Here is a 115,343-nt window from a genome sequence, read left to right on the forward strand (position 1 = left end):
CGAAATCGACCCTGAAAGACTTCCAGCTGGCGGCGGACATCCGCAGCGCCTTCTTTCCATCGGGCGGTTCAGTGCCCTTGGTCAGCGTCACCTTCACCCCATTCTCGCTGCATGGCGACGCCGATACGGCGATACTCGATGTCGATGGTCAGATCGTCCAGAGCAACCAGACAGGTAACGCGCCAAGCACCGTGACCTGGCCGATCGGTACATCGTCCGCGTCCGCCAGTCTAAGCCTGACGCCGGAAATGCCAGGCCGCGAATCCGCCATCAAGTTCGAAGGGCCGTGGGCGCTGAAGCGGCTTCTGGACAAGGCTGCCGTCATCGGCAGCGACAGCAATATGCAGGCACGCTTCGTGATCGGCGGCCGCGACGTTACCTATACGATCCAGGCAGGCTCCGGCACCAACCCCTTCTTGCTCCCCGCGCTTTCCGGGTTCAGCTGTCCGAAAGCGTTTTGAGATGGGGATCCGCAGACCACGCAGAGACCTTAGTTTTCGATACTTTAATGTTCGAGCCTGTGGCAAAGTAACACGAGCGCGCGCCTGAAAGTGCGCCGCAGAGGACGCTTGAGAAGCGCTTGGTGGCAAAGTGAACACTGTCGCCCTTCCCTTTGAGAGCTTCGGGGTAAGCCACAAAGGCTGTGTCCGTGAGCTCAATGAAGACAACTATCTGGTCGAGCCACAAACTGGTCTCTGGGTGGTAGCCGACGGAATGGGTGGACATGACGCGGGAGAGGTCGCTTCGGCCAGTATCGTCGATCATCTGGCAACGATCGGCATTGCCAGCTCCGCACCTGATCTTCGGGCGCGCTTCGAGGACAGGCTGAGCAGGGCCAATGCCGAGATCCGCGGCATATCCGAATCTCGCGGCATAACCATCGGCTCGACTGTTGCCGCCCTGCTGGCGATGGATGGGCGGTTTGCCTGCCTGTGGGCGGGTGACAGCCGCGTCTATCTGATCCGCAACGCCTCGATCTCACAGATCTCGAAGGATCATACCGAAGTTCAGGAGCTCGTGGACAGAGGCATGATCAGCGAAAGCGAAGCGCGCACCTGGCCGCGCCGCAATGTCATCACGCATGCGGTCGGCGTCAGCGACGAGATCGTCATCGATTTCCAGCAAGGCGAAATCATGCCGGGGGACATTTTTGTGCTGAACACCGATGGGCTGACGGCGCATGTCACCGACGCCGAGATCGAGGCGGCGACCGTGTCCGCGACACCTCAGGCGGCCTGCGAAAAACTGTTGGAAACGGTGCTGGCGCGTGGCGGCACAGACAATGTGACGATCGTGCTTGTGAAGATCGGCGACGGGCGCGATGGGCAATCGCCACGTCCAGATCTCTACAAAGCGGGGGGTTGAGGCCGATGAGCGCCGACGACAAGACGCGAATATCGGGGGGCATGGCGAACACCGCCGTAGGCACGCAACTCAGCGGCATCTACGAGCTTGATGAGCGGATCGCTTTCGGTGGCATGGGGGAGGTCTACCGCGGTCATAACATCCAGACCGGCGACCACGTCGCGATCAAGATCGTCCTGCCCGAGTTCGCCCGTGACCAGACGATCCTTTCCCTGTTCCGCAAGGAGGCATTGATCCTCAATCGCCTGTCGCATGATGCGGTCGTGCGCTATCACGTCTTCACGATCGATCCCGGGATCGGCCGTCCCTACCTTGCGATGGAATTCGTCGACGGCGAGTCGCTGTTCGACATCATGCGACGTGGCGCGATGCCGACGGCAGAGGTGCGCAAGCTCTGCCATCGCCTCGCGTCCGGCCTGAGCGCGGTGCATCAGGCGGGCGCGATACACCGCGACCTGTCTCCTGACAACATCATCCTGCCGGGGGGCCGGGTCGACCGCGCAAAGATCATCGATTTCGGTATCGCACGATCGGCGACCGTGGGCGGCGAGACCTTGATCGGCGGAAAATTCGCGGGAAAGTACAACTACGTTTCACCCGAACAGCTCGGGCTCTACAGCGGCGACGTCAGCGAGCAGTCCGACATCTACAGCCTGGGACTGGTGCTGGTGGCCGCCTTGCGCGGCAAGCCGATCGACATGAGCGGGTCGCAGTTCGAGGTCATCGAAAAGCGTCGGACCGTGCCTGATCTCTCGGACATCGACGATGATTTTCGCGACATCGTCGAAGCCATGCTGCAACCGGATCCGCAAGACCGGCCGATCAGCATGGCGGAAATCGCCAGGATGACCCGTGACGACAGTGAGGAGACAACGCCGCCGACTTCGATCACACCCCGCGATCGGCCGGCTTTGCCGCGAACCGGGGAAACCCTCTCGCCCGACACCAAGACCCAGGGCCGGCCATCCCACGTCGAGAGGCACGACACCGAAACGGCAACAGGTTCAGGTGGGCAGCCCTTCGTCCCGCATGTGCGGCCCGCGCATTTGTCCCAACCCCGGTCTCCGGCGCTCGCCGGCTCACCACGTCCGGTCACGGCTAATGTCCCTGGAAAATCCACAAAGACCCGAACCATCGCGCTCGCTGCCTTGGCGACGCTGGCTGTCGCCTCCGGCGCGGGCCTATATCTCAGCGGCTTCATGACGCCTGCGATGCCGACGGCCAGCAAGCCATCGCTTTCCGCACCAGAGCCATCAAAGCCTGCACCAGAAACGTCAAAGCCGGCTGCCACGGACAATGCCGCGAACGCCCCTGAGCCGGCAAAGCCAGTTCCGCCCGTACAGCCGGAGGCCAGCGCACCATCGGCTGAAAACCAGCAAGATGCTGCGGCCGCCCAAAAGCCGCAGCCGGCCAAGCCCGCCGAAGTCCCCTCGCAGACCGAAGAACCCCCGAAGCCATCCGCAACGGCGGCGCAGCCGCCACCCGAAAAGGTGTCGCCGGCAGTCCAGCCCGATACGACGGCCAGCGACAGTCAAACGTCGGCTTCGCCGCCGGTCTCGACCGCTCCAGCCCCGCTAGCAGCCGAGAAGGTCTCGACGCCGCCGCCGGCCCTGCCAGAGGTTGTCGAGAGCCAAAAGCCCGAGCCACAGATCAGCCAGCCGGCAGCGCCCAAGGCGACCGTGCCGGCACCCGAGGCGACCGTGCCGGCGCCCGAGGTGACCGTGCCGGCGCCCGAGGTGACCGTGCCGGCACCCGAGGCGACCGTGCAGGCACCCGAGGCGACAGTGCCGGCGCCCAAGCCTACGGCAAGCCAGCCGGATGTCGCGAACACCGAGAGCCAAAAACCTGCGCCACCGGTAGCCAAACAGCCTGACCAGCCTGTCGTCGGGTTGAACGTGCCCAAGCCGGAGGTTCCGCCGATCGTCGATGACATCGCGCAACGAGTCTCCTGGGTTCGCGACTTCGGCGGCGGCGACTGTTTCTATGCCACCATGACGTCGGCAACCGACAAGGCGGCCGCGATCGAAGGATTTGGAACGGAGGTTCAGCCATTCGAGCGGATGCTTGGCGATTTCCAGGCAAGATTCCATGTCGAGCCGGATATCAGCGTCCGCCTCATTGAACCAAGCCAATGCGAAGTCACCAACTTTCTGCGCTTTCTGGGGCAGACCGCGGCCGACAAGCCGCAGCTTGTTCTCGATCGGACATCGGTGCCGAACGGTACGCCGATCAGTGGCACGCTGGTGACGCGTGGCGGACTCATTTCCAGCGTGCTGCTGATCGATCACAAAGGCATGGTGTTCAATCTCGACGAGCGCGTCGTCGTAAAGCCGGACAAGGTCACCTTCAGAATCCCGATCGGTCTCGGCGCCGCCGACCAGGCCGCCGGAAAGGCGGTGCCGCAGATCATAATGGTGATCACCGGCCCCAAGGATATTCGGGCGGCTGCGTTCTCCACGCCCACACCAGCCTCGGTGCTGCTCCCCAAGATTCTCGAAGAAATCGAGACCGACGGATCTCAGTTCTCAGCCACGGCCAAGTATTTCCGGCTCGGCGGATAGCATGGGCGCCCGATGGAACCCCGCTCGTGTTTGCCGCAATCGTCTGCCGACCTGCCGATAAAGGAGCGTGGTCCGATTCGAGCCGCCCTGCTCGCCCTGACGGGCCGCATGAGGCTTGCGGTCTTGTCAGGCGCCGCACTGCTGGCCGTGCTGTCCTCCGGCGAGGCGCGCGCCGAATTCACGGTCTGCAACCAGACGCTCGACGTCGTCAATCTCGCCGTCGGCCAGAAGGTCGACAATGCGGACCAGACCGACGGCTGGTGGACCATCGGCGCAAATCAATGCGTGAACGTCATCCGCGAGGAACTGACGAACCGCTACATCTACATCTATGCAACGGACGTGTTCGGCCATGCGATCCTCACCGGATCGACCGAAATGTGCATCGAGCGACGACGTTTCTCGATACGCGGCATCGACGAATGCTGGCAGCGCGGCCACATAGCGGCGCAATTTCTCGAAGTCGACACGCTTGAACAGGTGCGGTGGACCTTCTTCCTGACTGGAAGCAATCCGTGACGCACAATATCGACACGAGCTTCAGGCAGAAAAAGCAGGCGCGCGCTGCCCTTCGCAGGCGCACGCTTTGGCGCAGGCTCCTGGCCGGCCTCGCAGTGGTTGTCCTGCTTTCGATCGCCGGCGGTTTCTATCTCACCGCGGACTATTGGTCGTTCGGCGACGAAGACGAGGAGTTGCACGCGGTCGAAGGCGTGGACGATGTGCCGGCCGATGCGTCCGTCTACGTGCCCGCCATTATCGACCTGGCCGGGGACCCGATGTGGATCACGCTCGCGCCCGATGCCGGCGCCGCAACGAAGGGTCGCGTGATCCCGCGCCCGGCGGAACTCGATCAAGCCGACGTTTCGCCCCAGATCGAAATCCTGTCCGACGTCATGCTTAGCGCCAGCGAAAAATTCATGACGACGATACCGTCGACGCAGGAGGATTTTGCCTTCTTCCAGGCGCAGCGAAAGACCACTGCCGCGCCAACCGGCGATCTGCAGAACGATCTCGAGCCATCGCCCGCGGCGGGGGAACCCGCGCCAGCTTCGGACCAGAAGGTGGATGCCGACGATCCCGAAGCCGGCTGGGGTGAAACGATCGATGCGGGCGACGCCGCCCTTCCCGCATTCCAGAAGACCCAGATCGAAAACAACACCAGCGTGGCAGTCGTCACCAATGAGTATCAGCGGTTCGAGGCGACCGAGGACACGTTCGTGAAGATCCTCAACGACCGCAGCCTGGACAGCGTTGCGCTCGATGCACATTTCTCGGCCGACGATGCCAAGCTCGCAGGCGAGGCATTGAAGGCGCTTTTCAACCGGGACGGTCTGGAACCGGGTTATGTCGTTGCCATGCGCGGTTTCAGGCCGACGCGCGAGACGACCACGATGTCCCTCATGCAGGTTTCGATCTATGCCAAGAACGTGTTTGTCGGCACGCTGACGCGCAATGCCGCGGGCGCGTTCGTGTCTGGCGTCGATCCCTGGGTCCGCGAGGATCTGTTCAACTATTCGGGCGCACAGGCGGAAGGCACGCACAAAAGGCAGTACCGTCTGCTTGACGCGATCTACTCGACAGCAGCCCGCAACAGTGTTCCGACCGGGGTGATCGGCGAAGCGATCATGTATCTCTCGAGAGGACAGGACCTGGACGCCTTTGCAAGCGAGGACCAGCGTCTTGTGCTGATCTATTCGCAGACGCCGCGCGGCAAGGAGGAAGGTGCCGGGCGAGTGCTGTATGTGGGCGTCCAGGGCACCGAAAAGAGCCTGGACTGCTTCGTCTTCCAGCAGAGCGACGGCCAGTTTGCGTGCGTTACGGGTGACGATCTGGTTCGTTCTCTGACTGTCACCAACGGCATGGTCACGCCAGTCAACGGGGTCATGACCTCCACCTTCGGGCCACGCAAGCACCCAATCCTCGGGACCGTTCGCATCCACAAGGGCGTCGACTGGGCGGCGCCCGTCGGCACGCCGATCGAAGCGGCCTTCGATGGCGAGATCACCTTCCAGGGCGACGGCGGCAGCTATGGCAATCTGGTGAAGATCTCGCATGGAAACGGGCGCGAGACGCGCTATGCGCATATGCAGAAATTTGCCATCGCGGCCGGTGTCGGCACCAAGGTGAAAGCCGGCGACATCATTGGCTACATCGGCACCACCGGCCTCTCGACCGGGCCTCACCTGCATTTCGAACTTTACCAGAATGGCGAGGCCATTGATCCCCTGGGCACGGTTACCGCGATTGCGTCGGACGATTCCGCCGTCGAAACGCTCACCGACCGTATCGTCCATGTCGAAAGTGGTGGCAGCGCTCGTGCCAAGAATCCAAATTCTTCAGCGACCGGCGCCGGCCAGTTCATCACCAAGACCTGGATCAGGATGATGAATACCTACCGCCCGGAACTGGCGCGCACGCTGTCGACCGCCGACCTGCTCGCTCTGCGCTACGACGCCACGATCTCGCGTGAGATGGTGCGCAATCTGGCGCGCGAAGGCGAGGCCTATCTTCGGGCGCGCGGTCACCAGATCACCGCCGGCCGGCTGTATCTCTGTCATTTCCTGGGCATGGAAGGCGCGCATCAGGTGCTGTCGGCGACGGGTTCGGCGCAGCTGAGCGCTGTGCTCGGATCGGCCGTCATCCAGGCCAACCCGTTCCTCACCGGCAAGACAGCCAGTTACGTGGTGGACTGGGCCGAAAGGAAAATGGGCCAAAGGCTGAGCCGCGTGGCCACCGACGCCGGCCCACAGACAACGACCACGGAGATCCGCCAGACATCGCCGGAGTTCGAAAAATACAAGCAGGCCATCACGGCCCTCATAAGCTCGGCACAGAATACGCTTTGAAGCCGCCCTCGCGGCACGTGCCGCTCAGGTATTCCCGCTGCCAAGTGATACCATAGACAAATTTTTTCGGGCCGTTTGTGAACCAGGACTGCGGTCAAGATCACATACGCCCAGGAGCCATTTTTTGGCAGAGGCGACTCAGTCGCTGACGAAACCTGGCATGTGCAGACATCAACAGCGTGCCCCGGTGGGCGGAGGGCTGATCCATGAAAGCGTTCGCCGTCAATCTGAGCGGAATTATCCTGCTTTTCCTTGCCGCATTCGGCGCCCAGGCTGCCGCCGGCGCCGAGGCTGCCGCGCCCAACGCCAAGCGCGTCGCGCTGGTGATCGGCAACAGCAATTATGTCCATGCGGTTACCTTGCCCAACCCCGCCAACGATGCCCATCTCATCGCATCGACGCTGCGCAATGCCGGGTTCGAGGTGATCGAAGGGGTCGACCAGGACAATCAAGGCATGCACAGCCTGATCAGCCGGTTTACCGAACAATCCTATGACGCGGACCTCGCGGTGATTTTCTATGCCGGTCACGGCATGCAGGTCGACGGCAAGAACTACCTGATACCGGTCGACGCCGACTTGACGTCGCCGGCCTATCTCAAGACCCGTACCATTCAGATCGACGACTTCATGGCAGCGTTGCCGCCCGACCCGGCGGTTGGCGTCATCATCCTCGATGCCTGCCGCGACAATCCGCTGGCAAGAACGCTGGCCGCCTCGATGCCGAAGAGTCGTTCCACTTCGTTGGGTACCGGTCTGGCGCCGGTCGAAGCAAAATCGGACGGCATCGGAACCGGCGGCCTCCTGATTGCCTATGCAACGGATCCCGGCGCCATCGCTTTCGACGGCAACGGGGCCGACAGTCCTTACTCGACGGCGCTCGCCAGGCATCTGACCGAACCCGGCGTCGAAATCCAGGGCGCGCTGACGCGCGTGCGCGGCGAAGTGACCGAAACCACGCAAGGTCGCCAGAGGCCCTGGCACAACGCATCGCTCGGACGCGAGGTCTTCCTGGGAAAACCCGTCGCGCCAGCGGCGCCTGCTGCAAATCCCGTGGCCGGCGCATCGAGCGCCGCGGCGACATCCGCTCCTGTCCCTGCTGCCAGTGATCCTCCTTCGTGGGAGGTCGAGCAACGCCTTTGGGACGAGGCTTCCAAGCGCAGTTCCATTCCGTTCTACGAGGCCTATCTCGACCAGTTTCCGAACGGTCGCTTCGCCACCGTGGCGCGGTTGAGCATCGACGAATTGAACGACCCGAAGGCCCAAAATCGGCAGGTCGCGGCACTCGATGCGGACCAGGCGAACGCCAGTTCCGGTTCTACCATGCGCACCTCGGTCGGCGTTCCGGACGCGATGGAGCAGACACCGGGCACCGAGTTGACGGAAAGTGCGATCGGCCTCGATCGCCAGGGGCGCATCGACCTGCAATTGCGCATCGAAGCGTTGGGCAATGAGCTTGGGCGCATCGACGGAAACATGGGCCCTCAGACGCGTCAGGCGATCGGCCTCTGGCAAGCGAAGAACGGTCTCCCGCAGACCAGCTATTTGACGCGCGAGCAACTTACGTTCCTCGTGATCCAGACAGATCCGATAATGGAAGGCGTGCGCGCCAGATACGCCGCCGATCAAGACCGTGCGGCGCAGCCGAAAAAGCAGATGGTGCAGAAGGTCAGCACGCCGAGGCCGGTGGCACAGAAATCTCGCAAACAACAGAAGGTTGTTCAGAAGCGGCGCAACCGTGAGACCGTAGCGCGAGAGGATTATCTTCCGCCGCGCCAGGACAACAACGACTTCCTCACCAAGGCGCTGATCTTCGGCACCGGTGTGGTCGTGGGCGGCGTGCTCAAGAACTGACAGCCGACATTCGAAGGACCGCCGTGGTTTTGGGCGGCTATTGCGTCTTTATCCGCATTTCTACGCGGCGGTTCACCGGATCGTACGGATTGGGGCTGCGCGGATTCTTTTCGCCCATGCCGATCGCGTTGAGGCGTGCTGTGTCGATGCCGCTGGCCGTCAGGAATGCTGCCACCGATTGCGCTCGTCGTTGTGACAGGCCCTCATTGTAGTGCACCGTGCCAGTGGCGTCGGTGTAGCCTTCGACGACGAAGTTGAACTTGCTCAACCGGTTGTCCTTCAGGGCCTTGGCGAACTCGTCGAGTTCAGCGCGCGCAGTCGGGTTGAGTTCGGCCGAATCCAGGCCGAAATTGATCATCATGTCGAGGCCGGTTTTTTCTCCCGGCGCGTCACCTGCCTTGCTCTTGCTTTTGCACTCCTCCTCGGAGCCGACACAAATTCCTCGCGACTTGCCGAGATCGGCCGCACCGGCAAAAAACTTCACAATGTCTTCTGATTTCTGAACGGGGTCGGCGAAAGCGTGGGTCGAGCAAAACACGACCGCCAACACAAAGGCTGAACTGCTCCACTGCATAGCGGCTCCTCCTGTTTGAGCACCAGATTTCGAGCGGCTGCGATCATACCAAATTCCCAGGCAATTGTCTGTCGACAAACGCTGGGGGCACGACAATGCCGAGAGTTGTTGCCGCGTCACGGGTTGAGACTTGACCCGCGCCGCGCCTGGGGCTTGAGTGGCCGGAGTTCCTCGATGAAAGCGCGGCGGTCATGGCCAATGGGCTCCGATTCAAAACGGCACGGGATCTTTTCACGGCTTGTCCCGCTATTGCCCGGGACATGAGAACACCTCCAACCGAACAGCAACCGATCGAGTTTTGCCGCGGCCTCCTCGCCGGACGCGTTCCCGAGGAAGCGATTACATTCTGTGCCTACCTGCTTCCCGAGCGGGCCGCGGTCTGGTGGGCCCATGAATGCCTGAGCCACCTGACCGACCTGTTCGACGAGAGCGATCACGAATTGCTCGCGCTTGTCCGCGACTGGGTGGGTGAACCGGACAGTCCCCACCTACGGGCAGCCGTCAGCACAGCCGGGGCGACACCGCCAACAACGCCGGTCGGCTGGATTGCCCTGGCCGCGGGATGGCGCGACAATGGTTCGGCCAGGGCCGCGACGATGGCATCGGGCCTGCAGCCATTTCCTGCTGCCCATGCAGTCAATGCCGGGATTCTGGCCGGACTGGCACGTGTCGCACTCGCGGACCGGTTTTCCGTTCTTTCGGCATTTGTCGAGATGGGCATCCAGATGGCAGAGATCGAGGCGCTGCGCCAATCAGCGGATGCATATTAGAGCGTCACAGCGTCCGTCACCCATCCTGCCTTACTTGCAGCCGCCTTGAGCCCATTTGGCCAGCGCCACCTTGAAGCGCGTTCCAAGCGGATGCTGCAGGCGCAAGACAGAGACATCGTTGGCGGCGAAATTTTTCGCCTGTTCGCACAGCCGCTCCTCGTTCCATTGATGGCAGCCATCACAGTGCTTGCCTTCCCATACCGACTTGTCCAATCCCTCCACCGGACTGAAGCGCGGCTTGCTCTTGATGAGCTCGGCAATGCTTTTGCCGTCGATTTCCGGATCACCGAAATCGATAGGGTGGTTGAAAAAGATGGGGTCGTCCGAGGCAAGCTTCGGGATTTTCTGACGCAGCACATTGAGTGCCAGCTGGGCGTCGTCACCCGAGCCCGACGGATTTGCCGTGGCGTTGCGCACCTCCGAGCCGCCTTCCGGTTGCGGAGCGGTCGCCTCGCCGACAATCAGCGGCGCGTTGAGATCGATCTTGTGCAGGACGACCTCGGTGGTCAGCGAGACATTGATCCAGGGACGCTGCTTGCCGGCCGTTGCCTTGAAGACATCGGCGGTAACGCGGTTCATCGCTTCGGTGATGGAAACATTGGTTTCGCCCATATGCGCGAGCAGCGCCGAAGCGAACGGCGAATGTTCGCCCGACCCGTCATAGGCGACCTGGCTAGGACTGGTGGCGAACGCGACAAGCGTGCCGGCGCCACCGTTCTCGATCGGAATTTCGGCAAGGCCGCTTTTTGCTCCCTTGACGCCGGCGGTCTTTGCCAACACCTCGGCAAGCGGGTTGTCACGACAGGCATCGAGGAAGATCAGCCTTATGCTGGTCTCGCGCGACATCTGCCGCAGAACGAAATCCACCGGCACCGCCTCGAAATCGAGCGAGGTCTCGTCCTCAAGCGCTGCATCGACCGGAAGAAGGTAATTGCTGCCTGAAACCTGCAACCCGTGGCCGGCATAGAAGAAAAGGGCGATGTCGGCGCCGCGAACCTGCTTTGCGAACTGTGCAATCGTCGTCTGGGTCTGCAATTTGGTCAGGTCGAAGCCGGAAACGACTTCAAAGTCCAGGCTCTTCAGGCGTTCGGCCATGGCCTGGGCGTCGCGTACCGGATTGGTCAGCGCCGGGGCATGCTGATACTGGGAATTGCCAAGGACCAGCGCAACACGGCGTTCGGCACTGGCGGCCGACAACGTCCAAAGCAGTGCCAGCGCGACAAGCCCGATGCCGCGCATAAGGCCACCGCAACGGGCAATCAGATCGAAACTCACCGGGACAACAGATCCTTCCTCAGTTGACGAGCTTGGTGGCGGAAAACTCGATCCGCCGATTGAGCGCCTTGTTCTTCGGCGTGTCGTTGGCGGCAACCGGATGATCCTCACCGTAGCCGGTCGCCGTGATCTGCGTGCGAGGAATGCCCGCGGCGACAATGGCGTCGGCAACGGCTTGAGCCCTGCGCTCCGACAAGAGCTTGTTCTCGACAGGCGACCCATCGGAATCGGTGTGTCCGGAAACCTCGACCTTGAGGCCCGGGCACTTGCCAACGACGCCGACGACCTCCGCAAGCAGCGGGCGGCTTTGGCTGTCGAGCCGCGCGCTCGCCGTTCGAAAATAGATAGCTCCGGTGCGCGACAGCACCGCGAACCTGTTGAGGCACTCCTCGTCGCTGAAGTTGGACTTCGCCGCATCGGTGGCGACAGGGCCGACGTCGGCGGCGCTCGCCGCGATGGTTTGGACAGCGGCCGGCTTGCTGCCATCAGCGGTGAACACGAAATCGAACGACACCGATGCCGTCGGGACAATATTGGTCACATTGGCGGCCTGCTGGAGTTTGTCGACGTTCGGCAGCAGCCCGAAATCTTCGACATGCACGGCAACAGGAGCCTCCGACGCCACCGACACCATGTTGTCGCTGATCATGGTGACCACAATGTTGGCCGAGAGGTCCTTGTCGACGCCGTGCATGTTGAGACGGAATGGAAGAACCGCCTTCACGCGCCGCTTGGTCGCCAGGTCGGCAAATGCCGCGGGATCCACCTTCGCGGTCAATTCAGCGGTCGGAAACTTGAATGTCTCGAAGAAAAGGAACCGCATGCGGACATTGCGAAGGTCGACCCCCGTATCGACCGAATTGAGGTCGAAGCTGACTTTGGCATCACCCGCCGAACTGAGGCTGCCGGAAATATTCCTGATCTTGTTGGTTTCGACGATCGTGTTCTTCTTGACCGACTGATAGGTGAGTACCGAAGCGGTCGGATCGAGCGTCCAGTTCGGCTGTGCGTTCGCACTTCCCAGGCCGGGCAAAAGCAACACGGAAATCGCAACGATCAAGCCAAGCGTCTCTATGGCGAGCCGGCTTCTTGACCGTGTTTTCCACCAGAATCCGACGACTTCGAACATGGAACCCCCCTGCCTATGACAACAGACTTCCGTATCGACATCACGACCATGCGGTGTCGATGGAGAGCATAGAACACTTGCTCTCGCTTGGCGAGCATCTGCTGATTGCGCGGTGCGCCATTTCCAAGTGACACGAATTTCGGATCCGCACACTGGCTAGAAAGCGACTTTGACCCCGAGTTTGGCGCCGACGGTGGAACTGTCGGACGACGCCTTGCCACGGACTTCGCCGTTGACGGTGGTCAACTCCGACACCTTCAGGTTGAAGCCGGTCGACAGCGCGGCGGAAAAATCGGCATCGTCGAAGTCGATCTCCCTGGTGTCGATTTCGGTCGTGTTCTTGTAGCCGAAACGCTGCTGCAATTCGCCCCGCGCATACGGGCTGATCACCATGCCGTTGCTTAGCGTGTAATCGCCATAGATGCCGGGCTCGAACTTGATCGCGCCAAAAGAAAGCCGGCTCTTGCCGAACTCGTTGCCGCCGCTGTCGGTGTAGGGATCGCCACGGAACGAAACGCCAAGCAGGCCGCCGCGCAGATCGAAACGGGTGCGCTCGCTCAGCTTGAAGATGTGGCCGACCGATGCCGTCACCGCGTAGCCCTCGGTGTCATAGCTGCCGGTGGTGCCGAGCACGCCGTTCGTCACATCGCTTCCGCCGATGAAGCCGGAGGCGGAGACCAGCGCGTAGTCGTAGTTCTTGCGAAACAGCGCGTAGCCGCCGAACATGCCGGCCTTGTTGGTGCCTTCTCCGATGGCGTCAAATCCTCGGAACCCGCCGAGGTTGACATCGGTCGAGGCATAACCGGCGAAAACGCCGAGGTTCAGGCCATACTCATTGTCGAACTGGAAGTGTTTGGCGGCATTGAAATCCAGGCTGATGGCGGCCGAAAAATCATTGGCATCGAAGCTCGGGCCGGGGCCATTCAAACCGCCGCCACTGATGTCGTAGCCGTCATGCTCGGTATGGGCGAACTGGCCGGAGGCGAAGACGCCGAAGCTGGACGAAACCGGCACCATTGCCCCCCCGGTTGCGGGCGAGAGGTTGAGGTCAGCATCGATCGCATCACGGTTTATGCCGTAGAGGGCGTCGATTGCCACCGTGACCGCGCCGGCGTTGGTGGCGCTGGTGGGCGCCGCGGCAATACCAAAATTGGCCGGAGTAGCACGCAGGAACAAGCCGCCATTCGGGCCAGTTACGACCTCATAGGTGAAAAGCGAACCCGGCGTGCCGGGAATGCCCACGACGCTGAAGGTTCCGGCAATCGGTCCGCCGGTCGAGACGATGAGCGGGATATCGGTCGCTTGGGCGAATTGCGGCGTGCCCAGCAGATTGACGATGATGGTGTTGGCGCCTGTGGCGGAAAACGCGCTGGCAACCAGTTGATCCGACTGCAACGTCTGCTGGTTGATGTCGAGGCTGATCCTGGCGCCGTTGAGCGTAAGGCCGCCGAGCGTCAACACGTCGTTGGCTGCACCGTCCGTCATGTTGATCAGCGAATTCGTCGCGATGATCGAACCTGGCATGTTGACGTTGCCGTTGATGAAAAGCGTCGAACCGTTGCCGAGATTGAGCTGGTTGATGCCTTGCGTGCCACCGCTGAAGCGGAGCGTGGAGGCGTTGGCCGAAAAATTGTCGAAGCCGGTGAAGTTCTGGCTCTTGCCGCCGGCAGCGAGGTCGGTGCCTGTGACGGTGCCGTTGGCTCCCGTGCCGCTGAACAGGACCCCGTCGGCTAGGTTGAGCGGATCGACCGTGCCCACATTATCGATGATCAGCGTGTTGGCGCCGATTCCGGTGATGCTGCCGCCAATCGTGCCGCCGGAGAGATGGACGTGGTCTGCGTCGATGCCACCCTCGATGGTGCCGCCCGAAACTGAAACCTGGTCGAATCCGGCACCGCCGCTGACACTGCCGTGGATGGTTCCGCCGGAGACGGCTACGGTATCATCACCGTCGTCGCCAGTTACGTTCCCAGTGATGGCGCCGCCGCTGACGGTTATCGTATCGTTGCCGGTGCCGCCGTTGACCGAACTGGCGATGGTGCCGCCCGAGATGCTGATGTGGTCATCGCCGTCATTGCCGGAAACCGACCCAGCGATCGTTCCGCCGCTGATGGTGATTGTATCGTTGCCGAGATCACCGATGATTTCACCGGTTACTACGCCACCGGATACAAAAATCCGGTCGTTGCCATCATTGCCTTCGATAAAACTGTTTATCGTGCCGCCGCGCAGATCGATCGTATCATTGCCCGCGCCGCCGCTCACGGCGCCGCCGAGCGTGCCGCCGGTCATCAGGAAGCTGTCGTTGCCATCTTCCAGGCCGACAGAATCGACGCCGTCCCCACCCTCACCAAGATCGATCCCGATACTGGCGTTGCCCGAGATCGTGACGTTGTCGTTCTGGCTGCCGGCGAAAATCGAACCGTCAATCCTACCGCCGCTCACGTCATAGGTGTCGCCGCCGCCGTCGCCGAAAACCGAACCGGTCACACGGCCCGCGGTCATGTTGAAAATATCGGCGCCGTCGCCGAGGTCGACGATGCCCGGAGCCGCGGTCGTCCCGATGGTGCCGCCGTTGATGTTGACGGTGTCGTTGCCTTCGTTGCCGAATATGCTGCCGCCGATGGTGGCTCTGCCGCCGACCGTTATCGTGTCGTTTCCGATATCTCCATCAACGTAGAGATCGATCGCGGCATTGCCGTTGATCGTGATCTGGTCGTCGCCTGCGTTTCCGGTCACGTAGCTGTGGATCGCGCCACCGCTGACAACCAGCGTGTCGTTGCCACCGTCGCCGCTCAGACTACCTTCGAGGATGCCACCGGTCATGGTGAAATGGTCGTCGCCGTCGCCAAGCCCGATAGAACCTCCTCCTTCCGAGTCGCCATAAACTATGGCGCCGTTCTTGATGGTGACGATATCGGCGCCGCCATTGGTGAAAACAGATCCGGTGACAACGCCGCCGGCGCCATCGACGACGCTTGTATCGCTGCCAATGGTGATGGTGTCGATGCCATCTCCGCCGAAGACTGAACCGTTGATTTGACCGCCGGTCATCTCCAGCGAATTATTGCCTTCGCCAAGGTCGATGTCCTGAATGCTGCCGGCCTGGATGACGACCTTGTCATCGCCCGCCCCGGTATTGAGATTGGCCATGACGTTGGGGCCGAATGGCTCGCCGTCGAAATCCCCATATGACATCTGAAACTGGTCGTTGCCGCCAAGGAGTTGGACGGTTCCCGCTCCCGGCTCCAAGGTGGTCGTTACCTCCGACGTTATCGGCGGCAGGCCACTTACGTCGGGCGTAGCCGTAATGTTGTCCAGGATGCCGCCAACGATGCTTACAATGTCGTCGCCATTGCCGTCATAATTGTTGACGATGACAGTCGACGAGCTGTTGTCTTGCCCTTGGTAACCCTTGAACCCTGTCGCGAATGCGCCGTTGATGTCCTGGACATTTCCGGTTGTTGTGCACTTGACCGTGACCGACGTCGTTTCGAACGTCGTCACGGCCGAGATGCCTGAGCCAACCGTTGTCGCGGTGCCGCTCGCGGCAGCGGAGCAGGCTGCCGCGCCAGATATTTGGAAAGTGGATGCTGCCGCCAACGCGAGCAGCGAAACACCTGCCAACTGATAGGCCTCGCGCGGCACTCTCATTCGACTCCACCTTACGAGAAATCGATACCGTCACAAATTAAGGCAATTAAGATAGGTCCCCGACCCATCTGATTGGGCTCGTCGACTTGCTTGACCTTGAGTGTACGTGGCGGGCTGCTCTGCGGCAATGGTTAGACGTTCGCCCTCGGACCACTATAAGGCCATCTGTGGCGAGAAGGTCACTATAGAAAAGCTCGACGCGAGCTGTTTACACCCATGTTCACAGTTCAAAGGGCACATCTTAGAGATCAGAATAGGCCGCGGAAACGGTCAGGTCTCCCGCATGAGCAACCTTGCGATTGTAGCTTGCCCATATTTCGCCGCCACATTGCTGCGCCCAGCGGTGACAGAAAGAAAAATCGGTGGGCAAATCCACGTCCGGCGTCACGATCTTTGAAAAAGGCGTCAGAAAGCTCTCGAACTGTGCGGTGTATTTGTTGTTTCTGTAGCGCGACCGGTTCACCGTTTCGGGCAGTTTCTCGATTATCGTCGTCACACAGTCGCGGGAAACCAAGAAGATGCCCGTGCCACATAGCGATACCCTGACAAAGCCGCCCATCTCTTCGCGCGGTTCGATGATGGTTCCGAGGAACTCCAGACTCCGCGCGAAGGCCTTGTCGAAGGGCAGTTTCGACAGCGAGTGGAGCTTGCGAAGATCGACCAGGCGCCGGGGATACAAAGTGCCGACCACCGGCTTGTCCAGCGCCAACATCGCCGCGATGAGATCGGGCGAAAAGCCCATGTCGCTGTCGATCATCAGGATGTGACTGCAATCCGGCTTGTTGTAGTAGAAATTCGTCAGCAGATAGTTCCGGGAAAACGGGATATCCGTGTACTCGATTTCCGACAGCGAGAAGGCGTAGCTGGACAGGCTCTTGTGGGTCAGGGCTGCGAAGAGGCTGCGAACGAACACGCTTTTGTAGGCTGCTCCATAAACCGGCAGCGCAAGGTTGATCTTGATCGGCATCGCGTCCTCCTCAGTCCATCTGAGAGCATACAAACCCGTTTTCCCTATCTTTGACATGATTCTTGGTATAAATTTTTGCAGGCCTTTGGCGGCACGGGGTCCATACGCTCAGGCATGACTGTATTTGCGTGGGGTGCGCTTCGAAGGTTGCAAGACCAGGATTGACGCAGACCGGAACGGGCATACTGATATGACCCATTGCCACAAACTCCTGCTTCGCATCCCGCTGCTTCTGCTTCTCGTGCTTTTTGGCTCGGCTGGCGCTCGCGCCGCGGTCGAGCAGAACCCGTCGCCGCAGCCGCGCAACCGGCTGGCGATCGTCATCGGCAATTCGAACTATCAAAGCACCCGGCTCGAGCATCTCCCCAATGCGGCAAACGATGCGACACGACTTTCGGAGAGCCTGAAGCGGCTGAATTTCGAGGTCCTGACGGGAACCGATCTCTCGACCGAGGGTTTCACCAAACTGCTTCGAGACGCCGATGCAAAGTTGCCGACCGCCAGTGCAGTCTTGATTTTCTATGCCGGCCATGGCGTGCAGTTGAATGGTGAAAACTACCTGCTCCCGGTCGACACGCCCGATCCCGAAAGCCTGGAAAAACTGGTGGCCAGCGCCATCAAGCTGAATGACGTCATCGCCAGGTTCGCGCGCCGGGACCGCCAGACATTCATATTCCTGGACGCGTGCCGCAACAATCCGCTCGGTCCCGGCGCCGGCGCGGGCAATGGTCTGGCGCAAGTCGACGTCGGTGAAAACACGTTCGTTGCCTTTGCCACGCAGCCCGGCAATGTCACGGCCGATGGCGGCGGCGAGAACAGCCCGTTCACCGTTGCGTTGCTGAAGAATCTCGAAATCCCCGGACTGAGCGTCTCCGACATGATGATCCGCGTCCGAAACGAAACCGAAGCATTGACGGTTGGCCGTCAAGTGCCGTGGGATCAATCGAACCTGCGCGAGCAGTTCTATTTCACGGAGCAGCAGGCACTCGATCCGGCACAGTTGAGCGCAAGCCTTTCGCGAATTCTGGCCGACCCCATCGCCAAGAAGAGATTGCAGGTCGAGCTTGCCTCCAGCGACCTGCAAACTGCCGTGCTCGTCGTCGGGCAGACGTTGCGGTCGGTCGAGATTCCGGCACCGTCAACCGGTGCACCCGAGCCGGTCGGCACTCAGGTCGCCAATCTGTCGCCAGCTGAAAGTGTTGAAGATGCTCGCCAAAACGTCGTCTCCGGCCTCGAAACCCTCATTGTCGGCGCATCGCCGGGCGAAGCGGAAAAGGACAAGGCTGGCGATCTTGCGCGCAGCATCCAGACGGAACTTCGTCGCGTGGGTTGCTACCGGATGCAGGTTGACGGCGATTGGGGCACCGGCTCCATCCGCGCCCTTACCGACTACTACAGAAACACCAAACAGGTCGCATCGACGACCGAGCCGACCGTCGGCTTGCTCGGCGATCTCTTCCTGCGCTCCGGCAGAATCTGCAAGCAGCCGGTCATCGTAAAGGCCAAGCCGGCTAAAGTTGCGTCGGAAGCCGACCCCTCGCAAACCAGCTCCGGCCGCAAGGCCGCGAAACGGTCACAGGCCGCCCCGCAACGCCCCGCAGCGCCCCCGCCGGACATTGGTGCGGGCATAGGCATTGGTGGCGTGTTCTAGGGATATTGGCGGTCAGGCGCGCTTGGTTACTGCCCTTGATTTCCTGACCGACCCACCATCCACCGTCAGGTTGCGCCTAGACAATCCAATCGTGCAACGAGTAGGCATGGATGTAGTCGATCTGCATCTCCGCAGGTGTCGCAAGCCCGTCGGCGGGCGTTCCCGCGATGCCGCCAACCGCGAGATCGACCAGCATATACATCGGCTCGTGCATGTCGGCAGGCGTTGCGGCATGCGCCACTTCGACGTTGTCGAAATACCAGACGAGTTCGTTTTCCGTCCACAGCACCCCGTATTTGTGGAACCCTCCGGTATCGGCGACATAGGGCGTGGAGGATACTGTTGTGTGCGTTCCCGTCTCGTTCGTGTGGCTTGTCAAAAGGAGCTTGTTTGGATCCTGACCGGTCATCTCTATGGCGTCCAACTCCGGTGGCCAGGAGCCGTCCGCCGGCAGAAGCCAGAAGGCCGGCCATGCGCCCTGTTTTTCGGGCATGTCGGCCCGAATTTCGAAATAACCGTAGGTCTGCGCGAAGGAGTCGTGCGTCGTCAGCAAACCTGACGTGTATTGGTAGTTGTTTATGTAGGGTTTGATAGCGTCTGGGGCCTTGGCGGCGGTAATCGTGAGAACACCGTTCTGGATATTGAACGGCTTGACGGAACTCGTCGGGGCATAGTTGGCATCGATATACCATTGAAGCTCGCCGTTGCCGGTGAGCGAGCTGCCGTTGGCGCCTCCCCACCAGAAGTTCGTGTTCCAGGTGCCACTCGAGCCATTCCGCAGGTTCAGTGTGTTGAACTCGTCCGCGAAGGTGAGTTGCAGATGCGACCTGTCCAAGGCGAGATCGAACTGGCTCGCGGCGAACTGGTCGATCGTCTTGTTGGCGAAGACGAGAAACTCGTTGCCGGATAGATCAAGTCGGACATTCGCTCCCGACTGGACCATATTGGCGTGCACCTGGTCGAAGGAGGTGAAGCCGTAGCTCCCGACGCGCACCGTATCGTCGGCGCTGAAGTCCAGGATCAGGTCACTGCCGTTGCCGGGGGCGACGATGAAAATGTCCGCCCCGGAGCCGCCCTTGAGAACGTCGTCGCCCTTCAAACCGTCGAGCGTCTGTTGGCCGGAACCGCCGGTGATGATGTTGTTCAGCTCGTTTCCGAAAGCATATTGCTTGTCGCCCGTGACAGTCAGGTTTTCGAAATGCGCCGGGAGCCTGTAATTCATCCAGGTCGAGATGGTGTCGACGCCCTCGTTGGCCAGCTCGACCGGCTTGTTCTTCGTGGAATACAGATAGTAGATATCATCGCCCTTGCCGCCATACATCGTGACGCTGACGTTGCCGTCGCCATAGAGCGAGTCGTTGTAGATGCTGCCATAAAGCGCCGGGCCGGAATTCGTGGCCGAGTACCATTTTGTCGAGGATCCGCTGTAGGCGAGTGGAACGCCATAGGCGTTCAGGACGGTGGTCATTGTGGTCTTGCTCCTCGACTCGATGCCAGCCCCAGCATCTATGGAGGGGACGAGAAGCCAATGTCTTTTTTGGTCTTCGACTTAGGAGGGTTACCGAAAGCTTAACGCCAGCTCACTGCTGTTCCGCAAACGCGCGATCACCATCCCAAGCCCACAAAGCCCTGCCCGCTGGATCGAGTTGCGGCCGCACGCGGCTCACCCCACTCGTCTCGGTGCGGCGCCCTCGCCTGCTCTAGGTATTCAGGATGGAATTCCTGTATCCTTGGACGTCTTGAAGGCGATTTGCGATCACCTTGCCGACCGCCTCCGGGCTGTGCACTTGAGCCATGTAAGTCCGGGCGCGCTCGCCGACCGCGGTGACGGCCTCAATATTATCCGCAAGTTGCACCATGACCCGAGCAGCTTCGTCTATGTCTGGATCGGCCCATTTCTGCCCCTCGATGAAATACGGGTATTGATCGGGCTCCACGCCGATCAAACGGTATGGAATTGGAAAACCAGTCTGCGTGCTGACAAAGTCCTTGCTTCCCGAAAAGTCCGTTGCAATGACCGCTTTGCCCATGGCCATGGCTTCGGCAATTCCCAATCCAAAACCTTCCGAGCGATGCAACGAGATGAAGACATCGCATGATTTCGTCAGGCAATAGGTTTCGGCACGAGTCAGAATTTCGTCAATCAAGACAACCCGCTTGTCGGTCTGCGCCAGGCCACGAATTGAATTCAGAATTGCTCGTTTGTGCGGGCTATTGCCCATTGTCTTGATGATCAAGGAAACCCGCCGATCGCGGTCCTGTCCGAACGCGCGAAGATAGGCCTGCAAAACGGCATCCGGGTTCTTTCGGTCCGGGTAGGACGAAAAATCGAATGCAAACAAGAATGCCGTGGAATCCTTTGGAATCTGGAAGCGTTCCCGGTTCGCCTCGATGTTGGGCGGAACGGATATGGCCACTGGAACGTGCACGACGGGACGGTCCGTACCGGCTATGAACGCGTCGCGGACGAAGGCCGTCGGGGCCCAAATCTCGTCCACATGCTGCAAGCTGGTCAGCCATTGCGGGTGGATCAGAGGCAGTTCCCAGAAAGGCCGGACGATATTGTATCTGTTGTGCAGAACACCGACGCCGACGCCCTGAATGGTTGACCCCAGCATGTCGGCGTTTACGCAGAAAACGTTCACCATTTTGGACGGCCGCGCAGCGATGCGGTGCGTCAGGGCTCTGTCCCTGTGCGACGAAAGAACCTGCTCGTCAAAATTCGTGACATCGTAATTGATGCCCGCGCTCTCAATCGATCGGGCGAGCGAACGCATGGCTTCACCGACGCCCGTCTCTGAAAAAGGGTAACCGATGAGGGATAGACCAGGCGCAAGCGTAGCCTGGGTTGTCGTATCGAAATTCGTGGGCCAGGCACGCCTGAACATCGCATCGAGAAATTGTTTTCGCCTGGCCGGCGGCACCATTCTGTAGAGCCAGCGAATGTGAGGTTGGGCTCTTACGAGAGTTCGATAAGCACGACGCGCGACACGCGCCGCGATCATCGAGGCTTGTTTGGCGGAAACGTCCGCCACTGCGTTTGGGCCGGTCTTCGCAGATCCAAGTTGGCTCATTCTTTCGGCGACCGTTTTCGTGAACCTGGGAGGGATTCCGGCCGACGTCGCGCCGCCGGACATATACCAGTCGGCATAGTTGATCTGGGATCGTCCCTCCTGGAGGGGGAAGTAAGATTGCAGGTCGCGCCTCGTCGTCCAGAGTGCGTGCGCAAGCTGCGTGACCACGCCACCGGGGTTGGGCCTGATGTCGGCTGGACGGTCGAGATTGTCGGGCATCAAGGCGAAGGGATCGCCCTCGAAAGGTTCGAGCTTCTCGCGATAGACAATTCGCGCCAGGCTCGGAATGTCGGTGCCATCGGAAAACGTCCCGAAGCCATAAGGCACTGCAGAGAACCTGCTTGCCCCATAGGCCTCCAACTGGTCGTGATAATCGGCCAACAGGTTTTCCAACTCCTTGGTCGACGTTGGCTTCCACCGCTGCTGGTGCTTTGAAAGGACACTCTGGTCGCCGGGAGTGATCCCGCTAAAATGAAAGAAGGCGAGTGGCGAGCCGTTGACCTCGTATCGTTCACTCGTCTTTTTGATCGTGCGGGTATCGAGGTTCCAGTACGCCACGTTGTAGGCTGGATCGCGCAAGATGTGCGTGCCCGAGCAATAGGCCGGCCACAGGTCCATGAACTTCTGGTCGACGAAAATCCCGTCGCTCAGGCGATTGGCGACACACTCGTTTCGCAGGCGCGTCTCCCACCATTCCAGCAAGGCTGACGTCTCGTCCGTCCTGGCCAGGGCCAGAAATCCCAGATTGTAAATCCCGGCTTGCATGAAGGTCAGGTCGTTTGGGCCTTCGGGATGGAGGTTGGGAGCCAGCGCATGCGGCGTCAGGACGGACGTCGCCCCCTCATCGAACGCCTGCAAGATCTCGTCGAAACGGCGATAGGCAAGGATGTCCGGATCCAGGTAAATGACGCGGTCAAAACCCTCGGCGAAAAGCCGCCGGAATACAGTCGGCTTGATCGCCGTGTTGAGCTCCATGACGTCGTAACGAAAACTGAAGGCGCGACGATCGGGCAGATCGAGATCGTCGAAGAAGACATGAGCGTCGAACTCGGGAAAGGCATCCTTTTCCAGGTCTTGCCGACGTGTGTCAGCGATGGCAAGTATGCAGGAGAAGTCTGGATGGTGGCGAGCAAACGAAGACGCAAGCGCCCGGGAATAGTGGAGATAATTCCAGGACGAAATCGTAAAAAACGCATTCCTCATGCTTAGCCCGAATCTTCCTTTGCCTTCGCGTCAAAACGTTGCCATAGCGCACGTCAAGGGCAATCCACAATCGCAAGGGACAGGCTGTGGCAAATAAGACTGCGTTGATAACGGGCATCACCGGGCAGGATGGCGCCTACCTGTCAAAGCTGCTGCTTGACAAGGGATACCGTGTGGTCGGCTCCATGCGCCGTACGTCCGGCATCGGCACATGGCGCCTGCAAGATCTGCAGATTCTGGACGATATCGAATTCGCATCGATGGAACTGACCGAAGATTCAAACGTGCGTGCGGTGCTGGAGAAGATCAAGCCCGACGAAATTTACAATCTCGCGGCTCAAAGCTTTGTGGGCGATTCCTTTACACAGCCCATCTACACAACCCAGGTCACCGGGATCGGTGCATTGAGATTGCTTGAAGGCGTCAGGACCGTTGTCCCCACGGCGAAATTCTATCAGGCTTCAACGTCCGAAATGTTCGGAAAAGTGCAAGAGGTTCCGCAGTCCGAAAAAACCGCTTTCTATCCGCGCAGTCCCTACGGCATCGCCAAACTGTTCGCGCATTGGACTGTCGTGAACTACCGGGAAGCATACGGGCTGCATTGCTGCAGCGGCATCCTCTTCAATCACGAGTCGCCTTTAAGGGGCGTGGAGTTTCTCCCTCGAAAAGTGACGCTTGGCATGGCCAAATACGCATTGAGGGGCGAAGGGCCGCTGCGGGTCGGAAATCTGGAGGCGAAAAGAGATTGGGGCCACGCCAGGGACTACGTCGACGCGATGTGGAGGATGCTGCAAACGACGACTGTGATGGATTTCGTGGTGGCGACCGGAAGAACGCACACCGTTCGCGATTTTGTCGAATTGGCCGCGAGCGCCTGCGGCATCTCCCTGGACTGGCAAGGAACGGGGCACAACGAGATGGCCATAGACCGAGCCACCGGGAACGTCGTTGTATCCGTCGATCCGGCTTTCTACAGACCCTCGGAAGTCGACCTTCTTGTCGGCGACCCTTCTCTTGCGAAAGAAGTTCTGGACTGGAGTCCCACGGTTGGACTGGAGGATCTGGTCGCCGAGATGGTGGAGGTCGATATGCATCGGGTCTCCTCGAACCACGTTTCCGGGTTTTAGGAGACCGGGGGACGCTCTAGTACCCCCATAGCCCAACCAGATCGCGACCGGTCAGGTCGCTGGCCATGGAAACTTCGGTCGCGAACAGCTTTTTCAGATCGCCTGCAACGTCGTCGGCGATTTCCGTTTCGAAGCCTTCCGCGCGATTGTCCCAGTACTTCTGGCTCACCCTGACGCCGAGAAACTGCTGCAATTGCTGCTCCCATGCCCCCTTTTCGCGGACCGGGTGCGGGCGGATCAGGTCCTCATAGATCAAGACCAGTATTTGCTTGCGCGGAAAGGATTGATAATAGCGGCGCAGATGCCTGCCGTAGAAAGAATGTTCGATGTTCATGGACGCAGAATACCAGGAATTATCCTGCGCTCTATGACTGGCGAACCCAATCAAGCCATTCCTGATATACGAATTTATGTCCAGGCTTAGTTCCGGCCCCAGCGATGCGTCGATCTTTCCCTTCATGTGCCGGTACTGCGAGATCACACGGCTGACCGGCTCTCTCAGAGTCGCTATGATCTTTGCTTGCGGATTGTAAGATCTTATGCGCTCCGCCACCTGCGCGCTTGAGAGATAGACGGGCGAAATGTCGGCGAGATAGCGGTGGTCGACCGCCGCCTTAGCGAAGTGCGTATCGTATCGAGCCTCGGTGACGTCATCGTCGATACCGAAGCCGTTGATTTCCTTCTCCTCGGGGACAAAGACGTCTCGCGTGGCGCCGAGCATCCTTGCAAGGCTGCTGGTGGCAGTGCGCGGCGCGCCGATACCAATCAGATTTGCCCGCCCCGATGTGGGCGTCTTCAACGCTGGCAATCTTGCCTCCCGGGAACGCCGGCGACCAGGCTTGGCTTCAACATTCCTAATGTTCCTGTTGACGCGCCATGGCGATCATTGTCGAGCACCGCGCGCGCCACTATGAGCTTCGATGGAAAGTCTGATGGGGAAAATTATTGGTGACCGCGGCAATTACGGCCCACGTCCATAGCCAGGCAATTTCGACGCCGGCTTTCCGGCGCATTCGCGCTCGCGATGTCGCAATGGCGCTGCTGCTTGGGCTCCTCTCCCTGTTCGTCTACAACGCCAATATGCGGTCGATCACAGCGGCGGACAGCTATGCGGCGCGCTACCTGCCCTTTTCAATCTGGCAGAATCACAGCCTGACCTTGAATCCAATTCTAACCACGGTGGCTCAAGGACGAAAGCCTCCGGCAACGCCAGAGAAGGATGGCACTGCTCATTGGATCCTGAAGATTGGGGGAGACCGATATGTATCAAAATTTCCCATTGTCGTTCCTGTCATCCTCTCCCCGTTCTATCTGCCGGCAGTCATTTATCTGAACCGCCATGGTGGCGATCCGCTAATGTTCGACCAAGTCGCCCGGATCATGGAAAAGCTTTGCGCTTCTTCGCTGGCGGCGGTGTCCGTCGGTTTGCTCTATTTGCTCCTGCGGCGGCGGACCGATGAAGGGTTGGCCGCCATTCTGAGCCTGCTTTACGCATTTGGCACGACGACATGGGTCATCAGCAGCCAGGCCCTCTGGATGCATGGGCTCGCCCAGCTGTTGGTCGTGGCCACCATGCTTTTGCTCACCGGACCGGGCACGACATTGCGGGTCGTTCTCGCAGGGCTGCTTTGTGGGCTTATCGCGGCCAACCGCCAGCCCGATGCCATATTGGCGGCAGGTCTGGGTATTTATGGCCTGTGGTGGGCTGGCCGGATGAGACCGTTTTTCGTCTTGTCGGGCATGGTCCCGGTCGCTTTGACCCTGGCCTACAATCTCTTGATCGTCGGCAATATCGCGGGGGCTTACGCGCTGCATGTTCGGCCCGGCGATTTCAACCACGACATAGTGGGCGGCATCGCGGGCCTTCTTGTCAGTCCGACCCGAGGGCTCTTCGTCTTCTCCCCGTTCCTGCTGTTCGTTCCCATTTTTTGTCGTCGCGTCGTACTTGAGCGCTCAGGACGAGGGCTGACGATAGCCATTGGCTGCGCCATGATCGTGCAAGTGTCGTTCTACGCCATGATCGATTGGCGGCAGGGCATCTCTTGGGGCCCCCGATGGCTCACCGACATGCTGCCCATGCTGATGTGGATGCTGCCACCTGTCGTGAAGGCCCTGTCCCGGAACGGGCGTGTGGCATTCGGACTTGCATCGCTCGTGGCGATCTCGATCCAGACGATCGGCGCCTTCTGGTATACCGGCATCGCCGACACGCCCATCGTCACCGCTCACGGACCGGGCAGAATGCAACCTGCCTGGGACGTCCACAACGCAGCGTTTGTCGCCGAACTCCGTCACCCGCATGTCCAGGCCGACCTGATCGTCGATCTGCATGGCAACATCGATGCGGTGAATGTCCTGCCCCCCGGTCAAGGCACCGGCGGTGAAGCAGGCAGGCAGCTTGAGGTCCTCGGATGGGCGCTCACCAACAACCACTCCCCCAGCGACGTCGCCGTTCTGATCGATGGCCAATGGGGCGCCGCAACGCGGGAATTCTTTGCCAGGACCGATGTCGAGAAGGCGATGGGCCAGGCGAGCCAGGCTGGCTGGCGCATCACCATTCCAATCGACCAGGTGGGTCCGGGTGAGCATCTGTTGGCGGTGCTGGTGCGCGCCACGGAGGGCGGCGAGCCGCGTCTCATGAAGCAGACCTCCTTCGTCCTGGCGCCGGACAATGAGGCGCTTGAGCATGTGACGGATCTTCCAAGTGCGGCGCGGCGCGCCCGGCAAACGCTCGCAAGTCATCAGCAGGCCGGCGGCTATTGGCTGACCTCCTTTACGAGCGCGACGCGATTTGAGCAGCCGCGCCAGGAAATGAACACCTATCTCAATGCCGTCATGCTTGATGTCGCCGGCCCCGTGGCCGAAACCGCGGGCGCAAGCGACATGCTTGCAAGGACGCGCCAGTTCCTGGCCGCTCAGATCGAGCCGAGCGGCCTCGTTCGATATCACGGTCGACCAGATGCGCCGACGATCGGCACTCTTGGCTGCGCCATCACGCCCGATTCCGATGACACCGCCCTGGCTTGGCGGGTCGCGCCGAGCGAAAAGAGCGAACTGCTGCAACCCGCGCTTGCCACGATAACCCAGTTCAGACGGCCTGACGGGCTCTACAAGACCTGGCTTGCGCCACGGGACAAATACCAATGCCTCGATCCCGGACGCGACGCCAATCCGGCGGATGTCGGAATCCAGATGCACATATTCCTGTTTCTCGAACAGGTGGACAAACCGGCCGCGCGATCGCTGTGCGAAGCGCTCTCGAAAAAAGCGGGCGACGACGACATCTGGGTCTACTACGCCGGTGCGCCGCTCATGATAAATCTGCGGTTGGCGGACCTGGAGAAGGCCGGCTGCTTGCCGCAGTTCCCACAGGCGCAACTGCGGACCGACATTCCCGGACAAGAAATCTGGCTGCGCGCCGCCGACCAGCTTCGGCAAATGGACAGCCATGCCGGCTCATATGCTGCCTATCAACGCACGGCCGAACTGCTGACCGATATTGCTGCGGATGACTTTTCCTTGATGAGCGATACGCCTCCGCTCCTGTATCACAATGACCTTACAGCGACCGTGAAACGATTCTATTGGTCGCAAGATTTCGGATATGCGCTGTGGTTGCGGCTCTATTTCGAGAACGAACGTATGCTATCAAAGCTTCCTTGTGGTTCCGGCGGCCCGGAACAAAAATGTGGTGAGAAGTGACGCAAATCGCGAGCGACACAGTCGGTCAAACTCGCCCCCGGGCGACACAGCTGTCCCGTTGGCTTTCTTGCATCCGTTTCGATGAAGTCGCGGCGCTTCAGGCCACTCCGATCATCGGTGCGGTCCTTTCGATCGGAGCGCTGTCAGCGAGCCACGCGCTGACCGTAGCCATTTTGATAGCCGGCAACCTGTGCCTGATGGCTCATGTGTTTGTCCTCAACGACTGGTCGGGAATCGACGGAGATCTCAAAGACCCGGACCGAGCCAGCCGAACATTCGCGGCAAAAGGTCTGACACGCAGGGAAGTCGGCTATCTTGCCGGCTCATTGCTGGCGATCAGTCTGCTCCTGTTTGGGCTGATAAATACGAGGGCACTCGTTGTTGCAATAACGGTAGCTGGGCTAAGCGCCTGGTATTCCAGCCCGACCCTGCATCTGAAGGGTGCGCCGCTCTTCAGCTCGGCCCTGCATTTTATCGGCGGTTGCATGCATTTCCTGCTCGGCTATGCGGCTTTTGGCGCGATCAACGCACAGGGCCTCGTCGTCAGTTGTTTCTTTGGGCTGGTATTCACCGCCGGTCATTTCACGCATGAGGCGCGCGACTATGACGTCGACTTGCTCAACGGCATACGGACGAACGCCGTGGCGTTTGGCAAGACCAGGAGTTTTGTCGCAGGCCTCGTGCTTTTTATCTCGGCATATGCGCTCATGGTCGCGCTGGCCGTGCTCGGATTGGTTCCGTTCGCCCTCGTCTTTGCCGCCGCATTCATTCCGGTACATCTGTGGGCTTCGCGCCGCGCCATGCTGGCCGGCCTGACGTCCGAGAGCCTCTATCGACTGCAACGGTGTTACCGCGCGCTCTTCGCCACCATTGGCATCGTTATGATCGCGATGGTCGCTTTGTCCTAGCCGGCAGTGTCGGGTTCCACACAACAGGCGACTTTCCGGCCTCGAGGTTCCATGCTTTCCGTAATCGTACCGGTCTTCAACGAAGCAGTCACATTGCCGCACGTGTTGGCGATGGTGAGCACAGCACTTCCCGCCGTGACGAAGGAAATCATCATCGTGGATGACGGCTCCTCCGACGGCACCCGCGAGTGGCTCAAGGCCAATTTTCCGACCGGTTCTCGCTGCGCCACGTCCCTGACCGTCGACATCGACGGAGGTCTGGTCTTCACCGAGGAACCGGAGATTGCCCGGGTCACCGTGCGCGTGTTCCATCACAACAGAAACAGCGGAAAAGGTGCCGCGCTGCAGACCGGGCTGGCGGCCGTTGAGGGCGACGTCATCGTCATCCAGGACGCGGACCTTGAATACGATCCTGCGGATTGGACCGTTATGTATGACCTTATCGTCAGGCGAAAAGTTGCAGATGTCGTCTACGGCTCACGCTTCTATGGCCGGCCTCATCGCTCGCTCTATTTCCACCATTATCTGGCCAATCGCTTCATCTCCCTGGTGTTCAATCTTCTCTACAACCAGACGCTGACGGACATCGAGTGCTGCTACAAGATGTTCACGCGAGACGTCATGAGCCGGCTTCGTCTGACCTGCAACGACTTTGGTTGTGAAATTCAGCTCAGCGCCCAGATCGCGCTTGCCGGCCGCTGGCGGATCTACGAGATCGGCATCAGCTATTTCGGCCGCACCTACGAGGAAGGCAAGAAAATCGGATGGCGCGATGGGGTCAGGGCAATCTGGTATCTCGCCCGCTTCCGGCTCTTTTCCTGAACCACCGACGGCGGCGCAAACCAAAACATGCGCCGCAAACAGTGAGCTTTTTACCGTCCGCCTTCGACAGCGGAGTTGATTTTTTCCAGCTCTGCCGCAAGCGTCCTGGCATATTCCTGGGTCTCAGCCCGCGACTGTTCGAGGCTTCTCGCATATTCGGTCGCGGCTTTGTTCGCCTCCCGCAACTCGGCCACTGTGTCTTCCAAGGAGCTCGTGTAACGCGCCGCCTCCTCGGTCTGGGCCCGCGACTGTTCTAGGCTTCTGGCGTATTCGGTCGTGGCGTCATTCGCCTCCCGCAGCTGAGCCACCGTCTCTTCAAGGGATCTCGCGTAACGCGCCGCCTCCTCGGCATTTTTCGACCGCTCTTCCAGGGCGACCTGCAAGCTGTGCACATATCGGCCAACCTCGCCCTTCAGGGCATCGCCGCTGGCGGCCTCCTCGGCCTGGGCCCGGGACTGTTCAAGGCTTCTGGCGTATTCGGCCGCGGCCTCGTTCGCCTTCCGCAACTGGGCCAATGTGTCTTCCAGGGAGTTCGCGTAACGCGCTGCCTCCCTGGCATCTTTCGATCGCTCTTCCAGGGCGACCTGCAAGCTTTGTACATATCGACCGACCTCGCCCTTCACGGCATTGCTGTTGGCGGCGATGATCGCCTGGGCGGTGCTTCGCTCGAGTTCGATTTTTTCCAGATGCTCGATGCCAATCGTCACCAGGCTTGATGGAAATTCGCCTTCCTGCCGCCTGATCCAGTCGGCGCTTCCCACGGCCACAACGGCCAGCGACACGCCGTCGAAAGTCAGTCCCGTCTGCTTTGCCACGGCGCTGGCATGGCCAAGGCCATCCCGGTCCTGAAAAAGAATGACGTCGAAGTGCTTGGCGCGGAGGTGTCTCAACAACTGGATCGTTGAAGCCAGAAAGGGCGGCTGGTCCAGCGGGCCGTCTGCGTCGAGATGTTCGATGTCGAAGGAATGGTTTTCGGCAAAGGCCGCGAAGGCATTCTCGTCCGCCTCGGTAAATGCGCCGATGTCGACGATGGAAACGTCGATGCCGGCGGCTATGGCGGCGCCAACCGCGGCTCTCGCCGCGCCGTCACCCTGGACAGGCTTCCAAAACAGGTCGCCGACAAGGCATATTTTTCGCTTGCCCGCGCCCCGACGCATGACGCGTAGGCGGCCTGACGATCGCGGCGGCGCAGGCGGATGCTGAATGCCGGCATAGACATCGTCGAATGACTGCTTCACCGCGCCGAAAACGGCCGGATCAGGCACGCGGCCTTCGGCAGCGCCACGCAGTTCGGAAAAGATCGGCGCGATCCATGCAGACCACACGCCCTGACGGCAATCCAGATCCTCGGGTTCTTGATGGTGCCGCAGTTCCCGCGACAGAAAGCCATTGATCTCGGCAGCGGCATCCGGGATGGATCTTGGCCACGCGATCTTGAGTTCATCGCCGAGGCGGCGGGCGACCGACCTCCAGTCGTCCAGCAACGTCGAATAGTCGCAGAACGCCCTGTCGACGTCGCGCGTGTGTTCCTCGGCGGCCAGATTGTACCGCAACCACAGCAGGCCTCCCCGCTCCAGAGGCCAGGATTGCCAGTCACCTGCGAGGCTCTGTCGCTTCGCCAGCGAAAGCGCGACTTCCATGGGATTGCGCGAGATGACGACCGCGACGCACCGTATTTCCAGTTTGGCCAGCGCGGCGCGCCACAAGGGAAAAAGGAGCGAGATCCGCGGATCCTTCAGCACGAAGAGCGGATCGTCGCCATATTCATCGACGATCAGATCTTTCAACCTGTCGATGAAGGCTTGTGCCGCGGGCCGTTGCAGCCATTCGCTCGACGGTCCCTTGACATCGTTTACGGGCGATTCCGCCAGATCCAGGATCTGGTCGTTGAGGCGCACGGCGGCTTCCGGCTCCCAATGGCCGATCTCGTTGCCCAGACCCGCTGGGTTGAGGTTGCGCGGCAGGGAGGCACCGAGAAGGCTGAGCATGCGCGCCAGCGCGGACGTGCCGCTGCGGTGCATCCCGACGACAACTATGGCGGTTCTGCTGGTCATAAGAGTTCCAAGGATACGCGTCCGGCACCAAAAGGCGATCGAACCCTGCGGAGGGACGGCGCCATGCGCTCCCGATTGCGGTCGGGGACATCAGTTGAACTGTTGGCAACGATGGACCCCGCATGCATAGTCGCCGCCTGGCGCACATAACCGGCATGTGATGTTCGGGGCAAATTTTTGTCTCCTGATAGAAGCAGGACTTGGATTGGAGATTAGAGAGATGCACTCCAGAGCACCAGTGACCTCCGGTGACCAAGACAGAGCCCGCGCGACCGTTTCAAAGGTGCCGCATTGGCACCACAAATTTGAAGTGTACCCCGGCGTGGTCACGCCGGGCTCCTACGATCCCCAGTTCCTGCTCGAAAAACTGCGATTGCCTAAAGATATGACCGGCCTGCAGGTGTTGGACATAGGCCCGTCGGACGGCTTTTTTTCGATGAACATGGCTCGCCGCGGAGCACAGGTAACGGTGGTCGATTATCGGGCCAAGAATGGCCATGGATTCGAAGCCATGGAGCAACTTACCGGTTTGGAATTCGACTACCGGCAGATGAACCTGTACGACATTCCCGGCTCCGATATTGGCGAGTTCGATATCGTCCTGTTTCTAGGTGTTCTTTACCATCTGCCCGATATGATGCGCGCGCTGAACATCGTTGCGCAGCTGTGTCGGAGCCGCCTGCTTGTTGAAACGCAGTTCGAACCGGAGCTGATGCCCGGCGTCGCGGTCGCGCAGTACTACGAAGCAGGGACACTTGCCGGCGACATCACCAATTTCTGGGTCCCCAACAGGGAATGCCTGTTTGCCATGTTGCGCGACGTCGGCTTTCAAATCGATCGGGACGAGAGCTGGGGCAAACGCCTTCTGGTGGACGCGTCATCAACCACCATGGCAAGGACGAAGATGGGCCTTGCCTATGGGCTCGTACCCACCTGAGGGATCGGCAGCCAACATCGATCAGTGCGGCCGCACGGACTCTCCCACAGGCGACCCTGAAGTCATTTATCGTTTGTCGTCCGCTTCCAAATGTGTAGCAGCCACCTGCTACCAGCGACCGGAACTCTGGTGCTATATGTTATCGATGGCGAACCTCACCGAGGCGGTGTAGGCTCACCTCAAAAGAACAAGAAGTGAGCCGTACCCTCGGCCAAGCCCGAGCGAATCTGGGAGGATTCATGGTTGAGATCATCTCCAAGCGGGATGGCCCGCGGCGCGAGGACGTCCAGGTCAAAAGGCTGATCGAGCAGAACCGCTCGACCATCGTTCGCCTTGCCGACCAGATCAGCGGCGGCGGCTATTCAGCTTCCAGGCAGCCACGCCAGCAACCCAAGGCGGAAGGCCTGATCATCCATGTCGGCGGCAGCGTGGCAACCGCCTCCGAAGCGAGCCCGTCCATCCGTGTCACCATGAACGGCCGCGTGATCTCCAAGGATCAGAACACCGGCCGCCAGCTTCATCATATCGGCGACATCCGCAACCGGGACGGAGACCAGATCTTCGTCCTGGCAACGAAACAGAACGGGTTTTTCTCGCCCGTCGACGAAACCATCGCGCAGGCCCTTGCCGATCTGGATGGATCCAGGGTGACCACGACCTATTCCGAAGACCAGCTTGCCGCCGACATCGGTGCCAAACTCGGCATCGACTGACGACCGGCGTTCGGGCGTCTCCTGCACGTCCAATCCGCGACAGCATACAGAAATGGCATACCTCAAAGGTACTGTGATGGCTGAATGAGACACGCGAACGGCCCCGATCAGATGAAGACCGATGCACTTCCGGCGCGCGCTTCAATGGCCACCGGACAATTGATCCTGGATAACATCGACTATGACGAGCGCGCCACCATGCGCGCCTGGGAGAGTTTTCTCTCCGACGAGCCGACATGCGCCCGCGATCCGGTCCACGTCCGCTCGCTGATCCACGATTCCTGGTACCGCAGCGCCACCGGCGGCATCAATGCGCAGGGCATCGAAGCGCCGCTGAACAGCGATCGGAACGAGATCGAATATCTGACCCGCGCCAATGCCGAACTGCTCTCGGCGGCGAGGCGGTCATTCGCGTCGCTTGGCCAGTTGCTGGACGGAACGGGAGCGATGCTGGTGCTTGCCGACAGCGATGGCGTGCTGATCGACGCCATCGGCGACAAGAAGACACTGCATGACGGCATGGACATCCATCTGGCAGTCGGCGGCAAATGGAACGAGGATGCCGTTGGAACCAACGGCATTGGGACCGCGCTGTGGACCGGCGAACCGATTTTCGTTCACGCGGCCGAACATTTCTGTGCCGGCATCAAATCCTGGACCTGCGCCGGCGCGCCGATCCGCGATCCCCTGGACGGCAAGATCATCGGCGTTGTCGACCTGTCGGGCTATTCGCCGATCTTCCGGCCGCACAACACGGCGCTCGTCGCCGCCACCGCCAGGCAAATCGAAAAGGCTCTCGCCGAACAGCAGCAGGAGCAGCGCACGCGCCTGCTCGAAGCCTTTATTTCCTCGGCACCCAGCTACCGCCGGAAAGACGGGTTGGTGATCGTCGATCATCGTGGCCGCGCGATCTTCTGCAACAACGTGCCCAACGGCGACGCGACGGAGATGATGGACGGCCCGATGGAGCCGGGCCGCGGACGTTGGCTCATGAACCTGCCGGCCTCCGGCTCGGAGACCGATCTTGCCAACGCGCTGCCGGCGCACCTGCGATCCTGCCATGTCACGCCGCTAAAGCTGGATGGCGACCTTCGTGGCGCGGCCTTGGTGTTTCCCTCCGTACCGGCTGTCTCGAGCATGACGGTGATGCGCCGGGAGGGGGACAAACACCTGCGGGTAGCCGCGGCGATGATCATCGGCGAAAGCGAAAAATTGCTGGCCGCCGTCGATGTCGCTTCCCGGGTGGCTGGATCGAACGGTGTCACCTCGCTGCTGATAGAAGGCGAAACCGGTGTCGGCAAAGAGCTGTTCGCACGGCTTGTCCATGCCGGCAGCCGGCGCACCGAAAACGACCCGTTCATCGCCATGAACTGTGGCGCAATCACCAAGGAGCTGTTCGGCAGCGAATTGTTCGGTCACGTGGGCGGAGCCTTTACCGGAGCTTCGCGGGACGGCAAGCCGGGCATCTTCGAACTCGCCAATGGCGGTGTGCTCAGCCTTGACGAAATCGGCGAGTTGCCGCTCGAAATCCAGCCCTTCCTGTTGCGTGTCCTTGAGGAGCGCGTCGTTCACCGCATCGGCGACTCGAGAGGCCGGCCGGTGGACGTGCGACTGGTCGCCTCGACCAATCGCGATCTCAAGCAGGAAGTCGCGGCCGGACGCTTCCGCAGCGATCTCTATTACCGCATCGGCGCGGTCTCGATTCATGTGCCGGCCCTGCGTGAGCGCGGCGACGACGTGCTCTTGCTGGTCGAGCATTTCAATCGTCAGATCGCAAAACTGGCGGGCACTGATCCCCTGGAGTTTTCAAATGAAGCACTCGACGCGCTGCTGGCCTATCGCTGGCCGGGAAATGTGCGCGAATTGAAGAACCTGGTCGAGCGGCTGCATATACTGGCGCGCGACGGCACGATCGGACTCCAGGACCTTCCCGAAGAAATCAGTGCGGGCAACCGCAACGCAATGGCCATGCACAGCGACCATCCCACGACCATGCTTGAAGCACCCGTGTGTACATTCGAGGATGGAGAACGCCAGGCGATCAAGAATGCGCTTGTCGCGGAGGGCGGCAATCTCAGCAAGGTCGCGTTGAGGCTCGGCATTTCACGGCCGACGCTTTATCGCAAACTCGGCCAATACGGCATCCGGCGCGGTTTCCTCTAAAGCGCATCGCGGGTCACTTTTGGGCGACATGCACTAGATCCAATCATCGGCAAAAAAACCCGCGGCATTCGCGCCGCGGGTCGGGGAAAGTTCGGCGACCGAAATCGCCTTCAGGGAACGATGACACCACGACCGGTGAACCGGCGGTTCTTGAAATCGTCGAGCGCGGTGTTGATGCTGGCGAGATTGTATTCGGTGTAGTGCATCTTCACCTTGCCGTCGGCGTTGAGCTCCATCAGTTCGACAAGCTCGGTGAAATTGCCGACCAGGCTGCCGCCGATGTTGATCTCCTCGATGACGAGATGCGCGGTCGGTACGTTGATGTTGCCGCCATAGCCGACGACGAACAGTTGCCCGCCCTTGCGCACCATCTTCCAGCAGATGTTCTCGACACCGAGTTCACCGACGAAATCGATCACCACATGCGCCCCGCCGCCGGTGATCTGACTGACTTCCTCGACAATGTTTGGTCCGCCATCGAGGACGAAGTCGGCGCCAAGGTCCTTGGCCAGCACCCGCGCTGCCGGCTCGCGATCGACGGCGATGATGCGGCAACCCGAAATCGCGTGCAGCGATTGCAGAGCGATATGCCCAAGCCCGCCTATGCCGAGGAGCACGCAGTAACTCCCCGGCCGCAGGAGCTTGGCGGCGCGCTTGGCGGCGCGGTAGGCGGTGATGCCGGCATCGGCCAGCGGCGCCACCTCGATCGGCGTGATGTTGGCATTCAGCTTGATCAGCGAGCGTTCGCTGGTGATGAAATATTCGGCGAAACCGCCATTCATGCCAAGGCCGGGGAACTGGCCGTTGTCGCAATACATGTCCTCGCCATGGCGGCAGTTGAGGCAGATGCCGCATGAGCGGAAGGGGTGGCAGATCACCGCGTCGCCGCGCTTGACCGATCGGACGCCACTGCCGACCTCCTCGACCCAGCCGGCATTCTCGTGGCCCATGATGTAGGGCAACAGCGTGCCTTCGGGATCCATCGTCGGCTTCCACACCCCTTCGATGATGTGCAAATCGGTACGGCAGAGACCGGCGGCGCCGACCCGCACGATCACCTCGTCGGGCGCGGTGATCGTCGGCGCCTTGACCTCCTCGATCTTGAGCCGAACATTCATCTTCGGGTCGTATTCGTAGAGTCTGGCAGCTTTCATCGTCGTGTCCTTTCAACGTCGAAATCGTTGCGTTGCAATGTTGCTTCAGGCGCGGCCGAGTTTTTCCGAGCCGCCGCCACGCGCCGGACCGGCCGTCGGATCCTCATCCTCGGCGAGATCGCCAATCAGCGTTTCGGTGGTCAGGATTAGCGTCGCCACGGAAGCTGCGTTGGCGAGCGCGGTGTAGGTCACGCGGACCGGATCGATGATGCCTGCCTCGAACATATTCTGATACGCGCCGGTCGAGGCGTTGTAGCCATAGCCGCCATTGATGCGGGTGACCTCGACCACCACCGCTTCGGGATCGGCGCCGGCATTGGCGGCGATGCGCCACAGCGGCCGCGACAGGACCGAGCGCACCAGGCGCACGCCCTCGGCGACATCGCCATCGACGCCGGCCGCGACCTTGTCGAGCAGCGGCGCGATCTGCGCGAGTGCCGAACCACCGCCGGCGACCACCCCCTCCTCGGACGCGGCGCGCACCGCATTCAAGGAATCCTCGATCAGCTGGATGGTCCGCTTCTGCTCGACCGGCGTGACACCGCCGGCGTAGAGGATCGCGGTGCCGCCGGAGAGCTTGGCCAGGCGTTCGCGCAGCTTGTCCTGGTCGATGTTGGGCTGCGAGGCTTCATACTGACGCTGCACCTGGGCACGGCGCGAAGCGATTGCGCCGGGGTCGCCGCCGCCGCGAATGATCGAGGTGTAGGACGAACTGGTCTTCACCCGGTCGGCCGTCCCGAGATCCTCGGCGGTGACGTCCTCGAGCCGGCCGCCGAGATCGCGCGCGATCACCCTGCCGCCGGTGATGATGGCCAGATCCTCCATCATCGCCTTGCGCCAGTGGCCATATTCCGGCGGATGGACGACCAGGTACCGTCCCGGTCCCTGCTTGCCGAGCAGCGTCACCACCACCTCCGGCGACATTTCCTCGGACACGACCAGCAGCGGCCGGCCATCCGCGTCGGCAATGCGGCGCACCGCATCGAGCTGCCCGGGCTCCTTGATCTTGAGGTCGGTCATCAGGATGTAGGGCCGTTCGAGCACCGCCTCCATCTTCTCCTGGTCGGTCACCATGTGATGCGAGAGGTAGCCGCGTTCGAAGGACATGCCCTCGACGACATCGAGCGTGGTCTCGGTGGTAACGCTGAAATCGGTGGTAATGACGCCTTCGGCGCCCACCCGCCGATGGGCTTCCGCCACCAGCGCGCCAAGCTTGATGTTGGTCGCCGCGATATTGGCGACCGAGGCCAGGATCCCGTTGCCCTTGGCGGGTTTGGCGGAAGCCTTGAGCGCCGCCACCACCGACGCCACGGCAAGGTCGATGCCCTTGCACAGATCGACGGATTTCACCCCGCGCTCATTCGCCTCGACACCACCCTGGATGAGCGCGTTGGCGAGCACGATGGCCGTCGTGGTGCCGTCGCCGGCGATCTCGTTGGTCTGCATCGACACTTCGCGGACGACCTGCGCGCCCATGTTTTCGAAACGGTCGTGCAGTTCGATCTCGGAGGCGATGCTGACACCGTCGCGGGTCACCATCGGCGTGCCGATCGGTCGGTCGATCATGGCGTTCATGCCTTTGGGGCCGAGCGTCGGCTCGACGGCGGCGGCGAGCCGGAAGACGCCACGGGCGAGAGCACGGCGGGCCTCGGAGTTGTGAAGCATTATCTTGGGCATGATTCCTCCTTCCGCCTTACGGGCGGGTTGTTGGTTAGGGGCCTCGTGCAAGGGAGGCCGTTGCTGTCAGCTCTGCTTCAGGCGGTCGGTGCGGTCCTGGCCGGCACGCGATCCAGAATGAAATCGACCAGCGTCGGTTCGCCGTCGACCACATCCAGTTCCTTGTATCTGGTCTGCTTGAGCCCCCGGCACAGCGCGCCGTTGAACTCCATGTTGATGCGCACACCGCGCAGCTCGGCGAGATGAGCACCGAGTGCGCCAGGCGGTATGGGCTGGCCTTCCCAGGTCACGAAGACGGGATCGTCGGCCCGGCGATCGAGAAAACGCTCGAGCAGGGCCGCCCTGTATCTCGGCTTCTGCTTGGCCGCCTCGCCCGGCTCGAACCGCGCGACGTCATAGGCCGCAAGGTCCATGCCAAGGATTTCCCGATCGGTCAGGCCGTGCAGCCGCAGGCCGCGCAAAACCGCCTCCTGGCGTCGCTTGAAGGCCTTCATCCTGAAGGTCTCGCGCAAGGCGGCGAGATCCTGGTCCTCGGCAAGCACGGCAAAGATGTCGCCGAATGTCTTGCCGGCTTCCATGCCGCGATTGACCTCCTCCGCGAACATGTGGTCGTGCAACTTGACGCGATAGTCCGGCGCCCAGGAGAGCTGGTCGAGCGCCTTGCGGACGCCGTCCAGCATCAGGAACGCGAAGTTGGGCGAACACCAGTAGGTCGGCAGGCGGAAGTCGACCTCGGCGCTGCCGTCGCCCATCACCTCTGCCCGCTCGACGAAGCCCATCTCGGTGATGGCTTCGTCGAGTTCCGGGTCGTTTACCTCATCAAGGCGCCGCCAGAGTTCCTTCTCGCGGCTGCCGGAAACGCTGGCGGTTGCCATGGCCCCTACTCCGCAGCGATGCTGAAGGGCGTGCTGGCCAGCGCCTTCTTCTTGGCCTCGACGTCGATGTTGTAAAGACGCGCGGCGTTGAGGCCGAGAATCTTCTCCTTGATCTCGTCGGTCAGCTGCACGCCCCGTTCGGCGGCGATGTCCTGCGGGATCTGATAGGCCCAGAATTTGTCGACCAGCCAGCGCGGCGTCCAGATCGCATAGTCGGAACCGAACAGGATCTTCTCCGGCCCGAGCCAGAACAGGAGCTCGGCGATGACCTCGCCGAAATAGCGCGGGCGCGCATGGATGAACGGCAACGCAACCGCCAGGCCGCCATAGACGTTGGTCTCCTGCGTCGCGATCCAGCAGAAATCGTCGAGGCGCGGCAGGCCGCAATGCTCGACAATCCAGTTGAGGTTCTGGAAATCCGTCGCCGCGTGGTCGACGTCATGGACGTCGAAGGCGTCCTTCGAGAGCGGGATGATCGTCGGGCCCTTATGGACGTGGATGTTCCGGATGCCGAGCTTGTCGCAGAGTTCGAAGCATTTGTAGGCATCGGGATCGGTGAGCTTCCAGCCCTTGGAAGCGCCGTTCCATTCGGCCGTGTACATCTTCACGCCCTTGACGTTGTAGGTCTCCTTGAGGAAGTGGATGTATTCAAGCGCCTTCTCGCCGTCGCGCGGATCGAAGGCGCCGTTGACGATGAAACGCTCGGGATAGCGCTTGGCCACCTCGGCGTTGCGCTCGATCGTGTTGAAGCCGTTCTTGTAGAAGTCCTTGAGATAGGTCGACTGGACGATCGCCACATCGTCGGGACCGTCGATGAACAGGTCGCGATAGAGATCGTCAGCGCTGTACTTCTCGAACTTGCTCTTCTCCCACAGCTGGTCCTTCGGGCTCAGGCCCGTGTGATAGGCATAGAAGCACTCGATGAACTGCTTGCCGTGGATATTCTTCTGGTTCTCCGGGCTGCCGTCCCAGAAATGAGTGTGGCCGTCGACCACGAAAATGTCCTTGCCTTCCGGTGTCCTGTACATTGTTGCCTCCGCAGCAATCGCGTTGATCGGTTCGGCGCGCCGCACTCGCGCGGCGCGCCGGATTTTCGTGGCGGCTATTCGATGTATTCGAACATCTCGTCCATGTTGCCGAACAGGATCACGGTGTTGTCGTCGACGCGAACCATGCGGCCGTAGTGGGTGGAGGTGTTGACCTCGAAGGTCTCGGCCGAAATCTCGCGGCCGAGATATTCGCCGATCGCGTCCATCTTGAAGATCAGCTTGCCGTCGCCGTCGATGCGGATCAGCGCCGGCTGGTAGGTGATGGTCACCCCCGGCTTCTGGCCCATGAATTCGGCGATGGCGCGAGCCTCGACCGAGTCGTTCATGGTGACGCCGCACTGATGCGAAATCGTCTGCTCGAAGGTGATGTCCTTCATCGACTTGAAGATGTTGGAATGGGTTGCGTCGCGTGCTGCTAGTGACATGACAAGTTCTCCTGTTTCAGCGCTTGAGGCCGAGTTCGCCGAGGATCTGGCCAATCCGCTCCTCGGATTTGGCGCGGACATCCGCGAACGCAACCGGCTTGGAATGCGGCATCGACCAGATCGGCTGCAGGCCGGTGGCTGCCTTGTCGGCGAGCGCGCCGTGTTTCTTGACCCAGCCCTGGAAGAGCTTCTTGTTCGCCGCGCCATGCTTCTCGTCATTGGCGAGCATGTGGATGAGGTCGATTGTGTTGGCGAGGTTGCGCTCGTAGTCGGCCTCGGCGGCCGAAATGACCGCCGGCGTGATGAAGTCGTGGTTGGCGGCGGCGATCTGCATCAGGAAGCCGGAGCGGAACACTTCGCCCACCAGCGGCTCGAAGACGATGTTGATGGCGAAATACTGTTCGAGATAGTCGGTCGCGCCCATGATGGTCTCGACCGCTTCGCGCGTGCCTTGCCAGTTCTTGTCCTCAAGCCAGGCCTTCTTGCCGAGTTCGTCGTCCCAGCCGGGTAGGTCCATGCCGATCTCGGCAAGGTAGAGCGTGATGTCCTGGGCAAGCCTGAGCTTGTAGGACGAGTTGGTCAGCGTCGCGTTGTTGATCATCTGGGTGTAGCCGTAGCGCTGCGCCTGCATCAGCGAGGTGCCGAGCCCGAATTCGGCGTGTTTCCAGGCGCCGAGCTGCGTCTGCAGGATCTTGACCCAGGCCTTGTCGAAGGTCTTCGGTGCGCCCGATTTGCGGGCGTTGTTGATGACGCTCTGAACCATCGTCTCGATCTTCGACTGGCGCTGGTAGTGCGTGCGCTCCCATTCCTGGTCGGGGGCGCGGAAAGCATGCCAGTTGGAACTCTGCGCGGCGGTGTTCTGCTTGACATAGGCGCCCTTGCCGTCGGCGAAGGAGATGATCCAGTCCTGGATCAGGTAGCGCTCCGGATCGGGCTGAACGTCGACCGTCATGTCCTCGTAGTGGGTGGCGCGCTGGCCTTTCGGGTCGAAATACCGGTATTTCCGGCTATCTGAATCGGCGAAGATCGCCGCGCCGGCGGCTCCGGATCCGACAGAACTCGAGGTTGCAGGCATAGTCTCTCTCCCTTGTTGCAGTTGTGGTTGGCTTGGCACGGCCGCCCTCAATGGGCCGGCGTTGCACCTGCCGATGTGGTGAACTTGTCGAAGAAGATCCGCTCCGTTTCGAACCCGTTCATGAACAGGACCGGCTGCAGCGCATCGATCATCGGCGGCGGGCCACAGGCATGGACATCGCCCTGCCCATCGACCGCCAGTTGCTTGAGCTTGGCGTCGACGCTCTGGTGCACGAAGCCGCGTTCGCCCTGCCATTCGGCGTCGTCACTCGCGTGCGACAGCACGGGAATGAAGGTGACGTCGGAATGATTGCCGACCAGCTCGGCGATCCTGTCGAGATAGAACAGGTCGTTGCGGGTGCGGGCGCCGTAGAAGAAATAGACCGGACGTTTCTCGCCGCTCTTCAGGTGGTCGTTGAGGATCGACCAGATCGGCGACATGCCCGATCCGGCGCCGACCAGGATCAGGGGTCCTTGCCGTTCGTCGCGGCGGAAACAGGTCCCGTAGGGTCCGACGACGGTGACTTCGGCTCCGGCCCTGATGCCTCCGGAATCGAGTTCTCCCGAGAACTTTCCCTCAGGGTATTTTTTGATGATGAAGGAGAGTTTTTGGGTTTGGTCCGGCGTATTTGCCATGGAGAACGAGCGCGTAATCGTCTCCCCTTTTTGCGTGGTAACCGTGATGTCGACATATTGCCCCGCCCAAAACTTCATCGGGGAGCCGAGTTCGATTTCGATGCCGCGAATGTCGTGGGTCAGTTGCTCGATGCGAGCAATCCGGCCCTTGTACGTTTTCACGGCGATCGCTTTCGCCAGAATCTCCTCGTCGTAGTTGAGAAGCTCGACTTCCAGGTCGGAGTAGGCGATGCAACGGCACAACAAGACGTGCCCGCTCTCCTTCTCCATGTCGTTGAGTGCGAAGGTCGAGTATTTCAGCATGTCGACCTCGCCTTCGAGCAACACGCTTTTGCAGGCCGAGCATTGCCCTTCCTTGCAGCCGTGCGGCAGGGCGATGCCCTGGCGGAATGCGGCGTTGAGCACCGTTTCGCCATTCTCGACCTCGAATTCGACGTCGACTGGGCTGAGCCTGACCGTGTGGGTTTCCGACATACGGACCTCCAGTGAAAGGTAGGGGCGGGACGAACCCGCCCCCCTTTTGCCTGATCAGTTGCAGGGATTGATCGTGAAGCCGGCCCGGTATTCCGCCAGGTGCTTCTCACGGTCCGCGGGCGACATGGCACGCAGCGCGTTGAGCGGCGATCCGAGCGTGTTGCCGCGCACATCGTCGAGCGTCCACATCTCCTTGTCGTCGAAACGCAGATGCGGCTGCGGAACCAGCGTCTTGCCGTCGGAGCGGACGAAGTTCAGGTCCTTGATGGCATCGGCCAGATCCCAGCCGTCATAGAGCGTCTCCCACTCGCGCTTGCCGCTGAAGCGGCCCATCGCGGGTGTTGGACGGCCCTGATACTCGTCGGCGAAGGCGACCGTGGCGGTCCAGCGATCGAGCTCGTGGGCGAAGGTGTAGAGTTCGCCGTTGATCTCACCGACCACCATGTCCTCGCGGATCAGGCAGGGAACCAGGCAGGACCAGCAGCGGTGCGGATAGACGTAGCCGACGTCGCTGTTGAACAGCAGCACCTTCTCGCCCTTGTGGCTGAGCTTGGCGTACCATTTCCAGAAGTCGCCGAACTCGGCGTACCAGCCCGGATATTTGTGCTCGAACCACTCGAAGTCCTTGTCGGTCTGGGCTTCGATGCGCCAGAAATTGACCGGCCAGCCGACCGCGAAGAACTGCCCGACCTTGTGGACGTAGTTCTTCTTGGTGATGCGTTCCCAAGCGGCCTGGACGTCGTCGTGATGGACCTTGATGCCGTATTTCTCGAGCGGCAGCATGTAGGTGCGGTAGTAGTCCTCATAGATCCAGCGGTGCCACATTTCCGCGTAAGACTCCTTGTTCTTGTCGCGGTTGGTGGTGCCGTATTCGATGAAGGTGCCGATGGCGGCATCGACGATCGCGTGGTTCTGCCAGAAGGCGTAGCGCAGGTCGCGCTCGAGCAGCAGGTGGTTTTCCGGTTCCTTGAGCGCCGCCATCAGCAGCGAATGGCCGTTGCCGATATGCCGGCTCTCGTCCGATTGCACCGACAGGAAGACGGTCGGCAGCGCATAGTCACCGTTGCGGGCGGCTTCCGAAGGCATGGCAACAAACAGCGTGTTGGTGAAGGCGGTTTCGGCAACCACGGTCAGGTACATGCAGGCGGCGGTCATCGTGTCGCCGGTGATGAAGCCTTCGGCGAACTGGCGGCCGATGGTGGTGGCGTAGCACTTTCCGAAAGCTTCCTCGGTGATGTCGAAGCCGGCCGGATCGATGTAGTTCTCCATGTACCATTTCTTCAGGTTCATCTGGATCGTCGAGTGACGGAACTCGTCGATCATCTGCATGGTGAAGCCGGTTCGGAGTTCCTCGCCGGGTGCGATACGGGCGACCATCGCCATTGAGCGGGCGGCGGAGATTTCCGGGAAGGGAATGATGGCCAGGAAGAGCTTCATCCACTCGACCCAGCGCGGTTCGACGTTGCGGAACATGTCGCCGCGCAATGCCGCATCGAGCGCGCCATAGACGCGGTTGTCCTTCTCTTCCTGCATCGGGAAGTAGGACCGCAGGACCTGCTTCATCGGATCGCGCGGCGTCTTGTTGATCTTGTAGTCGGTCGGAAATGTCATCGCTTCCTGCACGTAGGAAGGATTCCAGCCGAGATCGGCAATCTTCTTGGTCGCCTCGCCGACGGAAATTCCGCGTTGCGAGGTAATCTTGTTGAGCGTCAGAGACGTCATGGTCATAAGCCTCCACCAGGTTTGGGCCGCGGGTCCCTTGACCCCGGCATGAAGCGGCACAAAGCACCGCCAGTGAGAGTGCGAACGGCATGACAAAGGGTTGCGCATTCAGGCGCGACTCATGGTCCGGCCATTCAAGTGGATCGCGGCAAAGGTTTTCGAGGCGTTTTGGCAGAGACCCGCGACGCCAACCGCATTTGCGATGGGCGTATCGAAACGCTGCTTCCTCCGTTCCTTCGTTCTTTTGGCACCGCGCCAAGCGCGATGGGCTTCTTGTGAAAATAATCAAAGCAAGCGTCGTGCCAGTTTGAAAACGAGGTCGGCGGCCAGCGCCTAAAACAAGATCGCCATCTTTTCGGCGTATGAGCGGACAGCAAACTGTAACGTTATTTTACAGATGTAACTTACGACTGTAATATTACTCATATATTCGCAACTGCAACATATCTAGTTCGCAGCTGCAACAAATATCAAAATACGCAGGTCTCTATTTAATTCTTTGTCTTTCTCTACTATTTGATGCCAACAGCCCATGGGCGGGCCTGGCGCTGGAGAGAGACCATGCCGAACGATAAGGACAGGAGCGGGCCACCCCGACCGATGTCCAGCCATGCCGACGGCGTCACCGGCGATCTTGTCAAGCTGATGCCCCGCGATCTGGTCTTTGTCATGCGCTTCATGGGCGAGAGCCAGCACCGCCTGCAGAGCCATTTCCAAGACTTCATCCGGGCCGAGCTTGCCGCCGGCGGCGTCACCACGGAGACGCATCCGATGATCCATCTGTTCATCGAAAACCATGCGATCCTGCTGCGCGACTTCGTGTTTTCCGGCGTTTCGCTGACACGCCAGTTCCGCGTCGACGAGATCGAGCGGCTGACCGGCGACACAACATCGATGATCCGCGTCGATATCTGGGACCAGCTCAAGAGCCACATCGAGACGGCCGAAAGACAGTTCCAGTCACAGGCCGGCGCATTGCCCAAATTGCTGTCGGCTTTCGAAAAGCCACCCGGGCCTTTGGGGAGCGAGAAATGACCGGCGGACCCGATACTGCCAGGCGTGACGCGCTGCTTGCCCGCCGGCTTGATCTCGTCGCCAGCGTCTCCGCCCTCACCGCCGAAGCTCTGCGGCTCAATCAGAAACGCGCCGGCATCGAAATGGACGTACTGCGCCTGGAGCTGGAAATCGGCAGAAGCGGCGCCAACGCGCAACTGGTGCAGGATTTGCATGAGGCAGAGCGAAGTGCCGCGGCGATCATGCAGGCATGCACGGCTTGCGAGGACCGCATCGTCGCGGCCGAAGGCGACATCGAGGACGTTGATCGCCGGCTTGCCGCAACGGCGAACGAGAACTGACGGGAGAGATGGCATGAACCAGCAGACGATGCAGAACCTGACCTTGTTCGACCTTCTGGCCCGCAGCTGGCAGCGGCCGTCGGCGATCGCCGATCTGCGCATCAGCGCCGACGGTTCGGCTGTCGCCTTCACCTCCGTCGATGGAACCGTCGCCATTGCCGCGGTCGCGGATCACGAGCCGCCGGAGTCGCGGATCAGGGTGAGCAACGATCTCGGCCAGACGACGATCCGCCCCCGGGAAAAGCCATCAGTGCCATTGATCGCCACGGCGGCATTCGGAGATGGCGACGTCCCGCTCGCCGCCCATGCGCATTCCGGTTTTCTGGTCGGCGCGGCCAGCGGCGAAGCGTTGCCTCTGACCGCTGGCGGAGAGGTCGCGGAACCCCTCGTCAAGATCGACGGGCCGATCGTGGCTATGGATTACAGCACCCGGTCGACGCTGACGGCCGTCAGCAACGGAAAGGATGTCTTCCTGTCGAGCGGCCAGGGCGATGCGGTGACGCTGAAACATGCCACGACATCGTCCATCGACGCCCTTGCGTTCTCGCCTGGTGGGAGACACCTCGCCTGCGGCCTTGATGAGGGGCTGTCGATCTGGTCGGTCGAAGGCGACGCTGCCTTGATACGAGACATTTCTCTTTCATCGCGCCCGGTATCGATCCGCTGGAGCGGCGACGGGCGTTGGTTGGCCTGCGGGCTGGAGACTGGCGGCTTTGCGCTGATCAGCCTGGCCGATGGCCGAGCCGATATCGTCGCGGGATTTCCATCGCCCGTTCGGACGGTGTGCTGGAGCGCGCCGGCAAATGCGCTGTTTGCCTCGGGCGCGTTCCGGATCGCCGGCTGGTCGATGACCGCCCCGCCATTTGGCGGTGAAACCTCGGGCGCATTGGAGACGGGTCGCGCCGGGCTGGTTCTGGTCGAAGCGGTGGCGGCGCACCCCGAGAAGATGCTGATTGCGGCGGGCTACGCCAACGGCCGTATCATCGTCGCCCAGATCGGGTCGCGCGACGAGCTTCTCGTCAGACCCCTGGGCAGCGCTGTCACTGCTCTCGCCTGGTCCGGCGACGGGCGGCATCTGGCGATGGGCACCGTCGACGGCACCGCGGCCATCGTCACCTTTCCCGCGCAGATGTTCAAATAGCGGACGCAGTCCACATGAAACAGGAGAATGACATGCAGACCGAACTCACCGCCGAGGACGAGAGCAAGGACGAATTCTTCGAACGGCTGGCCAAGCTGTCGGAAGAGATGGTCGCCAGGCATGGCAAGGATTTCAGCATGGGCGCGTTGGTCCTGGCCGCCCGCTGGATCGCCGAAAATCGGGTCGGCAAGCTGAAGACCAACTAGGCTGTTGGGACCGTCCGTTCCTCAGCCGACGAGGCGATCCCGTGGAGCGGAGTTGCCTCCGTTGCTACGCCATGGTTACACCGTGCCAGACGGCGAGACTATTCATGCTGCCTCTGCCGCTGTCTGATGCCAGGCGGTTCGCTCAAACGCTGTCAACGTACGTCGAGCATGGACCCTCGTGGCGCAAACCACGGCAAGTGCGATGAAGAAGAGGATGCCCGGATCGGCGCTGCCACCCGACAGTGAACTGGCAATTATGCCGGCGAGCGAAGCATTCCTGACGCTCGTCACGACCGCTTCGGTTTCCGGATCCACCCATTCCCGCATCCGTCCCAATCCACTGACCAGGACGCCGAGCAGGATCGCCATCATCAGCGATCCGAACAGGCCAAGTTGGGAAAGGACTGCGATCGGCCAGCTCGATGCCCTGGAACTGCCGAAACCGACACCAAGGCCGCTGGTGTCCAGGAAGGACTGCAGGCTCTTGACGTTCCAATAGGTGCGCTCATGGCCTGAGGCAGAATCCGCTTTGTTGATGATGGTGCTGTTGATCAGCCTGACGAAAGGCTCCAAGGCTCCGGAATGGTAGAGGCTGACGCCCATGATGGCGACCACGCCAATCGCCATCAGAGCGGTTACCATTATGTCCTCGCGCTCAACCCGCCCCCTGAGGACTGAAACCAACATCGAGAAGGCGACCGGAAGGCACAGGAGAGTAAGACCGACGTAAGCGGTCGATGAAGTCGACAGAATGGTCAGGAAGAGCAGGATGCCCGCCAGCCACTGGGCAAGGCGTGACTTGGTCTTTCGCCAGTAGGTGTAGCAGAATGCCAGGCAGGCGAGGGAAACGCTGGCGAACGAAGAGGCCTCCGCAAATGGTCCCGTGATCCGCACGAATCCTTGCTCGACCGCTTCCGTTATGAGTGCGTAATTGGCGGTTCTGATCGGGGCCAGCAAGTCTCCCAATCCTGCATTCTTACCGATAAAATCGACCAGCCCCATGCCCGTGTGCAGACCGCACCACAAGAAGAAGCCGCGGCGGACTTGGTCGATCCTTTGGGAGTGGAGCAGCAGCACACAAAGCGCGATGGCGGTGAGCCCGCCAAGAATGAAGTAGCCCGTCTGTGAGGTGTTGGCCGAAACCGGGGCCAAGGACGCTTCTACGACAGCGCCTCGGGTTTTCGACTGCACGAAGACGGCGGTCTGTCCCGCGAAGAATCTTGGAAACAGCCATGCCCCGATGATTGCGTAAGCCATGAGGCTTGTGAGAACCCAGACCGGGCGGATGCTCCCGAATACACTTCCAAGATCGAACCAGATGCGACGCCTGACTGTCACGGCCATGACAAGCAGGGCCGCAAACATGGTGTAGATCAGTGGGGACGACCCTCCTAGAAAGGTAAGCGTCACGATGGCGGTCGCACCGAACGCCTGGGACGCGATCAGCCCGATGATCAGCATTCCCTTGGAATAGCGGGCAACGGCCAAAATCGCCGCGCACACCAGCAGCCCGACCAAAGAGACCTGCATTGTTGTTCGAGCCTCCCGCTTGGTTTGGCCCTGGACTGTCCGGACGCAGGAAGCTGTCCGACAGCCCATCTTTCGGCAGATGGATATCCCGGGCAAGAGAGCCAAAGGACGTAGCCTGAGACCCGTATCTGCGGGACGTGCGGGAACTCCCTGCGGTAGGTACCAAAGCGTCATCGTCCGTCCGGCGTACGCTTAAAGGTTGAATAGCTGAATGTCCCGGTCACGGCTGCTGCGTTGTAAAATGCACGGCGGCAGATCAGAGGATATGAAAAGAGTGCCTTTTCGTTTCGAGCGAGGGGGAACCAGCGGGTCGGTGGGCTTCTTTGTTTCGCGATGGCAGTCCGGCCTACGCCTCCTGCAAACGGCTAACCCTCGGTCCGCGAACGCCTACTAAAGAACGCCTCGACCAAAGAAAATAGTAATCTTACAGTACGGTTGCAGGCTTGTTTTTGCTTTCAGTTGCAAAATCCTGTGTTATTGATGAAATTGTGGGAGCGCTGGGCAAAGGGCGGGTTGTTTGAGTTCCAGCACCAGGAGGAGAAGCGGTATGACCACTCAGGTTGTACAGAGCGTATTCGGTCCCAAGCAGGTCACGAAACTCAAGGAAGTTTACGAGCGGGCGCGGGTAGTGGAGGCAAATTATCCCGAGTCCCACATTGCCAGCAAAGCCGCCAAAAGGCTTATAGAGGCCTTCGAAACCGTGATCCACGTTGACGGGACGGTTCTGGATGTGAAGTGGCTCAGCGAGGCCAATCCCCAGGGAAACGCCTGAGACCAGGCCTCGTCTTGGGGTCTGTGAAGCTATTTAGTGAAGGACTTCATTTCTCCCACGTCAGCCTGCCCGCAGGCGGATTCTGCTTGCCGTTCCAAATCAACCTCTTGGGACCTGGCTTGACGGCGGGTTCGCCGCGTGGAGCTGCGCCATGGGAATGGCCGGGCCGTCCCATCCAAGGTCTCGCAGCGCTCGGGACCCACTGTGTACGTTTCATACACAGACTTAAAAATTTTACCGAAAATTAACCTAAGTTAGAGACTGCTTATGGATAGCCCATAGACTGCCCAAGCTGCTGTACATGTCGGCAGCCAAGAACTGCTCAAGGCTCCAGGTTGGGGTAACGGCCTGAAGCTTTAAAATGGGTTGGGTATCAAACTTTCAATTCAAGAGATGAGGGGCTTTGTTGGGCGCCGCTAAGCGGCTTTCGTTGGGGAAAGGGTGGGTATAAGTATGGGTTCCACAGTAGGACTGCATAACTACACTTCGACAAATCAATCGGGTGTTCCGTCTGGCGGAATAGAAAATGTCCACGAGCAGGTAGGCAAGCAATACCTTCTCATGCTGGACGGAAGGGCACTAGACCGCGAGTGTCTTGCATCGGCCCTCGAGGATCACGAACTCGGCATGGCGGTCGTCGCCATGGGCTCGATCGAAGAATGGCGCATGAAGAAGGGGGCAGCCCCTCCACTTGCAGCTATCCTCTTCAACCTTGGCGGCCGGAAGGTCACCGATCATGGCATCGCCGACGAGATCAGGCATATTTCGTCCGAGTTCAAGTCGGTCCCCGTGGTCATCCTGGCTGACACCGAAGACCTTGGACAGATACTGACGGCTCTCGAATGCGGCGCACGCGGCTACATTCCGACCTCGGTCGGGATCGACGTCTGTGTCGAGGCGATCAACCTTGCGGCAGCGGGAGGCATCTTCGTCCCGGCGAGCAGTGTCCTTTCCATGCGGCACCTTATAGGTACAGGTAGCCGCGACACGCAGCCTTTGACGGGCATGTTCACGCTCAGGCAGGCAGAGGTCGCCCAGGCGCTTCGGCGCGGCAAGGCGAACAAGATCATCGCCTACGAGCTGAACCTGCGCGAAAGCACCGTGAAGGTCCACATCCGAAACATCATGAAGAAACTGAAGGCCAGCAACCGCACGGAAGTGGCCTACAAGGTCAATGATCTCTTCGCAGAGGGAGCTCTGGCCGAAGAGTGATTGCAAACTGATAAGACGACCCGCCTTGGGTGAACCCTGGCGGGTCGTATTTGTACCGCACTACAGATTCATTCAATGACGGCCGATGGATTTCCGTTGCCTTGAATGGCGTCGGGAGCCGTGTGATCGGCCGCGCTCCGACGCAGATCGTTGCCCCTAACTCCCGGCAGTGTGCCGCAGGTGGACATTTGCGGAGTGCTCCGAAACGCCTGGATCCCTAGCGATGATCTGGTTCCGTAGCACCCTGAAAAACTGTTCCATTTGTTCGGTATCAGTCGGTGCGCGCCTGTGTATCCACCATAAGTGCTAACCGCTGACCTTATGGAGAACGCGAAATCCTGAGCCCAGCATGTAGACTTGCTGCCGGAATGGAGTGGTCGGCATGTCTGAGCAAAGCCTTCGTTTTCGCAAATCCGTCCGCCTGCAGGAACGCGGTCGTGAACTGATCCCGGGCGGTAGCCACACCTACGCAAAAGGCGAAGATCAGTATCCCGTCCTCGCGCCGGGCTTCATCGAGCGTGGTTTGGGATGCCATGTCTGGGACGTCGACGGGAACGAGTACATCGAATACGGCATGGGCAACCGTTCCGTCGGGCTGGGACACGCCTACCCGACCGTGGTCAGAGCCGTGGAGACAGCCCTCCAAGGTGGATCCAATTTCACGCGGCCGGCCAGGATCGAGGTCGACTGCGCCGAGACGTTCCTGGAGCTCATCGGCGCGCAGATGGTGAAGTTCTGCAAGGACGGATCGGATGCGACTTCGGGGGCCGTTCGCCTTGCCCGCGCCTACACGGGTCGCGATCTCGTTGCATGCTGCGCCGACCATCCCTTCTTTTCGACAGACGATTGGTTCATCGGGACCACACCGATGAATGCCGGAATTCCGGAGGCGGTCCGAAAGCTCACCGTCACTTTCCGGTACAACGACATTGCCAGCGTAAGGGATTTGTTCGACAGGCACCCCGGCAAGCTGGCCGCCCTGATCCTCGAGCCTTCCCGCGGCGACGATCCGGTGGACGGATTCCTGCATGAAGTCCAGCGTCTCTGCAGGGAAAAGGGCGCACTGCTCATTCTCGACGAGATGATCACCGGGTTCAGATGGCATGCGTCCGGGGCGCAGAAGCTCTATGGCATAGAGCCGGACTTGTCGACATTCGGCAAGGCGCTTGGCAATGGGTTTTCGGTCTCGGCCCTGGCCGGCAAACGCGAATACATGCGGCTCGGCGGCCTCGAGCATACGGACCGCCCAAGGGTGTTTCTGCTGTCGACCACGCATGGCGCCGAGACCCATGCGCTTGCGGCGGCGATCGCGACCATGCGGACTTACCAGAACGAGTCCGTGATCGAACACCTGCACCGTCAGGGGACGAAACTGAGGGCCGGGATCGCAGAGGCTGCCAGGCGGCATGGGGTGGATGGCCACTTCAAGGTTGTCGGCCGTCCCTGCTGCCTGGCCTATGCCACGCTCGACCCCAACGGCAAGCCGTCACAGGCATACCGCTCGCTGTTCCTGCAGGAGACGATCAGGCGTGGCGTGCTCATGCCGTCTCTCGTCGTCAGCTACACCCACGACGACGCGGCCGTCATGAAGACGATAGAGGCCGTCGACGGCGCCCTGGCGGTCTATGCGCAGGCCCTGGAATCGGGAACGAGCCGTCTCTTGGTAGGCCGGCCCACGCAGGTTGTCTTCCGCCGTTTTAACAATGGTGACGGCCGAGCTGAAATGACGACTCCAGAGAACCCTCCAGCCGCGAACAATGCGACCATGGCGCAATCTGAAGCCCGTCTCGCGGTAACATCTTGACGCCACGAAGGCGTTGCTTCCTCGTTCTCTCCAAGGACCCTTATGCGGCAATCCCGCATTGTTTCCGCATGAGGGGATGGGACACGATCTCACTTCCGTTGCGGAAGCAGCAAAGTGCGGGCTGTCAAGGCCCTTAAGGCGAGGTCGGTAAAGGACACGGGCCAAAGCCATCGCTGGCTTGCACAGGCGCCTTGCTGCCGCGGAATCCGCCGATCAATCTACTGCAGGAACAGGCTCGGGGAAGGTGTATACCCCCACCCATTTAACGGCTTCCTCGATCGTATCGAAGTTCTTGTGCAGCCCGCTCAGCAGGCCGAAGCCTGTCTCGAGGAACCACTTGCCTTTCGTGCAGTAGGCTTCCTCGTCGATCTGGGTAAGGACGGCGACCAGTTGGTCGGATTTCCACACCAGAACCCCGGATTCTCCGCCCTCGACCGTTCCGATGCGAGCTTCGCTGAAAGAGTATCCCGGCGCAATGATTGCATTGCCCATTTTGATAAAAATCCCTTCAATTTCAAAATGGAAGGCAGAAAAAGACAGAAGGTAAGCCATAGGACCGATGGCCAGCTTCTGTTGTATTTTTAACCCAGTGGTAGCGATTTAAGTAACAGATCGTCCGGTCAGTTCAACCCCCTTTTCACCCGTTTCATTCGGTCATCCACCATTCTCTTCTCGGCGAAAATATATGTGAAAAGCCGCTAAAAAATCTTGACCTTTCGAAGCGTGAACGCCTCGGCGAAATGCTCGGGTGCCCGACATTCCATCCCGCGCAACCTGGCAAGGCCGGCGAATGTTTCGCGGTCGAACCAGTCCTTGGAGCGCTGCGTCCCGAAGTGCTCGTGAAGGAGTTCGATCTTGCGTTCGAGCACGTCGGCCGTAAGCGGCACGTAGGCATTGGGTTGGCAAAGATCACCGTCCCATTTCGGAATCTCGTATTCGAGCACCAGGTGGTCGCGGAAGACGTTCCAGGTCAGTTGGTTGACCTCCCGGTGGTCCTGATGGGCGTCGAACCTGGCGTGGGTCAACACCACGTCGGGATGAACCCGCGATCTTAGATCCACCAGCCACTGCTTGATGGATCGACTATGGGTCGGAAAGTAGCTGTCTTCGAAATCGGCGACGTGGACTGTGGACGAGTGCGATCCCTGGAGAAAGGCCTCGGCCGAAGCCCTGGCTTCGGCAGACCGCTGGCCGCCGGCGCTCAGCACGCACCAATCGACATCCAGTTCGACCCCCGACGCGATCAGCCCGAGGATCGTACCTCCCGCACCGATCTCTATGTCGTCGGAATGGGCACCAAGGCAGAGGATCGAGAGTTTCTCCCCGCGACGTGCGAGGCCAAGTCCCCTCATGATGCGGCCATCACCATGCTGCGCCTGATTTTCTCTGCGGTGACCCTCCTATTCCAGGGCATGTCCCCCTTTTCGACCATGTCTTCGAGCGATTGCCAATCACGCAGCGTGTCCATCGAACGCCAGAACCCGTCGTGCTTGTACGCCATCAGCATGTTGTCATCGATCAATCGCTTGAAAGGTTCGATAACGAGTTCCTCGCCGTCACGCATGTAGTCGAAGATTTCGGGACGGAACACGAAGTAGCCGCCATTGATCCAGATCTCGGACGTCTCCGTCGTGCGGAACTCGCGCACGCGACCGTCTTCAGCGATGTCGGCCAAATGGTATGTCAGCGGCGCGCGCACGGCGAGGAAGCAGGCGATCTTGCCGCTGGCCTCGAACTTCGCGATCACATCGTCGAGGTCTACATTGGTCAGGCCATCGGAGTAGTTGGCCAGAAACATCTTCTCGTTCTTGACGTGATCCTTCGCAGCCCAGAGGCGTTCTCCGATGTTGCGCCAGATGCCCGTATCGAGCAGGGTGATGCTCCAGTCCTTGACCGTGTCGCCCAGCAGCTTCACATCCTGGCCACCGTGCGTAACCACGCAATCGGAAAAGGTCTGTGGCCGGGTGTTCAGGAAAAAATCCTTGATGACGTTGGCCTTGTAGCCCAGGCACAGCACGAATTCGTCATGCCCGTAATCGCTGTACCACTGCATGACGTGGCGCAGGATCGGCTGGTGGCCGAGCGGAATCATCGGCTTTGGTATGCTTTCGGAATAGTCGCGGATCCGGGTCCCGCGGCCGCCGCAGAAAAGGACGACTTTCATCTCCGTAACTCCGATAGATCGATCACTGTCACAAAAGGAATTGGCACGACGAATTTCGCGCCCCAGGCGGCGACGTGGTGCATCTGCTGAATGATCTCGTCCTTCAGGTTCCAGGGAAGGATCAGGATGTAGTCTGGCTTGGCCTCGTCGATCGCGTCGATGGGCTTGATCGGGATGTGCATGCCCGGCGTGAAGCGGCCGTGCTTGTAAGGATTGCGGTCCACCGTGAAGTCGAGGAAATCGGTGCCGATGGCGCAGTAGTTGAGCAGCGTGTTGCCCTTGCCAGGCGCGCCGTAACCGCAAATCGTCTTGCCCTCGTTTTTGACCGAAACCAGGAACGCCAGGAGATCGCGCTTCGCGCGCTGCGCCTTGTAGCCGAAAGAGGCGTAGGTCGTCATTTCCGTAAGCCCATGTCTTTTTTCGCGCTCGAGGAGTTCGGCGACACTGTCATCAGTGGGCCGGCTGCTGCCCTCGTTGGCGAGATAAACACGCAACGATCCGCCATGGGTGGGCAGTTCCTCGACGTCGATCAACCGCAGCCCGTGGCGGGCCGCCATCAGGTCGATCGTCAGCAGTGAGAAATATGAAAAATGCTCGTGATAGATGGTGTCGAACTGGTTCTCCATCATCAGCCGCTCGATGTGCGGGAACTCGAGAGTGACCACGCCCTCCGGTTTGAGCAGGATTTTTATTCCCGCGACGAAGTCGTTGAGATCGGGCACCTGCGCCAGGACGTTGTTGCCGATGATCAGATCGGCGCGGAGTCCCTCGGCCACCATCTGAAGTGCCAGCCGCACCCCGAAGAAGTCGACCCGGGTGGGCACGCCCTTCTCGACCGCCGCGCGCGCAACGTTGGCCGCGGGCTCGATGCCAAGCACGGGAACGCCGAGCGGCAGGAAGTGCTGCAGCAGGTAGCCGTCATTGCTTGCGAGTTCTACCGCGAAGCTGTCGGCGCCAAGCCCAAGTCGCTTCGTGATCGCTTCGCAATAAGCTTTCGAGTGGGCCACCCAACTTGTCGAGAAGGAAGAGAAGTAGGCATATTCGTTGAAAATGGTCTCGGGGCTCACATACTCCTTGAGCTGCACCAGGTAGCAGCGCTCACAGACCAGGACATTGAGTGGATAATACAGTTCCATCTGGTCAAGCTGGTCGGCCTGCAGGAAGCTCTCGCAAGGTGGCGACATGCCCAGGTCGACCAGACTGTGGCGCAGGCGCGATCCGCACAGCCTGCAGCTGACATTGCGGCGTGCCGTGTTCTGGTCGCGAGCAATTTCGACAGCCTGAATATTCATTCCGTACCCCTCTGTCGCCCTGGTTTGAAAAAACGGAGACGCGGTGGCCTGACAATGAACCTGTGCCCGCCGCGCTCCGCAGGGAGTGCATCTTTTCAACGCAGGTTAGGACGGGGCGCCCCGCGAGTTCGATTTGCCAATCCGTTGGGTGCCTTAATCCTTATAGGGAAACCGCGGGGGCAATGACTGCGCAAGGACCTCCGAACGGGGTAATGCGGTCGGCCCGGCATACCGCGATCGGAGAAGCCACCTAAGGCTTAGGTAGCTCTTCCAGCCCAGGCAGGCGGTGCCGACAATCCGACCGCGGTGCTAGCCCGGCTAACTGAGCCCGGCTACTAGGGATTTAGGCAGACATGCGGTTTACCGAAACGGAGCTGAAGGGTGTCTGGCTGATCGAGCCGACACCGGTGGTTGACGATCGCGGTTCCTTCACCCGCACATTCTGTGAAAAGGAGATGGCTGATTGCGGGCTGGCGACGCGCTTTGTCCAACACAGCCGCGCACATTCGGTCAAAAAAGGAACACTGCGGGGGCTGCATTTCCAGGACGACCCGTACGCCGAGGTGAAGCTCGTCTCCTGTGTCCGCGGCGCGATTTTCGATGTCGTGGTGGATCTGCGCCCGAACTCGCCGACACGGTACAATTGGCTGGGCTTCGAGCTGACGCCCCAGAACATGAGGCAGGTCTACATCCCTGCCGGCTTCGCTCACGGGCTGCAGACCCTTACGGACGATGCCGAGGTCTCGTATCTCATATCGCAATTCTATACGCCCCATGCGTCGACGGGCGTGCGCTACAACGACCCTGCCTTTTCGATAGCCTGGCCGTTGATGCCGACGGCGATGTCGGAAAGGGATAAGGCGTGGCCGTTGCTCAAGCAAAGAACGGCCGCTGGAGCCCTATGAAGCCGCGGCCAGCAGACCGTGATCCGACAGCAGTCTCGCGGCGGCGGCCAGTTCCCTGAACGGCAGACCCGAGCGCTCCGCCATCGCGAGAAGCGAATGCTGGCCGTCGGCGAGATTGAGCACCCAAAGCAGAGACATCGAGGTTGCTCCCGAAGACGCCTGCCCGCCCAGGGCGGCGTAGAGGCCGCGCCTGCCGAGTTGTGGTTCGCCCTTGGAACAGAGGTTCAACGGCGTCCAGTCCCCTTCGACGATGTCGATCACGTCCGTCAGGATACGGAAGGAATCCTCCAGGTACTCCGGCTTGATGAAGTCGAGATTGTCAGCCGAGGTGTGGTATTCGGGGAAGGTGCCGTGGACGCTCCGCTGGAACATGCCGACCGGAAGATTGAAGCCCGGCGAACAATATTGCCTCTCGTCATAGCCGTAGGGGGAGAAATCCATCAACTTTGCCCCGGCTTCACGTCCCAGCACGTGAGCCATGGCGCGATCGATGACGGCATCGCCACGACGGCTGCGTTTGTATGCAGGACGTCCCGCGTCCCCCACGCATGACAGCACCAGACCGTGGTCGATGAGATGTGTCCGGCCCTCGTTGCGAGACAGCCACGCGATCGACCCGATCGTGCCTGGAGCGAACAGGAAGCGGTAGCTGTATCGTGTTTTTCTTGCCTTCATGCTTTTCGCAAGGATTGCCAGCAGGGCCAGGCCCGAACAGTTGTCGTTGGCCAATGAGGGATGGCAGATGTGCGCCGAAAGAAGGAATTCCCGCTCGGTCTGCCCGCGATGCAGGTATTCGCCGTAAGTGAGGCTGCCGTCCTTGAGTTCGGCATCGATCTCCACCCGGTAGAGACCGTCGGGCATTTTGGCGACACGGTCGTAGGCGACGCAGAAGCCCCATGTCGGGGCGTAGTAGCTGGTGCGGTAGGGGATCACTCCCGGCTGGTCGGGCAGCGTGTGAATATGCGACATCAACTCGTCGAGCGGCAGGATCCCTTTGAAGGGTACGCTGTAATTGACGACGTGCAGGTTGGAGTCGGCAAAATCCACGACCGTTTGCCCGTCCGGGCCAATGATGCTGGCCGAGCGGACGTTCCATTCCTTTGGAACAGTCCAGTCGAACACCTGCGTGCCGGTGGGCACCTCATGCCGGTCCAGGCCGACGTGCCCCGACAGGATATCCAGCGTCTGCCGCACACCGTCCCCGGTGATGCTCCTGCAAATCGGAAAGAGACGTTCGGCTAAGTCATAGATTTCCTGGCCGAGGTCGATGGAAGACGGCGGCGGGCCGAGTCCCTCCGGGGTTATGTGTTCCATTCCAGTTAACCCGCCGCGGCCTCCAGCATTCGCGAAGGTTCGGTGACCCGCATCCGGTCATCCAGAAGCCGGTTGGCCAGAAGATACCGGATGTGGCCGATACGTTGGAAGCGCGGTCCTTCGAATTCCTCGAGAGTGACATTGGACTTGCCGTAGGCCTTGTAAAGCTGCTCGGCGCCCTTGCGCGCATCCCACTGCGGCTTGAAGGCAGGAAGGGAGCGCGCGATCTTGCCGAAGTCGACGCGGTAGGACCGCTTATCGGGTCCAGCATCCGACGCGAATTCAAGCCGGCAGCCCGGCACGACTTTGGCGACAATCTCGGCTATGTCGCGGATCCTGTAATTGTGGTCCGTCTGTCCCACATTGAAGGCCTCGTTATGGACGACCTCGCGCGGCGCTTCCAGTCCGGCGATGAACGCCCTGGAAATGTCCTCGATGTGGACGATCGGCCGCCACGGTGTCCCGTCCGACTTCAGGAGGATCACACCTTTGGTGACGGCCCAGGCGACCAGATTGTTCAGCACGATGTCGAAGCGGAGCCGGGGTGACAAGCCGTAGGCGGTGGCCGGCCGGAAATAGGTCGGAGAGAAGCTGCTGTCGGCCAATTCCGAGATATCCCGCTCCGAAAGCACCTTGGACCAGCCGTAGGGCGTGACCGGGTTCAGCTCGCCCGTTTCATCGACCATCCCCTCGCCCGCCTGGCCGTAATTGCTGCACGACGAGGCGAAGAGGAAGCGCGACACGCCGGCCTCCTTGGCCGCCTTCGCGAAACGAACGCTGCCCTTGTGGTTGATCTCATAGGTGATATCCGGATCGAGGTCGGACAGCGGGTCGTTGGAAAGAGCCGCCAGGTGGATGACGGCATCGAAACCCTCGAGGTCGCGCGCTTGCACGTCCCTGACGTCCTTTTGGATGGAGGGAACGGAAGCCTGCTCTCCGCCCGAAGCAAAGGTGCAGCGCCGGTAGAGATCGCTGTCGTAACCCGTCACCGAATGCCCCGCGCGGAGCAGCATAGGCACCATCACCGAGCCGATATAGCCTTGATGGCCCGTTACCATGACTTTCATCGCACACCTTTCCCCAACGGATATGATCGCGCAGAGGCTACTTGGGCTGAAAACAGTGAGGGAGAACGCCAATAGGCGATCAGGATGGCCCGTTGGACGAAGCCTCGCCGCCCGCTACCTCTTTCGGGTGGTGCGCGGCTAATCCTTTCGGCGATCGGCGTGAGCCGGATCCACACCCCAGTTGGCGAACGCCGCTGCCTCGCCTTGCTGTCTTGGGCGCACACCTGGCCTTCGCTGACTGCGCGCAGCTTGTGCATGGCGTTGGCCTTGCTCCATAGGACCTAAGGCGTGAGTTCCAGAATCCAGTCCGGGTAGCCGCGGCTGTTGAGCTCTGGCGGCTTGAAAGTTGTGCGCTCCGCCTTGAAAGGGGAACCTTCGACATCCGTCAATTCCCCGCTGGTGGGATCGCGCCAGCGGGCGTGGACGATAGTCTCCGAAAGCTGCGCGAGGTCGACGGTGACGGCCTCGTTGCTGGGCATGTAGACGACGGCGTAGGAGCCGTCCTTGGCCATCGCGGCGACCGCCCTCCCCATGTCCTTGCCCATGCCATCGACAAGAAATCTGTTCTTGCTGTCGGGTTCCAGCAGCCACCATTTTATCGACGAGATGAAGGCTATAAGCACCTCCATGCTCTTTGCGCCGGGACTGTCGAGGGCCTCCTTCCACTCCATGGTCTGCTGATGGAGGCCGGGCCCGTCGAAATGCCAGATCGGGTTGTTGCCATAGAGATGCCCGAATGCGCCCGAGAGGATCGCCTGGTAAGCCTGGACGCGGATCCGGTACTCGTCGGCATCGTATTCGAATTCGTAGGCAGTCTCGATCAGGAAGAAAGGCATACCCCTGGCGAGATCGTACTCCCTGATCGCTGTCGTATAGACCGGGCCATAGGTAAAGACGTTGTTCACCTTCAGCCAGGTTTCCGGGCCCCAGAAATCGAGCGGCGCCGTATCGGAATGGCCGTGGAAAGTGCTGAGAGCATCGGGGTCCTCGTCCATGATGCCTTTGGCGAGAGCCCTGACCAGATCTTTGTCCGCAGGATTGTAGTCGCCGCCGTTGACCCACATGATGTTGTCGAAGCGTCGGTAGCGACGTCCAACAAAATGGCCATAGGCCGCAAGCTCCCCTGCCCCTGCAGCCGCCATTTCCTGATACCAACCGTCACCGCCACCGCCATATCCGAGATATGCCGGGGCGAGCAGCACCAGGAAACCAAGATCGCAAGCCCTCTGCAGGATGCGATCGGCATGGGCGAAATATGCTTCGTTGGGAACAACGAAATCCTGGTTGTCGGCGAATGGCCTGTCGCCATACGCGTCTGCAGGCGCGTTGCGGGAAAATCGGTGCTCGATGAGGTTGACCAGAACGGTGTTGAACCCGCGAGCCTTGCGGTCCTCAAGGTAGAGGTAGGCGTCCTCGTCCGTCAGGTCGCCGATCAGCGACCAGGGCGAGTCTCCGTGCATGAAGAACGGATGACCTTCCCTGTCGACCGGGTAGTTCTTTCCGGATTCGATCCGCAAAGGGAACTTTGTCCCGCCAGAACGCTCACAGGCCAAGCTTCCGGTCGCCATAGCTGCCAAAAGGGCGCCGGCCATCAGAACAGATTGGAGGCGCACTGCCTTGACGCTCCTCTTGCTCACCCGGGGGGCGGCGCTGCGGACACGTCGCGGGTGGCAGCGTGTTGGGATCTGAATTCCGATGAATCGATGATGCCGAAGGCCAGGTCCTCTCGCGTCATGGTCCCCGCGCGCAGCTGCCGGGAATAGGTTTCTATCCCGTAATCGTCAGCGGGACGGTTGAGAAACAGCATGTAAAGGAAACCGATGTAGGCGCGGTCCGTAAGGCCGATCGTAGCATAGCTGGTCTGGAACTCGTCCGAGCGCATGAGTTCCACGGCCATTCCACCGATCGTCCTGTCCCCGCTTTCAAGAGCAGCCGACCACTGATCCACGCTTTGGGTGTCGCCCTCATGCCCAAGCACGAGGCAGTAGGCGAGGCTCGCCTGCCTTACATATACGGACTTGTTCGCGGCCGTCGCCTCTGGGTCGCACTCCCGATGCGGCTTGGGCAGCGGCTGCGGGCCGCGGGTGAAGTCACGCACCGTCTTGTAGGCGGGCTTCGGTTCGCCGACCCTCCATTTGCCCTCGGATGCAGCGGTGAGCCTCACCAGCCCCATATTGGCTTCGAAGCCGGGGGCCCAGTAGGTCTCATCGAACAGTTCGTAGATTTGCGCGGCCTCGACCTTGTACTTCTCGTTGAGCTCGCGAAGCCGCGTCATTGTCTGCTTGATACCATCGGCCTGCTGCCGCTCGCCGCGCTGACTTCCATTGGCACTGTTGAATTCGGTGACCCAGATCGGCTTGCCGTATGCCGAGATTTCGCGGAAAGCCCATTCCGGGTCCTCGCCATACATGTGCCAGACCGAGATGTCCCACGCGATCCCGTCCTGCTTCATCCGCGCGAACGCGCCGGTGTGACCCCATCCGGCGGTGCCAATCGCCTTCCTGATGCTCGGATCGACCTCTGTCATGCCGTCGGACAGACCTTTGAGGACGGCGCTCACCTTAACCCAGCGCGGGCCGTAGTAATCGAGCGCTCCGGTTCCTCCTGCAGGTCCCCATTCACATGGATATTGCGAGCCGTCGTCGCGTTTCTCGCAAGGCTTGATGATGGCGTAGTTCTCCATCTCGTTGCCAAGTTCCCAAACGCGGATATCGCCCTTGAACCTGGTGCCAAGGGCGATCGCCAGTTTCCGGGTCTTGCCGTAGAGCTCGTCCGGGCTATCCTTGTCCAGGTCGATGCCGGCGGGGGTGATCAAAGGCAGGATCTCGATCCCTCTCGCCTTTCCGGCGTCGACAAGGGCGGCAAGCATATCTGCGTTGTCTTCGCTGGTTATGTTGACCCTGTATGATTTCAGGCCGAGATTCTTGACGAAGTCGAGCTGCAACTCAACCGGGATGCCCGGATAGGCCGTTATCGGATGGCCGTTGACGCCCCAGAGGACATCTGCGGAAGCAGGCGCAACGGTCACCAGCAGGCAGGCCGCAGCGGTTGCGAAACGAAAGGACATGGCAACAGCCTCCGCTGCCCGATTTCAAATTCAGCCCGGATTGTCCGGCATGTGATCGGGGGAAGCAATTTGCTCATACGGGTGAACAGGGTACCTGCACTACCCCTTTCGGAGACTGCTCCTTAGGTCCGCGTCGTCAATGGACAGCCGCCGGTTGGATTACCTTGGCAGACTGCCAGCCTCCAGCGGCGGCGGCCTCCGCTGAAGGATTGTGGCCTTCCGCAGCAGTTCCAGAATTGGCTTTTCCACAAAGAGATGCGTCAGAACACCGACAATAAGGCACAAGCATATGATCATAGGAGCGAAGGAAACCTGTGATACTCCCCCAACGAATGTCGCCTTGATTAGCCAACCATACCCCAGCATGACAAAGATGTGGGTTAGGTAGATGGCATAAGATGCATCCCCAAGCAGGATCACTCCCCGGCCGGCCTTCGATCGCGGTTTCTTGGTCTTGAGGAAGGCCCCCACTATCAAAGTTGCTGGAAGGCCCCATGCGATGACTCGCAATATGGCTGTATCGCCGGGATGGCTAACGAAGACTGGAGAAACAATTATCAAGAAAAACCCGAGCGCGCCGAGTGCCGGCGGATACTCCCATTTACTTCTTGAGATAAACAATAGCGCTATGGCAATACCGAAGCAAAACTCAAGCACGATAGGGCTAGAGATAAATTCAGAAAAACTCGAATCCTGAATCCAACGCCCTAACACAATTCCGCAGATCATAAGTAAAACTGTCGAGATTGACGTTTGAATAAGTTTCCCAAAAATGAGACATACCGCGAATGCGACATAAAAATACATCTCATATGAAAGCGTCCATGCGACAAATATTAACTTGTCTCCTGGAAGCAAAAATATAGAATTAAAAATTGAAAACTCGCCTATGTTTTTGTGCTTCAAAAACCCAACCAACGATATTGCCAGTATCCCAGCGCTGCAGATCCAATACAGCGGAAATATTCTTCTTGCCCGTTTGATCATGAAACGCCCAGGTGTATCCGCAGCTCGACCAGGCGGAAAGCTCACATACACCATGATGAAACCGCTGATTACGAAGAAAAGATCTACGCCTGCCGCACCGAAAGTCGCCATCCAAACCGGGCTGAACCGCCCAGCTTCCGATCCATCGGACATGTCGAGGGTGTGGCGAATGACGACGCCCGAGGCTGCGATCGCACGGAGTATCTGCAGTCCATACAGTTCGCGATCCTGCTGGTCCATCCCATCCGGTCCTGTGAGAAAGAGGGGGCAAAGAGGGGTCACTGACCCTACGTCTAACCGGCCTTAATACAAGGCATCCCTCCGACGTGGCCCTCCTACGTCCGACGAATGATCCCTGCTTGCTCGTTCGGCAAATATTCCGCCAACCGACCGCCCCGACGACTTCAGCCGCCGGCGAGCCAGCCCAGGCGCAGACGGAGCACTTGGGTTTGCGCTACCGCTTTAGGCGGCTGTATTCCTCGCCTATTGGACGCCATGACTTTCGACTGGGTTTGTCCGACTATCCGTCGGGACGCAGGCGGCGGGTCGCCTCGGTCGGGAAGGTACACGCATGCTTTCGGTAAAACGCGCATTGCTGATGAGCGTGGGCGAACGCTACGTGCTGCTCGTGACGAATTTTGCCACAGCAGCTTTGATTTCCCGGATATTGACGCCCAAGGAGATCGGGGTGTCGGTGATCGCCATGGCCATCATGGCGATGGCCCTGTCCCTAAGGGAGTTCTCCAGTGCGAGCTTCCTCATCCAGCGCGAGGAACTCAGCCGTGAAGATATCCGCGGCGCCTCTACGGTAATGTTCATCCTCACCGGGGTCATCGCCGTCGTTCTCGTCGTCGTTTCCCCTCTTCTGGCCTCGTTCTACAGCGAGCCGACCCTCATCCCCTACTTCAGGGTTGTCGCGGCCTGTCTTTTTCTCGACACCTCCTTAACCCTGATAACCGCGTTGCTGCGGAGGGAAATGTCCTTCGGCAAGGTTGCGGCCATCGACATAGTGGCAGCGGTGACGAACTCCGCGGCGACGATCATCCTGGCACTGGCGGGCTTCAGCTACATGAGTTTCGTCTGGGCGTGGTTGATCGGCAGCGGTCTTGCTGCAGGCCTCGCCTTCGTCCTATGGCCCCACTTCTGGATGTTCAAACCGTCCCTCGCCAACTGGCGAGGAATGGTTTTGTTCGGCGGATACAACGGCGCCATCGCCATTCTTTTCCGCATCTTTGACGCGCTGCCCCTACTCCTGCTCGGCCGCTTCATATCGCCGAATGCTGCAGCTTTGTTCAGCAGGACTCTCTGGATCGGCCAGATACCCGACAAGTTGGTTATCGGAGGCGCCATGGCGGTCGTGCTGCCCGCCTTCTCGGCCGAGGTCAGGCAAGGCAGGGATTTGAAACGTCCCTATCTATCCGCCCTTTCCCTCATCACCGCGCTCCACTGGCCGGCGCTCCTCGTGCTGTCGGTTTTGGCGTACCCGACCGTGAACATCGTGCTTGGTCACCAGTGGACCGAGGTCGCGCCGCTGGTGCAAATCGTCGCAATCGCGTTGCTGTTCTCCTTCAGTTTCGAACTCAATTACCCCGTAATGGTTGCGATGGGGGCGATCCGCGACTTGTACATCCGCGCGCTGATCGCCTTCCCAATTTCGGGCATTCTCCTCGCCGCAGCCATTGTCTTCGGCGGATTGCAGGCAGCCGCCTGGTGCATGCTAGTGACTGTTCCTTTCCAGGCATATATTGCCCTGAGCTTCGTCCGGCGCAGCCTGGGACTTGGACGCATGGAGATCGCCGCAGCGCTTGGCAAAAGTGCTGTCGTTGCCTTCGCGAGCGCTGTCCCTCCCCTCGCAGCAGTGGGGATTTCCGGTTCCGGCTTCGAGCTCTCCAATATGGAAGCCATTGCGGCGGGACTGTTGGCGTTCGGGGGATGGTCGGCTGGATTGATCATCACCCGGCATCCCCTGCTTGATGAGATCATCAAGATTTTCCCGGGACTCCGGCGGGCACGGGTTTCGGTAGGTTGATACCGAAACTTATCCGAGATCCCGCGCCACCAACTCGCGGCAAGTCGACGGGAGGACTGCTCAGACGGAGGGGCCCGGAAGCTGTCCAATGAGCCTCGAAATTCTGATCCGATACGCTCTCCTGCGCAATCTGTTGACCTTGTAGGTTAACCCCAGATACGCAGGAGGAATATTCAGACCGAGTTCCCCGCAGTTGCAAGATATACGGCCGAGTACAGACCGTTCCTGGCTGTCGATGCGATGTGCCACCGCCGGCAGGAACTTCTCCGGCCCCGTATAGTGGCGGATCAACGCCCGATCCCAATAGCTTGTCTGGAATGCCGACTTCTGCACGTTGAATTCCACGGGAAGCGTCTCCCATGCCCCTTGGGCCGCGATGTTGAAGGCGCATTGGTCGATATGGGTGCATGAGCCGTCCCAATAGGGACAGAAGTACGCGTGCGACTTTAGAGCGGACGAGAACCGTTCGGGAATTCCCGACCCAATCCATCGAGACACATCGATGGCCATAAAGCCGGAATTGAAGTAACGCCGTTCGAGGCCATGCTTGTCGCAGTTCTCAAAGAATGCGCGGTTGTCGAGACCTGTGCAGATGGAAAGGTCGGGCACGGCCGCGAGAGGTCGCGTCGTCGGGGCGGCAGCTGCCAGATCAAGAGGCCGCACGGCCAGTGTATCATTGTCGAGGTAACAGACGACATCGTGATCGCCCGAGACGGCGGCGATCGCTGCGGTTTTTTCATAGGCAGTCGATGTTATGTGGCCATGACCGGGTAAACCCCGGTCGACCGTCGGAAGGCTGTGGGTCGCCAGCCGATGACCCTTCGCCTGGAGGATCCTGAGCACCGTCGGCGGGGGGGCCGAGCTGAACCCCGATTGCACGATATGGATGTCTATCCCCCGTGCATGATTTAATCCCAACGCCACCGCGCTGGCATAGGTGAGGTCATCACGCTTGCCGTCGGTCAGGTAAACGACCCCGATGCGCTTTTCGGTCATGCGTTATCCTCTACGCGGACGGCATCCGATCCGAGGCTGAACCAGCGTGATGGCAGCCACATGGCCGGTCACATCGTTTCTCAATGCCGGCTCCAGGCCTCCGCCAGGCGCGTGCGGATGTGGCCTAGCGGATTGGGCATATGGGCCAGGTAGTCTACAGGCGGAATGTAGGCCAAGCTTGGCGAGAGCTGAGCCGCAAATCTAAGCAGATCAAGACCGGCTGCTCGCTCACCGCGCGCTATGTGTGAAAGGCCGGACCAGTAGGCGCGCTTTCCGAGGTTTCGGTAAACACCCCTGCGCAACCGTTCCACCCCGGGCACGGAGGCTGCCTCGTGCGAGAAAAAACTGTCGAAGGTGAGTTTCTTCTCGATCATGTCCCGCTTGAAGTCCTGCCAGAATATGGCGGATAGATTCGCGCCGTGCACGCGCCGTATTCCGTGAATCGCCTTTGTCAGCGCCGCTCTGCGGCCCAGTGACAGCCGCAGGAACATTTCCAAGTCCTCGCTGAACGATATCTCCGGCCTGAAATGGCCAACCCGTTTGAGGTCGACGGTTCTCATCACCGCTGCGCCGCCTCCAAACAACACTTTGCTGGGAAGCGACCGTTCCAGGGCGAACGATTCCATGGACAGAAATCGCCAGTCATGTGCGTCTGAATTCTCCACGGCCGGGAAGGGCCGGTCCTCATGCCAAACCAGTTCGCCTCCACACGCAAAGGAAACATCGGGTTCCCGCTCAAGAACCGACAGGGCACGTTTAAAGCAACCCTCGACGAGCAGATCGTCGGCACAAAGTATCACAAAATACTTCGAGACGGCCCAATCGATGCCCTCATTGCAGGATGCGTGCAACCCGAGATTTTTTTCGCGTGCGATAACCGTTATCCGCCTGTCATGGCTTGCCAGTTCATTTGCAACATCGACACTGTCGTCGGTTGACGCATTGTCAACGATCAGAATCCTGATGTCTTCTACTTGCTGGCGCACGATGCTCTGGACGGACTGAGGCAAGTAGCGCCCGTAGCAGTAATTTGGAATCACAACGTCGATTAGTGGCATTGATCAACCTTCACGAATTTGTTGAACGTGGGAGCATCTGCTCATCTGTTTCACCAAGACGGCGATCCGACCTTCGGTGTCGCTTTCATGGATTCTTGCGTCGTCCATGCCCGCCGCTCTCGGCTTCACGACAAGATCGGACGAGACACCGCATGGGCGAAAACTTGTGTTCGAAGAAGAACCTCCTGGTCCAAAAGTTGTTGCCGGTATCGCGAAACCGTTTCGCGAACTTCCTGCGCTCGCAATTCCCGCTCGGCAAGGAGTGCGTCCAGCCGCGACTCCAGCCATTCGACGCTGAAGGTTTCGACGCTGGTGCAAAAGGCCGATAGACCGGTGTCGGCAGCAAGTGCGTCGTGCTTTTCGAGGTATCCGAGAGATATGACAGGGAGCCCGACCCGCAAGGCGCAAACAACATTGTGAAATCGGGTGGCGACCACGACGTCAGTCGTCTGCATTTGCGCCATGACGTCGTGCAGCGATGCAGACCGACTGAAAACCACCCGGGCCAAATCAGCGTCGGACAGCCGGCCGCGGAGTCGCTCGATGAGATCGACCACCGCAACCTCGTCATTGTCCTGGCCCAGGATAAGTCGAATGTCGAAGCCTCGTGTCACAGTGCGTGCGACAAACTCCGCGAGCTTGGCAAGGTACGTCTCATAGATCGAGTCATCTCCACCCGTGCGACCGCGGTAGTTCATCACGCCCACGCCAACAACAGTGGTCTCGGAGACCTCACGCTCGACGTTCAGGATTGGTAGTCCGAAAGCAAGATCGGGAAAAACCCGGTCGTTCGCAACATCAACCCCGAGGCTTCCGACGAATTCGCGTGAAATCCTATCGCGAAACGAACGATATGACGCGCAGCGGGCAGTCCAGGCGAAGAACACGCGACTGAGGGGGTGGTAAGCAGGCCCGGCGCCGATGCTCGCAAATGCGACGACACAGCCCCTTAGCCGCGCCATCAGGAACCACTTGAGGAAAACGTAGGGCATTCCAAACGGAGTGTCGCCAAAATCATCGAAAGCGCCAGTTCCGGGCAGTATGACAGCATCAAAGCCACGAAGTTTGCGGAAGGCGCGGACCGGTCCCCACATTTTGTAGGGCACTCGACCGAGCATGCGGTTCGCCAAGTCGAGCCAACGCGACTTGATGGCCGGCCGCGTCAATCTGATGGTCTCCACGCCGAAGGCTTTCTCGACGGATTCGGGCCATGTGCAAATCACGGAAAGTTCGGCCTCGGGGCAAATCCGCCTGAGCGTGTCGATCATTGCCTCGAGTGAGCCGTCATTGCCGAAGTTGCCGACGCCAAACTGCCCTAACAGGCCAATCCGAATTCGCTTGGTGCTTGGCACAGCATGCGCGTGGTCGTAGCCATTGATCCATCGATGCGATCGGAGCTGAGGCTCAAGCACGGTTTCAGTTTGCGTTTTTTGGGACTGCATAAGAACCCGTAGCTTTCAAGTGAGTGAGTGAGTGCAGTGCACTATAGAACCACCTGTCCGTTTCTTCGCCTCAACCTATGGGCTGAAGAACACCTCTTTTTGGGTGTGTCAGCGCCTGCGGGTGGCCGGGCGTTCGGCAATTGAAGCCTTGTCCGGCGGCGCACCTTATGAGGCTGATCTGCGCCGAAAAGCCCGTTGACCTGACCGCTGCGGGATACCATCGCCACAAATCCGTCAGCTCACTGCGAGCGAGTGCAAGGTCACGGCCTAGCCGGGCATTTCAGCCAATGGGCTTTGTTGCCTACAGTTTGCGCAAACCTGCACGTCTGGCTGCGTCTGCGGTCAGCAAATCCCTCCATTGCTGGAGAAACCGATCCTTGGTTGCAGCTGACGCCGTGTTGCGCAGCGAGCGGCTTGTTTCCGCTTTCTCCGCAGGGCTTCGGGAAAGTGCTTTTCGCATCGCGTCTGTGATCGCCGCGGGATCGTTCGGCGGCACCTGCAAGCATTGGCCTCCCACCGCCTCCACGAGCGCACTGTCCGCGGACACTATAGGCAGCAATCCCATGTAAGCGGCCTCCAATGCAGGCATCCCGAAACCCTCGAGAAGGCTCGGCAGCACGAATGCCTCGGCGTTCGCATAGAGCCAGCGCAGCTGTGCATCGGGCACGTAGCCCATGAGCCTTACTCCGGCGATGGATCCCGCCAGTTCCGCGGTCTCTGCATGACCATCGCCACGCGACCCACACAAGACGTATTCTATTCCCTCACGATGGAATCCACCGTCCCGATACGCCTTCAGGGCGGCGATCTGGTTCTTGCGGGTTTCGAACGCGCCCACGGTAAGAAAATACCGACTGCTCAAGCCGGAGATTGCTTCCGCCGGGCCGTCAAACAGTTCGGTGCGCAGATACAGCGGGATTGTCGTCAGGAACCGGAAACCGGAGCCAAAAAGAGACTTGAATTGCTGTGCAGAGAAATTGCTGACGAAGACGACCCCCGGCTTGATGCGCCGGATCTTCTCGTAAGCGAGGTGGTAGTTGGCGCAAGTCCGTTCGCCGTAGAGGTCTTTGTGCGTCAGCGGACCGACATCGTGGCACAGGACGATATCATTCTCGGTCAGGCGTGACCTCAGGACGTAGAGCGGATCCAGAAACAGCCGGAAGCCACGCTCTTCGACGCCGTCACGGATCAGGAGAAACTCGCTGTCGCGGAGCCAGTTGATTTCCAGCATCATCAGCCGGGCGACTATCTTGCGGACAAGACCCTCGGGCGCGAAGGAACCGAGCCGCCAGTAGCGGACCCTGGCCTGGCCCGGGACAAATTCCCCGGTGAGGTCCTTGGCAATGTGGTAGGCGCCAGTCCTGTTCAGGATCGACAGGGAGTTGTCGAAAAGAAGCAAGCTGGCGGATGCCTGTCTGCTCGCGGCGCGTAGGTCGTGCGGGTCGGGCCGCTCGTTCATCGTGCTCTCCTGGAGATCAATCCTTGTACTGGCTGCCGGTCAACTGCCGTACTCCCCGAAATCGGCGTCGACCTGAACCATCAGTTCGAGGTATTTCCACGCTATCCACCGCCAGGAATAACTGCTCGCCCTCGCGTGCCCCTTGGTGACCAGCCGTTGCCGCAAGTCCGGGGAAAGCATCAGCAGGCGGATGGCTTCGGCCCATGACTGGACGTCGTCGGGATCGGCATAGAGGGCCGAATCCCCGCAGATTTCGGGAAGACACGGCGAGGTCGAGGCCACGACCGGGCAGCCCGAAGCCATCGCCTCGACAGCGGGCAGCCCGAAGCCCTCGATCCGTGACGGGAACAGGAAGCACAGGGCGCCTTCGAGCGCCTTCTTGAAGTCGTCATCCCCTATGCGGCCAGGGAGGACGATGTTTCCGGGCATTTCCGGGACGTACCTCAGGACCGTGGTCTCGTCGACATCGCCTGGCATCCAGAGGTCGAGACCCATCCCGTCGAGGAGTGGGGCCAGCCTGGCGAGAAGCCCCATGTTCTTGTATTCCTGGTCCCGCCTGCCAAGGCAAAGGACATACGGCCTGCCCCGGTCGACGACCAGAGACGATCTCGCGGCATCCCATCTCTTCGCATGGTCGCTGCCGTTGTAGGTGACGACGATGTTTTGCTGTGGCGCGATCCCGAAATCGACCAGATGGCTGCGCGAGAGTTGCGAGACCGTGGTGATGCGGGCGGCCCGCCTGCCGAGTGCCGGCAGGATCAGGCGGTGCGCCCACCGGAACCCCCGCGCGTAGCTCGACGGCATGAGCCTGGTGTGCATGTCGTGGATGCACGCGATCTGGCGCCTCAGCACGACCGGAGCAAGGTTGCAGAAACTCAGCAATCCTCCGGGCACATGCCAGGGCAACTGCGCCTGCACCCAGAATTGGGGAAGTCGCGGCCTGTTGAATTCGGGAACAACACGCACGGAGATGGCATCGAGGCGGAGAGGTTCGGAAAGCGGGCGCGGCACCACGAGATCGATTTCCAGATCGCGACCGAGGGGATGCCCTTCCGAAATGAGGGCGTCGAGAGCCAAGGTGACCTCGCGGGCGTAGCGGGCCACTCCGGTCGGCCGAAGCGTCGTGAAGTCTCCGTTTATCGTCCAGCGTCGTCTCGGCGCTTCCGGGTCCACGCACACCGCAGCCGAATGCCCGATCAGGAATTCGGCGCCGTCGGCAGCAGATCTGGCCAGGGGTGTATCGCCTCGGTGTCCATTCACCCGTCTGGCCCGTCTTGGTGGCGGCGACTCCGTCGTGTCGAACTCGAGTTTGCCCATGTCCCCCTTCCCCGGTCCTTCCCGCACCTTGGGCCAGACTAGCATCCCCGGGGGCACCAAGGCCCTCAAACGTTTGAGGTAGGCACGCTGTCCGACCTCGCCTATCCGGATGATTGCCGCTTAGCCGGATGACCCGATGGCCATGGTGACCTGGCGTCTTTCCGGCTCCACATTGATGGTTCGAAAGGGGGACGACATGGCGCGGCGTTGGACCATCAATGGGCGTTTTCTTTCCCAGCCGACAACAGGTGTCCAGCGTTATGCGCGCGAGGTCGTCCACTCTCTCGACGCCTTGATCGCGGAACAGGAGCCGCTCGCCCGCGGCCTGGAACTCAGTCTGCGCTGTCCGCCCGGGTCCGGGGACATCCCGCTAGCTTTCATCGAACGTCGCGAGATCGGCCGCACGAGCGGGCATGTCTGGGAGCAGGTGCAACTCGCCTCATCCCTCGATGGCAGCGGACTGCTCAGCCTCTGCAACACCGGGCCGCTGCTTTCCCGCAAGCATATCGTCTGCATCCATGATGCAAATGTCTGGAATGCCCCGCAGAGCTACTCCCTTGCCTTCAAGCTTCTCTACAGGAACCTGTTGCCCGGCCTCGGCAAGACGGCGTGCGGAATTTCTACAGTTTCCAACTACTCCCTGGATGAACTGGTTCGCCGCGGCGTCATCCCGGCAGAACGGGCTTTCGTCGCGCCGAACGGCCATGAGCATGCCTTGCGATGGAAGCCTGAACACTCGGCACAGACACGGCTGGCGGCCTCGCGGGAAACCGTTGTCCTGATCGGCAGTGCCGCGCCCCACAAGAATGTGGATCTCCTCCTGAACATGGCTGATCGTCTTGGCGAGGCCGGCCTCAGAATAGCGATCGTCGGCATGTCGGATTCGCGCGTCTTCAGGTCAGGGACGGCCAGGACCGAAGCTCGAAACATCCACTGGCTCGGCCGCGTTTCCGATGGCGAATTGGCGGCCCTGCTCAGGGACTCGCTATGCCTGGCTTTCCCCTCGCTCACCGAGGGCTTCGGTCTCCCGGCCCTTGAGGCGATGGCCGTCGGCTGCCCCGTGGTGGTTTCCGACCGCGCCAGCCTGCCTGAAGTCTGCGGCGGCGCAGCGCTGTTTGCACCGCCCGACGACCCGAACGCATGGTTCGACAGTTTCGCGCAGCTTCGCGGTTCCCAGGCCTTGCGACTGCAGATGATAGGCAAGGGAAGGGCGAGAGCCTCGGCATACAGCTGGAGGGCGACGGCCTTGCGTTATCTCAAGGCGATGGCGGCCGCGGACGGCGTCGATGCGGAAGCGAAGATCGTCAGGGCTCGCGAATTCACATGATCTCGTGAAGTGCCTGGACGGCCCCGAGTGATTCCAGGATCGCGCGGTCGAAGTTCTCCTCGGAAAAGCGTCCGGCATTCCTGGCGCAAGCGCGGGGTGTGATGGCATGGCTGTTCGCTTCGAACCGTTCGACGGCCTCCTTGAGGTGCTCGACGGTCTGAGCCTTGAACAGGACCCCTGTCGGCTCGGGGGATGATCCCAGGCGCTGTACGATGTCGACGGCCCCGCCGCGGCCGAAGGCGACCAACGGCGTCCCACAGGCCTGCGCCTCGGCCAGCGCTATGCCGAAATCCTCGCAGCCCGCAAAGACCATCGCCTTCGCCCGCGCCAGGGTGTCCACATAGTCTTTCCGGGGCAGGTAACCCGAGAAGGTGATGTTGGGACCAGCAAGCGCCCGCAAGCTGGCTGATTGCTGTCCTTCGCCAACGATGACCAGTCGCCGCGACGGCATCTCGTTGAAGGCCCGGATGACGAGGTCGGTGCGCTTGTAAGGGGCGAGGAAGGACGCCGAAACGTAGTAATCGTCCTTGTCCTCCACACAGGGCAGTTCCCCCAGTGAGACCGGCGGGAAAACGACGCGCGCCGCGCGCCCGTAAATATGCTGGATTCGGGAGCGGACATAGTTCGAATTCGCCAGCATCAGGTCCGGACCGTGCGCGGTTCTCGTGTCCCACGTCCTCAGGCGATGCAGCATGTACCGATAGAGCATTCCCTTGGGCCCGAAGCCAAGCCGCCCTTGCTGAAGATACGAAAACTGCTCGTCCCAGGCGTAGCGGACGGGGCTGTGCACATAGCATAGATGCGGCTGGTCCGGCCTGGTGATCACGCCGCGCGAAAATGCGGCCGAAGACGAGATCACCGCATCGTAGCCTGTCACGTCGAACTGTTCGATCAGGAAGGGACAAAAGAAGAAGAGTGATCGATAGAATTTCTGGACCATCGGGATCCGGTTGGCCGCGGAGGTATGGAATTCCACGTCGTGGAAATATTGCTCCTTCACCTCGGGCGGCAGGAAATCGAAAAGCGTGAAGACTTCGGCATTGGGGAACTGCTTGCAGATTTGCGCCAGAACCCGTTCCCCTCCCCGGAAATTCGGACACCAGTCATGAACGACCGCTATCTTCGCATACCTGTCGACGGCAGGCCCCGGTGCGGCCGGGAACTCCTCGATGGGCACATCGACCTTGGCCGCGACCGCCAAATCGGAAGAGCGTTCGTGGAGCATGGTTCCCCCTAGCCTCGTCAGGCCAGCAGTCTCCATTCCATCTTGTTGCCCCGGCAAGTTGTACGATCGGTTACAGGCTGTTCCGGACGCATGCCTATCTAATACTTATGGCTGTGGGTCGTTTACAGGGATACTCCGAAAGCCTGTGTCCGGGGGTAGGCCAAGCTGCTTCCGTCACCTTTTATGCAGGCTGTTTCGGTCCCCTCGTCGGTCTAGGTTCGGCGGGAACCGAAACTGGATCGAGCATGAGACTCGCAGTGATAATCCCGACCCTTGGCCGCCGCGGACAGGTCGCGCGCCTGCTTCGGTATTTGGGTGACCAGACGAGACTTCCTGACGAGGTCATCGTGTCTGCGCCCGACGCCACGCATGTCGAACTGCCGGAAGATTGTCCTTTCCCCTTGTCGCTCGTTTTCGGACCGATGGGATCGTCTGCCCAGCGGAACACGGCTCTCGTACCTTCCCTGGCGCGCTTCGACATCATCACATTCTTCGACGACGATTTCGTTCCGTCCACCGAATACCTGGCGCAGGTCGAGAAAGCTTTCGTGGAAAATGACGGATGGGCGGTGGTGATGGGCATGGTCGTCAGGGACGGGGCCACGAATGCCGGCCTCACCTGGGAAGATGCCGAAGCCGCCTTGCGGGAAGCCCGGGGCAAAAAACATGATGGGCCACCGGTGGTCGATCATGTCGGTGCGTACGGATGCAACATGTCCTTCCGGTCCTCGTTTGTCGGAGATTTGCGCTTCGACGAGCGCCTGGTCCTGTACGGCTGGCAGGAAGACATCGACTTCACCAGCCAAATGAGATCCAAAGGTCGCGTGGTCTGCGTCACTGCAATCACGGGCGTCCATCTCGGCATCAAGTCAGGCCGGGTCAGCGGAAAGCGGTTCGGCTATTCGCAGGTTGCGAATGCGATCTACCTGATCAGGAAGGGCTCCGTTCCGGCCTCTTTCGCGCTTCCCCTGATGTTCAGGAATATTGCAGCCAACCTCGCAAAGAGCCTGCGGCCCGAGCCGTATATCGATCGCAGGGGCAGGCTCAGGGGCAACATGCTGGCGATCCTGCACATCGCCATGGGACGAATCGAACCCGAATACATCCTGAAAATCTGACGGCGGGAAAGACAATGCGGAAATGGCTCTTGACGGTGGCGGCGGCTTCATTGGCGGCAGCAGCTGCCTGCCCCTTGCCGACGATGGCTGCCGAGTATCTCCTCGGACCCCAGGACAAGGTCAGGCTCAAGGTTTACGAATGGCGCGCATCACGCGACGTGATCTTCGAATGGACGGCTCTCAACGACAGCTTCGTTGTCGGTGCCGACGGCACGCTCTTCCTTCCATTCGTCGGCCAGATACGAGCGCAAGGCACCGCCCCCGGCGACCTCGCCCGTGCGATCGGCGACCGCCTGATGCAGCAGATGGGACTCGGCCGCCAGCCGGATGTCGCCGTCGAGATTGTCCAGTACAGGCCGTTCTACATCGTCGGCTACGTCACGCAGCCCGGCGAGTTTCCCTTCAGACCCGGACTGACGGTCTTGCAGGCGATGGGAATCGCCGGCGGCTTGCGAACACGCGAGGAGGACATGTCGAGGCTCGAGCGTGAAGTCATCGCGGGCCAGGGCGACGTGGGTCTGCTGGCGCTGAGCAACGTCAGTCTGCTCGCCCGCAAAGCGCGGCTGGAATCGGAACTGGCTGGCAGCGACGACATCGCCTTCCCTGCGCAACTGATGGACAGAGCTTCGAACGAGACGGTCGCGGTTGCGATGGAGCAGGAGCGCAAGATCTTCGCTGTCCGCAAGGACGCCATGGCGACGCAACTCCGTGCGCTCCGCGAACTCAAGGATTTCCTCGAAAAGGAACTGACCTCGCTCGGCCAGCAGATGGCCTTCCACGACCAACAGATCGAACTCATCCAGAAGGAACTCGCGGGTGTTTCGGCCCTTGTCCAGAAGGGGTTGGCGGTTGCACCGCGGGAACTCTCTCTACAGGGAACGGTCGCACAGATGCAGAGCGACAGGTTGGTTGCCGAGACCTCGCTTTTGCGAGTCAGGCAGGAGATAAGCAAGACCGACATCGAGATCCTCAACCTCGCCAATAGCCAAGCCAGCGAAGTCGCCGCTTCCTTGCGCGAGACGCAGCTGCAGCTCAACGAAGTGACCAGCAAGGCCAACACCGCGGTGCAGTTGCTGCACGATACCGAGGTCACGGCACCTGCTCTGCTCGCCCTTAGAGAGCGCGGCGAACGGGCCAAGCCGATCTTCAAGATCGTGAGGATGACGGACAGCGGCTCGCAAGAGCTCACGGCTGAGGAAACCACGCCGATCGAGCCAGGCGATACCGTGAAGATCGATATCCCCCCGCCGCCGTCCGGCTTGGCCGCCCTCCCTGCAGGCGGCAGCGTGCAGGCAGAGACGCTCCCGATTCAGGGCACCAACTGATCAAACTTGCATGGTTCAGTGAGGTCCTCACCCGTCGCACCCATTGGCGTGCGCTTCGGCTGGAAGCCGCCTGGAAGCACGAAGAACAAGGGCGCAAGAAAACTGGGGGCTATGCCTAACCGGATCGTCTGCGCAATACCCTGGCACTTGCCATGCACTTTGAGGCCGCATATCAGTGAGCACACGCTGACGAAACCTTCCCTGCCGCAGTGAGTCGATCAGTGCTGCGGGTATCATTGGAGATTTCGGTGCTCATGAGTGTCGTGGCTGTATCGGCGGGGGGCGTTCTGTTGGGACTGCGGTTCAAGGCTCCCGCCCTGATCGCGGCTACCGCACTGCTTGTGATCGGAAGCTTTGCCTGGAATGGCCTTGGGTTGCCCGGCCATGTGACCGTCACCAAATTCCTGATCCTGGCATTCGTATTGGCTTGCGCCTACATCGTCGGCCTGTCGCTGTCCGTCCACTGGAAGCGGACGGAAGGGTGAGCGGTCGGGACTTCAGGCAGCCCTGTCGAAGCGCATCACTGCGAAAATCGTCCTGAACAAGATCACGATGTCGAGCCAGATCGACCAGTTCCGCACATACTGGCTGTCGAGCGCCACGCGGTTGGCGTAGTCCATGCTGCTTCTTCCGCTCACCTGCCAGAGACCGGTGAGTCCCGGCCTTGTCCGAAGGTATTCCCCCAGGTGGTCGCCGTAGCGTATGAGTTCGTCCTTTACGATGGGCCTTGGGCCCACGCAGCTCATGTCGCCACGGATGATGTTGAAGAGCTGGGGGAGTTCGTCGAGGCTCGACTTGCGCAGCATCCACCCAAGCAGCGTGACGCGAGGGTCGTTCCTGATCTTGTGGGTCTCTTCCCACTCCTTGCAGACATGCGGGTTGGCTTCGAGATATGCTTTCAGAACTTCTTCCGAATTGGCAACCATCGAGCGGAACTTATAGCAATCGAATGGCTTTCCCCCGAACCCGATACGGCTGTGCGAGAACACTGCCGGGCCTCCTGCCGTGATCCTGATCAGCAGGGCAACGACGATCATCACAGGCGCAGCCATGACAAGCGCCGTGCCCGCTATGACCAGATCCATGAGCCGCTTCAGGAGACCTCCGATGGGAGGGTTCGTCGTTCCCGTCCTGATGGCGGGCGACAGGTCTGTCAATACTGCCCCGGCACTGTTGTGGTCGGGCGCAGGAACAACGTGCAGGACTGCCGTTCGGCTGTCAGCCGCCACGGGAAGAGGCGGCTGAACCCAGATCGGGGTTCCCTGATGCGACTCGAAGGTGTTTGTTGACATGGGACGGTTGCTGTTCGAATTGTTCCGATCACTCTTCCAAGGTCGGGGCTTGTCGGCAAGAAAGGCAAAGGAGGTAGCGTGACGCTCCAGGGCTACCCCCTAATCCCAAGGAATGATCCCCCTACACGCTTTTGCGACCTCCGAGGGAGGAATGTCTCGCCACCAGTTTCATGCGGGGCTTGGACTTCATCGCGCGGGCCTTCGTCAGGAGCACGCCCAGGATGGGCGTCCTGCTGGCCTGCAGCGTCCTGACGAGTTCCCGCAACGTTTGGACATGTGTCTTGCCCCACTGGGCAACGACGACGACGCCATCCAGGACGGATCCGACAATCAATTCGTCGGCTCCCGAGGCAAGCGTCGGCAGGTCCAGGATGACAATGTCGTAGGCAGCAAGTTCGTAGGCGGCAAGGTCGCGAGCGGTCAGATCCAGGAGGAACGCCTCCATGTTGCTTGGTGACAGCAGGTGCCTGGCATCCACCACCGAACTTGGAAGCAAGTCGAACGGCCGCCCAGGAGCGCGGACGATATTAAGCCGGACGGGGTCCTGGCACGGTTTGTCGAGGGCGCCCGACGGGCCGAGCAGCCGCGTAGTCAGTGTCGGTCGCCTGATGTCGGCGTCAATTACCAGCGTCTTCAGCCCGGACATCGAATACAGCGTGGCAAGATTGCTGGCGACTGAGCTCTTCGAACTGTCGTTGGATACAGCCGTCAGCCCAAGCAACTTGATCGGGCGGCTGGTTTCCGCAAGGCTGATTTCGGTTCGCACTTTCCTGAGACTGTGGCTGTATCTGGAGTGCGGATATCTTGCGACTTCGTCGAGGTGGCCGGATTCCCTTCTCTTGGTGGTGGGCGGCAGCTCTCCGACGCATTCGACACCCAAATTCTCCCGGATGAGTCGTGCTGACCTGATGGTCCAGTCGAACGTATGCCTCACAAACGAAAGTCCGATGCCGAAAATGAGGCCGGCAACCGCCGCGAAGGCCAGCATCAGCTTCGGCCTTGGAGTGCTCGGATAGAGCGGCGCCGTCGCAGCTGTGATCACCCTTGCGTCGGCGACCGGGTACGACTGCTGGCTTACCGAGTTGGTGTAGGCCTGCAGGAAGCTCTCGTACATCTTCTGGTAAGTTTCAGCAGTCACCTCGAGTTCTTCGAGCGTCGGCACTGCGTTCGCCCCACCTTCGTCCGTGGCTTCACCGCCGACGCTGTAGTCGTGCCGTGACCGGAACTCTTGCGCCTTCGCCATGGCCTCGTTCATCTGGGTGCGCAGTTGCTTAAGGCGCATCTCGAGCCACGCGCCGCCTTCCCTTGCCGCGTCGGCCTTGGTTTCGATCTGCTCACGCACGAAGGCATCGGCCGTGGCGTTCGCAACCTTGGCTGCACCTTCGGCATCGAGAGAGGTGAAGGATATGTCTATCGCGTAGGAAACGCCGACTCTGCGGACGTCGAGGCCGTTGCGGAAAATCAACATGCTGCGCCGGGACTTTTGGTAATCGGTCAGCGTCACGGGTGTTTCAGGCACGCCTTGGCCAAAATGCTGCGCAAGCGACGTCAGCCAGGCGCTCTTCCTAAGCTCGGAAGCATCGAGCAGGACTGATCCTATCTTCTTGAATCTCTCCCGCAAAGTCGGAGTCTGCGGACGGTTGAACTGGGGGTCGTCGACGAGTTTCAACTGGTCGAGGACCATCGCGGCGATCTTTTCCGACTGCATCACTGCTATCTGGCTTTCCACCTGGGCGGTGTCCAACGACAGATCTACTTCGCCACCCTCCTGCAAGTGTTGTGGCAATTTCGGCTCGATCAGAATCTGCGCGCTGGCGATGAAAGTTGGGTCGGTGGTCGAATTGTAGAACCCGGCCACCAAGAGAGCCGCAGCAAGGCAGGCGAAGATGGTTCCAACGTAGTGCCGCAGAAATTCGGTTATGTCGGAGAGGCCAATAAACTCCTGACTGACGGAAGCCTGCTGGTCCGCTGCCGGAGGCCATTGATTGGGAAACATGCGGTTCATTCAAATTCTCCTGCAGGCGTGCGGGAAATCCTGCGCGCACGCCGTCCCCATGCAGGCGGTTCCCATGCAGGCGGTCCCCATGCTGGCGGTCGATGACATTCAGCCGATGTTTTCATTGAAAGCTGAGGCCCCTCGATCCCAGACTTGCCGCGAAAAGATTACGCCTGCGTCAGGGAAGGTTAAACGCCGCCAATTGGCGTAGGGACCTACGCCCTATGGGAAGGGAGAATGCCCGGCAGCCCTGCTCTGGTCCTGTCGACAAAAGACTTCTGCTGTTCCAGCAAGGCCTGCCGTCCGCGGCTGAGTGCCAGGTCGCGCGCAAGGGAATCGATCCGCTCGGATATGCATTCGGGGCTCTCGCCATTTTCCATGGCCTCCAAAGCGAACGCGGCGCAGTCCGTCATCCTTTCCACGGACGGACGCAGTGCCGCGGATTCCCTTTCGATTTCCACTTGAATGAGCTCGAGAAGCCGAGCCAGGCGACCGAACCGCCTTTCGTCGACATCCTCGCGGAACGGGTACTTGAATGCGGTCAGCGGCATCTTGCAGCCCACCTTTCTCGTCGGCGCCCGAGCAGGACGCACCTTATAGAATACAAGACCCCATTGCCTGGACGAGACATCCTTTCGGCCATCGGCGGTCATGCTCCTATTGGATGAGGGGGTGCAAACCAGCGCGTTAGGGCTACTCGAATTCATGAAGGGGGCTGCGTCCGGCAGCGTGCTAGGACTATTCGCCTGTAACTGCTGAGCGGAAACCGTGACCGTGACCATAGTCGGCCAAGCCAGGCCAAACACATTCGCCTTCGAAACCAGCGCCCTGGTCAAAGCCACTGGCTTCCGGGAATACGACGCGCGCTGGTGGTTCGGGCAGCCAGGTTCGGACAAAGAACCCGAACTCAATCTGATGGGCGTGCAGGCGATCGGCATGGGGCTCGGCACCCTGATCCGCCGAATGGGCGTTGGCCCGGACATCGTCACTGGCCATGATTTCCGCAGCTATTCCATGGCGATCAAGATGGCGCTGGTCTCCGGCCTGATGGCGGCCGGCGCGCGCGTCAAGGACATCGGCCTGGCACTTTCTCCCACCGCTTATTTCGCCCAGTTCGCGCTCGACGCTCCGTCGGTGGCCATGGTGACGGCCTCCCACAACGAGAACGGCTGGACCGGCGTGAAGATGGGAGCGCAAAGGCCTCTGACATTCGGGCCCGACGAGATGACCGCTTTGAAAGCGCTCGTGCTGGACGGCGATTTCGATCTCATAGGCGGGGGAAGCTATGAATTCGTGTCCGGATTTCGCGAGAGATACATCGAAGACCTGACTGCCGGAAGGAACCTCGGCCGAAAGCTGAAGGTGGTGGCGGCCTGCGGCAACGGAACCGCCGGCGCTTTTGCACCGCAGGTGCTGGAAGGCATCGGCTGCGAAGTCATCCCGCTGGACGTTGAGCTCGACCACACCTTTCCGCATTACAACCCCAATCCCGAAGACATGCAGATGCTGCACGCGATCCGGGACAAGGTTCTGGAGACGGGTGCCGATGTCGGGCTCGGCTTCGACGGCGACGGCGACCGCTGCGGCGTGGTCGACAACGAAGGCAACGAGATTTTCGCGGACAAGGTCGGCGTCATGCTGGCGCGAGACATCTCCGGCCTGCACCCGAAATCCGCCTTCGTCGTGGACGTCAAGTCGACGGGCCTTTTTATGACAGATCCCGTCCTCCTGCAGAACGGTGCAAGGACGGATTACTGGAAGACCGGGCACTCCTACATTAAGAGGCGTGTTGCCGAACTCCATGCCATCGCTGGTTTCGAGAAGTCGGGGCATTTCTTCTTCAACCCGCCGATTGGACGCGGCTACGACGACGGGCTCCTGACCGCGATCGCCGTCTGCGAGATGCTCGACCGCAACCCGGGTAAGACACTCGCCGACCTTTACCGCGATCTGCCGCTGACCTTCGGCACCCCGACCATGTCGCCCCACTGTCCGGACGAGGTGAAATACGGCGTGGTCGCGAAAGTTGTCGGGGAATTCACGAAAATGAAGGGGGACGGGATCGAGTTCGCCGGCCAGCCGCTGGCCAATCTCGTCACCGTGAATGGGGTGCGCGTGGTTGCCCAGGACGGCACATGGGGTCTGGTCAGGGCTTCGTCGAACAAACCGGAGATTGTCGTCGTGGTGGAAAGCCCCGTCTCGTCGGAACGACGCCGCGAGATGTTCGAGGCTCTCGATGCCGTGCTGCGCCGCAATCCAGAGGTCGGAGCCTACAACCAGACATTCTGATGGGTATTGGCTGAGAGGAATTGGACCATGCCGGACCGGATCGTAAGTTTCGTCATGAGCGGGGGCGTCGGCTCACGGCTGTGGCCGCTTTCGCGCGAAGACAATCCCAAGCAATTCCACGACCTTTCGGGCGACGGCTCCATGCTTGCGAAGACTGTTCGACGCCTCAAGGCGCGGCCGGACGGTGAGACGCCGATCTACCTGATAGCGTCCGAACGGCATGCCGACCGCGTCATCTCGGACATTGCTCCGCTCGGCCTGAACGGCGGCAGACCGATCTTCGAGCCGGTCGGCCGCAATACCGCCGCCGCGGTCGCCATAGCCACCCTGCAAACGATCTCCGAACATGGCGCCGACACGCTTGTGCTGGTGGTCCCGTCCGACCATCAGATTTCGACCGAAGCGCAATTCTGGGAAACCGTCGAGGCGGGCGTGCCTGCCGCCGATGCAGGAAGTATCATCGTGTTCGGCATCAAGCCGACGCATCCCGAAACCGGATATGGCTACATCGAGGCCACGGCAAATGGTGACCGAGTAGCCTCCGTTTCGCGTTTTGTCGAAAAGCCAGACGCCGAGACGGCCCGCCAATACCTGGCGTCGGGACGATTCTACTGGAACGCCGGCATCTTCCTTTTCCGTGCCGACGCCATGCGGCAGGCCTTTCTCGATTTCCAGCCGGACATCTGGGAGACTGCGGAACGGGCCTACAAGACAGCGCGGACCGAGGTCTCGGGTCTGTACCTGCCACAGGGCTTCTACCTGGCTGTCCCCTCGACGTCGATCGACTACGCGATCATGGAGCATGCGGGCGACATCGCGATGGTCACGGCTTCCTTCCGCTGGAACGACCTTGGATCTTGGCAATCGCTGCTGGAAGCCAGCCCGACCGACGGCGACGGCAACGTCGTCATGGGCGACATCGTCGCCATGGATTGCGGCAACTCCTACCTCAGAAGCCAGGGCAGGCTGCTGACCGTCGTCGGAATGAAGGATGTAGCGATAGTGGCGACGCCGGACGCGGTGTTCGTCGCCCCGGTCAGCCACAGTCAGCACGTGAAGAAGGTCGTCGAACAGCTGGAGAAGAGCGGACGCCTCGAAACCAAATTCACCGCCTCGGAAGACCGGGTCATCATCAGCGGCTCATGGCGCAAGCGTGTCGAACACTGGCTCTTCGAAGAAACCCTGCCACTGTGGTCCACTGCCGGTGTCGACGATGTGCATGGCGGCTTCCACGAGGCTCTCGGCTTCGATGGAAGGCCGTTGGGCAAACCCAAGCGCATGCGGACGATGGCTCGCCAAATCTATGCTTTCGCGGTGGCCAAGGAACGCGGCTGGACTGGACCGGCCGACAAACTCATCGACCACGGTATCGACTTCATCGCGAAATACGGCCGCACCGACCGTGGCGGCTGGGTGCGCACGCTCAATGCCAACGGCAGCGTGGCTGACCCGACGGAGGACGCCTACGATCATTCCTGCGTGCTCCTGGCGCTGGCTCATGCTCATCGATGCGGCCATCAGGACGCCCTGCGGCTTGCACAACAGACATTTCATTTCGTCGACACCCATCTCGAGGACGACAGCCTGACCGGGTTCCTCGAGAGCCCCGGCTCCAACGGGGCACGGTCTTCGAACCCGCACATGCACATGCTGGAATCCTTTCTTGCTTGGTACGGCGTCACCGGCGACCGTGCCTATCTGCGACGGGCGGCACGCGTCATCGATCTCTTCCGGTGCCATTTCTTCGACCAGGAAAGCTGGACGCTTGGGGAATATTTCGACGCCGATTGGCTGCCCTTGCCGGGAGACAAAGGACAATGGACCGAACCAGGGCATCATTTCGAATGGGCCTCGCTGCTTGTCGAGTTCGCGCGGGCGAGCGGGCAAAAAGACCTGGTCGCCTACGCCAGGAAGCTCTATTCATCGGCGGTCGCCAGTGGATTGAACCGAGCCACAGGTCTGGCTTACGCAGCCGTATCGCGGCAGGGAATGCCTCTCGACCGGTTCTCCCGCAGTTGGCCGCAATGCGAAGCCGTCAAGGCAGCCGCCGCCCTGGACGGCATTGGCGGGCCTGATCTGAAACCCGAGATCGAAGCTCGCGTCGCGCGCCTGTTCAGATGGCATATCGATCCCGCACCGCTTGGCTTGTGGGTCGACAGGATCGACGAGCGCGGAAGATCCGTGGCGACGGAAGTCCCGGCAAGCATCTTCTACCATCTGGTGACGGCGTTGATGCAGTATCTGGACAAGACCGGTGGACAGGTCGAACCTTTCCCGCTTCCAGCTTTGGATGTGGGCAAGACAGGTCTGAAGCAGGTCCTCAGCCGCCGCTAATGCGCCGATCCTGGGATACGATGTTCGTGCCACTGTGGTCGTATACGGCGAACCTGAGCGACGCCAATCCAAAGAGGCTACGAGCAGCTATGCTTTCTCCTGCGTCGGCTTGTAACCACGGTAGCCCAGAGGTGGTAGGGAGGTGGTAACTACGGCTAATTCGGTATCCCGTGCCTCTGTGTCGTGGCTGCAAACCGGGATAGTATGCTTACAGGATGCCTCAAAGAGAGGCATTGGGCGACCTCTTCCGATCTTGGAGTTGCGGCAAACTCGTCGAGGCGTTGTAATTTTGAGCCTATGAACCTTCATGTCCGAACGGTTGAGACGCAACTATGGCAAAAAAAAAAGCGCGTGCCAGGGCCAGCGGTGACCTCCTAAAACTGCTTGCTACCAGGCCGAGAGCGGTGGCGCTTGCCGCGCTGCACGTGAGTGAATCCGTGCTGCTGGAACTCGAAGCATCCGAGCTGTTGTCAGCGGCCGAGATCAGAGGATTGCTGAAGGACGCGTCGACGACGTTACGAAATGCCGCCGATCAGGTCGACAATCGCAGCTGTCTCATTGCCAGCGAAATCGTCGACTCCATGCGGGAAAGTTTCAAGAGAAACAAAACCTAGTCCTGCCGCCACATGCCAATTTCGAAGCGTGCCGGTGGCGAGCCGGTGGAACCTGCGCATTTTCATCGAAAAGCGCCATCGCTACACCGATCGATAGTTTGCCATCAACGGATACTCATCACATCAAATTTGATGTACATTCCATCAGAGGGAGGTACTTTGGGGCATTGGGCGGGGCTATAGATGACGTACGCTTCACATCCTTTTTCGCGCGGGAATGAAAATCGTCCATCGTATGTCGGACTTAACGACGACGATGCGGCGCTTATCAAGACGTTGGGATTCACGCCGAAGCGCTATCTGGCGGAGACGGTCATCGTCAATCAGGGCGAGGACAGCGATCGCATGTTCATAGTCGAGTCGGGCTGGGGCTGTAGATCCCATGAACTCGCCGGCGGGCAGCGACAGATCCTGGATTTTGCACTGAGAGGCGATATCGTCCTGCCTCAATCGTACTCGGGCAGCGCCCTTGAAACGTTTGTGGCTCAGACCGAACTTACGGTGCTGGTGGCTTCGACCAAGACATTTACCCTTGCTGCCATGCAATCGCCCCATCTCTTCTCCCTTGTTCTCGAAACCCTCGTGCACAACGGAGCGGTTATCGCTCAACATCTCACCAATGTAGGACGACGCAGCGCCTTGGCGCGGACAGCGCATCTCTTCCTCGAACTGAAGGCGCGTCTGGAACGGACCGGCTCTGTTGCCCAGAACAGCTTTGAATGCCCTCTCACCCAGTACGATCTGGCGGACGCTCTCGGCCTCACTCCGATACATGTCAATCGAATGCTGCGGGAACTGCGCGAGCGCAAGTTTCTCGAATTCCGCCAAGGCCAGGTGCGCGTGCTCGATCAACCGGGCCTGACGAAGTTTGCTGGATTCGAGCACGAATATATCGAAAGCTAACGCGTATCGGGATACGACGCCTGGTCCCTCGAAGTCTCCCGTCGAGAAATCAAGTGTCAGGGATAGCGGGCGCGAAACCGCCATGTGAGCGTCGGCGGTACCCATTGCGGGGTCCACCGGTGTCCGGCCCTGCTTCCGCGATAACACCATAGGCGCCAGCGGTCCGTCTGTTAGATTGTTCAGGTGGCGGACCTGTTCCGCCTGGCCGGCGCCTTTACCCCAACCAGGCCCCCCGCCCAACAGGTGCCGGCCATTTTCAGTTTTCGCTTCTTGGCGTGACCTCTTCGGTCCGCACCTCGTCTCCGATCTCCCTGGCGAGATAAAAAGCCTTCGCCTGTCCTTCGTCGTCAAAACGGTACGCCAGCTAGGCTTCTCGAACACGCTCACGATGCAGGTCGTCACCGGTTTGCCGGTCATCACCGGACCGTTGCGTTCCCTCGTTCGGATGGCTTCACTTTACATTAGCGGAGGCGCATAAATTATCCAGCCGGCGGCATTGTTCCTCACAGGCATCCTGTCGGTTAGGCCCGGTGTCCTAGCTCATCCCAACAGAAGGGATGCCGGGCCGCTCCAATCAAGCCGCGGGAAGAAGAGGCTGCGTCAAGGCGATGGCGTCTGTTGCGCCCTTCACGGTGGCCATCGGAACGCTTCAACAGTCCGAGGTGAACCGGAAGGCTATGCGCAATCAATGCGGCCGGTTGGATGGTTCTGTGATCATTGCTTGATGAACGGGCCCGTGTAGGTCTGGCCGGCAAGCGCAACGGTCCCGGCCAAGGTTCCTTCGGGCAGCATCACAAGACTGACGTCCGCGCCATTCGGGAGGCGCTTGAGCTTCAATGTACTCCCCGAAATTCTTCCAGCGCCGGCTGCCTCTCCGGGACTGTTGTCGCCCAGATTGCCCCACGCAACGGTGGCAGTCACATCGCCTCTGGGAGAAATCGTCTGCACAGCGACTTTGGCTTCGGATGTCCCCTCCAACCGTCCAGCCCACATGCCCGAGAATGCGGCGTACTTTGCAGGAACGCCCTTCGCTGGCGGGGTGATCGTTGTGGATTGATCCATTGTTGCCGAACCAGGAGCAGCGGCGGCCGGATCCAAGGTAGACAGGGGCGCGATGGCCGCAGGTTCGGGAGCGGCCGATTGCGGCGCTTCAGGAGCCGATTGGCACGCGGCCAGCATAAGTGCCGCGAAGCCCAGCATCGTGTTGCGCATCAAGCTCTCCACTTCGTTCCCCAGACATCGGCGGGCTGCAGACCCGCCGAATTGTATGTCATTCTACGCCACCGCCCCACGCATCGAAATAGCCGGGCGAACCTGTGGATAGTCGCAGGGACAATGCATTGCTGAAGGACGCAGCCCGTGGCAGGCGATCACGAAGCGGTGACGGCTGTAATGAAGGCGCAGTGGGGCACAAAGCGCTTGCGACTCGTCTCGGCCAAGGTTTCGGCACAAACCAGATCCCCATCTTCCAACCGCCCAAGGAATTCACGATCATGATAAATCGGCGTACTTTCTCCACCGCACTTGTCGCCGGGGTGGCGACGGGCTTGTTGGCCGGCTCCCACAAGACGCAAGCGCAGACAGGCCCCAAGGCCCGCAATGTCGTGCTGGTCCATGGCGCTTATGCGGATGGCTCGTGCTGGTCGGAAGTGGTTGGCATCCTGCAGCAGGCCGGCTTCAGGGCAACCGTCGTCCAGCACCCGCTGACCACGCTGGAGGCGGGCGTCGATGCAACGCGGCGAGCGATCGCGCTCCAGGATGGACCGACGATACTTGTCGGACATTCCTTTGCCGGCATGATCATCACCGAAGCGGGGATGGATCCGAAGGTTTCCTCGCTCGTCTATGTCGCGGCGCGCGCTCCGGACGCGGGCGAAGACTACACGGCGCTCGCCAAGACCTTTGCGGCGCCGCCCGCCTCCGCTGGCCTTGTCTGGTCCGAAGGCTACGGCAAGCTCAGCGAGGAGGCGTTCCTGCGGGATTTCGCCGGCGATATTGCTCACGAGAAGGCGCGCATCCTCTATGCCGTCCAGGGGCCGATCTCGGACGAGCTTTTCACCGGAAAGACGACGCAAGCGGCCTGGCGCTCGAAGCCAAGCTGGTATGCCGTCTCGACCGAGGATCGCACGATCAACCCGGATCTCGAGCGCTTCATGGCAAAGCGGATGAACGCAAAGACCATCGAGGTGAAGGCAAGCCATTTGTCGCTGATCTCTCACCCGCAAGAGATCGCCCAGCTCATCTCGCAAGCCGCCGGGTAGCTCAGCTAAGCGAAGTCGGCTGGGGCGGGGAAACTGATGGAGGGCGAACACGCCTGCCCCAGCCATCAGGTCCGCCGCGCCGTGAACTGACGAGGGCTTGCGGGCCTTCGATCACCAGCGCTGGTGCACATGGGGCTTGATGTCCTGGTCGTAGATATCCCGGATCTTGCCCATGAGTTCATCCGACAGCGGGGGAAGGTCCGCCGCTTCGGCATTGGATATCGCCTGTGCCGGATTGCGGGCGCCCGGGATGACCACCGTGACCGCGTCGAACATCAGGATCCAGCGCAGGGCGAATTTGGCCATCGTCGTGTCGCCGGAAACCAGCGGCCGGATGCGCTCGACCGCAGCCAGCCCAACCTCGTAGGGCACGCCCGAGAAGGTCTCGCCGACGTCGAAGGCCTCGCCATGGCGGTTGAATTTGCGGTGGTCGCTGTCTTCGAATTTGGTATCGGCCTTGAACTTGCCCGACAGCAAGCCGCTGGCCAGCGGGACGCGAGCAATGATCGCCACATCGTTCTTTTTCGCCAGGTCGAAGAACAGTTCCGCCGGCCGCTGGCGGAAGGCGTTGAAAATGATCTGAACGCTGACGACGCCGGGATACTGCATCGCCTTCAGCGCCTCCTCGACGCGCTCGACGCTGACGCCATAGTTGCGGATCTTGCCTTGCTCGACGAGACGGTCGAGCCGCTCGAACACTTCCGGGTGATAGTAGAGGTCGGTTAGCGGGCAATGCAGTTGCACCAGATCGAGCGTGTCGGCCTCGAGATATCTCAGGCTGCGGTCGATCCAGTCGGTCAGGTTCTTCTGGCTGAACCCCTCGACAGTTTGCTCCGGCAGGCGCTTTCCGGCCTTGGTGGCGATGAACGGCCGCTCGCCGCCGCGCTCCTTCATCACCCTGGCAATAAGCTTTTCGGAACGGCCGTCGCCATAGACGTCGGCGGTGTCGATGAAGGTGACGCCAGCGTCGAGGGCGGCATGCAGGGCGGCCACCGCATCGTCGTCATTGACCTCGCCCCAGGCGGCGCCGATCGCCCATGAGCCGAAGCCGATCTCGCTGACGTGGCGGCCGGTACGGCCGAATTTCCGTGACTGCATGTCCTGTTCCTAACTGCGGCTTGGTGGTGATTGCTGATCTGCGGGCCGCCTTTTATCGCATGGCAACGCGATTGACATCCCCGTTCGTTGGATTTACCAGATAACAGGGTTGTATGACAACCCGGTAAGACTGCAATGATTTGGAGTCGGGAGGATCTCAAGTTGAAAACCGTTCTGAAAATGGGCGCGTCGGCGGCCTTATGCCTTGGCGTGCTTGCTCATCCTGCATTGGCCGAGGACAACATCGTCAAGATCGGCGTCGTCGCGGCGGAGTCGGGCTCGTTCGTTTCCGCCGGCCATACCTTGCCGGCAGGCGTCGGACTTGCCGTGAAACAGATCAACGATGCCGGCGGCATCAATGTCGGCGGCAAGAACTACAAGCTGGAAATGGTCAAACGCGACGACCGCACCGATATCGCGACCGCAATCGCCGCCACCCAGGAACTGGTGCGCGACGTCAAGGTGCAGGCGATCTTCGGATCGGAAACGCATGACTTCACGCTGGCCATGGCCAAGATCACGCAGCCGGCCAAGATCATCCATTTCGCCGGCAATTCGACGCTGGCGAAAATCCTGACACCGGACTCGGTCAAGCCGGGTGGCGAGGATCATTATCTGTTCCAGTCCGAGCCGCAGGAGTTCCAGCGGTCCGGATCGACCGCGCGCGGCGTGCTCACGCTGCTCGAGCCGCTGCTTGGCTATAAGCCGAAGAAATCGGTCATGATCGTCGGCAACGACGCCACCGGCCAGTTCCTGTCGTCCTACTATTTCAAGGCGCTGAAGGCCGAGGGACAGGACGTCCCCGACATCATCTTCTATCCGCCTGACACGACCGACTTCTCGCCGTTCCTGACGCGGGCCAAGAGCCTCAATCCGGATATCATCCACTTCTGGTACAATGGCGATTCAACGCTGACGGCGCTGCCGCAGGCGCTCGAACTGGGAGCCGCCAAGAGCTACTTCCTGTTCGGCGTCGACCCCGGCATCTGGAAGGAAAAGCAGCTTTCGGCCGACGTGCCGGTGGCGATGAGCTGCGTGCCGGTATGCTGGGGCGAGTCGTCCAACCCGAAGGCCAAGGCCTATTTCGACGCCTATTTCGACGCCGGCGCGCCGCACGGCGTGACCTCGTCGGTGTCGCTGCTTTACCACGACTATGTCCACTTCCTCGCCGAAGCCTGGGAGAAGGCCGGCAGCTTCGATCCGGACAAGACGGTCGAGGCGCTGCTGACCCTGCACCATCAGGGCGTCGTCTCGGATGATTTGACCTTCAATCCAACCCATCAGGTCACCCATGCCACCGAAGTCTGCGCCGCGGCACCCGGCGGCGCCATCTCCTGCTCGATGCAACAGCCACCGGCTGAAGCGCCGAAGAGCTGATCTGGCCAACCCGTGCCATGAGTTGGCGGCGTCGTCATCGCGCCGCCAACTCATGCCTCTCGGAATGCAGGCAGGGCCGGATCGCCGGCCACCACGTCAACAGCGCCCACCACGTCAACAGCGGAAGCGAGCCGTGGACATCTTCATACAGCAGATCCTCAACGGGCTTTCGATCGCCAGCGTGATTACGCTGATCGCCATCGGCGTCACCCTGATCTTCGGCCTGACCGGCATCATCAACTTCGCCCATGGCGAATTCCTGATGATCGGCGGCATCGTCACCTGGCTTGCGGTCAGCGCCGGCCTCGGCTTCCCGCTGGCGGTGGTGCTGGCGATCCTGGCGGTCGGGCTGATGGGCTACATCCTCGAGCGCGGCCTTTTCCGCTTCACGCTGGAGCGACCGACCAATGGCTTCATCGTCTCGCTCGGCCTCATCGTCGTGCTGCAGCATGTCGTCGTGCTGTTCTGGAACCCCAACCAGAAGAGCATTCCGCGCCCGCTGACCACGGTCTGGGAGGTCGGCGGCGTGCGCATCGCCTCGGTGCGGGTCATGGTCATCGCGATCACCATTGCCGTGGTGGCGCTCAGCTTCCGCATGATCACGGCAAGCCGCTACGGCCGTGCCTTGCGGGCGAGCGTCGAGGACCGCGATACGGCGGCCCTGATGGGCATTCCGGTGCGCCGCTACATCACCGGCGTGTTCGTGCTCGGCAGTGCATTGGCCGGGCTCGGCGGGGCGCTGCTGATCGCGCTGTTTCCGATCACGCCGTTCACCGGCGGCACCATGGTGATGAAGGGCTTTGCCGTGGCGCTGATCGGCGGGCTCGGCAACATCTATGGCGCCGTCGCCGCCGGGCTCATCCTCGGCATCGTCGAAGGCTTCAGCGCCGGCTACGGCTTCTCGCAATGGACCGATGCCTATTCCTTCGCCCTGATGATCCTGGTGCTGATCGTTCGCCCGCACGGCCTGTTCGGCGGCACCAGCGGACCCCGGATGGCGTCATGAAGGAAGGCCTCCACCAGGATCGCGGGGGTTCCACCTTCAAGGCGTTGCGATCGCTGCTGCCGGTGCTGGTCATCCTGGCGCTGATTGCGCTGGTGCCGTTGTTCTCGCCGAGCAACCGCTTCCTGTCGCTGGCGATCTCGGCCGGCATCAATGTGATCGCGCTCTACGGCCTGTCGGTGCTGTTCGGCCAGACCGGCATCCTGTCGATGGGGCACGCGGCGCTGGTCGGCGTCGGCGCCTATGCGGCGGCGATCCTGGCGCGGGACTTTGGCGTCGGGTTTTGGGCAGCACTGCCGGCGGCGGCTTTGGCAAGTGCCGTGTTCGCGATGATCGTCGGCATTCCGTCGCTGCGGGTCGGCGGCCACCATTTTGTCATCATGACCTTTGCCTTCGGGCAGTTGCTGGCCATCGTGCTCACCAATGGCGGCGACTATACGGGTGCGGCGACAGGACTTGACCTCGCCGGCCCGGTCACACTGTTCGGCGCCGATATGAGCGATTTGACGCGCTATTACCTGATGGTGGTGGCCTTCGTGACGGCCGCGGCGGTTGCGAGTTGGGCGATCATCAACTCGTCCTATGGCCGCACGCTGCGGGCCATCCGGGAGAACGAGAAGCTTGCCGCCTCGCTCGGCATCAATGTCGGCCGGCACAAGATCGGCGCCTTCGTCGTCAGCGGCGTCTTTGCCGGCATCTCCGGCGTGCTGCTGGCCTATTTCCTCGGCCACATCTCGCCGTCGCAGTTTTCCTCCTTCCCCAGCATCTACCTGGCGCTGATGGTCATGATCGGCGGCGCCCGCCTGATCGAGGGACCGCTCGCCGGCGGCATCCTGGTCGCCTTCCTGCCGGAAGTGCTCAACCTCGACCCGGTCCAGTCGCGCATCGTTTACGGCGTCTGCCTGATCGCGGTGATCATGCTTTTGCCCGACGGCCTGATCGGCGGCATAGTGCACGCACTTCGTGCAGTGTTGTCGGGCAAGCCGAAACCGGAGACTGGCGAGCGCAACGCGACCCCCTCGGAGGCGCGGCGATGAGCCCGATCCTGGCGATCAGCGGCCTGAGCAAGCAGTTCGGCGGCGTCACCGCACTGGCAGGCGTCGACCTCGCCATCGAAGAGGGTGAAATCCTTGGTGTCGTCGGTCCGAACGGTTCGGGCAAGACCACGCTGTTCAATGTCGTCACCGGCGTGCACCGGCCGAGCGGCGGCACCGTGCTGTTCCGCGGTCAGGACATCACCGGCCTCAAGCCGTATGCCATATCGCGGGCCGGCATCGGCTACACCTTCCAGCAGGCGATGGCCTTTGCCGGACTTGGCGTGCTGGAGAATGTCCGCATCGCCGGCGAGCATGTGGGGACTGGCGGCACCGCCAACCCATGGCCGACGCCGCAGGCGCTGCTCGATTTCGTCGGGCTGAGCGCGGTTGCCAATGAGAAGGCCGGCGTGCTGCCGTTCGGCAGCCTGCGCCTGCTCGGCCTTGCGCTGGCGCTCGCCACGCGGCCGTCGCTGCTCCTGCTTGACGAACCCGCCGCAGGCCTCAACGACCGCGAAACCACCGCTCTAGTAGGTCTCGTCCGCCAGCTTCCCGGCCACGGCATATCCGTCTGCGTCATCGACCACGACATGAAGCTGATGCAGATGCTGTGCCGGCGCCTCGCCGTGCTCGATTTCGGCTCCAAGATCGCCGATGGGCCGACCGAGGCGGTGCTTGCCGATCCCAAGGTGCTGGAAGTCTATCTGGGAGGCGATCTGTGAACCTGCTCGCCGTTTCCGATGTCGTCACCGGCTACGGGCCGACCATCGTCAACCGCGGCGTTTCGCTGACGCTCGGGGCGGGTGAGATCGTCACCATCCTCGGCCCCAACGGCGCCGGCAAGTCGACGCTGCTCAAGGCGATCGCCGGGCTGATCCGGCCGCGCGCCGGCAGCATTTCGTTCGACGGTGCCGAGGTGACCGGGCTTGCCGCCGATGTCATGGCCAGGCGCGGCGTCGTGCTGGTGCCGGAAGGGCGCAAGATCTTCGTCGAGATGAGCGTCGAGGAGAATTTGCGTCTCGGCGCCTATGCGCGCCGTGACGATGCCGCCGTGGAAGCCGATTTCGAAACCATGCTTGCCTTCTTCCCGATCCTTGCCACCAAGCGGCGCGACAAGGGCGGCTCGCTGAGCGGCGGCCAGCAGCAGATGCTGGCCATTGCGCGCGGGCTGATGACGGGGCCGCGCGTGCTGCTGCTCGACGAACCGTCGCTCGGGCTGTCGCCGCTGCTGGTCAAGGAGATCAAGGCGATCATCCTCGGCATCGGCGAGCGCTTCGGCGCTTCTGTGCTGCTGGTCGAGCAGAATGCCGGCCTGGCGCTCTCCGTCGCGTCGCGCGGCTATCTCATGCAGAACGGCCGCATCGTCGTCTCGGGACCCATCGCCGAATTGCGCGACATGTCGCTGATGCGCGAACTCTATCTCGGCGTGGCGGGATGAGCGGCAAGTGCTCAGTCGTGGCTTGCCCTGTCGCGCAACTCCTCGAAGCGGGCATAGCTCTTGGTCAGATGGCTGCGCATGGCGCGCCGTGCCGCGTTGGCATCCCTGGCCTCGATTGCGGCGAGAATGGCGCGGTGCTCGCGCTGCATGCGTGCCAGGTATTTCTCCCGCTCGGGCAGGGTCATCCGGTCGAGCCGTATCCATTGGCGCGGGATCATGGCGCTGCCGAAGGTGTCGAACAGCCGGGTGAAATTGGCGTTCTGCGTCGCCGCGAGAATGGCGCGATGGAAACCGAAATCCTCTTCCGAGCCCGACCCGCCGGCGCGCACCGCCGCCTCCAGCGCGTCCAGCCGCGAACCCATCTGCTCGAGCGCCGCATCGCTTCGCCGCTCGGCGGCAAGCCCGGTCGCCTCGACCTCGATGCCCATGCGCAGTTCGAGCACGCGCAGCACCTCGTCGATCGATTCAAGATCGTCCGGCAGGATGGAAAAGGTCCTCGGCAGCGGATCCTTGGCGACGAAGGCGCCGAGGCCCTGGCGCGTGGTGATCAGGCCACGGGCGCGCAGTGCGGCGAGCGCCTCGCGTACGACTGTGCGGCTGACGCCGGTGGCGGCGACGATCTCCTGCTCGGTCGGCAGGCGCTGACCCGGCGCCAGGTCGCCGGATTCGATCTGCGCGATCAGCGTGTTGACGAGCCCGGTCCGCAGATTGGGCGCTTGCGGTATGGCATCGAAAAGCATGGGCTCCGCCATCGGGGGATACGGCCTCCGGTCCGATTCTTCGGCAACGGCCGATTCTTCTTCAAAGGATTGCATCGACAGGTGCCCGCCGCAAGGTGACGAAATGCGGCCCGCCAACGTGGGCCATTTGGAGGATTGCATGAAAGAACGCATAGGCTTCATTGGTCTGGGCAGCATGGGCGCCGGCATGGCCGACAATCTGCTGCGCAAGGGCTGGCCGCTGGCGGTCTGCGTGCATCGCAGCCGCACCGCCGCCGACCGGCTGATCGCAGCCGGCGCCACCGAAGCGGCAAGCGCGCGCGCGCTCGCCGCCGCCTGCGATGTCGTCATCCTGTGCGTCACCGGTTCGCGCGAGGTCGAAATGCTGGTCAAGGGGCCGGATGGCCTGGCCGCGGCAGGCAAGCCGCTGCTGGTCATCGACTGCTCGACCTCCAATCCATCCTCGACGACAGCGCTTGCGGCTGACCTCGCGGCACTTGGCGTGACGCTGATCGATGCACCGCTGGCGCGCACGCCCAAGGAAGCGGCCGAGGGCAAGCTCGACGTCATGGTCGGCGGCCCAGCCGAGGCGATCGCCCGCGCGCGGCCGGTGCTCGAGGCGTTTGCGGCGCGCGTCGTCCACACCGGCCCGACCGGCAGCGGCCACACGATGAAGCTGCTCAACAATTTCGTCTCGATGGGCTATTCGGCGATCTATTCGGAAGCGCTGACGCTCGGCGCCAAGGCCGGGCTGACGCCGCAGGTCTTCAACAGCGTCATTTCGGGCAGCCGCATGGATTGCGGTTTCTACCAGGCCTTCTTCGATTTCGTGCTGACCCGCAACGAGAACGCCCAGCGTTTCGCCATCGTCAATGCGCTCAAGGACATGACCTATCTCGCCTCTTTCGCCCAGGCCGCCGATGTCGCCAACCCGATCGGTGCGGCGGTGCGCAACGGCTTTGCCACCGCGGTCGCGACCGGCCATGGCAAGAAGTTCGTGCCGGCGCTGTCGGATATCATCGCCGGCCTGAACGGTGTCTCGCTGGTGGAGCCGCCGGAGATGTGATGGGAGCGGTTCTATTTCAGCGGCAGGAATAGCTCCGCGACCGTCTCATGCTCCGGCACCTCCGGGACGAAGCTCAGCCGCTGGCAATAGATCGGGAAGTCGCGCGCTTCCTCGCCGCTGGCCGGCAGCCAGTCGCGATAGAGGTAGAGTGCGGCAGGCTCCAGATTGTGGGTGTTGCCGACGACACGCAGCACCGCGCAGCGTCCGCCGGGGATCACGCCCGCCTTCATGTGTTCGTCGTTCGCCTCGATCGGTTGGCTGGTCCCGACACAAAGGTCCACGCTGTAATCGGCAGGCGACGCAGGACGCCTCTCGGAACGCCAGACATTGAAGGTCGGACTTGTCCTGGGATGCAGGCCGGCGGCCTTGCGCCAGGCGATGAACCGCTGGATGGTGGCGCCGAGCATCGCAGGGTCGCCCCGATGCTGCATGATCGCCACCGGCGTCGGGGCCACATCGCGGATCGTCACGTCGTCGGTGGTAAAAGTCTTCTGCATGAGCTTGCTCCTGGCGTTGTCGAGAGGCCCGAAGGCCGCAAGCCACGGCTCCCATTCGGGAGACTTCCGGAACGACGACGGCGATTGCCCGAACCGTTGCCGAAAGGCGCGGGCGAAGGCATCCGGTGCGTCGTAACCGGCATCCATCGCTATGTCCGTGACGCTTTGGGCATCCGTGTAGGCCAGCCGGTACGAAGCGCGCTTCATGCGGGCGAGCTGGACATAGCGATGCACGGACAAGCCGAAGGTGGACATGAACTGCCGGTGGAAATGGTATTTCGAGAACGCCGCGACGCCGCTCAGTGCTTCCAGACCCAGATCGTCGTCGAGATGCCGGTCTATGTGGTCCAGCACCCGCTGCATCCGGGCATGGTAGTTTTCAAGTGCCGCCTTCACCGTCTCGTCCTCCGTGGCGACATCAGCTAGGCCCTTCGGGATATGGCGCGCTCGACCGATCTTGCGATTTGGCATGGATCAACAGGCGCCTGCCAGCAACGGCCTACGGGCAAGCCCGATCTGAAGTTGAACGGCGCCAAGCGGAAGAGCGCTGCTATCGCCGGCTTCGACTCGTCCCAATTCAAATAAGCGGCATTCACCCTGCCAGGCGCGTCATGGCGATCACACGACTATGGGCGGCGTAGGGTCGTAGCTGATCGCCACCAGCCCCGGATACCTATGGGCGAGAGCGAGGATTTGGGTCTCAAGCTCGCAGTTGTAGGCCATCAGCGCCTTCACGGTCTCAAGCGGGCTTTCGTAGCGGGCTATGAGCTTCTCCGCTTCGGCGTGCAACTCCGCTTTGGATTCAGCGTCCAGGTGCATCGTGGCCATTTGCGGTCCCTCCCCTAGCTGCTCGCTCTGCGCGGGGCCGAGAGCGCGTCGAGCCGCTCTTGAAGGTGCCCGTTGAGCACGATCATTTCCTTGAGCGCCTTCATCACGTCGCCCTTGTAGACTGCGATGAAGTCCTCGGCATGGGCCTGGAGGGCGGCCTCCTGACGGCTGTTGAGTGTGACAATGCGATCCACGGCAATTCCTCCAAACGCTGCATGGCCAGTGAACAAAAAGGGAACGAAAATGTCAAGAGCGAATTGACTCGGCGAGGAATAGGTTCCTATTTTTGGCCATGCCGGAACAGAGCAGACGACCGCGCCGCCTTGAGCAGACCTTGTGCCGAGCGCATGAGGTCGGGCAGCTGATCCGCGTCCGCTGCATCAACTGCAACATCACCCGCCACTACCTGCCGGGGGACCTCGCCAAGCTCGTCGGGGACATTCCGTTTTGGGACGTGGCCCGGCACATGCGTTGCGAGCGGTGCAAACGCCGCGAGCTCGACGTGGATATCCTGCTGCCAAGCGCATTGGAGGGCATGAAGATACGCGTGAGGCGGCTTGTTGAAATCCGCATGGTGCGGCGGGTGATCTGGAAGGATGACAGCTAGCCTAGGCGGCGTGGACAAATTTGAGCCAGTATCTGGCGGTGGCGAGATGGACCATTCCGAGGAAACTGCTGGCCAAGTTGGTCGTAGCGGGTGGCGATGGCGCGGTTGACCTTCAGCTGACCGAACATGCGTTCGATGCGATTACGCTGCTTGTAGAGCGCGGTCATGCTCGATTTTTACGCGACGATTTGAGCGACCTGGAATGACGGCCTCGATCTTCCGATCGGCAAGGTCGGCACGAATGGCCTCGGCATCGTATCCCTTGTCTGCGAGCAGGGCGTCGGGCGTGCGCTCGGGCAAGCCGATTAATGCATCATACGCCTTGCAGTCTGTCGCTTCGCTGCTGGTTAGGATGAAAGCGAGCGGTCGTCCGAGGGCGTCAGCCAGGCAGTGAAGCTTACTGGTGAACCCGCCCCGCGAGCAGCCAAGAGCGCGTTGGACGGCGTCAACGGCATGCCTCGTCTATCCGGTAGTTTCAGCGGCTGGAGACGCAGTTCAACCGGACGAACCGATGCCCACACCAAAAAACTGCTTGACGATAATAAGACGACCGGTCATATATTAACCCATGCCTAGACCAGCCAATCCTGAAACGCGATCGCGCCTCCTGGAAAAAGGGGGAGACCTTGTGAGCACCCGCGGCTTCAACGCCACGGGCGTGCAGGAGATCACCGCGGCAGCCGGCGTGCCCAAGGGTTCGTTCTATAATTACTTCGACAGCAAGGAAGCCTTCGCCGTCGCCGTATTGACCGAATATTGGGAGGCGGTTGTCGCTGAGTATGGGGCCATTTTGAATCAACGCCGGACGCCGCCCTTGTCGCGCATCGCGCGCTATTTCGCCGGGCTTGCCGAGTTTCACGAGCGCCGCCGTTACGCGGTCGGCTGCCTGATCGGGAACATGGCACTGGAGGTCACGCCGACGAGCGAGGATGTGCGGATCAAGCTTGCGGCGATCTATCGCGAGTGGTCGGCCGCGCTCGCCTCATGCTTGCGGGAAGCGCAGGAGAAAGGGGAATTGTCGGCCGGAAAGGATCCAGGGCAGCTTGCCGTCGCGCTGATTGACACGTTCGAAGGGGCGGTCATGCGGGCCAAGGTCGAACGTAGCCGGGCGCCCTTCGACAGCTTCGAGCGCTTTGTTTTGCCCTCTCTGCTGAGTTAAACATTTTGACCAATTAATAGACGACTGGTCGTCTTAGTTTACCGGATCATCGCTGGAACGCCGCGCCAGCGAGCGATGACTCTCATCCGCGGCTAATCTAAAGGAGCTGAACAATGCCCACGATCACTACCACAGACGGCGTAAACATCTTCTACAAGGACTGGGGCTCAGGCCAGCCGATCGTTTTCAGCCACGGCTGGCCGCTGACAGCGGACGACTGGGACGCCCAGATGACCTTCTTCCTTCGCCACGGCTATCGGGTGATCGCCCACGACCGGCGCGGCCACGGCCGGTCCGACCAGCCCAGCACTGGCAACGACATGGACCACTGGGTTGCCGACCTCGCGGCCCTGACTGAACACCTCAACCTGCGCGACGCGATCCACATCGGCCACTCCACAGGTGGCGGTGAGGTGGCGCGCTATGTCGCTCGCCACCAGGAACGCGTCGCGAAGGCGGCGCTGGTCGCTTCATTGACGCCGAACATGTACCGGAGCGAGGACAACCCGTCCGGTCAACCGCCGGAGTGGTTCGAAGCGATCCGGGCAGGCGTGCTGGGCAACCGGTCGGAGTTCTACCGTTTCGTCCCTGAGAATCCGTTCTACGGCTACAACCTGGATGGGGCGAAGCCTTCGGAGGCGATCATTGCGAACTGGTGGCGCCAAGGCATGGCCGGCGGTGCCCTCGCTCATTACGCGACTGTCGACTCTTGGCTCGAAGATTATACCGAAGACCTCAAGAAGATCACCGTGCCGGTGCTGGTGATGCATGGCGAGGCTGATCAAGTCGTTCCGTTCGCAAGTTCCGTGCCGCGTGCGGTCGACCTGCTTAAGAACGGGTCGCTGAAGACTTATCCCGGCTATCCCCATGGCATGCTCACCACGCATGCGGATGTCCTCAACCCCGACCTGCTCTCGTTCATCAGGTCTTGACGACATCTCTCATCCATTATCGCCTATGGTAGACATTTGGGAGTGTATATTGAGGAGGGTTCGGGTTTCGCCGTAGTGACGAAGGAACGAACAAGAAGCTCAAACCCTCCTCGAAAATTCATCGGCCAAGGTCCCGATCGAAGCGGCGGCCTTGGCAGCGTTGCTCGGCCTTGAGGTCCACTCCGTCGTCGGCCTCGCGCCTCGCCCCTGCCGGCCCAGGGGGCGCTGGGGGCCACGGTGGTATGCGGAATTTGTCCACACCGCCTAGAACAGTGAGCCCTGAGCCGGAGCCTGCGGTGCCTGCTGCGGAAACTTGATCTGCGTGGCCGGCTTCTTGACAATCACCAGGGCATCGTCCGGGGCCGTGCGCTGCAGCCGCTTCGCTTCCGACCAAGGCGCTGTCAGCCACGTCTCGGTTTCCTCCTGCGTCCTCAGGATCACCGGCATGGCTTTTTCGTGGATGGGCTTGATGAGGGCGTTCGGCGCGGTCGTCATGAAACCGTAAAGCTCGAAGTCGCCGGGACCGTCCTTGACCTTGCGTACCCCATGCCATGGCGTCCAGAGGCCAGCGAAGAAGAACAGCGGGCGGTCCTCATTGAGCGCGAACCAATAGTTCCGCTGGATGCCCGTCTCGGGGTCCTTGTCGCCGGGCGTCGGGCTCGGTTCCGCGAAGCTCGTCACGGGGACCACGCAGCGGTTCTCGACACCGACATATTGCTGCCAATGGCCATACTGTGGATTGCGTATGTTGGTGGTGCCGTAGTCGGCCTTCCCCTTCATCCGCTCGGCGGGTGTCGGCATGCCCCACAGCAGGTTGGCAAGCTCCCGCTCTCCGTCCAGCGCGTTGCGCACCACCGGGCCGGGTTGGTTGGGATAGATGTCAATGGACGGCTCAAGGTTGCCCAAGATGTCCCGCAAGGTTCGGGTCCATTGGCGGACGGCTTCTTGCGACGTGGTGATGTTGTAGAGGTTGCACATGGCCGCACTCTGCCGTGAGAGCACTCTGCCGACCAGTCGAAAAATTCGAACCCAGCGACCGGCAGCAAATGTCGATGGAAGAGTGGACGGCAAGGTTCGCGCCGAAAGCCAACTGACCGCTTTCGCTATCAGCATCTTGCTGCGCCCTCGCAGTGCTCGCCGGGTCGCGGTCGGGCCACTCGCGCTCGTAACCCGGCTTCGAGCCGAGATAGCCGATCGCATTGTTCACTGAAATGGAAAAGCCCAGCGCGGTGGCTGGCTGTCCAAAGTACTCCGAACCGGAATAGTTTTCAGTTACGGTTCGGCGGCTTGTAGCTCTCCCATCGCGATAGACGGGTCTCGATGTCGAAGCGGGACGCCTCGAAGTTGGTGCCGGTGTTATCCTTGTTTTTGCCGTCGATCAGCCGATACAGCTCCTCGTTCTCGACATCGTCGACAGGGTGGGTCGATCGCACCACCCGCAGCCATAGCGATTGTGCTCGATCGCAAACGTCCTTGACCCGGATCATTTCTTCCTCCCGTCAGTCTCCGTGCTGCTCGAGGTTTCACCGCACACGCGGTGGCCGGGCCCGCCCGGGGCTCGGTCGGTGCGCTCAAGTTGCTCCTGATCTGTCATCCCGTCAATGTCATCGCATCCAGTCAGGTCACCGACATCATCAGTCGCGAGGCAAGGCAAAGCTCCGAAGCACGTGAGCCCGCCGCGTCGAAGCAGCAAACGCCGCTTCGATCCCGCAGATGTCGCACACCATGTTTTCGTTAAATGGCTAGACATGAAACAATCCGATAGAGCCGCCATAGCTCTCCAAGGTGCAGGAGGGCGATCTCATCCCGCTGCTTGCCCGCGGATAGCCTTCCTCAGTCTCGAGTGCCGCACCGGAGTTGGTGCCTCGGCAACCGCCTCACCATCATGCAGCCCAACCCGCAGCGCCGCGCCCGCCAGGTGGTCGCGCATGGCTGTCTGCGCCGCCTCGGCGTCGCCGGCGCGGATGGCGGCCAGGATGCGCTCGTGCTCGCCGAGCGTGATGCGGGCCATGTCGTCCGATTTCTGCTGGTTGCCGGCGGCAAGGATGCTTTCGCGCACCCGCTCGGACACGAAGACCAGGAACTGGCCCATATAGGCGTTGCGCGTCGCCTCGGCGACGGTGCGGTGGAACTCGAGGTCGCTGCGCAGCCAGGCGACGCTGCCATAGGGGGCCGCGCGCATGCCGGCCAGCGCATCGCCCATCGCGGTGAGATCGGCTTCGGTGCGCCGCCTTGCGGCAAGGGCTGCGGCCTGCACCTCGAGGATGCCGCGCAGTTCGAACAGGTTGCGGAAGGAGTCGGCGCGCTGCAGCGCCTCATAGTCGATGGTCAGCACCGTCGGGTTGGTGCTCTCCACCACGAAGGCGCCGCGCCCCTGCTGCGACCAGATGCGGCCTTCCGAGCGCAGCCGGGCGATCGCCTCGCGCACGACGTTGCGGCTGACGCCGAAGGTGGTCGCCAGCGCCTGCTCGGTCGGCAGCTGGTCACCGGGCTTCAGGCGCCCCTGCGCGATCTCGCGCGAGATGGAACTCGCAACCAGGGTTGAGAGGTGCGGACCGCGATTGACCTTGTCGAGCTTCAGCGTCATCGCTCACCTATAGACCATGATTGGCCTTGCTTGCCAGAATGCGGCCATTGCTCAGGATATGGCGCGGATCGAAGGCTTGCTTTATGCCCGCCGCCAGATCAAGCGTCACCGGATCGATCCGGTCGAGGAACGCCTTCTGCTTGACCCGGCCGATGCCGTGCTCAGCGCTGATCGAGCCGCCATAGCGGTCGACGACGGCAAAGATCTCGGCTTCCGCCTCTTCGAACAGTTGCTCCACCGCTTGCGGTTCCATGCCTTCCGGCGGCACGACGTTCAAATGGATGTTGCCGTCGCCAACATGGCCGTAGGTGACGGCGAGCGCGTCGGGCCGGGCGCGCTGCAATTCGAAGAGCGCGTCGGTGACGAAATCGGCGAGTTTCGAGATCGGCACCGAGACGTCGGTGCGCAGATAGCGGCCGCCCCTGCCCTGCCGCTCGACCATGATCTCGCGATAGAGCCACAGCCGCTCGGCCTGCGCCCGGGTCGATGCGACGATGCCGTCCTCGACGATGTCGGCGACGCCGCCGAGAAAACCCATGAGCATGGCGGACAGGTCGATCAGCCCGCCGGAGGAAACCTCGATCAGCACATAGGCCGGATAGGCTTTTGCCAGCGGATCGGCAAAATCAGCGCCCTCGCGCATGGTGATCTCGATGCCCTGGCGCAGGATCAGTTCGAAGGCGGTGAGCAGATCGCTGCAGTCGCGCCGCGCCCGCGCATAGAGCGCCATGGCGTCCTCGACCGAGCGCAGGCCGACCAGCGCCGTCTCGATCTGCGTCGGCTTGGGAAAGAGTTTCAGCGCGGCTGCGGTGACGATGCCGAGCGTGCCTTCCGAGCCGATGAAGATCTGCTTGAGGTCATAGCCGCGATTGTCCTTGCGCAGCACCTTCAGCCCGTTCCAGATCCGGCCATCGGCCAGCACCACTTCGAGGCCGAGCACCAGGTCGCGCGTCATGCCGTAGCGCAGCACGTTGAAGCCACCGGCATTGGTGGCGACGTTGCCGCCGATGCGGCAGCTTCCCTGCGCCCCGAAGGTGATCGGCAGCAGGCAGTCGCACTCTGCGGCGGCGCGCTTGGCATCCTCGAGGATACAGCCGGCCTCGACCACCATGGCGAAGTCGATCGGGCTGATCGAGCGGATCCGGTTCATGCGCTCCAGCGAGATGACGATCTCGCCGCCATCGGCGGCGACCGCAGCACCCACGAGGCCGGTCAGGCCGCCTTGCGGCACGACCGGGATGCGCTCCGCATGGCAATGCCGCATCAGCGCCGACATCTCCTTGACCGAGGCCGGACGCGCAACCGCCAGCGGGCGGCCGAAATGGTCGCCCGACCAGTCGCGGCTGTAGCGCGCCAGATCTTCGTCGCTGGTCAGCAAGCCGCCATCCGGCAGCACGCCGGCCAGGGCCGATAGCAGCGATGCGGAAATGGGCGGCACGACATTCATGACCTGGCTCTGGACCCTCTGGGAAAACGACTGGACAACCACCTTGCTTGTCGTGTTATCATACAACCCTGATTTAGAACATCAAGCGAGGCCGCCATACTCCTGCCAGCTGTTTGATGTGGACGGTCAGACCAGCCAATCACCAAATTCGGAGGACTTTCCCAATGAGCGACGCCCCGGGCTTTCGCTATATGCACACCATGATCAGGGTGCTCGACCTCGACAAGTCGATCGCCTTCTACACCGAGGTCCTCGGCATGACCTTGCTGCGCCGGGAGGACTATCCCGGCGGCAAGTTCACCAACGCCTTTGTCGGCTATGGGCCGGAGGACAAGGAAGCCGTTGTCGAGCTGACGCTGAACTGGGGGCGCGAAGAGCCCTACGAGATCGGCACTGGCTTCGGCCACCTGGCGCTCGGCGTCAACGACATCTACGCCGTCTGCGCCGAACTGGAAAAGCGCGGTGCCAAGATTCCGCGCAAGCCCGGGCCGATGCAGCACGGCACCACCCATATCGCTTTCGTCGAGGACCCGGACGGCTACAAGATCGAGCTGATCGGCCTCGACACGATGCAATGATCTGAGCAGGCGGGGCCGCATCGCGCCTTTGATGCGACCCCGTCCGGTCCGCGCTTGCTTGGGAGGCGGTGCGGAAGGATCTGTCACTTGATGACCGCGATCTTGCTGCGGTCGATGGTGATGGCGACGGCGGCGATGAGCACCGCGCCGAACACCATGTTTTCCAGGAAGATGTTGACGCCGACGAAGGTCATGCCGATGCGCACGATCGAGATGATCAGCGCGCCGACCGCCGTGCGGGCGACGCCGCCCAGCCCGCCGGTGATGGCGGTGCCGCCGACGATGACGGCGGCAATGGCCGGCAGCAGCAGCTGGTTGGCAAGGACCGGCGAGCCGCTCGACAGTCGCGCCGCCAAGACCACGCCGGCGATTGCGGCCAGCATGCCGGAGGCGGCGAAGGCGATGATCTTGGTGCGGTCGACATTGATGCCCGCCGCCCAGGCGGCCGGCTCGCCGGCACCGACGGCGATCGCCTGGCGGCCAAAGCGCGTGTAGCGCAGCGCCAGAAAACTGGCGATGCCGATGACCGCCGAAATCAGCACCACCACCGGCAGGCCGGCGACGGTGGCGTTGATCCAGGCGGTGTTTTCGCGGCCGCCTTCCTCGATGGTGATGGCGCGGCCGTCGGACACCCACAGCGCGATGCCGGTGACCACGCCGCCGGTGGCGAGCGTCGCCACGAACGAGGGGACGCGCAGCTTGACATGGACGATGCCGCTCAAGGTGCCGAAGGCGAGCCCGGACAGGATCGCCACCGGAAAGGCGGCAAGGCCGAGCGAAGGCAGCAGCTGCGCCAGGATGACGCTGGCCAGCGAGGCGACCGCCTGGATCGATAGGTCGATGCCGCCGAGCAGGATGGCGAAGGTGACGCCGGTCGCCAGGATGAACAGCACGGCGGTGTTGGCGAACAAAAGCGCCACGGTCTCGCCGGTGAGAAAGCCGGGCGCGGCGATCTCGATGATCAGAAGCAGGGCGACAAGCAGGACCAGCGGAATGGCGCCTTGCGTCCACTTGCCTTCGAAGATGCGCCGCAGCGAAAAAGCTTCATTCATCGCAGGGCTCCCAAGACCGTTTCGAAAGTCGCTCTCGCGAGTCATATGATGGTGGTTTCGAGAACCGGAGCGCAGCGGACGTTGGTCCGTGAGCACCGGAAGCGCAGAAAACGCCTTCAGATGGCCGCGGGAGCAGAGTTTCCAAACGGTCTCTCATACCATCGCCCGCAACAGTTCGACCTGGTTCGGCTTGTTGCCCGGGCTGGCGTCGAAACGCGCGGTGATCTCGCCGTCGCGCATCACCAGCACCTGGTGCGACAGGCCGATGGTTTCCTCCAGTGTGTCGGATATCAAAAGGATCGCCACGCCTTGCGCGGAGAGGTCGCGGACCAGTTCGTAGACCTCCTCCTTGGCGCCGACATCGAGCCCGCGCGTCGGATGGTCGAGCACGAGGATGCGCGAGCCCGCCGTCATCCAGCGCGCCAGCACCACCTTTTGCTGGTTGCCGCCGCTGAGCTTGCGGCAGGCGGCATCGGGGCCCGGCGCCTTGATGCGCAGCCGCTTGATCCAGTCGGCGGCGAGCCGGCGCTCCTTGCCATAGTCGAACGCACCATGGCGCATGACGCTCGACAGGTCGGCCAGCGAAATGTTCTCCGCGATCGACAGGAACATCACCAGCCCTTCGAGCCTGCGCTCGCGCGGCACATAGCCGATACCCCTGCGCACAGCCGGTTCCGGCGAACCGAAACGCACCGCGTCGCCGGCGATTTTCATTTCACCGGCATCGTGCTGGAGGAAGCCGCCGATGGTGCGCGTCACCTCCTCGCGGCCGGAACCGACGACACCGGCGATGCCGACGATCTCGCCGGCCCTGATCTTGAGATCGACGCCGTGATAGGCGCCGTTTGCGCCCAAGCCCTTTGCCTCGACCATGACCGTTTCGCGCGGCGCCTGCTGGCGGGCCTCGCGGTAATATTCCGCCTGCAGCCCGCGCCCGACCATGATTTCGTGCAGCTCCGGCGCGGTGACATCGGCCGCGCGATGCTCGGCGACGACCGCACCGTCCTTCATCGTGTAGACGCGGTCCGAGATCGCAAGCACCTCGTCGAGACGGTGCGAGACGAAGACGAAGCTGGCACGGGATTTGAGCGAGCGCACGCGGGCGAACAGCACCTCGATATCGGCGGCGTTGAGCACCGAGGTCGGCTCGTCGAGCAGGATGAGCAGCTGCCGCTCGACCACTTCCTCGAGCGTCAGCGCCTTGGCCAGCTCGACCATCTGGCGCGCGGCGAAGGTGAGCTCGGAGGTGCGCGCGGTGACGTCGATGTCGATGCCGATCTTGGCCAGTTGCCGGCGCGCCGCCGCGTTCATGGCGCGCCAGTTGACGATGCCGAAGCGGGTGAAGCGGTCTTCCTCGCCGAGATATATGTTTTCGGCGACCGTCAGATTGAGCACCAGCGACTGTTCCTGGAACACCATGCCGATGCCATGCCGGGCCGCGTCGCGCGGACTGCGCATGCGCAGCTGCTCGCCGTCGAGGGTGAGGCTGCCGCCGTCCGGCCGGTAGCTGCCGGCCAGCACCCGCATCAGCGTCGACTTGCCGGCGCCGTTCTCGCCGATCAGCCCGACCACTTCGTTCGGCCGGACCTCGATCGAGACATCGCGCAGGGCCTGGACGCCAGGGAAATTCTTGATGATGCCGGAAGCGCTCAGCATGGCGGTCACTTGACTATCCTGAGGCGGACGCGGTCGAGCGACAGCGCCACCGCGGCGATGATCATCAGGCCCTGCACCGTCTGCTGGATGTAGGGCGAAATGCCGAGCAGGATCATGCCGTTGGCAAGCACGGTGACGATCAGCACGCCGATCAGCGTGTTGACGACGCCGCCTTCGCCGCCGGTCAAGGCCGTGCCGCCGACGACGACGGCGGTGACCGCGGCAAACAGCCGGCCGTCGCCGATGACGGCATGCGACTGGCCCAGTTGTGCCGCGGCAAGCACGCCGGCAATGCCGAAGAAGAAACCGGCCAGCGCGAAGGCGGTGATGCGCACGCGCACCACGTTGACGCCGGAGAGCTTGGCGACGTCCTCGTCACCGCCGATGGCCAGGATGTGGCGTCCGAGCTTGGTGTGATACTGGATGACGGCGGCGAGCAGAAACGCGCCGGTGGCGACCCACACCGCCAGCGGCAGGCCGAGGAAGCGGGCCAATGCCAGCTCGCGGATCGAGGCATCGTTGAGACGGATCGCCGAGCCGCCGAGCATATAGACCGACAGGCCAAGGCCGATGAACCACATGCCGAGCGTGGCCATGAAGGACGGGATGCGCAGCATGGTCTGGACGAGGCCGCTGACGAAACCCATGGCGGTGCCGGCGACGACCGCGGCCAGCACCGCCCACCAGCCATAGTCGTTGCCATTGCTGTCATTGGCGGCGAGCAGCACCACCACCATCGCCGAGACCGACAGCGTGCCCTCGACCGAGAGGTCGATGCTGCCCATCAGGATGATGAAGGTCAGTCCCATCGCCAGCGTCAGCGGCACGGCGGCCGAGTTGGCGAGGCGCACCAGGTTGCGCAGCTCGATGAAATTGGGATTGGCAATGGCGATCAGCAGGCAGAGCACGACCAGCACCGCCAGCGGCGCCAGGCTGCGCCAGCGCCTGCCACCGAACATGGTGGCGATGCGGCCGGGGAGAAATGTCATAAGCGTCGTCCGCTCGATGTCCGAAACGGACTTCAGGGGTTCTGTATGGATTGTCAAGAAACCGCTTCCCGTCTGCTGATGACCATCGCCGGTGCGATGCACGACGACTGTAAAGGGGAGCGGGCCGCCAGGGAGCAGCAGCCCGCCCCGGCGGTCAGGTCCGGATGGCTCCGGTCACCCGACCCCAAAGATCGTTCCAGTCGATCTCCGGCTTGGCGTCGACATTGGTCTTGTAATATTCCTCGACATTGTCGTGCGAGATCAGCACCGCCTTGCCGTAGAATTCGCGGTGCTCCGGCGGCTCCTTGACCGGGTCGAACTTGCCGATCTTGGCGTTGTAGCCGATGGCCAGCCCCATGCCGCCCTGCCAGAACGGATCCGAGGTGACGGTGCAGGCGAACTCGCCGGTGCGCACCGCGTCGACCGCCGTCTTGATGCCGTCGACACCGACGATCGGCACCTTGCCGGCGAGGTTTTCGGCGCGCAGCGCCTCGAGTGCGCCGGAGCCCATGTCGTCATTGGCGGCCCAGATGCCCTTGATGTCGTCGCCGAAGCGAGTGAGCAGATTGCCCATCAGGTCGAAGGCTTCGGTCGATTTCCAGTTGGCGACCTGGAAGTCGAGCAGCTTGATGTCGGGATTGGCGGCGAGCGCCGCGTCGAGGCCCTTCTTGCGCTCGATCGCCGCCGTGGTCGAGATCAGGCCGCCGAGGGCGACGATGCCGCCCTTGCCGCCGATGGTCTTGAACAGGATCTCGGCGATGGTCTTGCCGCTTGCAATGCCGTCGAACTCGATGTGGGAAACATAGTTCGGGTTGAAGTCCTTGGGATGCAGATCCGCCGGCTTGTTCCATTGCGTCACGACATAGGCGCCGGCCTTGGCGCAGGCCTCGACGATCGGGCGGGCATCGGGCGTGTCGTTGGGATCGGAATTGAGCACCATGTTGCCGCCGGTCTTGGCCAGCATGGCCTTGATGTCGGCGATGCCTTTCTCGCTGTTGCCTTCCGAGACCAGCGTGACGTGTTCGAGACCGGCCCATTTGGCGTAGGCCTCGGCGCCCGTCTTCCACACCGCGTGGTAGGGGTTGGACAACGAGCGGATCGACGTCACCAATGTCGGCTTTTCCTGCGCGCGCAAAACCTTTGGCATGGCGAGCGCCGCCATTCCGGCGGTGGCGCCCATCATCAGCGTCCGGCGGCTGACCGCACCCGAAAGCGTTAAACCTGTCCTGTCCTTCATGTATCGAACCTCCCGATTGAATTCTGTTTCCCGCCCGGCGGCTTGCGCGGGGAGCGCGGCCGGGCCTCCGATCGACGGGTTGCCAAGCTCCTCACTTGTACGACAACCCTTCAACACTGCAACCATACCCTTTCTCTTGACGCGGCACAAGGGACTTGAGATCGTCGCGCACACGAGGGGGCGCCGATTGTGCCCACATGAGGGAGCGAGAATGCCGGATTACATCATCGTCGGCGGCGGCTCGGCCGGTTGCATTCTGGCAACCAGGCTGAGCGAGGATCCCGACCTGTCCGTCGTCCTGCTGGAGGCCGGGCCGCGGGACACCGATCGCTACATCCATCTGCCGGTCGGCTTCTTCAAGATGACGGCCGGGCCGCTGATCTGGGGCTATGACACGGCGCCCGGCAAGGCGATCGAGGGCCGCACCATGGTCTATCCGCAGGCGCGCGTGCTCGGTGGCGGTTCCTCGATCAACGCCCAGGTGTTCACCCGCGGTTGCCCGCAGGATTACGACGGATGGGCGGTCGACGATGGCTGCAGCGGCTGGAGCTACGCCGACGTGCTGCCCTATTTCCGGCGCTCCGAGGGCAACGACACCTTCGCCGGTCCGCAGCACGGCACAGATGGCCCGCTCGGGGTTTCGAGCGGCGCGCCGCATCCGCTGACGCGGGTCTTCGTCAAGGCGGCGCAGCAGGCGGGTCTTCCCTTCAGGGCCGATTTCAATGCCGGCCAGCAGGAAGGCACCGGATTCTACCAGACGACGACGCGTCAGGGGAAACGCAGCAGCACGGCGGTCGCCTATCTCAGGCCGGCGCTCGGCCGCAGGAACCTGACGCTGCGCACCGACGCCACGGTCAGCCGCATCGTTGTCGAGAACGGCCGCGCCATCGGCGTCGAGATCGTCGGCAACGGCAGTACCGAATTGTTGCGCGCCGGGCGCGAGGTGATCGTCACCGCCGGCGCCATCGGCTCCCCCAAACTCTTGATGCTGTCCGGCATCGGCCCGGCCGAGCATCTCGGCACGCACGGCATCAAGGCGATCCACGATCTGCCCGGCGTCGGCCAGAACCTGCATGATCACATGGATGTCGATGTCGTCGCCGAACTCAACGGGCCACACGGCATCGACCGCTACAAGAAGAAGCGCTGGCAGGCGGTCGCCGGCCTCGAATACGCGCTGTTCGGCAAGGGCCCGGTGGCCTCCAACATCGTCGAAGCCGGCGGCTTCTGGTGGGGCGACCATGCGGAGAAGACGCCTGACATCCAGTTCCATTTCCTGCCTGGCGCCGGCGTCGAGGAAGGCATCGGCTCGGTGCCCGGCGGCAATGGCTGCACGCTGAATTCCTACCATGTCCGCCCCCGCTCGCGCGGCAGCGTCACGCTCCGGTCAGCGGATCTGCGCGATCCGCCAATCATCGATCCCAACCCTTTTGCCGAACGCTACGACCTGGAGCGCGCCGTCGACGGCATCGAGATCAGCCGCGAGATCCTGTCCCAGCCGGCCTTCGCCAAATACATCAGCCGGGAGCACCTTCCCGGTGCGGCAACGAAGGGACGTGCGGCGCTGGAAGCCTTCGCCCGCGAACATGGCCGCAGCGCCTACCATCCGGTCGGCTCCTGCCGGATGGGCGGCGATGCGCAAAGCGTCGTCGATCCCGAGCTTCGCGTGCGCGGGCTCCAGGGCCTGCGCGTCTGCGACAGCTCGGTGATGCCAAGCATCGTGTCGTCAAACACCAACGCCGCGGTGATCATGATCGCCGAAAAGGCTGCCGACATGATCGCCGGGCGTGGTCGGTCGCCGGCGTAAGGAGCTCACTCGTCCGGGAACATCGAACGCGGCGGGAAGTCGGCGCGGCTGTAGTCGACAACGATGAACTTGCCGCCCTGGTATCGTTCCACGACCGGATTGTCCGTCACCTTGCCACGCACGCGCTCGGCCTGGCTGTCGGAACTGTCCAGCGGCGTCCAGCCGATCTTTTGCCTGGCATCATGCCGCCAGAAACCGCGGCTGTTGTTGGACTGTCCCCAGATCACCGAGCAGCCGACATGCTCGGCCTCGGCGCAGCGCTCGATCAGGCTGACGAAATCGCCGTGGGATATCCAGGTCGACAGGATCCGTTCGTCGGGAACTTCCGGCAGCACCGAGCCGATGCGGATCAGCACGCTTTCGACCGCATGCTTGTCCCAGTAAAGCCGCGCCAGCATTTCGCCATAGGCCTTCGACAGGCCGTAATAGCCGTCCGGGCGCAACAGGCAGTCCTGGTCGAGAATCTCCGTCCGCTCATAGAGCCCGACCGCGTGCACTGACGACGGAAACACCACGCGTGCCTTCTGGCTGCGCGCCGCCTCGTAGATGTGGTAGCTGCCGCGCAGGTTGGGGCCGAGCACGGTCTCGAAGGACTGCTCGGTGGATATGCCGCCGAAATGCAGGATCAGCCCGCAGCCTTGGGCAAGATCGTTCACCGCCTGCTGGTCCTCGAGATCGACACGATCGAAACTTGCGTTTTGCGGCAGCGGGATTGGCAAGGGCGCGACATCGGTCAGCCGCAAGGTCCAGCCCAGTTCTGCCAGCCTGACCGAAAGCAGGCGTCCAATCGTGCCGGATGCCCCGGTCAGCAGCACCGGTTTGTCGGAGAGAGCCAATCCCTGTCCTTTCATGATAGGGAAATCGGGAGAGATGTTCGTGCCGGCCCGGCAAGGCGAACAGAGGTTGCGCACTTCAGGCGACCGAGGGATGTCGTCATATCACCATATAAATAATCGGTTGCCAAGAACAGCGGTTCGTTTATTGCTTGGTGGCGATGAAACGTTCCTTTGGCCTTCCCCCTCAGATCAGCCGCACGGCGCAGGTGGCCGACTGGTTTGCGCGCGAAATACGCGCCGGCCATCTGACCAGTGGCGAGAAACTGCCGACCGAGCAGGAACTGATCGCGCAATTCGGAGTGAGCCGCACTGTGATACGCGAGGCGATGGCCTCGCTGCGCTCGGAAGGGCTGGTCGTCAGCCGCCAGGGTTCGGGCGTGTTCGTCGCCGACCACGAGGCCAACACCACATTTCGCATCGTCTCCGACGAGCTTCGTTCGCTGACGGAAGTCCAGAACGTGTTGCAGCTGCGGCTCGCCGTGGAACTCGAAGCCGCCGGCATCGCCGCGGAGAAGCGCAGCGACGACGACCTTGCCCGCATGCGCGATTGCCTTGTCGCCATCGACGCTTCGATCGCGGCCGGCGACAGCGCCATCGAACCGGATTTTGCTTTCCACCGGGCGATCGCCTCGGCCACCGGCAATCCCTATTTCGAGCGCTTCATGCATTTTCTGGGACCCGTCATCATTCCGCGCCAGTCGATCCGCCCGCGGACTGAGACGCCGGAGCAGCGGCGGCTTTATCTCGAGCAGGTCCAGACGGAGCACCGCCGCATCTATCAAGCCATCGAGCGGCACAATGTCGAGGCCGCCCGCTTCACCTTGCGCGAGCATCTGGAGGCGGGCCGCGAGCGCTATCGCCGCATGGTCGACGGTTCGGTCAGCTCGTAGCACGGCGTCGAGCCTGACCTTCATTCCGTGATCTCACGCCAGCTCTCCAACCGGCATGCGGCAGGACTGCATGAGCGCCGCGAGCTGCCGTTCTTCATCCACTGTGAGGTCAAGCAGCGGTGACCGGACCGGCCCGCAGTCGATCCCGGCGATGCGCGCACCGGCCTTGACGATCGAGACCGCATAGCCGGCACGCCGGTTTCGGATGGTGAGATAGGGCAGGAAGAAGCTGCGGATGAGGTCGCCGACCTCGGCCATGCGGCCGGCGCGCAAGGCGTTGAAGAAACGCAGCGCCATCTCGGGAGCGAAATTATAGATCGCCGACGAATAGGTCGTCATGCCTATTGCCGCGGCCGCACTGGCATGGACTTCGGCCGTCGGCATGCCGCCGATGAAGATCAGGCGGTCGTCCATCCGGTAGCGCAAGGCGGTGAGAAGCTCGATGTCGCCGACGCCGTCCTTGAGCCCGATCAGGTTCGGGCAATCCTGCGCCAACCGGTCGAGGGTCTCGGGCGTCAGCACCGCATTGTCCCTGTTGTAGGCGATCACGCCGATGCCGACCGAGCGGCAGATGGCGGTCAGATGCCGGCGTAGGCCTTCCTGCTCGGACTTGACCAAATAGGGCGGCAGCACCAGCAAACCGTCGGCGCCGTTGGCCTCCGCGGCCTTGGCGAACTCGACCGCCATATGCGTGCCGTAGCCGACGCCGGCCAGCAGCGGCAGGTGGTCGGGAACTTCATCCGATGCCGCCCGCACGACACGCTTGTATTCCTCGAGCGTCAGCGAGAAGAACTCCCCCGTGCCGCCGGCGGCGAAAAGCCCGCTTGCCCCGGCAGCGCCCTGCTGCGCGACATGGGCGCGATAGCCCTTCTCGTTGAAGGCACCGGCATCGTCGAAGAAGGTCAGCGGAAAGGACAGCAGCCCGCGGCCAAGGGATTTGGTCAGCTCGGTCGGTGAGAACGTCAAAACGAGTACTCCGTATGTGGGGCCGGCAAATCGGCTTGGACAGTTTGGCCGGCAGGAATTTTGGCAGCCGTGGCGTTGGGTGGGTTCATACGATTCCGGGCCGGACTTCGGCCGCGGCGGCGTCGATCGCCTTGCGGCCGAGGCCCGACTTGACGATGCGGATCAATTCCTCCTCGCTGGTGTCGGCCGTGGAGGCGTCCAGCGCGACCTCGCCCGAATGCAGGAAGTTGATGCGGTCGCAGACTTCGAAGATCTGGTTGTAGTTGTGGACGATCAGGATCACCGAGACCTGGCGCTGCTGGCGCAGGTTCTGGATCAGGCCCAGGACATGCGCGCTTTCGCGCACGCCGAGTGCCGCCAGCGGCTCGTCCAGCACCAGGATCCTGGGCGACGAATAGATCGAGCGGGCAACGGCGATGCACTGGCGCTGTCCGCCCGACAGGAGGTCGACGGTGCTGTTGACGCTGGGGATCGAGATGCCCAGCGTGTCCAAGTAGAGTTGAGCCTGTTCGCGCATCTTCCTGTTGTCGAGCAGGTTCAGCCCCAGGATGCGCTTGTGGTATTCGCGGCCGAGGAACATGTTGTGGAAGACGCTGAGGTCGCCGATCAGCGCCAGGTCCTGGTAGACGGTTTCGATGCCCTGGGCGCGCGCGTCGCGCGGCGAGGCGAAACGCACCTCCTTGCCTTGCGAGACGATCGTGCCGGTATCGGGCTGGTGAAATCCTGACAGGATCTTGATCAGCGTCGACTTGCCCGCGCCATTGTCGCCGACCAGGGCCAGGACCTCGCCCCGGCGCAGCTTGATCGAGACGTCGACCAGCGCTGTGACGGCGCCGAAACTCTTGGAGATGTTGGACATTTCCAGGACGACGGGCGCATCTGGCGCGAGCGGCGGAATGGTCTGCGTGTTCATAGGCGCCTCCGTGTGCGCAGCCGGTCGACCTGGATGCTCAGGATCATCGCCGCGATGATGGCGGCGCCCAGATAGATGTCGGAAACGGTGGCCTGGGCGCCGATCATCACCAGGCCGTTGTTGAGCGAAGCGACCACGAACGCGCCGATCAGCGCGCCGATGACGGTGCCGGAGCCACCCAGCAGCGAAGTGCCGCCGATGACTGCCGCGGCGATCGCCTGCAAGGTGAGGAACGGGCTGCCGGCCTGCGGGTCGGCTGAGGTAAACTGGGCGGTGTTGATGATGCCGGCGAAGGCCGCGCAGCCGCCGGCGATCATGAAATTGTAGATCTTCATGCGATCGGTCCGCACACCGATTTCGCGCGCGCCGATGATGTTGCTGCCGGTGGCAAT

General features: G+C 61.4%; 99 protein-coding genes and 1 pseudogene (2 of these 100 running past the window's edge). 45 read left to right on the forward strand and 55 right to left on the reverse strand.

Going from position 1 to position 115,343, the window contains the following annotated elements:
* The 6 genes from tssM to AC1D08_RS07365 form a co-directional block, all read left to right on the forward strand.
* Window positions 1-461, forward strand: the final stretch of a protein-coding gene (gene tssM / locus AC1D08_RS07340; protein WP_477422842.1) for a type VI secretion system membrane subunit TssM. The gene continues 3,100 nt to the left of window position 1, outside the view; 461 of the gene's 3,561 nt are visible here — the last part of the coding sequence; its start codon lies off the left edge, out of view; its stop codon occupies window positions 459-461.
* 130 nt (window positions 462-591) lie between these two features.
* Window positions 592-1,365 (forward strand): PP2C family protein-serine/threonine phosphatase, encoded by a 774-nt coding sequence (locus AC1D08_RS07345; protein ID WP_095080748.1) that lies wholly within the window; start codon window positions 592-594, stop codon window positions 1,363-1,365.
* A 5-nt stretch (window positions 1,366-1,370) separates the two neighbouring features.
* Window positions 1,371-3,926 carry a serine/threonine-protein kinase gene (locus AC1D08_RS07350; protein WP_477422844.1) on the forward strand — a complete coding sequence of 852 codons (2,556 nt, stop codon included), beginning with the start codon at window positions 1,371-1,373 and terminating at the stop codon, window positions 3,924-3,926.
* Between the two features lie 108 nt (window positions 3,927-4,034).
* Window positions 4,035-4,445 carry a DUF1036 domain-containing protein gene (locus AC1D08_RS07355; protein ID WP_167391941.1) on the forward strand — a complete coding sequence of 137 codons (411 nt, stop codon included), beginning with the start codon at window positions 4,035-4,037 and terminating at the stop codon, window positions 4,443-4,445.
* The gene (locus AC1D08_RS07360) at window positions 4,442-6,772 is read left to right on the forward strand and encodes a M23 family metallopeptidase (RefSeq protein ID WP_477422846.1); all 2,331 of its coding nucleotides are present in this window, start codon (window positions 4,442-4,444) and stop codon (window positions 6,770-6,772) included. Before AC1D08_RS07355 ends, AC1D08_RS07360 begins: the two co-directional genes overlap by 4 nt.
* Before the next feature lie 206 nt (window positions 6,773-6,978).
* Window positions 6,979-8,625 carry a caspase family protein gene (locus tag AC1D08_RS07365; RefSeq protein WP_457154427.1) on the forward strand — a complete coding sequence of 549 codons (1,647 nt, stop codon included), beginning with the start codon at window positions 6,979-6,981 and terminating at the stop codon, window positions 8,623-8,625.
* Window positions 8,626-8,662: 37 nt separating this feature from the next.
* On the opposite strand, the gene AC1D08_RS07370 is transcribed toward AC1D08_RS07365, so the two are convergent.
* Complete coding sequence (locus AC1D08_RS07370; protein WP_095080743.1) at window positions 8,663-9,199, reverse strand: OmpA family protein; 537 nt, start codon at window positions 9,197-9,199, stop codon at window positions 8,663-8,665.
* Between the two features lie 191 nt (window positions 9,200-9,390).
* On the opposite strand from AC1D08_RS07370, the gene AC1D08_RS07375 reads away from it, so the two are divergent.
* Window positions 9,391-9,969, forward strand: coding sequence for a DUF6931 family protein (locus tag AC1D08_RS07375; RefSeq protein WP_457154750.1), 579 nt, complete (start codon window positions 9,391-9,393; stop codon window positions 9,967-9,969).
* A 30-nt stretch (window positions 9,970-9,999) separates the two neighbouring features.
* Here the strand turns inward: AC1D08_RS07375 and AC1D08_RS07380 are convergent, their stop codons facing one another.
* The 4 genes from AC1D08_RS07380 to AC1D08_RS07395 form a co-directional block, all read right to left on the reverse strand.
* Complete coding sequence (locus tag AC1D08_RS07380) at window positions 10,000-11,244, reverse strand: caspase family protein (RefSeq protein WP_457154749.1); 1,245 nt, start codon at window positions 11,242-11,244, stop codon at window positions 10,000-10,002.
* Window positions 11,245-11,263: 19 nt separating this feature from the next.
* Window positions 11,264-12,373 (reverse strand): OmpA family protein, encoded by a 1,110-nt coding sequence (locus AC1D08_RS07385; RefSeq protein WP_477422848.1) that lies wholly within the window; start codon window positions 12,371-12,373, stop codon window positions 11,264-11,266.
* A gap of 156 nt (window positions 12,374-12,529) precedes the next feature.
* Window positions 12,530-16,027 carry an autotransporter gene (locus tag AC1D08_RS07390; protein WP_477422850.1) on the reverse strand — a complete coding sequence of 1,166 codons (3,498 nt, stop codon included), beginning with the start codon at window positions 16,025-16,027 and terminating at the stop codon, window positions 12,530-12,532.
* Between the two features lie 241 nt (window positions 16,028-16,268).
* Window positions 16,269-16,994 carry a hypothetical protein gene (locus AC1D08_RS07395; protein ID WP_477400104.1) on the reverse strand — a complete coding sequence of 242 codons (726 nt, stop codon included), beginning with the start codon at window positions 16,992-16,994 and terminating at the stop codon, window positions 16,269-16,271.
* 190 nt (window positions 16,995-17,184) lie between these two features.
* Here AC1D08_RS07395 and AC1D08_RS07400 point away from each other — a divergent pair, with 190 nt between their 5' ends.
* The gene (locus AC1D08_RS07400; protein ID WP_457154575.1) at window positions 17,185-18,645 is read left to right on the forward strand and encodes a caspase family protein; all 1,461 of its coding nucleotides are present in this window, start codon (window positions 17,185-17,187) and stop codon (window positions 18,643-18,645) included.
* Window positions 18,646-18,721: 76 nt separating this feature from the next.
* On the opposite strand, the gene eglC is transcribed toward AC1D08_RS07400, so the two are convergent.
* Both eglC and AC1D08_RS07410 read right to left on the reverse strand, forming a co-directional pair.
* On the reverse strand, window positions 18,722-20,113 hold the full coding sequence (gene eglC, locus AC1D08_RS07405; protein ID WP_477422852.1) for an endo-1,3-1,4-beta-glycanase EglC: 1,392 nt from the start codon (window positions 20,111-20,113) through the stop codon (window positions 18,722-18,724).
* Between the two features lie 232 nt (window positions 20,114-20,345).
* On the reverse strand, window positions 20,346-22,922 hold the full coding sequence (locus AC1D08_RS07410; protein WP_477225809.1) for a glycosyltransferase: 2,577 nt from the start codon (window positions 22,920-22,922) through the stop codon (window positions 20,346-20,348).
* An 86-nt stretch (window positions 22,923-23,008) separates the two neighbouring features.
* On the opposite strand from AC1D08_RS07410, the gene gmd reads away from it, so the two are divergent.
* Complete coding sequence (gene gmd / locus AC1D08_RS07415; RefSeq protein WP_477225808.1) at window positions 23,009-24,049, forward strand: GDP-mannose 4,6-dehydratase; 1,041 nt, start codon at window positions 23,009-23,011, stop codon at window positions 24,047-24,049.
* A 16-nt stretch (window positions 24,050-24,065) separates the two neighbouring features.
* Here gmd and AC1D08_RS07420 read toward each other — a convergent pair whose 3' ends face one another.
* A complete protein-coding gene (locus tag AC1D08_RS07420) occupies window positions 24,066-24,857 on the reverse strand; it encodes a sulfotransferase family protein (RefSeq protein ID WP_457155326.1) in 792 nt (263 codons plus the stop codon).
* Between the two features lie 140 nt (window positions 24,858-24,997).
* Here AC1D08_RS07420 and AC1D08_RS07425 point away from each other — a divergent pair, with 140 nt between their 5' ends.
* The 3 genes from AC1D08_RS07425 to AC1D08_RS07435 are packed head-to-tail and all read left to right on the forward strand — an operon-like array spanning window position 24,998 to window position 29,481.
* The gene (locus AC1D08_RS07425) at window positions 24,998-27,751 is read left to right on the forward strand and encodes a hypothetical protein (RefSeq protein ID WP_477422854.1); all 2,754 of its coding nucleotides are present in this window, start codon (window positions 24,998-25,000) and stop codon (window positions 27,749-27,751) included.
* Complete coding sequence (locus AC1D08_RS07430; RefSeq protein ID WP_457154588.1) at window positions 27,748-28,659, forward strand: UbiA family prenyltransferase; 912 nt, start codon at window positions 27,748-27,750, stop codon at window positions 28,657-28,659. The genes AC1D08_RS07425 and AC1D08_RS07430 overlap by 4 nt, the downstream gene beginning before the upstream one ends.
* A 51-nt stretch (window positions 28,660-28,710) precedes the next feature.
* Entirely contained in the window at window positions 28,711-29,481 is a 771-nt protein-coding gene (locus tag AC1D08_RS07435; protein WP_477225805.1) for a glycosyltransferase family 2 protein, read from the forward strand.
* 50 nt (window positions 29,482-29,531) lie between these two features.
* Here AC1D08_RS07435 and AC1D08_RS07440 read toward each other — a convergent pair whose 3' ends face one another.
* Window positions 29,532-31,535: a sulfotransferase family protein gene (locus tag AC1D08_RS07440; RefSeq protein WP_477422856.1), complete on the reverse strand. Its 2,004-nt coding sequence runs from the start codon at window positions 31,533-31,535 to the stop codon at window positions 29,532-29,534.
* Window positions 31,536-31,755: 220 nt separating this feature from the next.
* Here AC1D08_RS07440 and AC1D08_RS07445 point away from each other — a divergent pair, with 220 nt between their 5' ends.
* The 3 genes from AC1D08_RS07445 (at window position 31,756) to AC1D08_RS07455 (ending at window position 35,348) form a co-directional block, all read left to right on the forward strand.
* Entirely contained in the window at window positions 31,756-32,472 is a 717-nt protein-coding gene (locus AC1D08_RS07445; RefSeq protein WP_477225803.1) for a class I SAM-dependent methyltransferase, read from the forward strand.
* A gap of 239 nt (window positions 32,473-32,711) precedes the next feature.
* A complete protein-coding gene (locus AC1D08_RS07450) occupies window positions 32,712-33,185 on the forward strand; it encodes a hypothetical protein (protein ID WP_457154561.1) in 474 nt (157 codons plus the stop codon).
* 84 nt (window positions 33,186-33,269) lie between these two features.
* Entirely contained in the window at window positions 33,270-35,348 is a 2,079-nt protein-coding gene (locus tag AC1D08_RS07455; protein WP_477422858.1) for a sigma-54-dependent Fis family transcriptional regulator, read from the forward strand.
* A 110-nt stretch (window positions 35,349-35,458) separates the two neighbouring features.
* Here the strand turns inward: AC1D08_RS07455 and AC1D08_RS07460 are convergent, their stop codons facing one another.
* The 8 genes from AC1D08_RS07460 to AC1D08_RS07495 all read right to left on the reverse strand — a co-directional run bounded on the left by AC1D08_RS07460 (window position 35,459) and on the right by AC1D08_RS07495 (window position 44,440).
* Window positions 35,459-36,502 (reverse strand): NAD(P)-dependent alcohol dehydrogenase, encoded by a 1,044-nt coding sequence (locus tag AC1D08_RS07460; protein ID WP_095080707.1) that lies wholly within the window; start codon window positions 36,500-36,502, stop codon window positions 35,459-35,461.
* A gap of 45 nt (window positions 36,503-36,547) precedes the next feature.
* The gene (gene groEL, locus AC1D08_RS07465; RefSeq protein ID WP_457154223.1) at window positions 36,548-38,179 is read right to left on the reverse strand and encodes a molecular chaperone GroEL; all 1,632 of its coding nucleotides are present in this window, start codon (window positions 38,177-38,179) and stop codon (window positions 36,548-36,550) included.
* Between the two features lie 77 nt (window positions 38,180-38,256).
* On the reverse strand, window positions 38,257-39,054 hold the full coding sequence (locus AC1D08_RS07470; protein WP_457154224.1) for an iron-sulfur cluster assembly protein: 798 nt from the start codon (window positions 39,052-39,054) through the stop codon (window positions 38,257-38,259).
* 5 nt (window positions 39,055-39,059) lie between these two features.
* Complete coding sequence (locus AC1D08_RS07475; RefSeq protein WP_457154225.1) at window positions 39,060-40,082, reverse strand: amidohydrolase family protein; 1,023 nt, start codon at window positions 40,080-40,082, stop codon at window positions 39,060-39,062.
* Window positions 40,083-40,156: 74 nt separating this feature from the next.
* Window positions 40,157-40,528, reverse strand: coding sequence for an MmoB/DmpM family protein (locus AC1D08_RS07480; RefSeq protein WP_095080699.1), 372 nt, complete (start codon window positions 40,526-40,528; stop codon window positions 40,157-40,159).
* Window positions 40,529-40,544: 16 nt separating this feature from the next.
* Window positions 40,545-41,603, reverse strand: coding sequence for an aromatic/alkene monooxygenase hydroxylase subunit beta (locus tag AC1D08_RS07485; protein ID WP_095080697.1), 1,059 nt, complete (start codon window positions 41,601-41,603; stop codon window positions 40,545-40,547).
* Window positions 41,604-41,650: 47 nt separating this feature from the next.
* The gene (locus AC1D08_RS07490) at window positions 41,651-42,712 is read right to left on the reverse strand and encodes a 2Fe-2S iron-sulfur cluster-binding protein (protein WP_477422860.1); all 1,062 of its coding nucleotides are present in this window, start codon (window positions 42,710-42,712) and stop codon (window positions 41,651-41,653) included.
* A 54-nt stretch (window positions 42,713-42,766) separates the two neighbouring features.
* A complete protein-coding gene (locus AC1D08_RS07495) occupies window positions 42,767-44,440 on the reverse strand; it encodes an aromatic/alkene/methane monooxygenase hydroxylase/oxygenase subunit alpha (protein WP_202351141.1) in 1,674 nt (557 codons plus the stop codon).
* A gap of 555 nt (window positions 44,441-44,995) precedes the next feature.
* Here AC1D08_RS07495 and AC1D08_RS07500 point away from each other — a divergent pair.
* From AC1D08_RS07500 to AC1D08_RS07515, 4 genes are read left to right on the forward strand one after another with little or no spacing between them, the layout of a single operon-like run.
* Entirely contained in the window at window positions 44,996-45,469 is a 474-nt protein-coding gene (locus tag AC1D08_RS07500; RefSeq protein ID WP_477301045.1) for a hypothetical protein, read from the forward strand.
* Window positions 45,466-45,789 (forward strand): hypothetical protein, encoded by a 324-nt coding sequence (locus AC1D08_RS07505; RefSeq protein ID WP_477422862.1) that lies wholly within the window; start codon window positions 45,466-45,468, stop codon window positions 45,787-45,789. The genes AC1D08_RS07500 and AC1D08_RS07505 overlap by 4 nt, the downstream gene beginning before the upstream one ends.
* 13 nt (window positions 45,790-45,802) lie before the next feature.
* Entirely contained in the window at window positions 45,803-46,930 is a 1,128-nt protein-coding gene (locus AC1D08_RS07510) for a WD40 repeat domain-containing protein (protein ID WP_477422864.1), read from the forward strand.
* A 32-nt stretch (window positions 46,931-46,962) separates the two neighbouring features.
* Window positions 46,963-47,136 (forward strand): hypothetical protein, encoded by a 174-nt coding sequence (locus AC1D08_RS07515; protein WP_167458684.1) that lies wholly within the window; start codon window positions 46,963-46,965, stop codon window positions 47,134-47,136.
* Window positions 47,137-47,238: 102 nt separating this feature from the next.
* On the opposite strand, the gene AC1D08_RS07520 is transcribed toward AC1D08_RS07515, so the two are convergent.
* Complete coding sequence (locus AC1D08_RS07520; RefSeq protein WP_477422866.1) at window positions 47,239-48,666, reverse strand: hypothetical protein; 1,428 nt, start codon at window positions 48,664-48,666, stop codon at window positions 47,239-47,241.
* A 547-nt stretch (window positions 48,667-49,213) separates the two neighbouring features.
* Here AC1D08_RS07520 and AC1D08_RS07525 point away from each other — a divergent pair.
* The 3 genes from AC1D08_RS07525 (at window position 49,214) to AC1D08_RS07535 (ending at window position 52,454) form a co-directional block, all read left to right on the forward strand.
* On the forward strand, window positions 49,214-49,438 hold the full coding sequence (locus tag AC1D08_RS07525; RefSeq protein WP_095080680.1) for a hypothetical protein: 225 nt from the start codon (window positions 49,214-49,216) through the stop codon (window positions 49,436-49,438).
* A gap of 453 nt (window positions 49,439-49,891) precedes the next feature.
* On the forward strand, window positions 49,892-50,650 hold the full coding sequence (locus AC1D08_RS07530; protein WP_095080669.1) for a LuxR C-terminal-related transcriptional regulator: 759 nt from the start codon (window positions 49,892-49,894) through the stop codon (window positions 50,648-50,650).
* 382 nt (window positions 50,651-51,032) lie between these two features.
* Window positions 51,033-52,454, forward strand: coding sequence for a glutamate-1-semialdehyde 2,1-aminomutase (locus AC1D08_RS07535; RefSeq protein ID WP_477422868.1), 1,422 nt, complete (start codon window positions 51,033-51,035; stop codon window positions 52,452-52,454).
* Window positions 52,455-52,667: 213 nt separating this feature from the next.
* Here AC1D08_RS07535 and AC1D08_RS07540 read toward each other — a convergent pair whose 3' ends face one another.
* The 4 genes from AC1D08_RS07540 to AC1D08_RS07555 all read right to left on the reverse strand — a co-directional run bounded on the left by AC1D08_RS07540 (window position 52,668) and on the right by AC1D08_RS07555 (window position 55,910).
* Window positions 52,668-53,006, reverse strand: coding sequence for a hypothetical protein (locus AC1D08_RS07540; protein ID WP_245330958.1), 339 nt, complete (start codon window positions 53,004-53,006; stop codon window positions 52,668-52,670).
* A 146-nt stretch (window positions 53,007-53,152) separates the two neighbouring features.
* Window positions 53,153-53,806: a PIG-L deacetylase family protein gene (locus tag AC1D08_RS07545; RefSeq protein ID WP_095080666.1), complete on the reverse strand. Its 654-nt coding sequence runs from the start codon at window positions 53,804-53,806 to the stop codon at window positions 53,153-53,155.
* Window positions 53,803-54,618 (reverse strand): sugar phosphate nucleotidyltransferase, encoded by an 816-nt coding sequence (locus AC1D08_RS07550; RefSeq protein WP_095080663.1) that lies wholly within the window; start codon window positions 54,616-54,618, stop codon window positions 53,803-53,805. Before AC1D08_RS07550 ends, AC1D08_RS07545 begins: the two co-directional genes overlap by 4 nt.
* Complete coding sequence (locus AC1D08_RS07555; protein WP_095080654.1) at window positions 54,615-55,910, reverse strand: class I SAM-dependent methyltransferase; 1,296 nt, start codon at window positions 55,908-55,910, stop codon at window positions 54,615-54,617. Before AC1D08_RS07555 ends, AC1D08_RS07550 begins: the two co-directional genes overlap by 4 nt.
* Before the next feature lie 353 nt (window positions 55,911-56,263).
* On the opposite strand from AC1D08_RS07555, the gene rfbC reads away from it, so the two are divergent.
* Window positions 56,264-56,815 carry a dTDP-4-dehydrorhamnose 3,5-epimerase gene (rfbC, locus tag AC1D08_RS07560; protein ID WP_477301056.1) on the forward strand — a complete coding sequence of 184 codons (552 nt, stop codon included), beginning with the start codon at window positions 56,264-56,266 and terminating at the stop codon, window positions 56,813-56,815.
* Here the strand turns inward: rfbC and AC1D08_RS07565 are convergent.
* The 5 genes from AC1D08_RS07565 to AC1D08_RS07585 all read right to left on the reverse strand — a co-directional run bounded on the left by AC1D08_RS07565 (window position 56,810) and on the right by AC1D08_RS07585 (window position 63,490).
* Window positions 56,810-58,129 carry a DUF4910 domain-containing protein gene (locus tag AC1D08_RS07565; RefSeq protein ID WP_457154257.1) on the reverse strand — a complete coding sequence of 440 codons (1,320 nt, stop codon included), beginning with the start codon at window positions 58,127-58,129 and terminating at the stop codon, window positions 56,810-56,812. The two genes, rfbC and AC1D08_RS07565, sit on opposite strands and share 6 nt — an antisense overlap.
* 5 nt (window positions 58,130-58,134) lie before the next feature.
* Complete coding sequence (locus AC1D08_RS07570) at window positions 58,135-59,196, reverse strand: NAD-dependent epimerase/dehydratase family protein (RefSeq protein ID WP_477301060.1); 1,062 nt, start codon at window positions 59,194-59,196, stop codon at window positions 58,135-58,137.
* A gap of 281 nt (window positions 59,197-59,477) precedes the next feature.
* Window positions 59,478-60,713 (reverse strand): glycoside hydrolase family 140 protein, encoded by a 1,236-nt coding sequence (locus AC1D08_RS07575; protein ID WP_457154229.1) that lies wholly within the window; start codon window positions 60,711-60,713, stop codon window positions 59,478-59,480.
* A 116-nt stretch (window positions 60,714-60,829) separates the two neighbouring features.
* Complete coding sequence (locus AC1D08_RS07580; protein WP_477422870.1) at window positions 60,830-62,224, reverse strand: DUF4214 domain-containing protein; 1,395 nt, start codon at window positions 62,222-62,224, stop codon at window positions 60,830-60,832.
* Window positions 62,225-62,422: 198 nt separating this feature from the next.
* Window positions 62,423-63,490, reverse strand: coding sequence for an acyltransferase family protein (locus AC1D08_RS07585; protein ID WP_477422872.1), 1,068 nt, complete (start codon window positions 63,488-63,490; stop codon window positions 62,423-62,425).
* A 331-nt stretch (window positions 63,491-63,821) separates the two neighbouring features.
* Between AC1D08_RS07585 and AC1D08_RS07590 the strand changes: the two genes are divergently transcribed.
* Window positions 63,822-65,279: an oligosaccharide flippase family protein gene (locus AC1D08_RS07590; RefSeq protein WP_477422874.1), complete on the forward strand. Its 1,458-nt coding sequence runs from the start codon at window positions 63,822-63,824 to the stop codon at window positions 65,277-65,279.
* Window positions 65,280-65,339: 60 nt separating this feature from the next.
* Here the strand turns inward: AC1D08_RS07590 and AC1D08_RS07595 are convergent, their stop codons facing one another.
* The 5 genes from AC1D08_RS07595 to AC1D08_RS07615 all read right to left on the reverse strand — a co-directional run bounded on the left by AC1D08_RS07595 (window position 65,340) and on the right by AC1D08_RS07615 (window position 71,551).
* Entirely contained in the window at window positions 65,340-66,275 is a 936-nt protein-coding gene (locus AC1D08_RS07595; RefSeq protein WP_095080638.1) for a glycosyltransferase family 8 protein, read from the reverse strand.
* An 80-nt stretch (window positions 66,276-66,355) separates the two neighbouring features.
* Window positions 66,356-67,333: a glycosyltransferase family 2 protein gene (locus AC1D08_RS07600; protein WP_477422876.1), complete on the reverse strand. Its 978-nt coding sequence runs from the start codon at window positions 67,331-67,333 to the stop codon at window positions 66,356-66,358.
* Window positions 67,334-67,458: 125 nt separating this feature from the next.
* Window positions 67,459-68,775 carry a polysaccharide pyruvyl transferase family protein gene (locus AC1D08_RS07605; RefSeq protein WP_477422878.1) on the reverse strand — a complete coding sequence of 439 codons (1,317 nt, stop codon included), beginning with the start codon at window positions 68,773-68,775 and terminating at the stop codon, window positions 67,459-67,461.
* A gap of 301 nt (window positions 68,776-69,076) precedes the next feature.
* Window positions 69,077-70,234: a glycosyltransferase gene (locus AC1D08_RS07610; protein ID WP_477422880.1), complete on the reverse strand. Its 1,158-nt coding sequence runs from the start codon at window positions 70,232-70,234 to the stop codon at window positions 69,077-69,079.
* Window positions 70,235-70,273: 39 nt separating this feature from the next.
* Entirely contained in the window at window positions 70,274-71,551 is a 1,278-nt protein-coding gene (locus AC1D08_RS07615; protein ID WP_457153833.1) for a glycosyltransferase family 4 protein, read from the reverse strand.
* 136 nt (window positions 71,552-71,687) lie between these two features.
* Between AC1D08_RS07615 and AC1D08_RS07620 the strand changes: the two genes are divergently transcribed.
* A complete protein-coding gene (locus tag AC1D08_RS07620) occupies window positions 71,688-72,878 on the forward strand; it encodes a glycosyltransferase family 4 protein (RefSeq protein WP_457153832.1) in 1,191 nt (396 codons plus the stop codon).
* On the opposite strand, the gene AC1D08_RS07625 is transcribed toward AC1D08_RS07620, so the two are convergent.
* The gene (locus AC1D08_RS07625) at window positions 72,871-74,103 is read right to left on the reverse strand and encodes a glycosyltransferase (protein ID WP_457153831.1); all 1,233 of its coding nucleotides are present in this window, start codon (window positions 74,101-74,103) and stop codon (window positions 72,871-72,873) included. The genes AC1D08_RS07620 and AC1D08_RS07625 overlap by 8 nt on opposite strands.
* Window positions 74,104-74,348: 245 nt before the next feature.
* Between AC1D08_RS07625 and AC1D08_RS07630 the strand changes: the two genes are divergently transcribed.
* The 3 genes from AC1D08_RS07630 to AC1D08_RS07640 all read left to right on the forward strand — a co-directional run bounded on the left by AC1D08_RS07630 (window position 74,349) and on the right by AC1D08_RS07640 (window position 77,031).
* Window positions 74,349-75,221: a glycosyltransferase family 2 protein gene (locus AC1D08_RS07630; RefSeq protein WP_477414128.1), complete on the forward strand. Its 873-nt coding sequence runs from the start codon at window positions 74,349-74,351 to the stop codon at window positions 75,219-75,221.
* A gap of 14 nt (window positions 75,222-75,235) precedes the next feature.
* Window positions 75,236-76,546 carry a polysaccharide biosynthesis/export family protein gene (locus AC1D08_RS07635; protein WP_095080625.1) on the forward strand — a complete coding sequence of 437 codons (1,311 nt, stop codon included), beginning with the start codon at window positions 75,236-75,238 and terminating at the stop codon, window positions 76,544-76,546.
* Window positions 76,547-76,794: 248 nt separating this feature from the next.
* Window positions 76,795-77,031, forward strand: coding sequence for a hypothetical protein (locus tag AC1D08_RS07640; protein ID WP_477225777.1), 237 nt, complete (start codon window positions 76,795-76,797; stop codon window positions 77,029-77,031).
* Between the two features lie 12 nt (window positions 77,032-77,043).
* On the opposite strand, the gene AC1D08_RS07645 is transcribed toward AC1D08_RS07640, so the two are convergent.
* The 3 genes from AC1D08_RS07645 to AC1D08_RS07655 form a co-directional block, all read right to left on the reverse strand.
* Window positions 77,044-77,838 (reverse strand): sugar transferase, encoded by a 795-nt coding sequence (locus AC1D08_RS07645; protein ID WP_457155505.1) that lies wholly within the window; start codon window positions 77,836-77,838, stop codon window positions 77,044-77,046.
* Between the two features lie 121 nt (window positions 77,839-77,959).
* Window positions 77,960-79,843 (reverse strand): GumC family protein, encoded by a 1,884-nt coding sequence (locus tag AC1D08_RS07650; RefSeq protein WP_477225776.1) that lies wholly within the window; start codon window positions 79,841-79,843, stop codon window positions 77,960-77,962.
* A 206-nt stretch (window positions 79,844-80,049) separates the two neighbouring features.
* Window positions 80,050-80,385 (reverse strand): hypothetical protein, encoded by a 336-nt coding sequence (locus AC1D08_RS07655; protein WP_457154860.1) that lies wholly within the window; start codon window positions 80,383-80,385, stop codon window positions 80,050-80,052.
* A gap of 217 nt (window positions 80,386-80,602) precedes the next feature.
* Here AC1D08_RS07655 and AC1D08_RS07660 point away from each other — a divergent pair, with 217 nt between their 5' ends.
* From AC1D08_RS07660 to AC1D08_RS07675, 4 genes are all read left to right on the forward strand, one after another.
* A complete protein-coding gene (locus tag AC1D08_RS07660) occupies window positions 80,603-82,123 on the forward strand; it encodes a phosphomannomutase/phosphoglucomutase (RefSeq protein ID WP_477301083.1) in 1,521 nt (506 codons plus the stop codon).
* Window positions 82,124-82,150: 27 nt separating this feature from the next.
* Window positions 82,151-84,457, forward strand: a complete 2,307-nt coding sequence (locus AC1D08_RS07665) for an AGE family epimerase/isomerase (protein ID WP_477422882.1) — start codon at window positions 82,151-82,153, stop codon at window positions 84,455-84,457.
* 332 nt (window positions 84,458-84,789) lie between these two features.
* Complete coding sequence (locus AC1D08_RS07670) at window positions 84,790-85,071, forward strand: hypothetical protein (RefSeq protein ID WP_143748636.1); 282 nt, start codon at window positions 84,790-84,792, stop codon at window positions 85,069-85,071.
* Window positions 85,072-85,254: 183 nt separating this feature from the next.
* Complete coding sequence (locus tag AC1D08_RS07675; RefSeq protein WP_477422884.1) at window positions 85,255-85,974, forward strand: Crp/Fnr family transcriptional regulator; 720 nt, start codon at window positions 85,255-85,257, stop codon at window positions 85,972-85,974.
* Window positions 85,975-86,688: 714 nt separating this feature from the next.
* Here AC1D08_RS07675 and AC1D08_RS07680 read toward each other — a convergent pair.
* On the reverse strand, window positions 86,689-87,186 hold the full coding sequence (locus AC1D08_RS07680) for a hypothetical protein (protein ID WP_457154286.1): 498 nt from the start codon (window positions 87,184-87,186) through the stop codon (window positions 86,689-86,691).
* Between the two features lie 278 nt (window positions 87,187-87,464).
* On the opposite strand from AC1D08_RS07680, the gene AC1D08_RS07685 reads away from it, so the two are divergent.
* Entirely contained in the window at window positions 87,465-88,235 is a 771-nt protein-coding gene (locus AC1D08_RS07685; protein ID WP_477422905.1) for an alpha/beta fold hydrolase, read from the forward strand.
* Between the two features lie 111 nt (window positions 88,236-88,346).
* On the opposite strand, the gene AC1D08_RS07690 is transcribed toward AC1D08_RS07685, so the two are convergent.
* A complete protein-coding gene (locus AC1D08_RS07690; protein ID WP_457154285.1) occupies window positions 88,347-89,333 on the reverse strand; it encodes an aldo/keto reductase in 987 nt (328 codons plus the stop codon).
* A gap of 162 nt (window positions 89,334-89,495) precedes the next feature.
* On the opposite strand from AC1D08_RS07690, the gene AC1D08_RS07695 reads away from it, so the two are divergent.
* The 5 genes from AC1D08_RS07695 (at window position 89,496) to AC1D08_RS07715 (ending at window position 94,185) form a co-directional block, all read left to right on the forward strand.
* Window positions 89,496-90,710 (forward strand): ABC transporter substrate-binding protein, encoded by a 1,215-nt coding sequence (locus AC1D08_RS07695; protein ID WP_477422886.1) that lies wholly within the window; start codon window positions 89,496-89,498, stop codon window positions 90,708-90,710.
* Between the two features lie 133 nt (window positions 90,711-90,843).
* The gene (locus AC1D08_RS07700) at window positions 90,844-91,716 is read left to right on the forward strand and encodes an ABC transporter permease subunit (protein ID WP_184871729.1); all 873 of its coding nucleotides are present in this window, start codon (window positions 90,844-90,846) and stop codon (window positions 91,714-91,716) included.
* Window positions 91,713-92,750 (forward strand): branched-chain amino acid ABC transporter permease, encoded by a 1,038-nt coding sequence (locus tag AC1D08_RS07705; protein WP_457152741.1) that lies wholly within the window; start codon window positions 91,713-91,715, stop codon window positions 92,748-92,750. Before AC1D08_RS07700 ends, AC1D08_RS07705 begins: the two co-directional genes overlap by 4 nt.
* Entirely contained in the window at window positions 92,747-93,469 is a 723-nt protein-coding gene (locus AC1D08_RS07710; RefSeq protein WP_457152742.1) for an ABC transporter ATP-binding protein, read from the forward strand. Before AC1D08_RS07705 ends, AC1D08_RS07710 begins: the two co-directional genes overlap by 4 nt.
* Window positions 93,466-94,185, forward strand: a complete 720-nt coding sequence (locus tag AC1D08_RS07715; RefSeq protein ID WP_457152743.1) for an ABC transporter ATP-binding protein — start codon at window positions 93,466-93,468, stop codon at window positions 94,183-94,185. Before AC1D08_RS07710 ends, AC1D08_RS07715 begins: the two co-directional genes overlap by 4 nt.
* 11 nt (window positions 94,186-94,196) lie before the next feature.
* On the opposite strand, the gene AC1D08_RS07720 is transcribed toward AC1D08_RS07715, so the two are convergent.
* On the reverse strand, window positions 94,197-94,937 hold the full coding sequence (locus AC1D08_RS07720) for a FadR/GntR family transcriptional regulator (protein WP_184871733.1): 741 nt from the start codon (window positions 94,935-94,937) through the stop codon (window positions 94,197-94,199).
* Between the two features lie 127 nt (window positions 94,938-95,064).
* Between AC1D08_RS07720 and AC1D08_RS07725 the strand changes: the two genes are divergently transcribed.
* Window positions 95,065-95,970, forward strand: a complete 906-nt coding sequence (locus AC1D08_RS07725; protein WP_457152744.1) for an NAD(P)-dependent oxidoreductase — start codon at window positions 95,065-95,067, stop codon at window positions 95,968-95,970.
* An 11-nt stretch (window positions 95,971-95,981) separates the two neighbouring features.
* Here AC1D08_RS07725 and AC1D08_RS07730 read toward each other — a convergent pair whose 3' ends face one another.
* From AC1D08_RS07730 to AC1D08_RS07740, 3 genes are all read right to left on the reverse strand, one after another.
* Complete coding sequence (locus AC1D08_RS07730) at window positions 95,982-96,863, reverse strand: AraC family transcriptional regulator (RefSeq protein ID WP_457152749.1); 882 nt, start codon at window positions 96,861-96,863, stop codon at window positions 95,982-95,984.
* A gap of 222 nt (window positions 96,864-97,085) precedes the next feature.
* The gene (locus AC1D08_RS07735; protein ID WP_457152745.1) at window positions 97,086-97,295 is read right to left on the reverse strand and encodes a hypothetical protein; all 210 of its coding nucleotides are present in this window, start codon (window positions 97,293-97,295) and stop codon (window positions 97,086-97,088) included.
* A 14-nt stretch (window positions 97,296-97,309) separates the two neighbouring features.
* Complete coding sequence (locus AC1D08_RS07740) at window positions 97,310-97,489, reverse strand: hypothetical protein (protein WP_457152746.1); 180 nt, start codon at window positions 97,487-97,489, stop codon at window positions 97,310-97,312.
* A 98-nt stretch (window positions 97,490-97,587) separates the two neighbouring features.
* On the opposite strand from AC1D08_RS07740, the gene AC1D08_RS07745 reads away from it, so the two are divergent.
* Window positions 97,588-97,902, forward strand: coding sequence for a hypothetical protein (locus AC1D08_RS07745; RefSeq protein ID WP_477422907.1), 315 nt, complete (start codon window positions 97,588-97,590; stop codon window positions 97,900-97,902).
* 1 nt (window position 97,903) lies between these two features.
* Here the strand turns inward: AC1D08_RS07745 and AC1D08_RS07750 are convergent.
* A pseudogene (locus AC1D08_RS07750) lies at window positions 97,904-98,340 on the reverse strand (IS5 family transposase); the annotation flags it as partial.
* Window positions 98,341-98,530: 190 nt separating this feature from the next.
* Between AC1D08_RS07750 and AC1D08_RS07755 the strand changes: the two are divergent.
* Together AC1D08_RS07755 and AC1D08_RS07760 are read left to right on the forward strand one after the other, a co-directional pair.
* On the forward strand, window positions 98,531-99,061 hold the full coding sequence (locus AC1D08_RS07755) for a TetR/AcrR family transcriptional regulator (protein ID WP_457152747.1): 531 nt from the start codon (window positions 98,531-98,533) through the stop codon (window positions 99,059-99,061).
* 113 nt (window positions 99,062-99,174) lie between these two features.
* Window positions 99,175-99,993 (forward strand): alpha/beta fold hydrolase, encoded by an 819-nt coding sequence (locus AC1D08_RS07760; protein ID WP_271576301.1) that lies wholly within the window; start codon window positions 99,175-99,177, stop codon window positions 99,991-99,993.
* A 264-nt stretch (window positions 99,994-100,257) separates the two neighbouring features.
* On the opposite strand, the gene AC1D08_RS07765 is transcribed toward AC1D08_RS07760, so the two are convergent.
* The 4 genes from AC1D08_RS07765 to AC1D08_RS07780 form a co-directional block, all read right to left on the reverse strand.
* Complete coding sequence (locus tag AC1D08_RS07765) at window positions 100,258-100,971, reverse strand: SOS response-associated peptidase (protein WP_477422889.1); 714 nt, start codon at window positions 100,969-100,971, stop codon at window positions 100,258-100,260.
* 290 nt (window positions 100,972-101,261) lie between these two features.
* Window positions 101,262-101,480, reverse strand: coding sequence for a hypothetical protein (locus AC1D08_RS07770; protein WP_457151242.1), 219 nt, complete (start codon window positions 101,478-101,480; stop codon window positions 101,262-101,264).
* A gap of 314 nt (window positions 101,481-101,794) precedes the next feature.
* On the reverse strand, window positions 101,795-102,580 hold the full coding sequence (locus AC1D08_RS07775; RefSeq protein WP_457151241.1) for a FadR/GntR family transcriptional regulator: 786 nt from the start codon (window positions 102,578-102,580) through the stop codon (window positions 101,795-101,797).
* A gap of 7 nt (window positions 102,581-102,587) precedes the next feature.
* Window positions 102,588-104,027 (reverse strand): FAD-binding oxidoreductase, encoded by a 1,440-nt coding sequence (locus tag AC1D08_RS07780; RefSeq protein ID WP_457151240.1) that lies wholly within the window; start codon window positions 104,025-104,027, stop codon window positions 102,588-102,590.
* Window positions 104,028-104,191: 164 nt separating this feature from the next.
* Here AC1D08_RS07780 and gloA point away from each other — a divergent pair, with 164 nt between their 5' ends.
* Window positions 104,192-104,605, forward strand: a complete 414-nt coding sequence (gloA, locus tag AC1D08_RS07785; protein WP_095080570.1) for a lactoylglutathione lyase — start codon at window positions 104,192-104,194, stop codon at window positions 104,603-104,605.
* 83 nt (window positions 104,606-104,688) lie between these two features.
* Here the strand turns inward: gloA and AC1D08_RS07790 are convergent, their stop codons facing one another.
* From AC1D08_RS07790 to AC1D08_RS07805, 4 genes are all read right to left on the reverse strand, one after another.
* Window positions 104,689-105,657, reverse strand: a complete 969-nt coding sequence (locus tag AC1D08_RS07790; RefSeq protein WP_457151239.1) for an ABC transporter permease — start codon at window positions 105,655-105,657, stop codon at window positions 104,689-104,691.
* 153 nt (window positions 105,658-105,810) lie between these two features.
* Window positions 105,811-107,313 carry a sugar ABC transporter ATP-binding protein gene (locus AC1D08_RS07795; protein ID WP_457151243.1) on the reverse strand — a complete coding sequence of 501 codons (1,503 nt, stop codon included), beginning with the start codon at window positions 107,311-107,313 and terminating at the stop codon, window positions 105,811-105,813.
* A gap of 5 nt (window positions 107,314-107,318) precedes the next feature.
* Window positions 107,319-108,302, reverse strand: a complete 984-nt coding sequence (locus tag AC1D08_RS07800) for an ABC transporter permease (RefSeq protein WP_477422891.1) — start codon at window positions 108,300-108,302, stop codon at window positions 107,319-107,321.
* Between the two features lie 154 nt (window positions 108,303-108,456).
* Complete coding sequence (locus tag AC1D08_RS07805) at window positions 108,457-109,539, reverse strand: sugar ABC transporter substrate-binding protein (protein ID WP_095080563.1); 1,083 nt, start codon at window positions 109,537-109,539, stop codon at window positions 108,457-108,459.
* Between the two features lie 211 nt (window positions 109,540-109,750).
* Between AC1D08_RS07805 and AC1D08_RS07810 the strand changes: the two genes are divergently transcribed.
* Window positions 109,751-111,346: a GMC family oxidoreductase gene (locus AC1D08_RS07810; RefSeq protein WP_457151237.1), complete on the forward strand. Its 1,596-nt coding sequence runs from the start codon at window positions 109,751-109,753 to the stop codon at window positions 111,344-111,346.
* 5 nt (window positions 111,347-111,351) lie between these two features.
* On the opposite strand, the gene AC1D08_RS07815 is transcribed toward AC1D08_RS07810, so the two are convergent.
* Window positions 111,352-112,182, reverse strand: a complete 831-nt coding sequence (locus tag AC1D08_RS07815; protein ID WP_457151236.1) for an NAD-dependent epimerase/dehydratase family protein — start codon at window positions 112,180-112,182, stop codon at window positions 111,352-111,354.
* A 158-nt stretch (window positions 112,183-112,340) separates the two neighbouring features.
* On the opposite strand from AC1D08_RS07815, the gene AC1D08_RS07820 reads away from it, so the two are divergent.
* Window positions 112,341-113,072: a FadR/GntR family transcriptional regulator gene (locus AC1D08_RS07820; protein WP_095080558.1), complete on the forward strand. Its 732-nt coding sequence runs from the start codon at window positions 112,341-112,343 to the stop codon at window positions 113,070-113,072.
* Window positions 113,073-113,105: 33 nt separating this feature from the next.
* Here the strand turns inward: AC1D08_RS07820 and kdgD are convergent, their stop codons facing one another.
* The 3 genes from kdgD to AC1D08_RS07835 form a co-directional block, all read right to left on the reverse strand.
* A complete protein-coding gene (gene kdgD, locus AC1D08_RS07825) occupies window positions 113,106-114,038 on the reverse strand; it encodes a 5-dehydro-4-deoxyglucarate dehydratase (protein WP_457151235.1) in 933 nt (310 codons plus the stop codon).
* An 85-nt stretch (window positions 114,039-114,123) separates the two neighbouring features.
* Complete coding sequence (locus tag AC1D08_RS07830; RefSeq protein WP_095080556.1) at window positions 114,124-114,951, reverse strand: ATP-binding cassette domain-containing protein; 828 nt, start codon at window positions 114,949-114,951, stop codon at window positions 114,124-114,126.
* A protein-coding gene (locus AC1D08_RS07835; RefSeq protein ID WP_457151234.1) for an ABC transporter permease crosses the window boundary here: on the reverse strand, window positions 114,948-115,343 show its 3' end. Its footprint extends 678 nt past the window's final position; 396 of the gene's 1,074 nt are visible here — the last part of the coding sequence; the start codon falls outside the window, past its right edge; its stop codon occupies window positions 114,948-114,950. The genes AC1D08_RS07830 and AC1D08_RS07835 overlap by 4 nt, the downstream gene beginning before the upstream one ends.

The sequence above is a fragment of the Mesorhizobium sp. P2_E6 genome (genome assembly GCF_056403835.1).

Bases quoted from the DNA above. Each gene is read 5' to 3' on its own strand.
- AC1D08_RS07385 (WP_477422848.1), bottom strand. From the start codon at position 12,373: ATGTTCGAAGTCGTCGGATTCTGGTGGAAAACACGGTCAAGAAGCCGG.
- AC1D08_RS07520 (WP_477422866.1), bottom strand. From the start codon at position 48,666: ATGCAGGTCTCTTTGGTCGGGCTGCTGGTGTGCGCGGCGATTTTGGCC.
- AC1D08_RS07505 (WP_477422862.1), top strand. From the start codon at position 45,466: ATGACCGGCGGACCCGATACTGCCAGGCGTGACGCGCTGCTTGCCCGC.
- AC1D08_RS07585 (WP_477422872.1), bottom strand. From the start codon at position 63,490: ATGGACCAGCAGGATCGCGAACTGTATGGACTGCAGATACTCCGTGCG.
- AC1D08_RS07490 (WP_477422860.1), bottom strand. From the start codon at position 42,712: ATGTCGGAAACCCACACGGTCAGGCTCAGCCCAGTCGACGTCGAATTC.
- AC1D08_RS07485 (WP_095080697.1), bottom strand. From the start codon at position 41,603: ATGCCTGCAACCTCGAGTTCTGTCGGATCCGGAGCCGCCGGCGCGGCG.
- AC1D08_RS07805 (WP_095080563.1), bottom strand. From the start codon at position 109,539: ATGAAGGACAGGACAGGTTTAACGCTTTCGGGTGCGGTCAGCCGCCGG.
- AC1D08_RS07795 (WP_457151243.1), bottom strand. From the start codon at position 107,313: ATGCTGAGCGCTTCCGGCATCATCAAGAATTTCCCTGGCGTCCAGGCC.
- AC1D08_RS07655 (WP_457154860.1), bottom strand. From the start codon at position 80,385: ATGCCGCTGACCGCATTCAAGTACCCGTTCCGCGAGGATGTCGACGAA.
- AC1D08_RS07540 (WP_245330958.1), bottom strand. From the start codon at position 53,006: ATGGCTTACCTTCTGTCTTTTTCTGCCTTCCATTTTGAAATTGAAGGG.
- AC1D08_RS07760 (WP_271576301.1), top strand. From the start codon at position 99,175: ATGCCCACGATCACTACCACAGACGGCGTAAACATCTTCTACAAGGAC.
- AC1D08_RS07460 (WP_095080707.1), bottom strand. From the start codon at position 36,502: ATGAAAGCTGCCAGACTCTACGAATACGACCCGAAGATGAATGTTCGG.
- AC1D08_RS07390 (WP_477422850.1), bottom strand. From the start codon at position 16,027: ATGAGAGTGCCGCGCGAGGCCTATCAGTTGGCAGGTGTTTCGCTGCTC.
- AC1D08_RS07775 (WP_457151241.1), bottom strand. From the start codon at position 102,580: ATGACGCTGAAGCTCGACAAGGTCAATCGCGGTCCGCACCTCTCAACC.
- AC1D08_RS07625 (WP_457153831.1), bottom strand. From the start codon at position 74,103: ATGCTCCACGAACGCTCTTCCGATTTGGCGGTCGCGGCCAAGGTCGAT.
- AC1D08_RS07395 (WP_477400104.1), bottom strand. From the start codon at position 16,994: ATGCCGATCAAGATCAACCTTGCGCTGCCGGTTTATGGAGCAGCCTAC.
- AC1D08_RS07610 (WP_477422880.1), bottom strand. From the start codon at position 70,234: ATGAACGAGCGGCCCGACCCGCACGACCTACGCGCCGCGAGCAGACAG.
- AC1D08_RS07370 (WP_095080743.1), bottom strand. From the start codon at position 9,199: ATGCAGTGGAGCAGTTCAGCCTTTGTGTTGGCGGTCGTGTTTTGCTCG.
- AC1D08_RS07665 (WP_477422882.1), top strand. From the start codon at position 82,151: ATGCCGGACCGGATCGTAAGTTTCGTCATGAGCGGGGGCGTCGGCTCA.
- AC1D08_RS07830 (WP_095080556.1), bottom strand. From the start codon at position 114,951: ATGAACACGCAGACCATTCCGCCGCTCGCGCCAGATGCGCCCGTCGTC.
- rfbC (WP_477301056.1), top strand. From the start codon at position 56,264: ATGCGGTTTACCGAAACGGAGCTGAAGGGTGTCTGGCTGATCGAGCCG.
- AC1D08_RS07545 (WP_095080666.1), bottom strand. From the start codon at position 53,806: ATGAGGGGACTTGGCCTCGCACGTCGCGGGGAGAAACTCTCGATCCTC.
- eglC (WP_477422852.1), bottom strand. From the start codon at position 20,113: ATGACCACCGTCCTGAACGCCTATGGCGTTCCACTCGCCTACAGCGGA.
- AC1D08_RS07495 (WP_202351141.1), bottom strand. From the start codon at position 44,440: ATGACCATGACGTCTCTGACGCTCAACAAGATTACCTCGCAACGCGGA.
- AC1D08_RS07350 (WP_477422844.1), top strand. From the start codon at position 1,371: ATGAGCGCCGACGACAAGACGCGAATATCGGGGGGCATGGCGAACACC.
- AC1D08_RS07595 (WP_095080638.1), bottom strand. From the start codon at position 66,275: ATGACCGAAAAGCGCATCGGGGTCGTTTACCTGACCGACGGCAAGCGT.
- AC1D08_RS07355 (WP_167391941.1), top strand. From the start codon at position 4,035: ATGAGGCTTGCGGTCTTGTCAGGCGCCGCACTGCTGGCCGTGCTGTCC.
- AC1D08_RS07450 (WP_457154561.1), top strand. From the start codon at position 32,712: ATGGTTGAGATCATCTCCAAGCGGGATGGCCCGCGGCGCGAGGACGTC.
- AC1D08_RS07375 (WP_457154750.1), top strand. From the start codon at position 9,391: ATGGCCAATGGGCTCCGATTCAAAACGGCACGGGATCTTTTCACGGCT.
- AC1D08_RS07435 (WP_477225805.1), top strand. From the start codon at position 28,711: ATGCTTTCCGTAATCGTACCGGTCTTCAACGAAGCAGTCACATTGCCG.
- AC1D08_RS07605 (WP_477422878.1), bottom strand. From the start codon at position 68,775: ATGCAGTCCCAAAAAACGCAAACTGAAACCGTGCTTGAGCCTCAGCTC.
- AC1D08_RS07680 (WP_457154286.1), bottom strand. From the start codon at position 87,186: ATGCGCAACACGATGCTGGGCTTCGCGGCACTTATGCTGGCCGCGTGC.
- AC1D08_RS07570 (WP_477301060.1), bottom strand. From the start codon at position 59,196: ATGAAAGTCATGGTAACGGGCCATCAAGGCTATATCGGCTCGGTGATG.
- AC1D08_RS07470 (WP_457154224.1), bottom strand. From the start codon at position 39,054: ATGGCAACCGCCAGCGTTTCCGGCAGCCGCGAGAAGGAACTCTGGCGG.
- AC1D08_RS07690 (WP_457154285.1), bottom strand. From the start codon at position 89,333: ATGCAGTCACGGAAATTCGGCCGTACCGGCCGCCACGTCAGCGAGATC.
- AC1D08_RS07675 (WP_477422884.1), top strand. From the start codon at position 85,255: ATGACGTACGCTTCACATCCTTTTTCGCGCGGGAATGAAAATCGTCCA.
- AC1D08_RS07670 (WP_143748636.1), top strand. From the start codon at position 84,790: ATGGCAAAAAAAAAAGCGCGTGCCAGGGCCAGCGGTGACCTCCTAAAA.
- AC1D08_RS07745 (WP_477422907.1), top strand. From the start codon at position 97,588: ATGCCGGAACAGAGCAGACGACCGCGCCGCCTTGAGCAGACCTTGTGC.
- AC1D08_RS07710 (WP_457152742.1), top strand. From the start codon at position 92,747: ATGAGCCCGATCCTGGCGATCAGCGGCCTGAGCAAGCAGTTCGGCGGC.
- AC1D08_RS07510 (WP_477422864.1), top strand. From the start codon at position 45,803: ATGAACCAGCAGACGATGCAGAACCTGACCTTGTTCGACCTTCTGGCC.
- AC1D08_RS07725 (WP_457152744.1), top strand. From the start codon at position 95,065: ATGAAAGAACGCATAGGCTTCATTGGTCTGGGCAGCATGGGCGCCGGC.
- AC1D08_RS07445 (WP_477225803.1), top strand. From the start codon at position 31,756: ATGCACTCCAGAGCACCAGTGACCTCCGGTGACCAAGACAGAGCCCGC.
- AC1D08_RS07620 (WP_457153832.1), top strand. From the start codon at position 71,688: ATGGCCATGGTGACCTGGCGTCTTTCCGGCTCCACATTGATGGTTCGA.
- AC1D08_RS07600 (WP_477422876.1), bottom strand. From the start codon at position 67,333: ATGCCACTAATCGACGTTGTGATTCCAAATTACTGCTACGGGCGCTAC.
- gloA (WP_095080570.1), top strand. From the start codon at position 104,192: ATGAGCGACGCCCCGGGCTTTCGCTATATGCACACCATGATCAGGGTG.
- AC1D08_RS07630 (WP_477414128.1), top strand. From the start codon at position 74,349: ATGAGACTCGCAGTGATAATCCCGACCCTTGGCCGCCGCGGACAGGTC.
- AC1D08_RS07410 (WP_477225809.1), bottom strand. From the start codon at position 22,922: ATGAGGAATGCGTTTTTTACGATTTCGTCCTGGAATTATCTCCACTAT.
- AC1D08_RS07480 (WP_095080699.1), bottom strand. From the start codon at position 40,528: ATGTCACTAGCAGCACGCGACGCAACCCATTCCAACATCTTCAAGTCG.
- AC1D08_RS07400 (WP_457154575.1), top strand. From the start codon at position 17,185: ATGACCCATTGCCACAAACTCCTGCTTCGCATCCCGCTGCTTCTGCTT.
- AC1D08_RS07780 (WP_457151240.1), bottom strand. From the start codon at position 104,027: ATGAATGTCGTGCCGCCCATTTCCGCATCGCTGCTATCGGCCCTGGCC.
- AC1D08_RS07765 (WP_477422889.1), bottom strand. From the start codon at position 100,971: ATGTGCAACCTCTACAACATCACCACGTCGCAAGAAGCCGTCCGCCAA.
- AC1D08_RS07515 (WP_167458684.1), top strand. From the start codon at position 46,963: ATGCAGACCGAACTCACCGCCGAGGACGAGAGCAAGGACGAATTCTTC.
- AC1D08_RS07525 (WP_095080680.1), top strand. From the start codon at position 49,214: ATGACCACTCAGGTTGTACAGAGCGTATTCGGTCCCAAGCAGGTCACG.
- AC1D08_RS07720 (WP_184871733.1), bottom strand. From the start codon at position 94,937: ATGGCGGAGCCCATGCTTTTCGATGCCATACCGCAAGCGCCCAATCTG.
- groEL (WP_457154223.1), bottom strand. From the start codon at position 38,179: ATGCCCAAGATAATGCTTCACAACTCCGAGGCCCGCCGTGCTCTCGCC.
- AC1D08_RS07440 (WP_477422856.1), bottom strand. From the start codon at position 31,535: ATGACCAGCAGAACCGCCATAGTTGTCGTCGGGATGCACCGCAGCGGC.
- AC1D08_RS07615 (WP_457153833.1), bottom strand. From the start codon at position 71,551: ATGGGCAAACTCGAGTTCGACACGACGGAGTCGCCGCCACCAAGACGG.
- AC1D08_RS07535 (WP_477422868.1), top strand. From the start codon at position 51,033: ATGTCTGAGCAAAGCCTTCGTTTTCGCAAATCCGTCCGCCTGCAGGAA.
- AC1D08_RS07550 (WP_095080663.1), bottom strand. From the start codon at position 54,618: ATGAAAGTCGTCCTTTTCTGCGGCGGCCGCGGGACCCGGATCCGCGAC.
- AC1D08_RS07635 (WP_095080625.1), top strand. From the start codon at position 75,236: ATGCGGAAATGGCTCTTGACGGTGGCGGCGGCTTCATTGGCGGCAGCA.
- AC1D08_RS07500 (WP_477301045.1), top strand. From the start codon at position 44,996: ATGCCGAACGATAAGGACAGGAGCGGGCCACCCCGACCGATGTCCAGC.
- AC1D08_RS07475 (WP_457154225.1), bottom strand. From the start codon at position 40,082: ATGTACAGGACACCGGAAGGCAAGGACATTTTCGTGGTCGACGGCCAC.
- AC1D08_RS07820 (WP_095080558.1), top strand. From the start codon at position 112,341: ATGAAACGTTCCTTTGGCCTTCCCCCTCAGATCAGCCGCACGGCGCAG.
- AC1D08_RS07530 (WP_095080669.1), top strand. From the start codon at position 49,892: ATGGGTTCCACAGTAGGACTGCATAACTACACTTCGACAAATCAATCG.
- AC1D08_RS07650 (WP_477225776.1), bottom strand. From the start codon at position 79,843: ATGAACCGCATGTTTCCCAATCAATGGCCTCCGGCAGCGGACCAGCAG.
- AC1D08_RS07455 (WP_477422858.1), top strand. From the start codon at position 33,270: ATGAGACACGCGAACGGCCCCGATCAGATGAAGACCGATGCACTTCCG.
- AC1D08_RS07645 (WP_457155505.1), bottom strand. From the start codon at position 77,838: ATGTCAACAAACACCTTCGAGTCGCATCAGGGAACCCCGATCTGGGTT.
- AC1D08_RS07705 (WP_457152741.1), top strand. From the start codon at position 91,713: ATGAAGGAAGGCCTCCACCAGGATCGCGGGGGTTCCACCTTCAAGGCG.
- AC1D08_RS07590 (WP_477422874.1), top strand. From the start codon at position 63,822: ATGCTTTCGGTAAAACGCGCATTGCTGATGAGCGTGGGCGAACGCTAC.
- AC1D08_RS07735 (WP_457152745.1), bottom strand. From the start codon at position 97,295: ATGGCCACGATGCACCTGGACGCTGAATCCAAAGCGGAGTTGCACGCC.
- AC1D08_RS07770 (WP_457151242.1), bottom strand. From the start codon at position 101,480: ATGATCCGGGTCAAGGACGTTTGCGATCGAGCACAATCGCTATGGCTG.
- AC1D08_RS07790 (WP_457151239.1), bottom strand. From the start codon at position 105,657: ATGAATGAAGCTTTTTCGCTGCGGCGCATCTTCGAAGGCAAGTGGACG.
- AC1D08_RS07800 (WP_477422891.1), bottom strand. From the start codon at position 108,302: ATGACATTTCTCCCCGGCCGCATCGCCACCATGTTCGGTGGCAGGCGC.
- AC1D08_RS07810 (WP_457151237.1), top strand. From the start codon at position 109,751: ATGCCGGATTACATCATCGTCGGCGGCGGCTCGGCCGGTTGCATTCTG.
- AC1D08_RS07555 (WP_095080654.1), bottom strand. From the start codon at position 55,910: ATGAATATTCAGGCTGTCGAAATTGCTCGCGACCAGAACACGGCACGC.
- AC1D08_RS07565 (WP_457154257.1), bottom strand. From the start codon at position 58,129: ATGGAACACATAACCCCGGAGGGACTCGGCCCGCCGCCGTCTTCCATC.
- AC1D08_RS07365 (WP_457154427.1), top strand. From the start codon at position 6,979: ATGAAAGCGTTCGCCGTCAATCTGAGCGGAATTATCCTGCTTTTCCTT.